This window comes from Halomonas sp. 1513 (assembly GCA_001971685.1).
In the GTDB taxonomy this organism is placed as follows: Bacteria; Pseudomonadota; Gammaproteobacteria; order Pseudomonadales; family Halomonadaceae; genus Franzmannia.
Genome location: CP019326.1, coordinates 398,362 through 513,704 on the forward strand (window position 1 = coordinate 398,362; position 115,343 = coordinate 513,704).

At 66.2% G+C, this 115,343-nt stretch carries 103 protein-coding genes and 1 tRNA gene (2 of these 104 only partly in view); 72 read left to right on the top strand and 32 right to left on the bottom strand.

All coding sequences use genetic code 11. From position 1 onward, the window contains the following. Both BWR19_01840 and BWR19_01845 read left to right on the top strand, forming a co-directional pair. Positions 1–868, top strand: the final stretch of a protein-coding gene (locus BWR19_01840) for a hypothetical protein (GenBank protein APX91782.1). It extends 5,645 nt beyond the left edge of the window; the window shows 868 of its 6,513 coding nt (coding positions 5,646–6,513); its start codon lies off the left edge, out of view; the stop codon is at positions 866–868. 1 nt (position 869) lies between these two features. Continuing rightward, the gene (locus BWR19_01845; protein ID APX91783.1) at positions 870–2,993 is read left to right on the top strand and encodes a hypothetical protein; all 2,124 of its coding nucleotides are present in this window, start codon (positions 870–872) and stop codon (positions 2,991–2,993) included. Between the two features lie 70 nt (positions 2,994–3,063). Here the strand turns inward: BWR19_01845 and BWR19_01850 are convergent, their stop codons facing one another. From BWR19_01850 to BWR19_01870, 5 genes are all read right to left on the bottom strand, one after another. Further along, on the bottom strand, positions 3,064–4,083 hold the full coding sequence (locus tag BWR19_01850; GenBank protein ID APX91784.1) for a WYL domain-containing protein: 1,020 nt from the start codon (positions 4,081–4,083) through the stop codon (positions 3,064–3,066). A gap of 66 nt (positions 4,084–4,149) precedes the next feature. Beyond that, the gene (locus BWR19_01855) at positions 4,150–4,791 is read right to left on the bottom strand and encodes a hypothetical protein (GenBank protein APX91785.1); all 642 of its coding nucleotides are present in this window, start codon (positions 4,789–4,791) and stop codon (positions 4,150–4,152) included. A gap of 1,635 nt (positions 4,792–6,426) precedes the next feature. After that, positions 6,427–7,368, bottom strand: coding sequence for a phosphohydrolase (locus BWR19_01860; GenBank protein ID APX91786.1), 942 nt, complete (start codon positions 7,366–7,368; stop codon positions 6,427–6,429). A gap of 1 nt (position 7,369) precedes the next feature. Continuing rightward, positions 7,370–8,584 carry a site-specific integrase gene (locus BWR19_01865; GenBank protein APX91787.1) on the bottom strand — a complete coding sequence of 405 codons (1,215 nt, stop codon included), beginning with the start codon at positions 8,582–8,584 and terminating at the stop codon, positions 7,370–7,372. Continuing rightward, complete coding sequence (locus tag BWR19_01870; GenBank protein ID APX91788.1) at positions 8,577–8,819, bottom strand: hypothetical protein; 243 nt, start codon at positions 8,817–8,819, stop codon at positions 8,577–8,579. The genes BWR19_01865 and BWR19_01870 overlap by 8 nt, the downstream gene beginning before the upstream one ends. Before the next feature lie 153 nt (positions 8,820–8,972). Here BWR19_01870 and BWR19_01875 point away from each other — a divergent pair, with 153 nt between their 5' ends. Next, positions 8,973–9,182 (top strand): XRE family transcriptional regulator, encoded by a 210-nt coding sequence (locus BWR19_01875; protein APX91789.1) that lies wholly within the window; start codon positions 8,973–8,975, stop codon positions 9,180–9,182. Between the two features lie 184 nt (positions 9,183–9,366). Here BWR19_01875 and BWR19_01880 read toward each other — a convergent pair. Further along, positions 9,367–9,443: transfer RNA gene (locus BWR19_01880), tRNA-Met, on the bottom strand. Between the two features lie 183 nt (positions 9,444–9,626). Between BWR19_01880 and BWR19_01885 the strand changes: the two genes are divergently transcribed. Further along, the gene (locus BWR19_01885; GenBank protein APX91790.1) at positions 9,627–10,373 is read left to right on the top strand and encodes a beta-ketoacyl-ACP reductase; all 747 of its coding nucleotides are present in this window, start codon (positions 9,627–9,629) and stop codon (positions 10,371–10,373) included. Between the two features lie 76 nt (positions 10,374–10,449). Here BWR19_01885 and BWR19_01890 read toward each other — a convergent pair whose 3' ends face one another. Next, the gene (locus BWR19_01890; protein ID APX91791.1) at positions 10,450–13,221 is read right to left on the bottom strand and encodes a hypothetical protein; all 2,772 of its coding nucleotides are present in this window, start codon (positions 13,219–13,221) and stop codon (positions 10,450–10,452) included. A 232-nt stretch (positions 13,222–13,453) separates the two neighbouring features. On the opposite strand from BWR19_01890, the gene BWR19_01895 reads away from it, so the two are divergent. From BWR19_01895 to BWR19_01910, 4 genes are all read left to right on the top strand, one after another. Then, entirely contained in the window at positions 13,454–14,182 is a 729-nt protein-coding gene (locus BWR19_01895) for a septum site-determining protein MinC (GenBank protein ID APX91792.1), read from the top strand. Between the two features lie 39 nt (positions 14,183–14,221). Beyond that, a complete protein-coding gene (locus BWR19_01900; GenBank protein ID APX91793.1) occupies positions 14,222–15,040 on the top strand; it encodes a septum site-determining protein MinD in 819 nt (272 codons plus the stop codon). Beyond that, the gene (locus BWR19_01905) at positions 15,037–15,288 is read left to right on the top strand and encodes a cell division topological specificity factor MinE (GenBank protein ID APX91794.1); all 252 of its coding nucleotides are present in this window, start codon (positions 15,037–15,039) and stop codon (positions 15,286–15,288) included. Before BWR19_01900 ends, BWR19_01905 begins: the two co-directional genes overlap by 4 nt. 82 nt (positions 15,289–15,370) lie before the next feature. Continuing rightward, on the top strand, positions 15,371–16,831 hold the full coding sequence (locus tag BWR19_01910; GenBank protein APX91795.1) for an exodeoxyribonuclease I: 1,461 nt from the start codon (positions 15,371–15,373) through the stop codon (positions 16,829–16,831). Between the two features lie 73 nt (positions 16,832–16,904). On the opposite strand, the gene BWR19_01915 is transcribed toward BWR19_01910, so the two are convergent. Then, positions 16,905–19,778 carry a peptidase M16 gene (locus tag BWR19_01915; GenBank protein ID APX91796.1) on the bottom strand — a complete coding sequence of 958 codons (2,874 nt, stop codon included), beginning with the start codon at positions 19,776–19,778 and terminating at the stop codon, positions 16,905–16,907. Beyond that, positions 19,775–20,464: a hypothetical protein gene (locus BWR19_01920; protein ID APX91797.1), complete on the bottom strand. Its 690-nt coding sequence runs from the start codon at positions 20,462–20,464 to the stop codon at positions 19,775–19,777. Before BWR19_01920 ends, BWR19_01915 begins: the two co-directional genes overlap by 4 nt. A gap of 151 nt (positions 20,465–20,615) precedes the next feature. On the opposite strand from BWR19_01920, the gene BWR19_01925 reads away from it, so the two are divergent. Both BWR19_01925 and BWR19_01930 read left to right on the top strand, forming a co-directional pair. Further along, a complete protein-coding gene (locus tag BWR19_01925) occupies positions 20,616–21,230 on the top strand; it encodes a TetR family transcriptional regulator (GenBank protein APX91798.1) in 615 nt (204 codons plus the stop codon). Further along, on the top strand, positions 21,227–23,134 hold the full coding sequence (locus BWR19_01930) for an MFS transporter (GenBank protein APX91799.1): 1,908 nt from the start codon (positions 21,227–21,229) through the stop codon (positions 23,132–23,134). The genes BWR19_01925 and BWR19_01930 overlap by 4 nt, the downstream gene beginning before the upstream one ends. Here BWR19_01930 and BWR19_01935 read toward each other — a convergent pair. Continuing rightward, entirely contained in the window at positions 23,131–24,414 is a 1,284-nt protein-coding gene (locus BWR19_01935; GenBank protein ID APX91800.1) for a magnesium/cobalt efflux protein, read from the bottom strand. The genes BWR19_01930 and BWR19_01935 overlap by 4 nt on opposite strands. Positions 24,415–24,493: 79 nt before the next feature. Next, the gene (locus BWR19_01940) at positions 24,494–25,294 is read right to left on the bottom strand and encodes a cytochrome C biogenesis protein (protein ID APX91801.1); all 801 of its coding nucleotides are present in this window, start codon (positions 25,292–25,294) and stop codon (positions 24,494–24,496) included. 166 nt (positions 25,295–25,460) lie between these two features. Between BWR19_01940 and BWR19_01945 the strand changes: the two genes are divergently transcribed. From BWR19_01945 to BWR19_01995, 11 genes are all read left to right on the top strand, one after another. Beyond that, complete coding sequence (locus tag BWR19_01945; GenBank protein ID APX91802.1) at positions 25,461–26,897, top strand: signal recognition particle protein; 1,437 nt, start codon at positions 25,461–25,463, stop codon at positions 26,895–26,897. Positions 26,898–27,054: 157 nt separating this feature from the next. Further along, positions 27,055–27,303 carry a 30S ribosomal protein S16 gene (locus tag BWR19_01950; protein APX91803.1) on the top strand — a complete coding sequence of 83 codons (249 nt, stop codon included), beginning with the start codon at positions 27,055–27,057 and terminating at the stop codon, positions 27,301–27,303. Between the two features lie 5 nt (positions 27,304–27,308). Beyond that, positions 27,309–27,875, top strand: coding sequence for a ribosome maturation factor RimM (locus tag BWR19_01955; GenBank protein ID APX91804.1), 567 nt, complete (start codon positions 27,309–27,311; stop codon positions 27,873–27,875). Between the two features lie 18 nt (positions 27,876–27,893). Beyond that, a complete protein-coding gene (locus BWR19_01960; GenBank protein ID APX91805.1) occupies positions 27,894–28,685 on the top strand; it encodes a tRNA (guanosine(37)-N1)-methyltransferase TrmD in 792 nt (263 codons plus the stop codon). A gap of 124 nt (positions 28,686–28,809) precedes the next feature. Further along, positions 28,810–29,166, top strand: coding sequence for a 50S ribosomal protein L19 (locus BWR19_01965; protein ID APX91806.1), 357 nt, complete (start codon positions 28,810–28,812; stop codon positions 29,164–29,166). Positions 29,167–29,282: 116 nt separating this feature from the next. Further along, entirely contained in the window at positions 29,283–30,173 is an 891-nt protein-coding gene (locus BWR19_01970; GenBank protein ID APX91807.1) for a site-specific tyrosine recombinase XerD, read from the top strand. Between the two features lie 2 nt (positions 30,174–30,175). Next, positions 30,176–30,916 carry a protein-disulfide isomerase gene (locus tag BWR19_01975; protein APX91808.1) on the top strand — a complete coding sequence of 247 codons (741 nt, stop codon included), beginning with the start codon at positions 30,176–30,178 and terminating at the stop codon, positions 30,914–30,916. 52 nt (positions 30,917–30,968) lie between these two features. Further along, positions 30,969–32,285 (top strand): homoserine dehydrogenase, encoded by a 1,317-nt coding sequence (locus BWR19_01980; protein APX91809.1) that lies wholly within the window; start codon positions 30,969–30,971, stop codon positions 32,283–32,285. A 4-nt stretch (positions 32,286–32,289) separates the two neighbouring features. Then, positions 32,290–33,678: a threonine synthase gene (locus BWR19_01985; GenBank protein APX91810.1), complete on the top strand. Its 1,389-nt coding sequence runs from the start codon at positions 32,290–32,292 to the stop codon at positions 33,676–33,678. Positions 33,679–33,894: 216 nt separating this feature from the next. Then, entirely contained in the window at positions 33,895–35,688 is a 1,794-nt protein-coding gene (locus BWR19_01990) for a single-stranded-DNA-specific exonuclease RecJ (protein APX94860.1), read from the top strand. Between the two features lie 33 nt (positions 35,689–35,721). Continuing rightward, entirely contained in the window at positions 35,722–36,339 is a 618-nt protein-coding gene (locus tag BWR19_01995) for a hypothetical protein (GenBank protein APX91811.1), read from the top strand. Positions 36,340–36,413: 74 nt separating this feature from the next. Here the strand turns inward: BWR19_01995 and BWR19_02000 are convergent, their stop codons facing one another. Continuing rightward, positions 36,414–38,930, bottom strand: a complete 2,517-nt coding sequence (locus BWR19_02000; GenBank protein ID APX94861.1) for a copper-translocating P-type ATPase — start codon at positions 38,928–38,930, stop codon at positions 36,414–36,416. Next, positions 38,923–39,360, bottom strand: coding sequence for a MerR family transcriptional regulator (locus BWR19_02005; GenBank protein ID APX91812.1), 438 nt, complete (start codon positions 39,358–39,360; stop codon positions 38,923–38,925). Before BWR19_02005 ends, BWR19_02000 begins: the two co-directional genes overlap by 8 nt. Positions 39,361–39,651: 291 nt before the next feature. On the opposite strand from BWR19_02005, the gene BWR19_02010 reads away from it, so the two are divergent. From BWR19_02010 to BWR19_02045, 8 genes are all read left to right on the top strand, one after another. Continuing rightward, the gene (locus BWR19_02010) at positions 39,652–40,953 is read left to right on the top strand and encodes a Long-chain fatty acid transport protein (protein APX91813.1); all 1,302 of its coding nucleotides are present in this window, start codon (positions 39,652–39,654) and stop codon (positions 40,951–40,953) included. 269 nt (positions 40,954–41,222) lie between these two features. Beyond that, positions 41,223–42,251, top strand: a complete 1,029-nt coding sequence (locus tag BWR19_02015; GenBank protein APX91814.1) for a peptide chain release factor 2 — start codon at positions 41,223–41,225, stop codon at positions 42,249–42,251. 20 nt (positions 42,252–42,271) lie between these two features. Continuing rightward, entirely contained in the window at positions 42,272–43,792 is a 1,521-nt protein-coding gene (locus BWR19_02020) for a lysine--tRNA ligase (protein ID APX91815.1), read from the top strand. A 412-nt stretch (positions 43,793–44,204) separates the two neighbouring features. Beyond that, on the top strand, positions 44,205–44,591 hold the full coding sequence (locus BWR19_02025) for a hypothetical protein (GenBank protein APX91816.1): 387 nt from the start codon (positions 44,205–44,207) through the stop codon (positions 44,589–44,591). A gap of 105 nt (positions 44,592–44,696) precedes the next feature. Then, the gene (locus BWR19_02030) at positions 44,697–46,112 is read left to right on the top strand and encodes an MFS transporter (GenBank protein ID APX91817.1); all 1,416 of its coding nucleotides are present in this window, start codon (positions 44,697–44,699) and stop codon (positions 46,110–46,112) included. Between the two features lie 79 nt (positions 46,113–46,191). Next, entirely contained in the window at positions 46,192–46,503 is a 312-nt protein-coding gene (locus BWR19_02035) for a BolA family transcriptional regulator (protein ID APX91818.1), read from the top strand. Next, positions 46,500–47,321 carry a hypothetical protein gene (locus tag BWR19_02040; GenBank protein APX91819.1) on the top strand — a complete coding sequence of 274 codons (822 nt, stop codon included), beginning with the start codon at positions 46,500–46,502 and terminating at the stop codon, positions 47,319–47,321. The genes BWR19_02035 and BWR19_02040 overlap by 4 nt, the downstream gene beginning before the upstream one ends. Beyond that, positions 47,314–47,799: a hypothetical protein gene (locus BWR19_02045; protein APX91820.1), complete on the top strand. Its 486-nt coding sequence runs from the start codon at positions 47,314–47,316 to the stop codon at positions 47,797–47,799. Before BWR19_02040 ends, BWR19_02045 begins: the two co-directional genes overlap by 8 nt. Before the next feature lie 3 nt (positions 47,800–47,802). Here the strand turns inward: BWR19_02045 and BWR19_02050 are convergent, their stop codons facing one another. Together BWR19_02050 and BWR19_02055 are read right to left on the bottom strand one after the other, a co-directional pair. Continuing rightward, positions 47,803–47,997 carry a cell division protein ZapB gene (locus BWR19_02050; protein APX91821.1) on the bottom strand — a complete coding sequence of 65 codons (195 nt, stop codon included), beginning with the start codon at positions 47,995–47,997 and terminating at the stop codon, positions 47,803–47,805. A gap of 88 nt (positions 47,998–48,085) precedes the next feature. Beyond that, positions 48,086–48,715, bottom strand: coding sequence for a 16S rRNA (guanine(966)-N(2))-methyltransferase RsmD (locus BWR19_02055; protein ID APX91822.1), 630 nt, complete (start codon positions 48,713–48,715; stop codon positions 48,086–48,088). A 103-nt stretch (positions 48,716–48,818) separates the two neighbouring features. Between BWR19_02055 and BWR19_02060 the strand changes: the two genes are divergently transcribed. The 4 genes from BWR19_02060 (at position 48,819) to BWR19_02075 (ending at position 52,830) form a co-directional block, all read left to right on the top strand. After that, a complete protein-coding gene (locus BWR19_02060) occupies positions 48,819–50,162 on the top strand; it encodes a signal recognition particle-docking protein FtsY (GenBank protein ID APX91823.1) in 1,344 nt (447 codons plus the stop codon). A gap of 3 nt (positions 50,163–50,165) precedes the next feature. Then, on the top strand, positions 50,166–50,834 hold the full coding sequence (locus BWR19_02065; GenBank protein APX91824.1) for a cell division ATP-binding protein FtsE: 669 nt from the start codon (positions 50,166–50,168) through the stop codon (positions 50,832–50,834). Further along, positions 50,831–51,805, top strand: coding sequence for a cell division protein FtsX (locus BWR19_02070; GenBank protein ID APX91825.1), 975 nt, complete (start codon positions 50,831–50,833; stop codon positions 51,803–51,805). Before BWR19_02065 ends, BWR19_02070 begins: the two co-directional genes overlap by 4 nt. 158 nt (positions 51,806–51,963) lie before the next feature. Continuing rightward, positions 51,964–52,830: an RNA polymerase factor sigma-32 gene (locus tag BWR19_02075; GenBank protein ID APX91826.1), complete on the top strand. Its 867-nt coding sequence runs from the start codon at positions 51,964–51,966 to the stop codon at positions 52,828–52,830. A gap of 182 nt (positions 52,831–53,012) precedes the next feature. Here BWR19_02075 and BWR19_02080 read toward each other — a convergent pair whose 3' ends face one another. From BWR19_02080 to BWR19_02100, 5 genes are all read right to left on the bottom strand, one after another. Next, a complete protein-coding gene (locus BWR19_02080) occupies positions 53,013–53,630 on the bottom strand; it encodes a nucleoid occlusion factor SlmA (protein APX91827.1) in 618 nt (205 codons plus the stop codon). An 86-nt stretch (positions 53,631–53,716) separates the two neighbouring features. Next, the gene (locus BWR19_02085) at positions 53,717–54,631 is read right to left on the bottom strand and encodes an acetylglutamate kinase (protein ID APX91828.1); all 915 of its coding nucleotides are present in this window, start codon (positions 54,629–54,631) and stop codon (positions 53,717–53,719) included. A 23-nt stretch (positions 54,632–54,654) separates the two neighbouring features. Continuing rightward, on the bottom strand, positions 54,655–56,052 hold the full coding sequence (locus tag BWR19_02090) for a phosphomannomutase/phosphoglucomutase (protein APX91829.1): 1,398 nt from the start codon (positions 56,050–56,052) through the stop codon (positions 54,655–54,657). A gap of 29 nt (positions 56,053–56,081) precedes the next feature. Beyond that, a complete protein-coding gene (locus BWR19_02095; GenBank protein APX91830.1) occupies positions 56,082–56,552 on the bottom strand; it encodes a deoxyuridine 5'-triphosphate nucleotidohydrolase in 471 nt (156 codons plus the stop codon). Beyond that, positions 56,549–57,829, bottom strand: coding sequence for a bifunctional 4'-phosphopantothenoylcysteine decarboxylase/phosphopantothenoylcysteine synthetase (locus BWR19_02100; protein APX91831.1), 1,281 nt, complete (start codon positions 57,827–57,829; stop codon positions 56,549–56,551). Before BWR19_02100 ends, BWR19_02095 begins: the two co-directional genes overlap by 4 nt. 184 nt (positions 57,830–58,013) lie before the next feature. Between BWR19_02100 and BWR19_02105 the strand changes: the two genes are divergently transcribed. The 11 genes from BWR19_02105 to BWR19_02155 all read left to right on the top strand — a co-directional run bounded on the left by BWR19_02105 (position 58,014) and on the right by BWR19_02155 (position 68,305). Continuing rightward, on the top strand, positions 58,014–58,688 hold the full coding sequence (locus tag BWR19_02105) for a hypothetical protein (protein ID APX91832.1): 675 nt from the start codon (positions 58,014–58,016) through the stop codon (positions 58,686–58,688). Positions 58,689–59,066: 378 nt separating this feature from the next. Continuing rightward, the gene (locus BWR19_02110) at positions 59,067–59,303 is read left to right on the top strand and encodes a 50S ribosomal protein L28 (protein APX91833.1); all 237 of its coding nucleotides are present in this window, start codon (positions 59,067–59,069) and stop codon (positions 59,301–59,303) included. A gap of 23 nt (positions 59,304–59,326) precedes the next feature. Continuing rightward, the gene (locus BWR19_02115; protein APX91834.1) at positions 59,327–59,482 is read left to right on the top strand and encodes a 50S ribosomal protein L33; all 156 of its coding nucleotides are present in this window, start codon (positions 59,327–59,329) and stop codon (positions 59,480–59,482) included. 131 nt (positions 59,483–59,613) lie between these two features. Continuing rightward, on the top strand, positions 59,614–60,447 hold the full coding sequence (locus BWR19_02120; GenBank protein APX91835.1) for a DNA-formamidopyrimidine glycosylase: 834 nt from the start codon (positions 59,614–59,616) through the stop codon (positions 60,445–60,447). 95 nt (positions 60,448–60,542) lie between these two features. Beyond that, positions 60,543–61,733 (top strand): rRNA large subunit methyltransferase I, encoded by a 1,191-nt coding sequence (locus BWR19_02125; protein APX91836.1) that lies wholly within the window; start codon positions 60,543–60,545, stop codon positions 61,731–61,733. A gap of 5 nt (positions 61,734–61,738) precedes the next feature. Next, positions 61,739–62,062, top strand: a complete 324-nt coding sequence (locus tag BWR19_02130) for a hypothetical protein (GenBank protein ID APX91837.1) — start codon at positions 61,739–61,741, stop codon at positions 62,060–62,062. A 14-nt stretch (positions 62,063–62,076) separates the two neighbouring features. Then, entirely contained in the window at positions 62,077–62,526 is a 450-nt protein-coding gene (locus BWR19_02135) for a thioesterase (GenBank protein APX91838.1), read from the top strand. Between the two features lie 145 nt (positions 62,527–62,671). Further along, positions 62,672–63,787 carry an alanine dehydrogenase gene (locus tag BWR19_02140; protein APX91839.1) on the top strand — a complete coding sequence of 372 codons (1,116 nt, stop codon included), beginning with the start codon at positions 62,672–62,674 and terminating at the stop codon, positions 63,785–63,787. A gap of 292 nt (positions 63,788–64,079) precedes the next feature. After that, positions 64,080–65,108 (top strand): tryptophan--tRNA ligase, encoded by a 1,029-nt coding sequence (locus tag BWR19_02145; GenBank protein ID APX91840.1) that lies wholly within the window; start codon positions 64,080–64,082, stop codon positions 65,106–65,108. Between the two features lie 173 nt (positions 65,109–65,281). Then, positions 65,282–66,487 (top strand): hypothetical protein, encoded by a 1,206-nt coding sequence (locus BWR19_02150; protein ID APX91841.1) that lies wholly within the window; start codon positions 65,282–65,284, stop codon positions 66,485–66,487. Positions 66,488–66,634: 147 nt separating this feature from the next. Next, positions 66,635–68,305, top strand: coding sequence for an NAD-dependent malic enzyme (locus BWR19_02155; GenBank protein APX91842.1), 1,671 nt, complete (start codon positions 66,635–66,637; stop codon positions 68,303–68,305). Between the two features lie 219 nt (positions 68,306–68,524). Here BWR19_02155 and BWR19_02160 read toward each other — a convergent pair whose 3' ends face one another. Next, positions 68,525–71,263, bottom strand: a complete 2,739-nt coding sequence (locus BWR19_02160; protein ID APX91843.1) for an aconitate hydratase 1 — start codon at positions 71,261–71,263, stop codon at positions 68,525–68,527. Positions 71,264–71,487: 224 nt separating this feature from the next. Here BWR19_02160 and BWR19_02165 point away from each other — a divergent pair, with 224 nt between their 5' ends. The 3 genes from BWR19_02165 (at position 71,488) to BWR19_02175 (ending at position 73,542) form a co-directional block, all read left to right on the top strand. Beyond that, the gene (locus BWR19_02165) at positions 71,488–71,697 is read left to right on the top strand and encodes a hypothetical protein (protein APX91844.1); all 210 of its coding nucleotides are present in this window, start codon (positions 71,488–71,490) and stop codon (positions 71,695–71,697) included. A gap of 119 nt (positions 71,698–71,816) precedes the next feature. After that, positions 71,817–72,419, top strand: coding sequence for an alkyl hydroperoxide reductase (locus tag BWR19_02170; GenBank protein APX91845.1), 603 nt, complete (start codon positions 71,817–71,819; stop codon positions 72,417–72,419). 172 nt (positions 72,420–72,591) lie between these two features. Continuing rightward, entirely contained in the window at positions 72,592–73,542 is a 951-nt protein-coding gene (locus BWR19_02175) for a thioredoxin-disulfide reductase (GenBank protein APX91846.1), read from the top strand. A 31-nt stretch (positions 73,543–73,573) separates the two neighbouring features. Here the strand turns inward: BWR19_02175 and BWR19_02180 are convergent, their stop codons facing one another. Next, positions 73,574–73,816: a slyX gene (locus BWR19_02180; GenBank protein ID APX91847.1), complete on the bottom strand. Its 243-nt coding sequence runs from the start codon at positions 73,814–73,816 to the stop codon at positions 73,574–73,576. 146 nt (positions 73,817–73,962) lie between these two features. Here BWR19_02180 and BWR19_02185 point away from each other — a divergent pair, with 146 nt between their 5' ends. Further along, the gene (locus BWR19_02185; protein APX91848.1) at positions 73,963–74,439 is read left to right on the top strand and encodes a DNA-binding protein; all 477 of its coding nucleotides are present in this window, start codon (positions 73,963–73,965) and stop codon (positions 74,437–74,439) included. Positions 74,440–74,548: 109 nt separating this feature from the next. Here BWR19_02185 and BWR19_02190 read toward each other — a convergent pair whose 3' ends face one another. The 7 genes from BWR19_02190 to BWR19_02220 all read right to left on the bottom strand — a co-directional run bounded on the left by BWR19_02190 (position 74,549) and on the right by BWR19_02220 (position 82,340). Continuing rightward, entirely contained in the window at positions 74,549–74,938 is a 390-nt protein-coding gene (locus BWR19_02190; GenBank protein APX91849.1) for a hypothetical protein, read from the bottom strand. Between the two features lie 7 nt (positions 74,939–74,945). Further along, the gene (locus tag BWR19_02195) at positions 74,946–76,115 is read right to left on the bottom strand and encodes a succinyl-diaminopimelate desuccinylase (GenBank protein APX91850.1); all 1,170 of its coding nucleotides are present in this window, start codon (positions 76,113–76,115) and stop codon (positions 74,946–74,948) included. After that, entirely contained in the window at positions 76,102–77,127 is a 1,026-nt protein-coding gene (locus BWR19_02200) for a 2,3,4,5-tetrahydropyridine-2,6-dicarboxylate N-succinyltransferase (protein APX91851.1), read from the bottom strand. The genes BWR19_02195 and BWR19_02200 overlap by 14 nt, the downstream gene beginning before the upstream one ends. 56 nt (positions 77,128–77,183) lie before the next feature. Further along, the gene (locus BWR19_02205) at positions 77,184–77,528 is read right to left on the bottom strand and encodes an ArsC family reductase (protein ID APX91852.1); all 345 of its coding nucleotides are present in this window, start codon (positions 77,526–77,528) and stop codon (positions 77,184–77,186) included. 13 nt (positions 77,529–77,541) lie between these two features. Then, the gene (locus BWR19_02210; GenBank protein ID APX91853.1) at positions 77,542–78,765 is read right to left on the bottom strand and encodes a succinyldiaminopimelate transaminase; all 1,224 of its coding nucleotides are present in this window, start codon (positions 78,763–78,765) and stop codon (positions 77,542–77,544) included. A 106-nt stretch (positions 78,766–78,871) separates the two neighbouring features. Continuing rightward, positions 78,872–81,547: a [protein-PII] uridylyltransferase gene (locus BWR19_02215; protein APX91854.1), complete on the bottom strand. Its 2,676-nt coding sequence runs from the start codon at positions 81,545–81,547 to the stop codon at positions 78,872–78,874. Position 81,548: 1 nt separating this feature from the next. Continuing rightward, positions 81,549–82,340, bottom strand: a complete 792-nt coding sequence (locus BWR19_02220; protein ID APX94862.1) for a type I methionyl aminopeptidase — start codon at positions 82,338–82,340, stop codon at positions 81,549–81,551. Positions 82,341–82,632: 292 nt separating this feature from the next. Between BWR19_02220 and BWR19_02225 the strand changes: the two genes are divergently transcribed. From BWR19_02225 to BWR19_02310, 18 genes are all read left to right on the top strand, one after another. Further along, positions 82,633–83,370 carry a 30S ribosomal protein S2 gene (locus BWR19_02225; protein ID APX91855.1) on the top strand — a complete coding sequence of 246 codons (738 nt, stop codon included), beginning with the start codon at positions 82,633–82,635 and terminating at the stop codon, positions 83,368–83,370. 127 nt (positions 83,371–83,497) lie between these two features. After that, positions 83,498–84,367 (top strand): translation elongation factor Ts, encoded by an 870-nt coding sequence (locus BWR19_02230; GenBank protein ID APX91856.1) that lies wholly within the window; start codon positions 83,498–83,500, stop codon positions 84,365–84,367. Between the two features lie 108 nt (positions 84,368–84,475). Further along, positions 84,476–85,249 carry a UMP kinase gene (locus BWR19_02235; GenBank protein ID APX91857.1) on the top strand — a complete coding sequence of 258 codons (774 nt, stop codon included), beginning with the start codon at positions 84,476–84,478 and terminating at the stop codon, positions 85,247–85,249. Positions 85,250–85,253: 4 nt separating this feature from the next. Beyond that, a complete protein-coding gene (locus BWR19_02240; protein ID APX91858.1) occupies positions 85,254–85,811 on the top strand; it encodes a ribosome recycling factor in 558 nt (185 codons plus the stop codon). 40 nt (positions 85,812–85,851) lie between these two features. Continuing rightward, a complete protein-coding gene (locus BWR19_02245) occupies positions 85,852–86,622 on the top strand; it encodes a di-trans,poly-cis-decaprenylcistransferase (protein APX91859.1) in 771 nt (256 codons plus the stop codon). Further along, the gene (locus BWR19_02250; protein APX91860.1) at positions 86,615–87,412 is read left to right on the top strand and encodes a phosphatidate cytidylyltransferase; all 798 of its coding nucleotides are present in this window, start codon (positions 86,615–86,617) and stop codon (positions 87,410–87,412) included. Before BWR19_02245 ends, BWR19_02250 begins: the two co-directional genes overlap by 8 nt. A 16-nt stretch (positions 87,413–87,428) precedes the next feature. Further along, positions 87,429–88,631, top strand: coding sequence for a 1-deoxy-D-xylulose-5-phosphate reductoisomerase (locus tag BWR19_02255; protein APX91861.1), 1,203 nt, complete (start codon positions 87,429–87,431; stop codon positions 88,629–88,631). 1 nt (position 88,632) lies between these two features. Beyond that, positions 88,633–89,991 (top strand): RIP metalloprotease RseP, encoded by a 1,359-nt coding sequence (locus tag BWR19_02260; GenBank protein ID APX91862.1) that lies wholly within the window; start codon positions 88,633–88,635, stop codon positions 89,989–89,991. Positions 89,992–90,121: 130 nt separating this feature from the next. After that, positions 90,122–92,434, top strand: a complete 2,313-nt coding sequence (locus BWR19_02265; protein ID APX94863.1) for an outer membrane protein assembly factor BamA — start codon at positions 90,122–90,124, stop codon at positions 92,432–92,434. A gap of 53 nt (positions 92,435–92,487) precedes the next feature. Beyond that, positions 92,488–92,994, top strand: a complete 507-nt coding sequence (locus BWR19_02270; protein ID APX91863.1) for a molecular chaperone Skp — start codon at positions 92,488–92,490, stop codon at positions 92,992–92,994. 51 nt (positions 92,995–93,045) lie between these two features. Beyond that, positions 93,046–94,086, top strand: coding sequence for a UDP-3-O-(3-hydroxymyristoyl)glucosamine N-acyltransferase (locus tag BWR19_02275; protein ID APX91864.1), 1,041 nt, complete (start codon positions 93,046–93,048; stop codon positions 94,084–94,086). A gap of 105 nt (positions 94,087–94,191) precedes the next feature. Next, positions 94,192–94,635 (top strand): 3-hydroxyacyl-[acyl-carrier-protein] dehydratase FabZ, encoded by a 444-nt coding sequence (locus tag BWR19_02280; GenBank protein APX91865.1) that lies wholly within the window; start codon positions 94,192–94,194, stop codon positions 94,633–94,635. Continuing rightward, a complete protein-coding gene (locus BWR19_02285) occupies positions 94,632–95,399 on the top strand; it encodes an acyl-[acyl-carrier-protein]--UDP-N-acetylglucosamine O-acyltransferase (protein APX91866.1) in 768 nt (255 codons plus the stop codon). The genes BWR19_02280 and BWR19_02285 overlap by 4 nt, the downstream gene beginning before the upstream one ends. A 2-nt stretch (positions 95,400–95,401) precedes the next feature. Then, the gene (locus BWR19_02290) at positions 95,402–96,604 is read left to right on the top strand and encodes a lipid-A-disaccharide synthase (protein ID APX91867.1); all 1,203 of its coding nucleotides are present in this window, start codon (positions 95,402–95,404) and stop codon (positions 96,602–96,604) included. Further along, entirely contained in the window at positions 96,601–97,212 is a 612-nt protein-coding gene (locus BWR19_02295) for a ribonuclease HII (protein ID APX91868.1), read from the top strand. Before BWR19_02290 ends, BWR19_02295 begins: the two co-directional genes overlap by 4 nt. Before the next feature lie 306 nt (positions 97,213–97,518). Next, positions 97,519–101,019 carry a DNA polymerase III subunit alpha gene (locus BWR19_02300; GenBank protein APX91869.1) on the top strand — a complete coding sequence of 1,167 codons (3,501 nt, stop codon included), beginning with the start codon at positions 97,519–97,521 and terminating at the stop codon, positions 101,017–101,019. Positions 101,020–101,318: 299 nt separating this feature from the next. Next, positions 101,319–102,272, top strand: coding sequence for an acetyl-CoA carboxylase carboxyltransferase subunit alpha (locus BWR19_02305; protein APX91870.1), 954 nt, complete (start codon positions 101,319–101,321; stop codon positions 102,270–102,272). Positions 102,273–102,276: 4 nt separating this feature from the next. Further along, positions 102,277–103,575 (top strand): tRNA lysidine(34) synthetase TilS, encoded by a 1,299-nt coding sequence (locus tag BWR19_02310; GenBank protein ID APX91871.1) that lies wholly within the window; start codon positions 102,277–102,279, stop codon positions 103,573–103,575. Here BWR19_02310 and BWR19_02315 read toward each other — a convergent pair. Continuing rightward, complete coding sequence (locus BWR19_02315; protein APX91872.1) at positions 103,541–105,082, bottom strand: exopolyphosphatase; 1,542 nt, start codon at positions 105,080–105,082, stop codon at positions 103,541–103,543. The two genes, BWR19_02310 and BWR19_02315, sit on opposite strands and share 35 nt — an antisense overlap. Positions 105,083–105,498: 416 nt before the next feature. On the opposite strand from BWR19_02315, the gene BWR19_02320 reads away from it, so the two are divergent. The 6 genes from BWR19_02320 to BWR19_02345 all read left to right on the top strand — a co-directional run bounded on the left by BWR19_02320 (position 105,499) and on the right by BWR19_02345 (position 112,096). Beyond that, the gene (locus BWR19_02320; protein APX91873.1) at positions 105,499–106,758 is read left to right on the top strand and encodes a transcription termination factor Rho; all 1,260 of its coding nucleotides are present in this window, start codon (positions 105,499–105,501) and stop codon (positions 106,756–106,758) included. A gap of 81 nt (positions 106,759–106,839) precedes the next feature. Continuing rightward, positions 106,840–108,342: a 3-octaprenyl-4-hydroxybenzoate decarboxylase gene (locus BWR19_02325; protein ID APX91874.1), complete on the top strand. Its 1,503-nt coding sequence runs from the start codon at positions 106,840–106,842 to the stop codon at positions 108,340–108,342. Further along, positions 108,339–109,124, top strand: a complete 786-nt coding sequence (locus tag BWR19_02330) for an NAD(P)H-flavin reductase (protein ID APX91875.1) — start codon at positions 108,339–108,341, stop codon at positions 109,122–109,124. Before BWR19_02325 ends, BWR19_02330 begins: the two co-directional genes overlap by 4 nt. After that, positions 109,121–109,834: a dihydromonapterin reductase gene (locus BWR19_02335; protein ID APX91876.1), complete on the top strand. Its 714-nt coding sequence runs from the start codon at positions 109,121–109,123 to the stop codon at positions 109,832–109,834. The genes BWR19_02330 and BWR19_02335 overlap by 4 nt, the downstream gene beginning before the upstream one ends. 717 nt (positions 109,835–110,551) lie before the next feature. Continuing rightward, positions 110,552–111,559, top strand: coding sequence for a 3-deoxy-7-phosphoheptulonate synthase (locus tag BWR19_02340; GenBank protein APX94864.1), 1,008 nt, complete (start codon positions 110,552–110,554; stop codon positions 111,557–111,559). Positions 111,560–111,583: 24 nt separating this feature from the next. Further along, on the top strand, positions 111,584–112,096 hold the full coding sequence (locus BWR19_02345; protein APX91877.1) for a hypothetical protein: 513 nt from the start codon (positions 111,584–111,586) through the stop codon (positions 112,094–112,096). Between the two features lie 7 nt (positions 112,097–112,103). Here the strand turns inward: BWR19_02345 and BWR19_02350 are convergent, their stop codons facing one another. Together BWR19_02350 and BWR19_02355 are read right to left on the bottom strand one after the other, a co-directional pair. Beyond that, a complete protein-coding gene (locus BWR19_02350) occupies positions 112,104–114,305 on the bottom strand; it encodes a polyphosphate kinase 1 (GenBank protein APX91878.1) in 2,202 nt (733 codons plus the stop codon). 53 nt (positions 114,306–114,358) lie between these two features. Beyond that, positions 114,359–115,343, bottom strand: the 3' portion of a protein-coding gene (locus BWR19_02355; GenBank protein ID APX91879.1) for a delta-aminolevulinic acid dehydratase. 23 nt of this gene lie beyond the right edge of the window; the window shows 985 of its 1,008 coding nt (coding positions 24–1,008); the start codon falls outside the window, past its right edge; the stop codon is at positions 114,359–114,361.

Below are 115,343 nucleotides of genomic sequence, written 5' to 3' on the forward strand. Positions count from 1 at the left end.
GGCCATCGCCGGGCTGGCTAAGCTCGGCGGCGTGAACAACCCGGCCCAGCACCTCGGCCAGTCGACCTTCGAGCTGCTGATGGGCTTTTTGGCGGATCAGCAGCCCGAGACACTGGCCCGGCATGCCCTGCTCTTCGTGCTGCAGTGCCTGCCGGCAAGCGCCCTGGCCGACCCGGCCATAAAGCAGCAGGTGATCGACTCGCTCCACGGTCTGCCTGCAGCCTTTACCGACCACACCCCGCAACCGGTAGCGCTGGCTGGTGCCGTGGAGCTCAACCACGACCAGGGCGCCGCGGCCATGGTACTGCGGCTTCTGGCCGGAGAGGGACTGGTCAAGCGCTTCGACCTCGACAGCGCCATGGTGTCGGTCTCCTACGCGCTGGCGCCTGGTAAACATCGCGTGGGCAGCGAGGAGGGCGCGCGGTACTCCTGGCAGTGTTTCTGGGCGGCGGTGAACCTGTTGCAGTTCCTGCCGCTGATGTATGCCTGGACCCCCGAGTCCCGCAACAGCGGCATCGCCGCCGGGCTGCTCTGGCCCGAGCGCCGCGCCGCCGCTGACGAACAGCCGGCAGTGTCTCCAGAGCCGGCCTGGTACGCTTATCTGGATGCAGGGCTGGCCGAGGCGCTGCGGGGGCGGCAGGTCGATTGGCCGGAAGTTCCGCAGGTGGGTGAAGATGTGGTCAACGAAGCTGAGGAGGTCGTCGGCCTTGCGGAGCTCATCTTCGAGGCGTCGCAGATCGCCTTCCTACTTGAGGATGACGAGGAGCAGCTGGCCATCAAGCCCTACCTGGAGGCCAGGGGTTGGCGCGTCCTAACCGATGTTGACGAACTGGTCGCGGTTATTAACGGATTGGAATCAGGAGCCTGATATGGTCAGCGTGGCGTTCTCGGAAAAGTACTTCGACAGCTTGCTCAAGTTAACCCCGAACGAGCAGAGCCAGGCCAACAAGGCGGTGATGCTCTTTCAGCAGGACCCGCAGCACGGCGGCCTGCACTACGAGAAGCTGACCGCCTACAAGGACGGCAAGCTGCGCTCGATTCGTGCCAATCAGGATGTGCGTATCATCCTCGCCGCCGCCGAGAAGGAAGACCTCTACCTGATGCTCTACGTGGACCACCACGAGGCAGCCTATGCCTGGGCCGCCAAGCGCAAGGTGGAGATCAACCCCAATACCGGTAGCCTGCAGGTGTTCACGGTAGAGGAGCGCCGGGAGGAGGCCGCTCCCACCCGGTCAGCCGCGTCGGCGCTGCCGGGACTCTTCGATACCATTCGCGACCGCCAATTGCTGCAGTTGGGCGTTCCCGAGGAGGCGCTGCCCCTGGTGCGCAGCATGACGATCGAGGCGGACCTTGATAGCGCCTACCACAGCGAGCAGATTCCCGCCGACGCCTACGAGGGACTCTTCATGCTGATGGCGGGGGCCAGCTTTGAGGAGGCCTATGCCGAGGTGGTGCCCGCCGCCCCAGAGGCGGTGGATACCGAGGACTACGCGACAGCCCTGGCGCGGCCGGAGTCCCAGGCGCGCTTCACCGTGGCCGACAACGAGCAGGCGCTGCAGGAGGTGCTCAACCAGTCCATCGAGAAGTGGCGGGTCTTCCTACACCCGGCCCAGCGGCGCCTGGCCGAGGGGAAGAAGAACGGCCCGGTGCGCGTGCTGGGCGGCGCAGGCACCGGCAAGACGGTGGTGGCTATGCATCGGGCCAAGTGGCTGGCCGAGAATTTCGCCAACAGCGCCCAGTCTGGCGAAAAACAGAGCAAGGTGCTCTTTACCACCTTTACCCGCAATCTGGCGGCGGATATCCGCCAGAACCTCAACAAGATTTGCTCCCGGCAGGCGCTGGAGCGCATCGAGGTGCTCAACCTGGATGCCTGGGTGGTCAGCTTCCTAAAGAAGCAGGGGTACGACTACGGCCTGCTGCTCGATGCCCAGCAGCACAAGCGTCTCTGGGAAGAGGCCTATGCGGAGAAGCCGGCCACCACCGATCTTGGGCTCGCCTTCTTCCAGGAAGAGTGGGCTCGGGTGATCCAGCCACAGTCGATCCAGAGCTTGGACGGATACAAGCGCGCCTCGCGGATCGGCCGTGGCACGCGCCTCAATCGCCAGCAGCGGGTGGAGATTTGGCCGGTCTTCGAGCGCTTCCGCCACCTGCTGGCCAGCAACCACCTCAAGGAGACCGATGACGTCTACCGCGACGCCCGGGAGCTGCTGGAGGCTAACCCGAACCTGCGCCCGAACCTCTGCTCAGTGATTGTGGACGAGGCTCAGGACATGGGCTCCCAGGCCTTCATGTTGTTGCGTGCCCTGGTGCCACCGGTACCCAACGATCTGTTCATCGTCGGGGACGGCCACCAGCGCATCTATGGCAAGAACAAGGTGGTGCTGGGGCAGTGCGGCATCGATATCCGCGGGCGCAGCGCACGCCTGAAGGTGAACTACCGCACCACAGATGAGACCCGCAAGCTGGCAGTGAGCATCCTGGAAGGGGTGGAGGTGGATGATCTGGATGGCGGCCAGGACTCCCAGCAGTTCTACCACTCTCTGATGCACGGGCCCGCGCCGGAGGTGCGCGTCTTCGATTCAATGGACGAACAGGCCGAGGCTATCCTGGCCGCTATCAGCAACCACGGTCTGGGCACCGAGGCGTGCTGCGTGATTGCCCGCACCCACCGGGAACTGGGGGAGCTGAAGGCCGCCCTGGAGAGCCGCCGGCAGCCCTGCCATCAGCTCGATGGCCGCAGCGCTGCCACTCCTGACGGAGAGCTCAACCTGGCCACCATGCACCGAGTGAAGGGCCTAGAGTTCGATGCGGTCTTCGTTGCCTCGGCGAACCGCGGCCTGGTGCCGCTGGCGCCGGTGGTCAACTCTGCCGCCGACGCCGTGACTCGCCGCCAGCGCGAGAACGAGGAACGCGCACTGCTCTACGTCAGCCTGACTCGAGCCCGCAAGCTGGCATTCGTCTTCGGGTACGGGCAGATGAGTGAGTGGTTTTGATAACGTGCCTGGAAGTCTAGCCAAGATGGGTTCGGGCGCAATTGTGCCTCTCGAAAGTGTTTGGGTGTCGTCACTTATTGGGATGCTCTCCCCGCTCGACAATTTCCTTGGCTGCCGCGTAAATCTCGCTGCGCCAGGAGGCGGGTGCCAGGACTTCTACATTGGCGCCCATGCCCATCAGCCACCAGAGGGTCTGCTGATCGTCGTGCACCTTTGCTTCCAGGCGTTGCCAGCCGCTGCCTGGGAGCGGCGTGAGTCGTTGTTCCTCGGCAAGCGGCGTCTCGCTCAGCAGCCAGGACACCTGGGGGGCGACATTGGCCACCAGGGTCAAGGGTGACTTGCCCTGCAGGTAGCCGAAGGCGCCGGCCGCGATGTAGTCATCCAGGTTGAAGTCTCCGGCGTCATTCCAGCCGGCCTCGCTGAGGCATGCTTCTTCGATACGGTGCAGGGCGAACTGGCGAACGTCCGTGTAGTCGTTCACCGTGGCCAGCAGGTAGGTCACGCTGTGGCGGCTGACCAGTCCCTGTGGGTGGAGAGTGAACTTTTTTTCCTTTTCTTTGCTGCGCGAGAGGTAGCTGACATCGATGGCTCGCTGAGTCAGCAGAGCTTCGGAGACCGTTTGCCAGGTGGCTTCGCTGAGCGGTGCCGGAATCAGTGCCTTGCCGTTGGGAATGGCGCGAACCTTGCGTGCCCAGCGGCTCAGGCCGTTTCGCTCCAGATCGTCGAGCAGCTTGCGGGCGTCGCGAAACTGTGGGGAGAGCTGGCCAATTACCACGGGCGGGAGGAGCCCCTTGAGGTACTCCTCGGCCAGCACCAGGGTAAGTGCGCTTGGCACATCTAGTGCCGGCAGGTTGCAGTGGAAATCACGGTCGAGATACCAGCGGTAGGGTTTCTCGCTGTCGTCGCAGCCCAGCGGAAAATGCATGGCCAGCTTGTCACGAAGGTCGCGCTGCAGGGAGCGAGTGTCGATGCTGAACCCTCGTTCGTTGAGCTTCTCCAGAAGAACCGGGGTGCTGATTCGTCCGGGGCTGCGTGGGATTAGCTGCAACATGGCCAGGTAGCGGAAGAGGGTGTCGCGAATTTCAGACATGGACGCTCCGTGTCGTGTCGCTGATCAGAAACAAAAGGGCCAGCCTAAGCGAAATGGGGAAGTAAATCACCTGCGGCCAAGCAGCCAGGCGGCGACGGGGTCAGGAAGCCACGCTGACCCCAGAAATTGCTTCACCGTGGCGAGGATATGCTGGCGCCACGCATCGTCCAGCTGGAGTAGATCAGCCGTGGGGAAGATGGCCTGGATCTGCCAGGCAAGCTGATCGGCGCTCTGCTCCCTTTCGGGAAAGGGATGGCTGGACAGCCAGTCGTATACTTCCTTTCGCCGCCATGAAACGGCACGGGGAAATAGCACTGCGTCGGTGGGGAGCTCCGCACCCAGCTGCAGCAATTGTGTGTTGACGGCATGGTCGCAGGCAAGGTGCCAGCGGCGTGGATCCCACACATTGCGTGGCCGATAGTCACCGGCTGCCGCGTGCCAGACTAGGTGCTCTTGAACCTGGTGACGCTGAAGCTCGCTAAGCTCAGCACTCCAGGCCGGATCGAAGAGCATGTGGCGGCCGTCGGTAGTGGCCGTGGTGAGCCATGGTTCTTCCACAGCCACGATTATCAGAGGCTCCGCCAATGCCGCGGTGACTGGCTGCTGCTCTGCCCACGCCTGGCGATCCTGGTGCCAGGCGAGTACTTGTGTTGTCGCAACACCGGACCGTGGCATGTGGCCAGGGCGGAAGCTTTTGAGATGACCCATGACAACCCTCCGTAACTAGACTCACCGCAAGGTCGCACATGGACGCGACGATCTGTGTCGTAGGCACATAGGGGATCAGAGTGAAAACGACCGATGGAGAGCGTCCAGGAACCAGTTGGGTCCTTTCGGATACCCAAGTGGAGGGTGTTAAGCGGATTGGCTACTGTGAGCCTGCTTCCGCTGGTGATACCCTAAGCAGAATTGATTACTCCAAATGGCAACAAATGGCATTTATGCGACATGATACGTCGGAGCAGGCCAAAAATTTCTCCGCATTCTCTCTGGCACTTTGGCTGTTGTGCCAGCATTTGGGTCGGTTCAGGAGAAAGCTATGGAAGCATCGTAATTACTTGATGAGCAAGCAGTACTCCGTTACTACGGATGTGTCATCCGGCGAGCCCAATCTGGTGACGATAGCAGCCACGCATTCAGCATCGACAGCCTATCGGAACTGGTCACCCTCACTTAGGATGATAGGGGAGACAACTATGGTACATAAGGTCCTATTCATTCTATCAGACCATAAAGCTGGTTTTCAGGGTTGGTGGTCTTGTAATTTTAAGGATTCTAAAGAAGAGGTTAAATGATATGGCAGCTCCTCTTGTTCCAGTGCTTTTAATTTTCGGTCGGTCAGTCGGCATGGCTTTGCGTAGGTGGCAAGGAATTGTAGCTCTTACTGGATTAATATTTGCATCGGGATTCACATTTAACTCTATGCTCAGGCAGATGGGGGATACGGCGATTAGTATGTGGCCTCTTTTGGCAATAATTTGTTTTACATTTCTTGTTAAAGAAGTGGTTCGGGCATGGTTAAAAATAAGACAAAGTGAAGTTGGAGGCAGGGGTGTTGAGAAATGAGTCTTGATGTCACTAAACGCTCTGGATTTATTCTTAGGATGCTGTCTCTTGTATCATTTTCTTGCATGATTCTTTTTGCTGGGATTGTAGTAATACAAAACGATGAACTAGGGAAGATTTTTCCTCCAAGCACCGCTAGGACGCTGGCGATATTGTTTGCATATATAGTTGCAATGATTACTTTTAATTATGCCTTAGCTACCAAAGGGAGGAATTTCATGGGGTGGGAGAATGAAGCCCTGATAATGATCGGATTTGTTATAATTTTTGTTGGCATGTTTTTGCCTCATGCCTTTCCCTCCTCTGAAGTGATAAGGTCTGAAAGCTGGATCCCCTTTTCATCAAAAGAGGTAACAAAATTGAAGCCTAATTGGATGTATGCGCTAGTATCTCTCATGGCGATTCCCTTTCTTTACAAAGCTTGGAGAGGTATTAGAGCGATGCCTTTATGGAGGATCCAGTAACCTTCCCTTTTTGGCAGGGGTGGATGTTGATTTATGGTTTAGATGTGAGTGCTTATTTGTAGATCAGGCTGTTTAAGTTGGTGAGTGACTCTCTTTCTTCTGTTGTGGTGGCTCCATAGTGGTAGTTTTAAATAGAGTCACTCTCCATGCGTGATTTTTCGGCAGCTAAAGTTAGATTGTCTATCAGTTTTTGCTAAATATCTCCCGTATTAAAATTGGCCAGGAAAAGGTTGTGATTTTGCGCCCGATGAGATTCTCACGCCTATAGCTTGCATTCAGGTGTTTTAATTTTTGGTGCCTGTTTGTCGGCCTTTCACACTGCTGGCGACCAAAATATATCCTTTCCTTTTTTTATTAGTCCACTCCCGGAAAATTGAAATATAGCAGCTTGACGATGTGACATCGAACTTTGTCCATCAGCATCCCTCACATACCTTGCCAATGTTGTTGCAGGCTGATGCCCGTAACGCGCCCCCGGTGAAGCGCTAGTCCATATGTGCCTCAGGGTAACTGCCAACTCCGGTAAATGTCTATCAAGGTAAGCCAAGCCAAAGGCGCAGGCTTCCAGCGTCAGTGCATCATGACTGCACAAACTCCAAGCCGCATTGGGCTTTCCTTTGGAATCGTAGGTGTAGGTTTTTCCAATATCATGAAAGAGACCTGCGACAAAGCCAACTTCTTTGAGAGTTCTCGGCATTTCGGGTTCGTTAATCTGAGCCATGGCTACGACATTCTTTGCCACATCCAGCGAGTGATCCAATAACCCGCCGGGATAGGCATGGTGATGCGACCTACTTGCAGGTGCGTTGAGAAAAGCCTCCATTCTGTCCTTGCGTTCAATGACTCGTCTGACAAACTCTTGAAGGTGATGTGAGTTCAGTGAGCGCACAGACTGGATCAGTTTTTCCAGTGACTCTGGGGCGGAGCAATAGACCTGGGGGAGGCTATTTAATACAGGCTGTGAGACAGCCTCTTTAAGCGATGCTCTTCGGATGTTATTGATCTTGACGTCCAGGTTGATAGGGTTGGGTGGACAGATATCCCCTGAAACTACAACCTGGTCTAAATATCCGATTTCTTCAGGGAAATGGGTGTGCTCGATGTCAAATCCACCAATGTGGTCGGTGTCGCAGTTGCTAAGGCGGATTTTAAGATATGGTGTGCCGTGCTGGTCAAAGTCGACAACTCGCCCCGTCAGGCGAAAGGTTCCAGAAAAAGGCTTTGCAGTGGTTTTTGGTACATCGTTAAGCATCATTTTATATTTCCTTCCCTGAGCAGGAAGTTGAAGGGTTAACCAGTCTCTCGAATGCCGAGCCATCCATGCGGGTGACATTGGGTATGTAGCGTGAGTAGACCTTGAACAGCATGTCGGTTGATGAGTGGCCTAGCACTTTAGCCACCCACTCAGGATTTTCGCCTGAGGCAAGAAATAAAGTGGCGGCCGTATGCCGGGTCTGGTAAGGGCGGCGCTTCTTCAACCCAAGACTTTGAAGCAGGGGGTACCAGACCCTTTTTGTTACATTGTTGTGGTCTAATGGTTCACCAAGCCGGTTGCAAAATACATATTCACTCCTGCCTCCCGTGATAGAGTGCTGCAGATTAAGCGCATCCATGACAGGGCCGAGCAGAGGAATTTCACGTTGAGAGCCATCTGTTTTGGTGTATTCTGTTTTGCCCCTTATTAGTGTTTCTCGTACTAGGATTTCACGCTTTTTAAAGTCGATATGCTTCCATTTTAGGCCGTCAATCTCGCCTGTTCGCATGCCGGTGAAAAATCGCACCGTGTAGTAATTTCTAAAATCAGGCCTGACGCTACTTATGATGCGATCAACTTCCTTGAGTGAGAAAGGTTCTATGTGGCTCCTTTTTAGCTTCAATGGTTTGATGTTTCGATAGGGCGTCTCGAACCCAAATCGGTCAGCGGCCTCGTCGATGATCATTCGGAGAATTGTCATATGGCTGTTGATCGTTTTTGGAGAGATAGCTTTGTTGCTACCCCTTCCCTTTCGCTTGGAAAGCTGGGATCTAAAGCCCAGAATATCAGACTTAGAGATGCGGTCGATCTGCAACTTTCCAAAGCCAGGTCTCAAAGAGCTTTCCAGTATTGAGCTCACGTTGCTTATATGGGATTGCCGCCACTCCACTTGTATTTCCTGAAACCACTGATCAGCGAATTCAGAAAATGATACGTTTGTCTCGGTATCGCAACCGCTGAGTGACTGGCTGTCTTTTATCTCGTGTTGATAGGTTTGATGCTGAATCTTCTTCAGGTTACGGCTTCCCGGAAAGAATTCAGCATAGTCAAGCTCATCCAGCAGAATTTTAGCTTCGACTCGCTGCAAGAGTTTCTCGACCTTCTTGCGGTTGGCCGGGGTGTCAGCCAACGCAGTCTGCTCCCGGCACCGCACGCCCCGATAGAAGAAATCGAGATACAGCTTTCCGGTTTCCTTGCGGACCCGAACTTTACCCATGACAGACCCCTCCACCCACCATGGGGATCGCCAGGTCATTCTCCCTGGAGCAAGCCAGCATCTCTTGCTCGACAGCCTCCCAGAGGAACAGGATCTTTCTGCGCCCGAAGGGCTTGATGTAATGCTTCCCTTCGAGAAGCACAGTGTCCTTCAGGCATTGTCGTATAGTTCGGCAGTCGTACTTGATCCTTGCCGCAAGCTCTTCCGTGGTGAGGTAGGTGTAGGAGGTATCCATCGAAACTGCCCTCGTGCGGTGATATTCTGCATCTACAAAAGGCATCTGTAGTAGCCAAATGCCATCCTGAATGACATTTTAGCCTGCATAATCTCACTTGCAAGAGCTTTTTGTCATCCTGGATGAAAAAAACACCTTTGGGATGGAGTGAGCATGGTTCGATGTCACCTGGCGCGCCTGATGGGGGAGCGCAAGATGAAGATCGTGGACGTGGCGAGGGAGACCGGGTTGAACCGGAACACGGTGACGCTTCTATACAAAGAGACGGCCCAGCGGATCGATCTGGAGGCCTTGGAGAAGCTTTGCAAGCTGTTCCAATGCGAGGTTGGGGATATTCTGGAGTACATTCCTGAGGAAAAGTGACGCGGTGAGTGCTCAAGAGGGGCATGTGACGATGACTGGCGGAAGGTCACCGCTTGATGAGCTTTGAGGAGGCGATTGCCGAGGAGGTGGCACGGTAGTGTCACAGAGGTGTCACGGGGCGTTGTTTAGCCCAGCAACGAAAAAACGGCAGGCCAGTAAATTACTGACCTGCCGCTTAAAATATTGGTAGCGGGGACCGGATTTGAACCGATGACCTTCGGGTTATGAGCCCGACGAGCTACCAGACTGCTCCACCCCGCATCAACGTGTGGCGTATTCTACAGCTTTCTTGCGCTGCGTCAAGAGCTCGTTAAACGCTCGTGCAGTCCGCTTCAGAGCAGCCATACTAGGTACTGGGTGCCGAGGAGCGGCACTCACCACTCGAGACTGGACGCATTGAGCCGCGTTGCTGAAATCGCGGCGTGGCATCAGGGAGAACTGCATATGACCAACTCAGCACCCGTCGCCTGGGTCACCGGTGGCACCGGTGGCATCGGCACCGCTATCTGCCAGGCATTGGCCAAGGCCGGCTATCAGGTAGTGGCGGGCTATAACAATCCCGACAAGGCCAAGAACTGGCTGGAAAGCCAGCGCGCCGAAGGCTACGACAATATCGCGCTATCGGGCGCCAATCTGGTGGACTACGAGGCCTGCGAGGCCGGCGCCAAGGAGATTCGCGACACTTATGGGCCGGTCAGCGTGCTGGTCAACTGCGCCGGCATCACTCGTGATACCACCATGAAGAAGATGAGCCCCGAGCAGTGGCACGAAGTGATCGACTGCAACCTCAACAGCGTCTTCAACACCTGTCGCTGTGTGATCAATGACATGCTCGAGGACGGCTATGGACGAATCGTCAATATCTCGTCGATCAACGGGCGCAAGGGGCAGTTCGGCCAGGCCAACTACTCGGCAGCCAAGGCCGGGATGCACGGGCTGACCATGGCGCTGGCGCAGGAGACGGCAACCAAGGGCATCACCGTCAACACCCTGTCGCCCGGCTATATTGCCACCGACATGATCATGAAGATTCCCGAGAAGGTGCGCGAGGCGATCCGCGAGACGATCCCCGTGAAGCGCTACGGCACTCCCGAAGAGATCGCCCACGCGGTGGTGTTCCTGGCCGACAAGCAGTCCGGCTATATTACCGGCGCCAACCTGGACATCAACGGTGGCCAGTTCATGGGCTGAGCGCTGTGCGCCAGCACGGCATCGTGATCGTTGGTGCCGCTTGGGAACGCGAGGCTTCGGCCTCGCGTTCTGCGTATCAGGGCGGTGGCAGGCGCAGCAGCTGGGTAAAGATGGCGTCCAGCTCCTGCACCTCGCGCTGCCACAGTTCGCCTGGCACCGGCCCGGTAGCGAACAGCTCGCGCAGCACTTCGTGGAGTTCTTCGGCCTTGCTCAGCTCGCGGCCCAGCCCCTCGTTGAGGCGCTCCACCTGGATCGCCAGGCGCAGCGGTTCGTCCTGCTGGCCGAGGCGGCTGCCGGCCAGCAGCGCCAGGTGTACCCGCAGTCGCGCTAGCGACTCCTCGACCTCGTGTGGCGCTGGCGGTTCGCGGCGTCGGGCATTACGCAGCCGATGGGCGCTGAGCCAATCCCCGCCGAGGCTGTCATCGCTGTCGACGTCATCGGGCGGCTGGCCGCCAAGCGCCGCGGCATCGGCCGCCAGGTGGGCATTCAGCAGCGGCTGCAGGGCCTGCCAGCGGTTGACCTCTTCGGAGACCGCCAGCCGCGCCAGGCGTTCACGACGGGCGCGCACGATGCCTGACCAGCGCCGCCGCATGCCGTCGCTGCGCCGGCCGGCGGGCAGCGGCTCGAGGGCTTCGGCCTCGTTGATGGCGCTCTCCAGCACGCTGGCCTCAGCGGTGGCAGCGGGCTGCCAGCCGTCGAGGCGGTCGATCAGCGCCTGCATGGCATCGAGCTGACGCTGGGCGCGCTGGGCGCGGTCGTTACGCTCCGCCTCGCGGCTGGCGAAAATACGATCGCAGATGCCGCGAAACTCCCGCCATAGCGCCTGCTCCTCGCCCTTTGGCGCGCGGCCCAACCCGCGCCAGCGCTGCTGCAGGCGCTTGGCTTGGTCGGCACGTCGTTGGCTGGGCTGGTCGCCGTCGAGCAGTGCCTGGGCGGCGTCGATCAGTTCGCGCTTGGCAGCGGCGATGGACTGGGCGCGCTGGTCGATCAGCGCCTGCAGGCCGTGGCGGACGCGGCCGAAGCGTCGGCCGACGGCCTCGGCCCGGTCGCGGGGCACCGGCGAATAGCGGCGCCACTGCTCTCGGGCGCGATCGCGGATATCGCGCAGTGCATCGGGGTCGGCCTCGGGATCGGGCTTGTCGAGCAGCGCTTCGAGCTGTTCGCAGAGCGCTTCGCGGGCCTCGAGATTACGCTGTCGTTCGGCGTCCAGGGCTTCGCGCCACGGCGCCAGGCGTTGATGGATACGGTCCGAGCAGGCGCGGAAGTGCGTCGATAGTGCGCGGTCGGCAGCGGCATCGCCAAGCGATGCCCACTCCTTGACCAGTTGGCGATGGCGACGGTCGAGGGCGCTTTCGCTGAGCTGGGTATCCTCGGCCAGCTCGGCAATCGCCTGGCATAGCTGGTCACGCTTGGGGCCGGCAACGAAGCCGCGCCAGTCGCGCAGTTCGGCGAGCTGCGCACCGAGCCGCTTGAGGGTGGGGTGATGGCGGCGGCGGTGCTCCTCGGGCAACTGCTCGAGGCGCTGTCGCAGCCGCTGGTGCAGGCGGCTGGCACTCTTGAAGGCGCCGCGCTCGAGCAGCGCGCCGAGCTCATCCAGCTCGCGCTGGAACTGGACCGGGTCGGCAGCGCTGCGGGCTGCCGGCTGCTGTTCGACGCTGCGCACGGCGCGGGCCAGCAGGCTGGTCGGGGGCAGGTCGTCGGGCCAGGCGCAGGCCGTCAGCAGGGCCTGAAGCGCGGCACGGTCGCCGGCGGTCAGGGCCTGGTCGAGTTCTGCGGCACGGGCCCGAAACCGCTCCCAGGCATGGCCGATCCGGTCGTACTCCTCGAGGGCGCGGTCGTAGCGCTGGCGCAGGGCGTCGTCGGGCGCGTGCTGGTCCGACAGCGCCTGCCAGCGAGTCGCCAGCAGGCGCTTCTGTGCGCGTAGGCTGTCGATGTCCTGGGCCGCCAGGTGCTCGCTGCGGCGCAGACCCTCGAGGGTCTCTTCCAGCGCCTCGAGCAGGCCCTCGCGGGTCTGATCGGCATCTTCGCGACGCTGGTCGAGGGCCGCATGAACGTGCTGCTGGGCGTCGTGGTCGGTGAGGGTCTTGCGACACAGCAGGCAGGCGTCCTGATAGCGGCGCTCCTGCTCGGCGCTGGGCAGGTCCTTGAGGGCTTCCCACTCGCGCTGCAGGTGGCGATAGCGGCCCGCGTAGAGCGGTTCCCAGGCGTGGTGGCCGTGCTGCTCCAGGGCGCTGAGGATGCGCTCGCGCTCCGCTTCGGTGGCAGCCTGCTGAGCGGCATCGGCGCGCAGCGCATTGAGCCGCTCGCGGGCCAGCCGGGCGACCTGCTTGTCGCGCCGCGCCCGGCGGCAGAGCTGCTGCAGGCCGGCCTCGCTGGTCACGCGCGCCGCGGCGGCGTGGCGCACGGCGGCAATCCCGTTCTCGCAGGCCTGGACGATCAGCGCGTCTTCATCGTCGTCGCTGAGGGCAGCCACGGCGGCCAGGCGCAGTTGCTGGTTGTCGCCGTGAAGGGCGATCTCCTGGAGCAGCTGCTGGTCCGCGAGGCGCGACACATGCTCCACGCGCTGGGCCAGCGGTGTGCTGCCGGCGGCGCCGACCAGCAGCGCGGCGAGCCGCGTGCGCAGTTCGGGGCTGGGCTGGGTGTCGATCAGCGCCAGCAGGGTGTCGATGCTCTCGAAGCGGGCCAGCGCGGCCTGGCGAACGCGGGCATCGTCGTCACCGGCGAGTTGCTCGAGGGCGGCCCGCTCCTGCTGCTGCTGAGGGTCGAGTTGACCGGCGGCCTGCTGACGACGCTCGGCATCGGGGTGCTGCCAGCGCGGGGCGAACAGGTGACGAAACCATCCTGACATGAAGCTTCCTGGCATGACGACGCGTATCCCTTTTAAAAGCGGCAATCTTGTTGTTCTCTGCGAAGGCCCAACCTGCTATCTAAGCATGTGACGCGGCAGCGGAAAAGGCCAGAGCGGCAGCGCTGTTGCCCGCTGGAGACACTGACAAGTGGCTCGGCTGGTCTTATGATCAGTTGCAGGGACGACGCCCCTCGCTTAGCTTTACTGACATCATCCGACGTGGAGTCCGGCCATGAGCCTGAACGTGGACAGGGCCAGCACAGCCTTTACCTTCAAGGGCGGAATGCTGCCCATGACGGTCATGGAACTGACCAGTGCCGATCCCGAGCGCATTCGTGAACAGCTGGCGGGCAAGCTCAGCCAGTCGCCGGCGTTCTTTCAACACACCCCGGTAGTGCTCAGCGTCGAGAAGCTCGATGAGCCTCACCTGGCGCTGGAGCGCATCTGCGCGGTGTGTCGCGCCCACAAGCTGCTGCCGGTGGCAGTGCGCGGCGGCAGCGACCCGGTCAAGCAGTCGGCCTGGGCACTGGGCCTGGGGTGGTTTCCGCCCCAGGAGATCAAGCCGCGCAATCTCGAGAGCGTTGCCGCGCCGGCGCCCGAAGCGGCGGCCGACCCTCTGCCGGTTGCCGCAGGAGCGGGTCGCATTCACCGTGGCACGGTGCGCTCGGGGCAGCAGGTCACCGCCCCCGACGGTGATCTGGTGGTGATCGGCGCGGTCAATGCCGGTGCCGAGGTGCTGGCGGCGGGCAGCGTACACGTCTATGGTGCGCTACGCGGCCGTGCCCTGGCCGGCATCCACGGCGATGCACAGGCCGGCATCTTCTGCCGTGAGCTGCATGCCGAGCTGCTCTCTGTCGCCGGCAACTACAAGCGTCTGGAAGACATCGACCCGCGGCTGCTGGGCAGCGCGGTGCAGGTCCGTCTCAGCGACGATCAGCTGGCCATCGCCAGCCTGGCGTGAGCGTGACGACGACACCCCTATAGCAACAGGAAGCTTATCTTGGCCAAGATCATCGTAGTGACCTCCGGCAAGGGTGGGGTCGGCAAGACTACCAGCGCAGCAGCCATCGCCACGGGGCTGGCGCTGCGCGGCAACAAGACGGTTGTGATCGATTTCGACGTGGGGCTGCGTAACCTCGACCTGATCATGGGCTGCGAGCGGCGCGTGGTCTATGACCTGGTCAACGTGATTCAGGGCGAGGCCGGGCTCAATCAGGCGCTGATCCGCGACAAGCGGGTCGACAACCTGCATATTCTGCCGGCCTCCCAGACCCGCGATAAGGATGCGCTGACCAGCGAGGGCGTGGAGAAGGTGCTCGAGAGCCTGTCGGAGGACTTCGACTATATCCTCTGCGACTCGCCGGCGGGGATCGAGCGCGGCGCACAGCTGGCGATGTACTTCGCCGACGAGGCGGTAGTGGTGACCAATCCCGAGGTCTCCTCGGTGCGCGACTCCGACCGCATTCTCGGCCTGCTGGCGTCCAAGACCCGGCGTGCCGAACGCAATCAGGACCCGATCAAGGAACACCTGTTGATCACCCGCTACAACCCGGCGCGGGTCGATCACGGTGACATGCTCAATCTCGAGGACATTCGCGAGATCCTGGCGATTGACCTGATCGGCCTGATTCCCGAGTCCGAGGCGGTGCTGCGTGCCTCCAACCAGGGCATTCCGGTCACCCACGATGCCAACAGCGATGCTGGCCAGGCCTACACCGATACGGTCTCGCGGCTGCTCGGCGAAGAGGTCCCGCTGCGGTTCCACGAGTACCAGAAGAAGAGTCTGCTGAGCCGGGTATTCGGAGGAGGTCGCCGATGAAACTACTGGATTTTCTCAGGGGCGAGCGCAAGAAGAGTGCATCCGTGGCCAAGGAGCGTCTGCAGATCATCGTTGCCCACCAGCGCAGCCAGCGCGACCAGCCGGACTACATGCCAATGCTGGAGCGTGAGCTGCTCGAGGTGATCCGGCGCTACGTCAAGGTCGATCAGGATGCCATCAACATCAGCCTCGACCGCGACGACGACTGCTCGGTACTCGAGCTCAACGTCACCCTGCCGCGCAGCTGAGCGGCCCGTCGGGGTGGCTGAGCGTGCCCCGGCGATGTGCTAGGCTTGGCCTCCGGCCCGCTGAAGAGAGACGACTTTCCCCATGGCGCAGTCCCCTGCCGCGCCACAGAATTTCCTGTGGCACGATTACGAGACCTTCGGCGCCGATCCGCGGCGTGATCGCCCCTCCCAGTTTGCCGCCATTCGCACCGATGCCGACTTCAACGAGATCGGCGAGCCTTTGATGTGGTACTGCAAACCGGCCGATGACTACCTGCCGCACCCCCAGGCCTGCCTGATCACCGGTATCACGCCCCAGCAGGCGCGCCGGCGCGGCATGCCCGAGGCGGAATTCGCCGGCCACATCAATGCGGCGATGAGCGAGCCCGGCACCTGCGCGCTGGGCTACAACAGCCTGCGTTTCGATGACGAGGTCAGCCGCCACCTGTTCTATCGCAACTTCCTCGATCCCTACGCCCGCGAGTGGCAGAACGGCAATTCGCGCTGGGACCTGATCGACGTCGTGCGCGCCTTCCATGCCCTGCGCCCCGAGGGCATCGAGTGGCCGCAGCGCGAGGACGGTGCGCCGAGCTTCAAGCTCGAGCACCTCACCGCGGCCAACGGCATCGAGCACGCCGGTGCCCATGACGCCCTGGCTGATGTGCGCGCCACCATCGCCATGGCGCGACTGCTCAAGACGCGTAATCCGCAGCTGTTCGACTACCTGCTGAAGCTGCGCAGCAAGCGCGAGGTGGCCAGGCTGCTGGATATCCCCTCGCGCAAGCCGATGCTGCACGTGTCGCGGCGCTACCCGGCGAGCCGCGGCTGCAGCGCGCTGGTGATGCCGCTGGCCGAGCACCCCACCAACCCCAACGGGGTGATCGTCTACGACCTGGGCGACGATCCGGCGCCGCTGTTCTCGCTGTCGCCGGAGGAGATTCGCGCGCGGGTCTTCGTCGGCGCCGACGAGCTGGCCGAGGGCGAGACGCGTATCCCGCTCAAGGTGATTCATATCAACAAGAGCCCGGTGGTGCTGCCGATCAAGGCGGTAACCCCCGAGGTGGCTGAACGGCTGTCCCTCGACCGGGCGCGCTGTGAGCAGCACTGGCAGGCACTGTGCGCCAACCCCGAGGCGGCGCGCAAGGCCGCCGCGGTGTTTGCCGAGCCGCCCCCCGAGGGCCCTCAGGATCCCGATCTGATGCTCTACTCCGGCGGCTTCTTTTCGCCGGCGGACCGCCAGCAGATGCAGCGGGTACGTGACACCGACCCCTGGGAGCTGGGCGAGACCGCCTTCGCCTTCCAGGACCCGCGCCTCGAGGAGATGCTGTTCCGCTTTCGCGCGCGCAGCTATCCCGACACCCTGTCCAGCGAGGAGCAGGCGCGCTGGGAGGAGTTCCGCTGGGCGCGCATGAACGATGCCAGCCTGGGCGGCCTGACCCTGGCCGGCTTTGCCCGCGAGATCGAACGCCTCAATCAGGTGGCGCTGGACGACCACGAGCGGCAGGTGCTCGAGGAGCTGGTGATGCACGTCGAGGCGATCGTGCCGCCCCAGGCCTTCGGCTGACGCGAGCCGTCGTTAGCCCAAACGACCGCGCCCGGCCAACTTGGCCGGGCGCGGTGCGTTCAGGGGCTGCCGCTCAGTCGTCGGGCAGCGGCAGCGGTTCCAGTCCCTCGCTGGCGCTGGCCACGTCGCTGGCCTCGTCGCCGGGGTCGAAGGTCACGTCGACCACCGCATCGCGACGCAGGCTCGGCCATACCTCGCGCAGCTCGTCGGCGGAAACCTCCATGACCCGTGCGGCGAGGCGCTCGCGACGGTCGAAGTCGGTATCGCCATAGGCCAGCGCCTGCCACTGGCGGTTGGTCAGGCCACCGAGCGAAGTGTCGCGGGTCAGCAGGCGGTCGCGTACCGACTGGCGATAGGCGGCGATGTCGTCGTCCTCGAGGTCTTCGAGGCGCGCCTCGAAGTCGTCGAGAAACGCATCGATGCGCTCGCCGATGGTGGCGCTGTCGGTCTCCGGCGACTGCACCACCAGCGCCACGCCGGGTGCGTCTAGCAGCGGCGAGTAGCCGGCGTTGACGATGTAGCCGAGCTGCTCCTCGGTACGCAGCCGGGTGTAGAACGGCGTATCGATGAGCTGGGCCAGCACCGCCAGGCGGGCCTGGCTGTCGAGACTGCGGTCGGCGCCCTGCAGGTAGCGCAGTACCAGCGACTCCTGGCGTGCGGTGTCGGGGTGGAGTGGCGCCAGGTCGCTGGCGCGCAGCGGCTCGAGGCGCGGGATATCGTCTTCACCGAGCTGCGGGCGCAGCGCATCGGCGACCATCTGCGCCTCGCGCTCGGCGAGCTCGGCAGGCAGGTTGCCGACCACCATGGCCTCCAGGCGCAGTTCGTCGAGGAACTGGCGGCGGAACTCGCGCAGGTCGTCGGCCTCGAGTTCGCGGACCGCCTCGAGCAGCACCGGGGTCGACCACTGGGGGCGAATCAGCGCCTCGCCGAGGGTGCGATAGGCCTGCTGATGCAGCGCCGCTTGCGGCGCATTGCGCCATTCACGCTCGAGACGGTAGCGCACCCGCTCGACGGCGCCGTCGCTGATCTCGCCCTCGATCAGCTGCGACAGCGCCTGGCGCATCAGCAGCGCCTGGCGGTCGCGCCACCCCGAGAAGGAGAGCGTCATGCCGCGGGAGTGGGCGTAGGACTCGAAGCGCTGGCCGGCGAGCCGCGCCGGGTAGAAGGCCTCGTTGAGGCTGTCGTCGAGCCACCCGGCCAGCAGCCGGGTCAGCGCCGCATCGCGGGCGCTGCGCGTGGCCTGGGGGTGCTGCAGGCTGAAGCGCCACTCGACCTTGGGGGTGTTGAAGTCGGCGTGGGCCTGATGCCACAGCGAGAAGCTGTCGCCGTCGATCAATGGATAGGGCACCTCGTCCTGCGCCTCGAGCAGGGTCAGGTCCTCGGCGATGAAGGGGTTGGGGGCTGGCAGCGTCAGGCCCGACAGCGGCTCAGCGGCGGCCCACTCGGCCGGCTGTTCGACCCGGTAGGGGGCATCGAACCACGGTGAGACCTGGTCGCCTTCGACGTCGGGACCGCTATAGACGCGCAGCAGGTTGTCCGGGCGCAGCGCTTCGAGGTATTCGGCGATACGCTCGGCGTCGAAGCCGTCCATGCGGTAGGCGGCATAGTGCACGTCCTCGCTGGGATAGTAGGCGAGGTTCATCGACAGCCGCATGGCGCTGCGCAGCGGTGCGCCGTGCTGCTGGAAGGTGAATTCCTGCTCGGCGAGGCTGGCCTGCTCGTCGTAGCGCCACTCCTCCAGGCCCTCGTCGGCGATCAGTGCCACCTTGTCGAACAGGGTGGCGTGAATGGTATCGATGGCCTCGGCGCCGCTGGGGGTAAGGCTGACAGTCACGGTGAACAGCGCCTGATTGCCATCGCCGCGGCTGACGCCGGCGGACAGCCCGTCGGCCAGGCCGGCCTCGCGCAGTACCGCCAGCAGGCTGCCCTCGCCCTCGTGGCCGAGCAGGTTGGCGATGTAGTCGGCGGGCTTGGTGCGGTACTCGTCGCGGGGGTCGTCGATGGGGAATTGAAAGCGCAGTTCGCGGCTGTCGCGCAGGCTCTGGATCTCCAGCGCCTGCGGCATGCTGTCGTCGAGCACCAGCGGCACGTCGATGCTCGGCGGCTCGAGGCCACGGTCGGCAATCTCGACGAAGCGCTCCTGGACCAGGCCCTCCAGCTCGTCGAGGGACTGCGGGCCGACCAGCGCCAGGTTCATGACGTTGGCGTCGTAGTACTGCTCGTAGAACTCGATCACTCGCTCGCGCAGGCTGGGCTCGCCTTCTGGGCGGTCGGCGAGGGTCTCACGGCTGCCCACCGCGAAGCGCGTGGTGGGGTTGTCGGGGTTGAGGCGCTGATTGACCACGTCGAGCTGGCGGCGGCCTTCGTCGCGGATCCTGGCCTGATATTCGGAGTGCACGATGCTGCGCTCGCTGGCCAGCTGGTCGGCGTTGAACAGCGGCGAAATGAAGAACTGGCTGAAGCGATCGAGAGCGCCGGGCAGTGCCTCGGGCTCGATGTCGAAGAAGTAGTTGGTATCGCTGGGGGCGGTGAAGGCGTTGTGGCTGCCACCGTGGCGCGAGATATAGCTCTGGTAGGCGTCGGCCTCGGGGAACGGCTCGGTGCCCAGGAACAGCATGTGCTCGAGGAAGTGGGCCAGGCCGGCAAGGTCGTCGGGGTCCTGGGCGCTACCCACGCTGACGTTCATCGAGGCGGCGGCCTTGTCGGCCTCGGGGTCGCTGACCAGCAGCACATTGAGCCCGTTGTCGAGGGTCAGGGTGCGATAGTCGCGGGTATCGTGGGGGCTCATGTGCGGGGTGTCGACCTCGGCGATACCCTCGTCGTCTGCCTGCAGAGGGGAGGCGGTAAGCCCGGCGATCAGGGCGGCGCCGAGTAGCGAACGTCCCAGGCGTGGCACATCGGCACGGGCGACGCCCGGGACGGAAAAAGAGGACGTAATGCGCATCATGTCTCCTGTGCGGTGGTCCAGCGATGCATGGGGCCGGTGGGGTGAGCACAGGCCCAGTCCTGATGCGAAGGATCATTGACTCGTCTTGATACAGGAAAAGCGCCCAACAGTTCCAAATCTGCCGGGCTCAATAGTCGACGGGCCTCTGCCGGTGGCGTGGCCGGGTCGAGCCAATGGCGCGCCTGGGCCGGCGCGATCACCGCCGGCAGGCGCTCGCTGAGCGGTGCCAGCAGCGCGTTGCTGGCGACGGTGATCAAGGCACAGGAGTCATGATGCTCGGTCAGGGCGGTGTGGTAGCGGCACCACAGGCCGGCCAGCAGCAGCGGCTGGCGCTGGTGGTGGGTGACCAGGAACGGCTGTTTCATGCGCGGCTGCGGCTTCCACACGTAGACACCGCTGACCGGGATCAGGCAGCGGCGTGCGGCAAAGGCCTCGCGGAACATGGCGCGGCTGTCGAGCGACTCGGCGCGGGCGCAGTGCGGCGCATGGTCGAGGACCTTGAGCCACGGCGGGGTCAGCCCCCAGAACGCGCTGCTCAGGCGCGGACCGCCGGCGGCATGGTGCAGCATCGACAGCGGCCGGCGGGGTGCCAGGTTGGGGCTGGCGAGCAGCGCGTCGAGCGTCTCGATGTCGCCCAGCAGGCCCTCGAGGTCGAGCGTTGGGGCAATATAGAGCCGGCCGGCCATGAGCACTCCTGACAGTGACGAGGCGACAGGGTAACCAACTCGGGCAGTCCGCGAAAGCGCCCAGGATCATGCCGGGCTTGCGTTTGACTCAGGTATCGATATGCTGTCCGGAAACACTGTTCGAATAGTGCATTCACTCGCGAGGAAGCCGATGGCTCGTCCCAGACAGCATGCGCCCGAGGCGCTGCATGCGCAGGTCATGGCCGCATGCGACGCCTGGCTGCAGGAGCGGCCCGTGCATACGCTGTCGCTACGCGCCCTGGCGCGCGAGGTGGGCTGCGCGCCGAGCACCCTGCTCAAGCTGTACGGCAGCTTCGGCAACCTCTTGCAGCACGTCAACGTCGAGACCCTGGGGCGCCTCAAGCTGGCCATTGAGGGGCTGTCGGCGGCCACCCCCGAGCCGCGCCTCAAGGGCTTGGCCACCGCCTACTGGCAGTTTGCCCAGCAGGATCGCTACCGCTGGCAGCTGCTGTTCGACTATCCGCTGGCCGAGGAGGGCGAGCTCGACCAGCGCCAGAGCGACATGATCGAAGCGCTGTTCGTGCGCGTCGAGGCCACGCTCAAGGAGTATCAGCCGGCGCTGGACGAAGCCGAGGCGCGGCGCCTGGCGCGCACCCTGTGGGGCAGCGTCCACGGTCTGGTGCAGCTGGGCCTCAATCAGCGCCTGGGCTATTGGCAGGATCAGCAGCTCGAAGTCGGTGAGCTGCTCGATCAGCTGCTGACCACGATTCTCGCCGGCCTGCGGCAGCCGTCGAGTGACTCGTGAGCCGCCTGATCACCCAGCGTCGCTTTGCCCCGCTGTTCTGGACTCAGGCGCTCGGGGCGCTCAACGATAATCTGCTGCGTACCCTGCTGCTGCTGGTACTGGTGTTTGCCTCGCTGCCGGATGACCCGGCACGCCAGGGGCTGGCGACCAATCTGGCGGCGGCGCTCTTCATCCTGCCGTTCCTGCTGTTCTCCGCCTGGGGCGGGGTGCTGGCCGACCGCCTCGACAAGCAGCGCCTGATTCGGCGGCTCAAGCTGTTCGAACTCGGCATCATGCTGCTCGCCGCGGCAGTGGTGTGGTGGGAGAGTCGTTTGCTGCTGTATGGCCTGCTGCTGCTGATGGGCGTGCAGTCGGCGCTGTTCGGCCCGGTCAAGTACGCCATCCTGCCTCAGCACCTGTCGCCTACCGAGCTGGTGCGCGGCAATGCCTGGGTGGGTTTCGGCACCTTCGCGGCGATTCTCGCCGGCACCCTGCTGGCCGGGCTGGTGGCGACGCTGCCACCCGCCGCGGCGCGGCCGGTGGCGCTGCTGGCGCTGCTGGCGGTGGCCGTCTCTGGTCTCGCGGCCAGCCTGATGATCCCTCCGGCACCGGCGTCGAGCAGCGAAGAGGTGCCGCGTCATCCGCTGGCCAGCATCTGGGCGGTACTCGGCGATAGCCTGCGCTCACGCCAACTGCTGCCGGCGATGCTCGGCATCAGTGCCTTCTGGTTTCTGGGCATCTGCTACCTGACCCTGCTGCCGGCCTGGGCCAGCCAGGTCGCTGGCGGTCAGGCCTCGGCGTTCAATATGCTGTTGGCGGCCTTTGCCCTGGGGGTGGGCGCCGGGGCGATGCTCTGCGCGCGGCTCTCGGCGGGGCGGCTCGAGGTGGGGCTGGTGGTGCTGGGGGCGCTGCTGATGGGCGTCGGAGGCCTGTGGCTGGCCGGCGCGGCTCCCCTGGGGCTGACGGCTGCGACCGCCGGTGAGCTGATGCTGCAGCCCGGCTTCTGGCGGATGCTGGCGGCGCTGGCGCTGGTGGGCATCGGCGGCGGGCTATATATCGTGCCGCTCTACACCCTGATCCAGCTGCTCAGTCGTGAACGCCAGCGGGCGCGGATGATCGCCGCCAACAATATCTTCAATGCGCTGCTGATGCTGGTCGCGGCACTGTTCGGCATGCTGATGCTGGGCGTGGTCGGTGTCGGCCTGCCGACCTTCGTGGCGAGCCTCGGCGGCATCGCCCTGCTGATCGGCCTGGGACTGCTGGTGCGCGGCCCGCGCCCGCTGCTGCGGCTGCTGATCTTCGCCCTGGTGCATCTGATCTATCGGCTCAAGTTTCGCGGCCGCGATCATATTCCGGCGCGCGGCGCGGCGCTGGTGGTGTGCAATCACGTCAGCTTCATGGATGCGCTGGTGATCGGCGGTGCCAGCCCGCGGCCGCTGCGCTTCCTGATGGACCGGCCGATCTACGAGTCGCCGTGGCTCAACTGGTGGTTCCGCATCGTCGGCGCGATTCCCGTGGATGCCGACCGTCGCGACCCGGGCAGCGTGCGCCGCGCGCTGGACGAGGTCAGCCACGCACTGCGCCACGGTGAGGTAGTGATGCTGTTCCCCGAGGGGCGGCTGACGCCGGATGGCGAGATCCACCCCTTTCGCCGCGGGCTGGACATCATCCTGGCGCGTGACCCCGTGCCGGTGGTGCCGGCCGGCCTGGCCGGCCTGTGGGGATCCTGGACATCGCATCAGGACGGGCGCGCACTGACCAAGTGGCCGCGCCGCTTCCGCGCGCGGGTTGCGCTCTACTTCGATGAGCCGCTGTCGCCCCAGCAGGCCCGCTGCGCGGTGCTTGAGGAGCGGGTGCGCGAGCTCAAGGCCGAAGCCGACCGCTGGGCGCAACCTGCGCTGCGAAGCGAGGGCGGAACCGCTTAGCCGCGACGCGGCGCACGGCGGCTATGCTGCCAGCAGCGCGCCGAGGTGATCAGCTTGTCCTTGACCTGCAGGATTTCCATGCGGGTGGTGCCGACCTGCAGCGAGGCGGGGCCGTCGGGGAACGACTCGAGATGCTCGAGAATCAGGCCGTTGAGGGTCTTGGGGCCGTCGGTGGGCAGTTGCCAGCCCAGCGACTTGTTGATCTCGCGAATGTTGGCGGTGCCCTCGATCACGTAGCTGCCGTCGTCCTGCAGATGGATCTCTTGATGCATCCCCGCCACGTCGGTGGTGAACTCGCCGACGATCTCCTCGAGAATGTCCTCCAGGGTCACCAGGCCCTCCACGTCACCGTACTCGTCGACCACGATGCCGATGCGCCGCTTCTGCTGCTGGAAGTTGAGCAGCTGGGTGTGCAGCGGGGTCGATTCGGGAATGAAATAGGGCTCACGGGCCTCCTGCACGATCGAGGCCTTGGTCACCTCGTGCTTGGACAGGAAGCGCGCCGCGTTACGCAGGTGCAGCATGCCGATGATGTTGTTGATGTCGCCCTTGAAGACCGGGATGCGGGTGTGCTGGCTGGTGCGGATCTGCGCCAGGATGCTCTCCAGGTCGTCCTCGAGATCGATGCCCACCACCTCGTGGCGCGGCACCATGATGTCGTTGACGGTGACGTTCTCCAGGTCGAGGATCGACAGCAGCATGGCCTGGTGGCGGTGCGGGATCAGGGTGCCGGCTTCATGGACCACGGTGCGCAGTTCGTCACGGGTCAGGTTGTCGGCGCCGCCATCGATGTTCTTGACGCCGATCAGCTTGAGCAGGCCATTGGAGATGGCGTTGACCAGCCATACCAGCGGGTAGAGCAGCTTGAGCAGCGGTTCGAGGATCACCGAGGCGGGATAGGCGATGCGTTCGGGCTTTACCGCGGCGTAGGTCTTGGGCGTGACCTCGGCGAAGATCAGGATCACGATGGTCAGCACCAGCGGGGCCACCGCCGGTCCGGTCACGTCGCCGAGAAAATGAATGGCGAGCACCGTGGCGATGGCAGCGGCCAGGTTGTTGACCAGGTTGTTGCCGATCAGGATCACGCCGATCAGGCGGTCGGGCCTGGCCAGCAGGCGCATCACCCGCTTGGCGGCGCGCTCGCCGCTGCCGGCCTGGTGGCTCAGGCGGTAGCGGTTGATCGACATCATGCCGGTTTCGGAACTGGAGAAGAACGCCGACAGACAGATGAGTAGAAACAGCAGGCCGAACAGCAGTCCCAGCGGGAAGTCGTCGCTCAAGTTGGGTGAGTCCTCAATGGCATGTCAGGCTCGTTTGTAGGGATTCGGTGCCGGCCTGTCAAGGCGTCACGGCGGTGGTTCAGCCGCGCTGGAAGACGATCTCGAGCACGAACCTGCTGCCGAAGTAGGCCAGCAGCAGCAGCGCGGTGCCGCCCAGGGTCCAGCGCACCGCGCGCAGGCCGCGCCAGCCGCGGAAGTGGCGACCGGCAAGCAGGATCGCGAACAGCACCCAGGCGGCCAGCGACAGGATCGTCTTGTGTGCCAGATGCTGGGCGAACAGGTTATCGAGGAACACGAAGCCGCTGGCGATCGACAGGGTGAGCAGCAGCATGCCGGCCCAGATCAATTCGAACAGGACGCGCTCCATGGTGGTCAGCGGCGGCAGCGCCTGGACCAGGCCGCGGATATGGTGGTGACGCAGGGCCTGATTCTGCAGCCCCACCAGCACCGCCTGTACCGCCGCGATGGCCAGCACCGCAAAGGCCAGCGCCGAGCTGATCACGTGTAGCGCGATACCCGGCGTCAGGCCGCTGTCGCGGGCCGGTGCGGGCAGGCCCACCGCCAGCAGCAGGCTGGCGGCGGCCAGCGGGAACAGCGCGGTGGCGACATTGATGATCGGCTTGACCATGCTGCCGCCGAGCAGCACGGCGGTGATCACCGCGCTCACCACGGCCGCGCTGGACGACAGTCCCAGCCACAGGCCGTCGGCCTCGCGCATCATGGCCACGATCACCAGCGCATGACAGAGCAGCGCTGCCGCCCCGACGCCGCGCACCAGCGCCGGGCGCGAAGGCACGCGGCGCACCAGCGTCAAGCCCTGCCAAGAGGCCGCGCCGAGGTAGAGAATCATGGCAAGAAGGGCAAAAGGGAGCGCCTGCATCGGTAGCTGTCCATGCGCCGTCGAAGTCGGCAGTTGGCTGGAAATGAGATCCGAGCCGCTACTATACCCAATCCGCTCGACGCCGCCCAGCCGGCGCCATGGAGACTGGCCCTGGTTGTGCGTATAATCGTCGCCCAACGCCAAGGCACATTGCCGGAGAGGCATCATGTTCGAGAATCTGTCGGAACGTCTATCCAAGACGCTCAAGTCCATCAGCGGTCACGCCAAACTGACCGAGGACAATATCAAGGACACCCTGCGCGAAGTGCGTCGGGCACTGCTCGAGGCCGACGTCGCGCTGCCGGTGGTCAAGGCCTTCATCGACCGGGTGCGCGAGCGCGCGGTGGGCCAGGAAGTCTCCAAGAGCCTGTCGCCGGGCCAGCAGTTCGTCAAGATCGTCCAGCAGGAGCTCGAGGCGGTCATGGGCGAGGCCAACGAGGGGCTCAGCCTCAAGGGCTCGCCGGCGGTGGTGCTGATGGCCGGCCTGCAGGGCGCGGGCAAGACCACCTCGGTGGCCAAGCTGGCGCGCTATCTCAAGGAGCGCGAGAAGAAGAAGGTGCTGGTGGTCTCTGCCGACGTCTATCGTCCGGCGGCCATCGACCAGCTCGAGACCCTGGCCAGCGAGGTCGGCGTCGAGTTCTTCCCGTCGCGCAGCGACCAGCAGCCGGTGGCCATCGCCGAGGCGGCGATCAAGCACGCCAAGATCCAGTTCCACGACGTGGTGTTGGTCGATACCGCCGGCCGCCTGGCCATCGACGAAGCGATGATGGCCGAGATTCAGGCGCTGCATAAGGCCGTCTCGCCCCAGGAAACCCTGTTCGTGGTCGATGCCATGACCGGTCAGGATGCCGCCAACACCGCCAAGGCCTTCCACGAGGCGCTGCCGCTGACCGGGGTGATCCTGACCAAGGCCGACGGCGATGCGCGTGGCGGTGCGGCGCTGTCGGTGCGCCATGTCACCGGCAAGCCGATCAAGTTCATGGGCATGGGCGAGAAGGTCGATGCCCTGGAGCCCTTCCACCCCGACCGGGTGGCATCGCGGATCCTCGGCATGGGCGACGTGCTGTCGCTGATCGAGGAGGCCGAGCGCACCGTCGACAAGGCCAAGGCCGACAAGCTGGCCAAGAAGGTCAAGAAGGGCGACGGCTTCGATCTCGAGGACTTCCGCGATCAGCTGCAGCAGCTAAAGAAGATGGGCGGCATGGGTGGCCTGATGAGCAAGCTGCCGGGCATGGGGCAGATGGCCGAGATGGCTCAGGGGCCCGGGCCGGAGAAGGAGCTCGGCAAGCTCGAGGCGCTGATCAACTCGATGACGCCCAAGGAGCGCCACAAGCCGGAGATCATCAACGGCTCGCGCAAGCGTCGCATTGCCGCCGGTGCCGGCCTGCAGGTGCCGGACCTCAACCGCCTGCTCAAGCAGCACAAGCAGATGCAGAAGATGATGAAGAAGGCCGGCAAGAAGGGCGGCATGCAGAAGATGATGCGCGGCATGTCCGGCATGATGGGCGGCGGCGGCCCGGGAGGCCCGGGTGGCCCGATGGGCGGCGGTGGCATGGGCGGCCCGGGGGGCATGGGCGGTCCCGGCGGCTTCCCGTGGCGCTGAGCGTGCGGCCAAGGCGGAAAAAGGTTTCCAAGCGGGGGCGTTTTCCGTAGAATGCTGCGTCTTCGTGGCAGGACCGCGTGACCCACCGCGGCCCGCCGCCCGAGCAGCAGTAAGCAAATGACATTTCAGCAACTCCAACCGAAGGACTGTTAACGCAATGGTTACCATTCGTCTGGCACGTGGTGGCGCCAAGAAGCGTCCCTTCTATCACCTGACTGTAAGCGACTCGCGCAAGTCTCGTGACGGCCGCTTCATCGAGCGCGTCGGCTTCTTCAACCCGGTGGCCCGCGGCCAGGAAGAGCGCCTGCGCGTCGACCTCGACCGCGTGACTCACTGGCAGAGCCAGGGCGCCCAGGTCTCCGACCGCGTCGCCGAACTCCTCAAGGAAGCCCGCAAGCAGGCCTGAGCCTGATGCGTGACGCCGTGAGAGAGTCATTAGCCGGCCCCGAGACGGGCAGCGACGACCAGTACGTGGTGCTGGGCAAGCTGACCAGTCCCTACGGGGTCAAGGGCTGGCTGAAGGTGTATTCGTACACCAGCCCGATGGACGGCATCCTCGACTACCCCGAGTGGCAGCTGCGCCTCGACGGCAATACCGTCACCCGGCGCTTGAGCCAGGGGCGGCGCCAAGGCAAGGGCCTGGTGGCCTGTCTTGAAGGGATGACGTCGCGTGAGCTGGCCGAGCAGTGGGCGGGGGCGGAGATTCTGCTGCCCAAGCATGCCCTGCCGCGCCTCGCGCCGGGTGAGTATTACTGGCATCAGTTGGAAGGCCTGCGCGTGATGACTCGCGAGGGCGTCGACCTGGGCCGCGTCAGCTACCTGTTCGAGACCGGCGCCAACGACGTGCTGGTGGTCAGGGGCGATGCCGAGGCCGTCGACGACAAGGAGCGGCTGCTGCCGTTTCTACCCGACCAGGTGGTGCTTGAGGTGGATCTCGACGCCGAGAAGATGACGGTGGAGTGGGATCCCGACTTCTAGCTGTCTGGAAATAGTGCCGTGTGGATTGGGGTTGTCTCGCTGTTCCCGGAGATGTTCGATGCGATCAGCCGTTACGGGGTAACGGGGAGAGCGGTGAAGCAGGGGCTGCTGGAGCTGGAATTCTGGAATCCCCGGGACTACGCGACGGACAAGCACCGCACGGTGGATGACCGCCCCTACGGTGGCGGGCCGGGCATGCTGATGAAGGTCGACACCCTGCGCGCGGCGATCCATGCCGCCCGTGACCGCGCCGAGGCCGCCAGCGGCCGGCCGGCCAAGGTGATCTACCTCTCGCCCCAGGGGCGAGTGCTGGATCAGCAGGGGGTGCAGGAACTGGCCGGCGGCGGCCCGCTGGTGGTAGTGGCGGGGCGCTACGAAGGCATCGATGAGCGGGTGGTCGAGGCCGATATCGATGAAGAGTGGTCGATCGGCGACTATGTGCTGAGCGGCGGCGAGCTGCCGGCCATGGTACTGATCGACGCCGCGGCGCGGCTGGTGCCGGGGGTGCTGGGCCACCAGGACTCGGCGGTCGAGGACTCGTTCAACGACGGCCTGCTGGACTGCCCGCACTATACGCGCCCCGAGGCGATCGACGGGCGCCGGGTGCCGGACGTACTGCTCAGCGGCCACCACGGCGAGATTCGCCGTTGGCGCTTGAAGCAGTCACTGGGTCGCACCTGGCAGCGGCGCCCGGAACTGTTGCAGGACAAGGCGTTGAGCCGCGAACAGCGCAAGCTGCTCGAAGAGTTCATCGCCGACTACGCCGATCAGGCGGAGGTGCAGGGCACTCGTCCCGAGTCGGACGTCTGAGACGTCGACCGGCGAGGCACCTGTGTCACACACCAGCGATTCCCGCGTCATCGCAACAGCGGCGAGCGTCGGGGTCACAGCCAAGCGGCATGGCCGCTGGCATCAATGTATCGAGGAGCTAGCAATGAGCAGCAAGAACAAGGTGATCCAGGCGATCGAAGCCGAGCAGATGTCCAAGGAAATCCCGGCCTTTGCCCCGGGCGACACCGTGGTCGTCCAGGTCAAGGTCAAGGAAGGCACCCGCGAGCGTCTGCAGGCCTTCGAAGGCGTGGTGATCGGCAAGCGCAACCGCGGCCTCAACTCCGCCTTCACCGTGCGCAAGATCTCCCACGGTGTTGGCGTCGAGCGTACCTTCCAGACCTACAGCCCGCTGGTGGCGGCCATCGACGTCAAGCGTCGCGGTGACGTGCGTCAAGCCAAGCTGTACTACCTCCGCGAGCGCAGCGGCAAGTCCGCACGCATCAAGGAAAAGCTGGCCTAAGCGCCACCGCGCGATGGCCATGGCGTGCCGCATGGCGCGCCTCGCGAGACCCCGTCACCGCTTGCGCGGGGCGGGGTCTCGTTGCATTCAGGGCCGGACTGGCCAAGCGAGGAGCGATGCAGGATAGCGAGCGGATCGATGCGTTTCTCGACGCGCTGTGGCTGGAGCAGGGCGCCAGTGAGCACACCCTGGCCGCCTATCGGCGCGACCTCAGCGCCTGGGCGACGTGCCTCGCCGAACACGGCGAGTCGCTGCTGGCGCCGGGCAGTAGCCGCATCGCGGTGTGGCTCGAGGCACGCCGCGCCGCCGGCTACCAGCTGCGCAGCAACGCCCGGCTGGTGTCGAGCCTGCGGCGCTTCTACCGCTGGGCGCTGGGCGAGGGCCTGATCGAGCGCGATCCGCTGGCCGAGGTGCGGCTGCCGCGGGTGCAGCCCAATCTGCCCGATACGCTCGACGAGGAGGAGGTGGAGCGGCTGCTGGCGGCGCCGGACACCGATACCCCGCTGGGGCTGCGCGACCGCACCATGCTCGAGGTCCTCTATGCCGGCGGCCTGCGTGTCTCGGAGCTGGTCGGGCTGACGGTGGATGCCGTCAACCCGCGCCAGGGCGTGGTGCGCGTGCTGGGCAAGGGCGACAAGGAGCGGCTGGTACCGCTCGGCGAGGAGGCGCTAGTGTGGGTCGAGCGCTACCTGCGCGGCGGGCGCGGTGCGCTGATGAGCGATATCACCCGGCCGCCGCTGTTTCCCGGCCGCCACGACCGCTGCATGACCCGCCAGACCTTCTGGCACCGCATCAAGGCCCATGCGCGTCGCGCCGGTATCGACAAGCCGCTGTCGCCGCACACGCTGCGCCATGCGTTTGCCACGCACCTGTTGAATCATGGTGCCAATTTGCGTGTCGTACAGCTGCTGCTGGGTCACAGCGACCTGTCGACGACCCAGATTTATACGCACGTTGCCCAGGCTCGCCTGGAAACACTGCACGCCGATCACCATCCTCGAGGTTGAACATGACGTCATCACTGCCTGCCCTGCTGAGCCGCCTGCTGGCCGCCTCCCTGTTCGCCGTCAGCGCCTCTGCGCTGGCCTCCACCCATCATCAGCTGGCCGAGCGGCTGACCGTCAACGGCGAGCCGATGCCGGTGGAGGAGGTGCGCGAGACGCCGCTGTCGGGCTTTTTCGAGGTGCGCCTGGAGAACGGCGAAACCTTCTACAGCGATGCGGCGGGCGAGTATTTCCTGGTCGGCGATATCTACCAGAACGCCGACAGCGGCCTGGTCAACATTACCGAGCAGGGGCGCAATGAACAGCGGGCCGAGCGCCTGGCGGGCGTTGCCGAGCAGGACAAGGTGGTATTCCGCGGCGCCGAAAGCCAGGCGGTGGTCTATGTCTTCACCGACCCGACCTGCCCTTACTGCCGCAAATTCCACGAAGAGGTGCCGCAGCTCAACGCCATGGGCATCGAGGTGCACTATCTGGCCTTTCCGCGCTCGGGGTTGAATGCCGAGGGGGGGCGTATCCTGCAGCAGATCTGGTGTGCCGACAGCGGCAGCGAAGCGATGACTGACGCCAAGCGTGAAGTTCGTCTCGACAATGGTCATGGCTGCGACAATCCGGTCGAGGACCAGTATCATCTGGGTCTGGATGTCGGCGTCCAGGGTACGCCGGCGATCATCCTGCCAGATGGCCGCATGGTGCCGGGCTACGTGCCCGCCGAGCGCCTGGCCGAGATGCTCGAGATCAATCAGTAAGGCGCTTGACGCCCACAGCGACACGCCATCACACAAGCAAGGGGAGAGCGATTTGAAACCGGTGAGAGTGGGAATCTGTGGTTTGGGGACCGTCGGCGGTGGCACCTTCAACGTGCTGACGCGCAACGCCGACGACATCGCGCGGCGAGCCGGGCGGCCGATCGTCATCGAACAGGTGGCGATGCGTCGTGACAATCCGGACTGCGATACCACCGGCGTCAAGACCACCGGCGACGTCTTCGAGGTGGCGCGCAACCCCGATATCGACGTGCTGGTCGAGCTGATCGGCGGCTACGACGTGGCCCGCGAGCTGGTACTCACCGCCATCGAGCACGGCAAGCACGTGGTTACCGCCAACAAGGCGCTGATCGCCGTACACGGCAACGAGATCTTCCAGGCCGCCCACGAGAAGGGCGTGATCGTCGCCTTCGAGGCGGCGGTGGCAGGCGGCATCCCGGTCATCAAGTCGCTGCGCGAGGGGCTGGGGGCCAACCGCATCCAGTGGCTGGCCGGCATCATCAACGGCACCGGCAACTACATCCTCACCCATATGCGCGATGAGGGCCGTGCCTTCGAAGACGTGCTGGCCGAGGCCCAGGCGCTGGGCTATGCCGAAGCCGATCCGACCTTCGACATCGAGGGCATCGACGCCGCCCACAAGCTGACCATTCTCGCCTCGATCGCCTACGGCGTGCCGCTGCAGTTCGAGAAGGCTTATACCGAGGGCATCTCGCGGATCACCTCGGAAGACATCGAGCAGGCCGATAACCTCGGCTACACCATCAAGCACTTGGGCATCTCCAAGCGAACCGACGACGGCTTCGAGCTGCGCGTACATCCCACCCTGATTCCCAAGGAGCGGTTGCTGGCCAACGTGCACGGCGTCAAGAACGCCATCGCGATAATGGGCGATGCGGTTGGCCCGACCCTCTACTACGGCGCCGGCGCGGGTTCCGAGCCGACCGCCTCGGCGGTGGTCGCCGACCTGCTCGATGTGGCCCGCGACATCACCACCGCCCACCGCTACCGGGTGCCCTACTTGGCGTTTGGCGGGATTACCGATGTCGAGAATAACCTGCCGATGCTGCCCATGGAGGAGATCGTCACCGCCTACTACCTGCGGCTGCTGGCGGTGGACCGCCCCGGGGTGCTGGCGCGGGTGGCGACGATCCTCTCCGAGCAGGGCATCTCGATCGAGGCGATCATCCAGAAAGAGGCTACCGAGGGCGAGCTGGTGCCGATCATCCTGCTTACCCACCGCACCCGCGAGAAGAACATGAACGACGCCATCCGTCAGCTCGAGTCGCTGGCCGATATCGCCGGTCCGCTGACCCGCATCCGCGTCGAATCGCTGGACGAGCAGGAATAACACCATGCGCTATATCAGTACCCGCGGGCAGGCGCCCGCGCTCTCCTTCGAGGATGTCGTGCTGACTGGGATGGCCAGCGACGGCGGCCTCTATGTGCCGGAGCAAATCCCGCAGCTGAGCAGCGACGACCTGGCGGCGATGGCCGGACTCTCCTATGCCGAGATCGCCTTCCGGGTGATGAAGCCGTTCGTCAACGGCGAGATCGACGACGAGACGTTTCGTGGCATCGTTACCGAGGCGTACGCCTCGTTCAGCCACGATGCGGTGGTGCCGCTCAACCAGCTCGACGCCAATCACTTCCTGCTCGAGCTGTTCCACGGCCCGACGCTGGCCTTCAAGGACGTCGCCCTGCAGCTGCTCGGCCGGCTGCTCGACCACTTCCTGAGCAAGCGCGGCGAGCGTGCGGTGATCATGGGCGCCACCTCCGGCGATACCGGGTCCGCCGCCATCGAGGGCTGCCGCCACTGCGACAACCTCGATATCTTCATCCTCCACCCGCACAACCGGGTCTCCGAGGTGCAGCGTCGCCAGATGACCTCGGTGCTCGCCGACAACGTCTTCAATATCGCCATCGAGGGCAACTTCGACGACGCCCAGGCGATGGTCAAGGCGAGCTTCGCCGATCAGTCGTTCTTGAACGGCACCCGGCTGGTGGCGGTCAACTCGATCAACTGGGCGCGCATCATGGCCCAGATCGTCTACTACGTGGCCGCTGGCGTGGCGCTGGGCGCGCCGCATCGCCAGGTCAGCTTCTGCGTGCCGTCGGCCAACTTCGGCAACGTCTTCGCCGGCTACATGGCGTCGCGCATGGGGCTGCCGGTCAAGCAGTTCATCATCGCCACCAACGCCAACGACATTCTCCATCGCACCCTGGCCGCCAACGACTTCTCCAAGCAGGAGCTCAAGGCGACCCTGGCGCCGTCGATGGATATCGTGGTGTCGTCCAACTTCGAGCGCCTGCTGTTCGAGGCCTACGAGCGTGACGGCGAGGCGGTTCGCCAGCTGCTCGAACGCTTCCAGGCCGAGCCCACGGCGCTGGCCGAGGCGCCGCTCGAGCGGCTGCGCTCGCTGTTCGCCAGCCACAGTGTCGACGATGCCACCATCCTCGAGGTGATTCGCGAGGCGCACCACCGCACCAAGGAGCTGCTCGACCCGCATACCGCCACCGGCTATCGCGCCGCCGAGCGGGCGCGGGCCGATGCCGCCACGCCGATGATTACCCTGGCCACCGCCCACCCGGCCAAGTTCGCCGAGGCGGTGGTCAAGGCCGGCTTCCCGGGTGTGCCGCTGCCGCCGCATATGGACGACCTGCTGGAGCGCGAGGAGCGCTATGCCGTTTTGCCGGCGGAGCTCGCCGAGGTGCAGCAGTACGTGGCGGAGCATCGGCGGTAACCACTCCATGACCGTTGCTGGCCGGTTCGGGGCTGATCCGGCGACAGGTCTATGCGGGGGCGCTGTGAACCCATCCCTGGGCGCTACCGATTCCATCCCTGGAATCGGACCCCCGCTACGACCTGTCCCCGGCGCCCCTCACTATCGGTGCTGGCGCCCTGAACTTGGTTGTGACCGCAACACGCCCCTTCGTTGTAACAGGAGCCACGCTTGGACGTGACAGCCCCCCCAGACCTGCATAGCCGGCTCACGCCGCGGCTGGAGCCGCGCCCGCGGGACGAAGCGCTCTATGCCCGCGCCCAGCGCGAAGGGCTCTCCGAGCTGCAGGCGCGGGTCCTGGCCGGTCGCCTGGCCGGCTATCAAGGCGAGATCGAGGCGCTGGTGTCGCCGAGCCTGCGCCACCTCGCCCACCCCGAGCGCCTCGCCGACGGCCGCCGTGCCGCCGAGCGTATCGCCCAGGCGGTGATGGAGGGCGAGCACATCGGCATCCTCACCGACTACGACGTCGACGGCATCACCTCCCATGTGGTGATCCTGCGCACCCTCACCGAGCTGTTCGGGGTGCCGGCCAGCCGCCTGCACAGCCTGATCGGCCACCGCATCAACGATGGCTACGGCATCAGCCTGCCGCTGGTGGAGCGTGCGCTGCGCCTTTCGCCGCGGCCGAGCCTGGTGATCACCGCCGACTGCGGCAGCTCCGACGAACCGCGCATCGCCCGGCTCAAGGCCGAAGGCATCGACGTGGTGGTCAGCGACCATCACGCGCTGCCGCTGGAGGGGCCGCCGCCCTCGGCCTATGCCGTCGTCAACCCGACCCGCGACGACTGCGACTACCCCGACCCGACCATCGCCGGCTGCATGGTGGCCTGGCTGACCATGTCGCTGGCCCGCCAGGTGCTGATCGAGTGGGGCGCGCTGCCGGAGTCGACGCCCAAGCTTTCGCCGTGGCTCTCCTACGTGGCGCTGGGCACGGTGGCCGACTGCGTGTCGCTGGGCGGCAGTCCGGCCAACCGCGCCGTGGTCAGCCACGGCCTGACGCTGATCAACCGCATGGACGCCGCCTGCTGGCGGGCCATGGCCGAGCGCCTCGGTGCCGACAGCGTGCCCTTCGATGCCGAGACCCTGGCCTTCCAGATGGGGCCGCGGATCAACGCCCGCTCGCGCCTCGACGACCCCTATGCGGCGCTGCACTTCATGCTCGCCGAGGAGGATCATCTCGCGCAGCGGCATCTCGAGGTGCTCGACCAGGACAACCAGTCGCGCAAGGCCATCGAGGCCGACATGGCCGAGCAGGCCCGGGCGCTGGCCCAGCCGCAGCTGGCTGCCGATGCGCCGCTGCTGCTGGTGTATCTGGAGCAGGGCCACGCCGGGGTGCAGGGCATCGTCGCCTCGCGGCTGGTGCAGGCCTACGGCCGCCCGACCCTGGTGCTGACCCCGGCGGCCCAGCCCGGCATGCTGACCGGCTCGGGGCGCTCCATCGAGGCGTTGCACCTGCGCGACGCCCTGCAGCGAGCCCACGAGCTGGCGCCCCAGGCGCTGCCGCGCTTCGGTGGCCACCGTGGGGCGGCGGGCGTCGGCGTGCCCGTCGACCAGCTCGAGGCGTTCCACGCCGCGCTGCGCCAGGCGGTCAGCGAGCAGTTGGGGGAGGTCGAGCTCTATCCGCGCATCCTCACCGACGGGGAGCTCGACGCCGCGCAGCTCAGCCTGGCCAGCCTCGACGAACTGGCCGCGCTGGCTCCCTACGGCCGCGAGTTCGATGCGCCGCTGTTCGAGGGTGATTTCCTGGTCGAGTCGCTGCGTGCGGTAGGGGCCGAGGGCAACCACCTGATGCTCGAGCTGTCCCGCGAGGGCGTCAGCCTCAAGGCGATCTGGTTCCGCGCCCTGACTCCCGGCGAGCTGCCGCCCTTCGGGCTCGGCGCGACGCTGCGCTGCGCCTACAAGCTCAACCGCAACCGCTGGCGCGGGCGTGAGAGCCTGCAGCTGATGATCGAGCACGCCGAGCCGCGCTGAACGCCATAATCCCTATCTCACAAGGACGCATGAATGGAAGAGACCGACCTTCCTCAGGATCCGCATCGCCCCTACGAAGACGTCATGGCGATGCTGCTCGGCACCCTGCTGGTGGCGCTTGGGGTGCACTTCTATAGCCAGGCGCTGCTGCTCACCGGCAGCACCGCGGGCATGGCGTTTCTGGTTCAGTACGCCACCGGCTGGCGCTTCGGGGTGGTGTTCTTCGTGATCAACCTGCCGTTCTATTACCTGGCGATCCGCCGCATGGGCTGGAGCTTTACCCTGCGCACCTTCGTCGCCATCGCCCTGGTGTCGCTATTCGCTGAGCTCACCGGCCGCTGGCTCGACGTGGCCGCTCTCAACGCCGTCTATGCGGCGCTGATGGGCGGCAGCCTGATCGGCATCGGCATGCTGGTGCTGTTTCGCCACCGCACCAGCCTCGGCGGGATCAACATCCTCGCCCTCTACCTGCAGGACAGCCGCGGCTGGCGCGCCGGCTACGTGCAGCTGGCCGTCGATGGCCTGCTGCTGCTGATCGCCTGCTTCATGCTGCCGCTGGACAAGGTGGCGCTATCGGTGATCGGCGCGCTGGTGCTCAACCTGATCGTGGCGCTGAATCATAAGCCCGGCCGCTATATGGGCGTCAGCTGATCAGCTTTTGGCCAGCCAGAACCACCAGACGATGGCGGCGATCAGCGCGAGGCCTGCGAGATTGACGATCCAGCTCATGAGGCGGCCTCCTGACGCGGCTTCCACAGCCGCAGGCGGTTGGCGTTGCTGACCACGGTGATCGATGACAGCGACATCGCCGCCCCGGCGATCATCGGCGACAGCAGCATGCCGGTGAAGGGGTAGAGCACCCCGGCGGCGATGGGGATGCACAGGCTGTTGTAGCCGAAGGCGCCCCACAGGTTCTGCTTGATATTGGTCAGCGTGGCGCGGCTGATCTCGATGGCGTCGGCGATACCGTGCAGCGAGCCGCGCATCAGGGTGATGCCGGCGCTCTCGATGGCCACGTCGGTGCCCTGGCCGATGGCGAAGCCGACATCGGCGCGGGCCAGGGCCGGGGCGTCGTTGATGCCGTCACCGACCATGCCGACCACTTCGCCGGCCTGCTGCAGGCGTTCGATCTCGGCGTGCTTGTCCTCGGGCAGCAGCCCGGCACGGAAGTCGTCGATGCCCACCTCGCGGGCAATCGCCGCCGCAGTGTGTGGGTTGTCGCCGGTCAGCATCACGATCTTGAGGCCGTCGGCCTGCAGACGCCTGACCGCGGCCACGCTGTCGTCACGCAGCGGATCGCTGATGCCGAACAGGGCGCTGAGCCGGCCATCCACGGCCAGATAGACCACGGTGCGGGCCTGCTGCTCCAACTCGCCCGCCTTCGCTTTGCCGTGCGCCAGGTCGACGCCGGCGCCTTCCAGCAGCCGGGCATTGCCCAGCAGCAGCGGCCGACCATCGCTGCTCTCGGCCTTGACGCCGCCGCCGGTGACGCTCTCGAAGCCGCGAATCGCGGCGGCCTCGGCGCCGCTCTCCTCGGCGTGCGTCAACAGCGCCGCGGCCAGCGGGTGCTCCGAACCGCGCTCCAGCGCCGCCACCAGGCCCAGTACGCTCTGCCGGTCGGCCTCCAGGGCCGCCTCAGGGAAAACGTGCGCCTCGGTCACCCGGGGCTTGCCCTGGGTCAGGGTGCCGGTCTTGTCGAGCACCAAGGTAGTGAGCTTGCTGGCGATCTGCAGCGCCTCGCCGCTTCTCACCAGCACCCCGCGCTCGGCGGCCTTGCCGACCCCGATCATGGTCGAGATCGGCGTCGCCAGGCCCAGCGCGCAGGGGCAGGCGATGATCAGCACCGTGGTGGCGGTGACCAGCATATGGATTACCCGCGGCTCGGCGCCGATGTTGAACCAGGCAAGCGCGGTGAGCACGGCGATGATCATCACCGTGGGCACGAAAATGCTCGAGATGCGGTCGGCCAGGGCGCCGATCGGCGGTCGCGAGTTCTGGGCGCGGGCCACCTGTTCGGTGATCTGGCCCAGCCGCGTGTCGTCGCCGACCCGGGTGGCGCAGTAGACCAGTCCGCCCTTGCCGTTGACGGTGCCGGCGCTGACCTCGTCGCCCTCGGCCTTGCCCACCGGCAGCGGCTCGCCGGTGAGCATCGACTCGTCGATATGGCTGGCGCCTTCGACCACCTCGCCGTCCACCGGCAGGCGCTCGCCGGGACGCACGCGGATCAGGTCACCCTGGCGCACCGCATCCAGCTCGACCTCGAACTCCTCGTCGTCGCGGATCACCCGGGCGCGGAGGCTCTGCAGGTCGAGCAGGCGCCTAAGCGCCTCGCTGGTGCGGCCTCGGGCGCGCAGCTCCAGGGCATTGCCCAGCAGCACCAGGCCGATGATCATCGCCGAGGCCTCGAAGTAGATGCCGTGGGCGACCATAGGCAGCCAGGGGGCGAAGATCACCACCGCCATGGAGTAGAGCCAGGCGGTGCCGGTGCCCATGGCGATCAGGGTGTCCATATTGGCCTGGTGGTGGCGCAGGGCCTTCCAGGCGTTGACGAAGAAGTGGCGGCCCGGCCCCAGCAGTACGGCCAGGGTCAGCAGGCCGATCAGCGCCCAGAACAGTCGGCCCATGCCCACCGGATGGGGGTGATAGACGAACATGCTGGCCATCAGCGGCACGGCCAGCGCCAGCGACCAGGCGCTGCCGCGCAGCCGGCGGCGGTACTCGCGGGCGTCGTTACGCTGACGCGTCTGCTCGGCCTGGCGCAGGTCGAGAATCGGCTCGGCGCCGTAGCCCGCGGCCTCCACGGCGCGGATCAGGGTGTCACGTTCGGCGCGGCCGTAGACCTGGGCGGTATGGCTGCCGAAGTTGACCGTGGCACTCTCCACGCCGGGTGCCTTGGCAAGGGCCTCCTGCACCGAGCGCACGCAGCTGGCGCAGGTCATGCCCGAGATCGCCAGGCGCTGGCTGTCGCCGCTGCGGGCCGTGGGTGTCGGGGGCGCGGCGGGTGCGTCGTCGGGACTGGCTGGCGCATCGGTGTGCATATCGCCGGGCGGAAAGCCGCTTTCCTGCAGCAGCGCATCTAGCCGTATCTCGCTTAGCCCGCTGCTCACCCACAGCCGCTTGGCGGCCGGGTCGCCCTCTACCTTGGCGTCGGGATCTTCGGCCTGCAGCGCGCGGCGTATCTTGCCGACGCAGCCCTGGCAGCTGATCCCCGGGACCCGGCGCTCGATGGGGGTATCACTCATGGCGATCGCCTCGCCTGGCATCCAGGGGCTGTGGAAAACTCTCGATCAGCCGGCACAGGCTGTGGCCGTCCGGCGTGCCGTCGGGCATGTCGGCCCAGGTGTCGAGGGCCTGCTGCATTCGCGCGGCGAGTTCCTCGAGCCGGGCGATCTTGGCGCGCACCTCGGGCAGGCGCGCGGCGAGCATGTCGCGCACCATCGGGCAGGGCGAATCGCCGTGGTCGGCGTGCTCGAGGATCTCGCCGATCTCGCGCACGCTGAAGCCCAGCGTGCGGGCGCGCTGGATAAAGCGCAGCCGCGACAGGTCGTGCTGCCCGTACAGCTGATAGCCGTTTTCCGGGTGGCGGCGTGGGGTGAGCAGGCCTTCGCGGGTGTAGTGGCGCACCGTCTCGGCGGTGACGTCGGCGGCCCTGGCCAGTTCGCTGACTTTCATGGTGCCCTCGCAAATGGACGTCGTGCCGCAAGTGTAAAACCTCTGGGTAACACCTAGGTCAAGCAACGTTGCACACGCCCGAGGAGAGCGGCGGCGAGACAGGCTAAGTCAATGAAAGTTCGAGAGATCAAACGTTTGTGCGACCAAAGTATTAGAAAAAACTGCGTTAAAACAAACGTTTGGCCTTGATCCTGGCGGCGCGATGGGCGAAAAAGAGGGCCTAAGCTCTTGCCCGGTGCGGGCAAGCCAGAAAAACAGCTCCAGCCTCACCTGGAAAAGGACGTCGATAACATGCACAACAACGTCAACAAGCTCACCTGGGCCGTCGCCATCGCCGCCGCCGCCTTCGCCAGTCAGGTCAACGCCGGCGGCTACCAGATCAACGAGCAGAGCGTCAGCGGACAGGGCTACGGCCACGCCGGGCGCAGCTCCAACGTCAACGATGCCACCATCGTCTTCGGCAACCCGGCGGGGATGTCGTTTCTGGATCGGGCGCAAGTCTCCGTCGGCGGCACGTACCTCGATGTGAGCACCGACATCGACAACGTGGAGAGCGAGGGCCAGCTTGGGGGATTCCCGACTGGTAACATTCCAGGTTCCAGCGATGGTGATATGGTGCCTGGCACGCTCATTCCTTATGCTTTTTATGCCCAGCCGGTCAATGAGCGCTTGGCATTCGGTTTCGGCGTTTACGCGCCTTTCGGCTCCAAGACCGACTATGAGGATGGTTTCCAAGGCCGTTATTTTGGCGACTACACGGAAGTGCGTGTAATCAGCGCCCAGCCGACGGTGTCGTATCGCTTCAATGATCAACTGGCACTGGGTGTGGGTATTACCTATAACCAGGTCGACGGTGAGCTGCGCAGGCAGCTACCGGGTGATACGGCGGCACCGTTCGATCCCTCGGCAGATATCGACTCCCGCGTGGAGGGGGATGACGATGCCTGGGGCTACAATATTGGTGTGATTTATCAGCCGGTGGAAGAGACCACTTTCGGTTTGACCTATCGCTCCAAGGTTGACTACACCCTGACCGGTGACTTCAGTGCCACGGATCCTGCCGGTAATGTGGTCAGGGCTGATAGCGCAAACCTTGATCTCACGACGCCTGAGACCGTCAACTTCTCGGTGACGCAGCAGATGAGCGACCGCCTTAAACTGATGGCGGGCGCTTCCTGGGTGCGTTGGAGCCGCTTCGATCAGATTTTGGTCACAGGTAGCGAGGGTGATGTCATAACCCAGGAAACTCAGGACTATAGCAACGCTTGGGCCTTTGCAGTGGGCGGCGAGTATCAGCTCAACCCGCAGCTCGCACTGCGCGCTGGTGTGACTATCGACAATACCCCGACCAGCGACGAGTTTCGTAGCGTACGGATTCCCTCGGACGACCGCCGGATCTTCTCGGTTGGCGCTGGGTGGACGCCCACAGACGACCTGACCCTGGATTTCGCCTACTCCTACCTCACCGAGCGTGGCACTTTCGTCGATCAATCGCGGGATGATCTTTACCAAGGCCAGGGCGGGGCAACCTACTCCGCCAACTACAAAAACGAAGCCCACGGCTTCGGCGCGCAGCTGACCTACCGCTTCTAAGCGATGTAGGCACAGCCAGCACGCGCAGCAAGGCGACACCCGGCTTCGGCCGGGTGTCGTCGTTCAGGGCTGCCAGCGCGCCACGGGATGGCTGGCGCGGCCGGGTTTCGCTACAATGGCGCTCTTTTTCGTGCCACCGCGGCTCGGTCTTGCGCCGGGGCCGCGGTGGCCGTTTTCCCTGCAGACTCAGGCGAGCCACATGTTGGAAACCAACCCGATTCACAATCAGATCAAGGACCTGTCCGAGCGGACAGACGTCCTGAGGGGGTATCTTTGACTATGCCGAGAAGAAGGATCGGCTAGAAGAGGTTACCCGCGAGCTGGAAGACCCCAATGTCTGGAGCGATCCGGACTATGCCCAGAAGCTCGGCAAGGAGCGCGCCTCCCTGGAGCAAATCGTCGCCACCATCGACGAGCTCGACCAGGGCCTGGCCGATAGCGCCGACCTGCTCGAGCTGGCCGAGATGGAAGAGGACGAGGGCACCGTCGAGGAGGTCCGCAAGGAGCTCGACGGCATGCAGCTGAGCCTCGAGAAGCTCGAGTTTCGGCGGATGTTCTCCGGCGAAATGGACGAGAACAACGCCTATCTCGATATCCAGGCCGGCTCCGGTGGCACCGAGGCCCAGGACTGGGCCAACATGCTGCTGCGCATGTACCTGCGCTGGGCCGAGCACCACGGCTTCAAGGCCGAAATCACCGAGGTCTCGGCCGGCGAGGTGGCGGGCATCAAGTCGGCCACCATCCACGTCCAGGGCGATCACGCCTTCGGCTGGCTGCGCACTGAGACCGGCGTGCACCGCCTGGTGCGCAAGAGCCCGTTCGACTCCGGCGGCCGTCGCCACACCTCGTTCGCTTCGGTGTTTCTGTCGCCGGAGGTGGACGACAGCTTCGAGGTCGAGATCAACCCCGCCGACCTGCGCACCGATACCTACCGCTCCAGCGGTGCCGGCGGCCAGCACGTCAACACCACCGACTCGGCGGTGCGCATCACCCACGAGCCGACCGGCATCGTGGTGGCCTGCCAGAGCCAGCGCAGCCAGCACGCCAACCGCGACTTCGCCATGAAGCAGCTCAAGGCCAGGCTGTGGGAGCACGAGATGCAGAAGCGCAACGCCGCCAAGCAGGAGGCCGAGGAGTCCAAGGCCGACATCGGCTGGGGCAGCCAGATCCGCTCCTACGTGCTGGACGATCAGCGCATCAAGGACCTGCGTACCGGCGTGCAGTCGAGCAGCTGCGACAAGGTGCTTGATGGCGATATTGACCAGTTCATCGAAGCCAGCCTCAAGCAAGGTTTGTAACTCTTTCAACAGGTAGCGACATGGCCGACCACGACGCCTCATCGAATAGCGCCCAGCACGACGAGAACCACCTGATCGCCGAGCGCCGCGCCAAGCTGGCGGCGCGCCGCGAGCAGGCTGCCAAGACCGGCGGCAGCGCCTTTCCCAACGACTTTCGCCGCGACAGCCTGGCCGCCGAGCTGGATGCCGAGCTGGGCGACAAGGACAAGGCCGAGCTCGAGGCCCTCGACCGCCAGGCCGCGGTCGCCGGGCGCATCATGCGCAAGCGCGGTCCGTTCATCGTGATTCAGGACGTCTCGGGGCAGATCCAGCTCTACGTCGACAAGAAGGGGCTGCCCGCCGAGGTGCTCGAGGACATCAAGGGATGGGATATCGGCGACATCGTCGCCGGTCGCGGGCCGGTGCACAAATCGGGCAAGGGAGACCTCTACGTGATGATGGTCGAGGCCACGCTGCTGACCAAGAGCCTGCGGCCGCTGCCCGACAAGTTCCACGGCCTCACCGACATGGAAGCGCGCTACCGCCAGCGCTACGTCGACCTGATCATGAACCCCGAGTCGCGCAAGGCCTTCGAGGTGCGCGCCGGGGTGATCGCCTCGATTCGCCGCTTCTTCGAGGCGCGCGGCTTCATGGAGGTCGAGACGCCGATGCTGCAGCCGATCCCCGGCGGTGCCGCGGCGCGGCCGTTCATCACCCACCATAATGCGCTGGATATCGACATGTACCTGCGCATCGCGCCGGAGCTGTATCTCAAACGCCTGGTGGTGGGCGGCTTCGAGCGGGTCTTCGAGATCAACCGCAACTTCCGCAACGAGGGGCTGTCGACGCGCCACAACCCCGAGTTCACCATGCTCGAGTTCTACTGGGCCTATGCGGACTACCTGGATCTGCTCGACATCACCGAGGAGATGATCCGCAACGCCGCCCAGGAAGTGCTGGGCACCACCTCGGTGGTGTATCAGGGCACCACCTATGAGTTCGGCCAGCCGTTCCGCCGCCTGACCATGCGTCAGGCGATCCTCGAGTATGGCGAGGGCATCAGCGACGCCGATCTCGACAGCCGCGAAGCCGCAGCAGCCGTGGCCGAGCGCCTGGGCATCCAGGTCAAGCCGAGCTGGGGGCTGGGCAAGCTGCACACCGAGATCTTCGAGGAGGTCGCCGAGCATCGCCTCGACCAGCCGACCTTTATCATCGAGTACCCGGCCGAGGTCAGCCCGCTGGCGCGGCGCAACGACGCCAACCCCTTCGTCACCGACCGCTTCGAGTTCTTCGTCGGCGGCCGCGAGATCGCCAACGGCTTCTCGGAGCTCAACGATGCCGAGGACCAGGCCGAGCGCTTCCGCGAGCAGGCCGCCGAGAAGGACGCTGGCGACGTCGAGGCGATGTACTACGACGCCGACTACGTGCGCGCCCTCGAGTACGGCCTGCCGCCGACCGCTGGCGAGGGCATCGGTATCGACCGGCTGGTGATGCTGTTCACCGACAGCGCCTCGATCCGCGATGTGCTGCTGTTCCCGGCCATGCGCCCGGAAGCCGACTAACGGGGCGCCTGGGGCAGCTGTAAGGCGAGGCGCGGCGCATCAGAGCCAGACGGGCAAGGCAAAAGCGAACCTCATTCTTAAGGGGCGGAGTAAAGCCGAGCTCTGAAAGCTAAGCACGTTGCAACGAGCGTTGAGGGGCGCCGGGGACAGGCCGAAGAGGAGGTTTGCGCCTTGGGTGAGGAGCATGTCTCCGAACGGGCTGGCCATGGATGGCCAGCCCCGGTCCTGCAAGCGGAGCAGGATGCGAGAGCGCAGCAGGGCGCAAGGTAGCGTACAGGGATGTATTTACAGCGCCTCCTCGCAGGCCTGTCGACGGATCAGCCCCGTCTTGTTGCCTCAACGATGGGAAGTATTGGTAACCCAGGCTTGCAGCGCCCATAATGGTCGGCGTTTCGCCGTCGAGGAGATCGTGATGAAACTGCTTAATCGCTCCGCCCTGAGCGTCAAGCCGACCCAGGCCTTTCTGGATTGGATCAACTCCCTGGAGCCCACGGTCGGTGACGATGATTTGACGATTGACGATATCGACCGCGAAAACACCGTCTACCTGATTCCGGAGATGGATACCCCGGAAGCGCTCGAAGCGTTCATCAACGAACGCTATATGGAAATTCTCGAGACCGAGCTGCGCGCCTGGGAAGAGGACGAACGGCAGTGGCCCGAGCGCCTCGACTGGGCGCTGTTCCAGCGCTTCGTGCAGGTCGAGCACAGCTATCTGGCTGTCGACCTCGACGACGAGGCACCGCTGGAGATCGCTGAGGTCGACGACGCCCTGCTGCTCGAAACCGACCAGGACTAACGGGTCGGCGGGCCATTTCGCCGCCCACCCAGCAGGATCTCCCTACGGGGAGCCGAGACCGGCCCAGGCCGGTCTTTTCGTGTCAGTGGAACGTCAGGATAGCCGATGAGCCGATTGTTCGAGACCCGCCCCGACGACGATGGTCTGCCCGGTCGCGAGCGCCGCATTGCCGTGCTGGTGGTGATGGTCGGCACCCTGATGGCGGTGATCGACACCACCATGATCAATATCGCCCTGCCGTCGATTGCCCGCGACCTCGATATCTCCGCGGCGCGGGCGGTGTGGGTGGTCAGCCTGTTTCAGATCGTATGTGCCGCGACGCTGCTGCTGTTCGCCTCGCTCAGCGAGCTGGTCAGCCGACGCCGGCTGTATATCGCCGGGCTGGTGGTGTTCACCCTGGCTTCGCTGGGAGCCGCGCTGGCCAACGGCCTGGAGATGCTGCTGGCCTTTCGCGCCCTGCAGGGCCTCGGGGCGGCGGCCACGCTCTCCATCGGCCCCTCGATCTACCGGCTGATCTTTCCCACCCGCTTGCTGGGCGCGGCCATGGGGCTGAGCGCGGTGGTGGTCGCCGCCGGCTACGCCTCGGGACCCACGCTGGGCGGCGTGATCCTGTCGTTTGCCGACTGGCCGTGGCTGTTCGCGCTCAATGTGCCGGTGGGGCTGCTGGCGCTGACCCTGGCGGTCAAGGCGCTACCCGTCGAGCCGCGCCGCCGCGGCGGCTTCGATATCGCCGGCGCGCTGCTCTCGGCGGCGATGCTGGCCAGCTTCTTCCTGGCCATGGACGGCGCCGGTCATCAGGCGCCGTGGTGGCAGGTGCTGGGCCTGCTGCTGGCCAGCCTGGTCGCCGGCTGGCTGTTCCTGCGCCGCCAGCGCCGCGCCAGCCACCCGCTGCTGCCGCTGACGCTGTTCGATGAGCCGCGCTTCACGTTGGCGATCGTGGTCTCGGGCCTGGCCTTCGTCGGCCAGGGGCTGGCGTTCGTCGCGCTGTCGTTTCTCTATCAGCAGGAGATGGGCTTCTCACCGCTGCAGACCGCCTGGCTGTTCACGCCCTGGCCGCTGACCATCATGTTCGCCGCGCCGCTGGCCGGGCGCCTGGCCGACCGCTTCAATCCAGCCCTGCTCTCGACGCTGGGGCTGGCGCTGCTGCTGGCCGGCATGCTGGCGCTGGCGCTACTCCCCGCGGAGGCCGGCATCCTGGATATCCTGTGGCGCACGGCGCTGTGCGGGCTCGGCTTCGGGTTCTTCCAGGCGCCCAACAACCGCGAGATGATGAGCAGCGTACCCAAGGTGCGCAGCAACAACGCCTCGGGGATGATGAGCACCACCCGCACCATCGGCCAGTCCCTGGGCGTGGCGCTGGTCGGGGTGTTCCTGGCACTCGGGGCAGGCTCGGTGCAGGCCTCGCTGTGGATCGGCTGCGGCGCCTGCGCGCTGGCCGTGGCGGTGAGCCTGCGGCGTATTCCACTGGCGCCCGATACCCGCATGCCGCTTACCGAGCGTGCGTCGCCGGAGCGGGATTGAAATCGCCGAGGCGGGACTGAAAGAGTACAATGGCGCTATTCCGCTCACTTCACGACGCGACTACCACGAGGCAACCGCCATGAGCATTCAGGCGCAGATCGAGGACAAGCTCAAGACGCTATCGCCCATCTGGCTGACGGTGGAGAACGAGAGCCACCGACACAACGTGCCGGCCGAGTCGGAAACCCACTTCAAGGTCACGCTGGTCTCCGAGCGTTTCGAGGGCATGATGCCGGTCAAGCGTCATCAGCAGCTCTACGCGCTACTCGCCGATGAGCTCGCCGGGCCGGTACACGCCCTGGCACTGCACCCCTACACCCCGGATGAGTGGCAGGCACGCGGCGGCCAGCGGCCCGACTCGCCCGACTGCCGCGGTGGCAGCGGGGCGTGACCAGCGAGCCGCAGCGTCTGCAGTACTTGAGTGCCATGGGCGTCACCGCCTGGGTGGCACGCTACCGCCTGCCTAACGCCCTGGAAACCCCGGCCTGCGAGTGGCCTGAGCCCGAGGTGCCCGCCGCTCCGGCACCCTCGCAGCGGCTGCATGCGCTGCTCGACGAACCGCCGGGCGCACCCGAAGCGCCGACGCCAACGCCTGCCAAGCCTGCACGGCGGGGCAAGGCGCGGGCCATGCTGGGCGTGGATGTCTCCCAAGAAGCTCCCGAACCCGCTGACCGGGCCGAGAGTGCCCCGGCCCCGAGCGCCGCAGGCGCCCGCCAGGCGCTGCGCTTCAGCCTGCAGATTACCGCGCTGGAAGGGCGCTGGCTGGTGCTGCTGCCCCAGGCCGCGGCCCCTGACGCCACGGCCCAGCGTCTGCTGGGCAACCTGCTGCAGGCCGCCGGCATCCACCTGGCCGAGCCGCCGGTGTTCCAGGCCTTCCAGTGGCCGATGATGGAAGAGCTGCCGGTGGAGGCGCCGCTCGATGAGGCCCGCGATGGCCTGCGTGCGTTCATTGACGGGCGCCGCCGTGGCGGCTGGCGAGCCGAGCGGGTACTGATGTTCGGCGAGGCACCGGCGCTGGCTGAGGTGTTGGCGATCGAGGCGGGGCGCTGCGGCCTGCTACAGCTTCCCGCCTGGCAGGGGCCGGCGCTCGACGAGCTGAGTCGCGATGCCGATGCCAAGCGCGCCTTGCTGCCGCTGCTGGGAGAGTGGCGCCTGGCCTGGCAGAGTGCCGCCGACGGGCCTGCTGCCGAGGGAGACGCCGATGCGTGACCCCTGGCTGCGGACGTTGGATGCCGACTGGCTGGAGGCGGTGGAGCGGATCGAGACCCTCGGCCAGCCGGCCCCCTGGTCGAGGGTGCAATTGATGGGAGCGCTGACCGATGCTCAGGGCAGTGTCTGGGGCGTCGGGCTGGGAGAGCAGGCCGGCGAGGGACTGCGCGGCTTTGCGGTGCTCAGTCGCCAGCCCTTCGATGCCGAGCTGCAGGCGATTACCGTAATGCCCGATGCGCGACGCCAGGGGCTGGCCTGGCGGCTGATCAGGGCGCTGATCGGCCAGGCCACGGAGTGGCGCAGCGAGCGACTGCTGCTCGAGGTGCGCGCCTCCAATCAGGCGGCGCTGGCGCTCTACCGACGCAGCGGATTTCGCGACGACGGCCTGCGCCGCGGCTACTACCCGCCGCTCAACGGCAGCGGCGCACGGGAGGACGCGCTGCTGATGTCCTTTCCGCTGGCCGGCTGCCGCGACTGAGGTTCAGGCGCTGCCGCTGCCGTCGAGTTCGTTGAACTTCTCCAGCAGGCCGCTGAGGCGCTGCTGCCACTCGTCATGCTCCTGCTTCAGGCGGGCATTTTCCTCGCGCAGCTCCTCGGCCTCCATCTTCAGCATTTCGATGGCCTCGACGGCGTTGCCGACTTTCTGCTCGAGCTGATTGAAGAGTTCGATGCTCATCCTGGTCTCCTGATGTGATTGCAGCGTCTAGGGCCCGGACGGGATGCCGGGGCTGGCCTGGGGCGCAGCGTACGACGCGTGGCGCGGCTCAGCAAGCGTCGCCGGGTAACGACAGGCGCCGATAGAGGCGGGCATGGCTGTCGCCGGCGCGGACCTCGCGATGCATTGTCCAGCTCGCGGGTACGTTAGGGGTGAGCCCGGCCTCGGTTTCCAGGTAGATCCAGGCCCGCGCGGCGAGCCAGCCGCCGGCCTCGAGCGCGGCACAGCTCGGCTCGGCGAGCCCTTGGCGAAACGGCGGGTCGAGAAACACCAGGGCATAGGGCGCCGCCGCGTCGGCGGGGGCGTCGAGCAGGGCCATGACATCGCTGGTGGTGACACGCCCAGTGGCGCCGAGGGTGGCGAGATTGTCGCGCAGGGCGCTGGCCACCGCGGCGTCGCCCTCGACGAAGTGGGCCTGGCGGGCGCCCCGTGACAGCGCCTCCAGCCCCAGTGCACCGGTACCGGCGTAGAGGTCGAGCACATCAGCACCGAGCGCGGCGCCTGCCAGCCAGTTGAACAGCGTCTCGCGCACCCTGTCCGGGGTGGGGCGCAGGCCCGGGCGGTCGAGCACCGGCAGCTGGCGGCGGCGGAACTCGCCGCCGATGATGCGCAGGCGACCGCTTGCCTGGTTGGCACGGGCAGCGGGGCGGCGGCGTGAGGGGGGGCGGCGTCGAGTCATGGGGCCGAATTGTACCGTCGGGCTTATCCACAGTCACCGCCGGCGGTGGTAGGATGAGTCGATTGTTCCGCGATTCTCCAGGTGCCGAGGTCAGATCACGCCCATGTTCGGATTTTTCAAGCGCAAGAAGCAGCAGGACGAGTCCCAGCAGTCACCCAAGGATCAGCAGGCGCTCGACGAATCGCAGTATCAAGAGTCCCAGGGCGAGCCGGCCAAGGAAGGCACGGCCTCCGCTGACGCCCTCGTCGATGTCGCCCCCCAGGCACACGAGCAGGCCGCGGCCCGCGAGGCGCTGGGCGATGCGCCGCCCAGCGACGGCGCGGTCAGTGCGCTGGAGGAGGCGCCGCTGGCGGCTGAGGTAGACGACCTGGCCGAGCCGGCCGAGGTCGATACTGTTGCCGAGCCCGAGCCCGAGCCCGAGCCCGAGCCCGAGCCCGAGCCCGAGCCCGAGCCCGAGCCCGAGCCGACGGCCTTGGCGGGCAGTGATGATGTGCCCGAAAAGCGCGGCTGGCTGGCGCGCATCAAGCAGGGGCTGGGCAAGACCCGCGCCAACCTGACCGACGGTATCGCCGACCTGTTTCTGGGCAAGAAGCAGATCGACGACGACCTGATGGAGGAGCTGGAGACCCAGCTGCTGATGGCCGACGTCGGCATCGAGGCCACCAGCGAGATCATCGACAACCTCTCGGCGCGGGTCTCGCGCAAGGAACTCGCCGACGCCGACGCCCTCTACCGCGCGCTGCAGGACGAGCTCAGCGCGATGCTCGACCCGGTGGCCACGCCGCTGGCGCTACCGCCCAAGGGCGAAGGGCCCTTCGTGATCCTGATGGTCGGCGTCAACGGGGTCGGCAAGACCACCACCATCGGCAAGTTGACCAAGCGCTTCCAGGCCGAAGGGCGCAGCGTGATGCTGGCCGCCGGCGACACCTTCCGCGCCGCCGCGGTGGAGCAGCTCAAGGTATGGGGCGAGCGCAACAAGGTGCCGGTGATCGCCCAGCACACCGGCGCCGACAGCGCCTCGGTGATCTATGACGCGGTGGCCGCCGCCAAGGCGCGCAAGGTCGACGTGCTGATCGCCGACACCGCCGGGCGCCTGCACAACAAGGGGCACCTGATGGAAGAGCTGAAGAAGGTTCAGCGGGTGATGGGCAAGCTCGACGCCACGGCCCCCCACGAGGTGATGCTGGTGCTCGACGCCGGCACTGGCCAGAACGCCATCTCCCAGGCCAGCACCTTCAACGAGGCGGTGCCGGTCACCGGCATCACCCTGACCAAGCTCGACGGTACCGCCAAGGGCGGCATCATCTTCGCCCTGGCCAAGCAGCTCGGCACGCCGATCCGCTATATCGGCGTCGGCGAGACCCTCGACGACCTGCGGCCGTTCGAGGCCCGCGACTTCGTCGATGCGCTGTTCGCCCGCGACGAGCACGACGCCGAGCGCCGCTGAGCCGTGATTGCCTTCGAGCACGTCGGCAAGCGCTACGGCGGGCGCTTCGAGGCGCTGGCCAATATCGACTTCCAGGTCGAGCGCGGCGAGATGCTGTTTCTCACCGGCCATTCCGGCGCCGGCAAGAGTTCGCTGCTGCGGCTGATCATGCGCCTCGAGCGCCCGTCGCGCGGCCGGGTGCTGGTCGCCGGCCACGATATCAACCGCCTGCACCACTCCCAGGTGCCCTTTTACCGGCGCCAGATCGGCGTGGTCTTCCAGGACCACCAGCTGCTGTTCGATCGTTCGATCTACCACAACGTGGCGCTGCCGCTGGAGATCCAGGGGGTCGAGCCCCGCGAGGCGGCGCGGCGGGTGCGGGCGGCGCTCGACAAGGTAGGCCTGCTGCACCGCGAGAAGGCGCTGCCCATCGAGCTCTCCGGCGGCGAGCAGCAGCGCGTGGGTATCGCCCGGGCGGTGGTCAACAAGCCGGCGCTGCTGCTCGCCGACGAGCCTACCGGCAACCTCGACCCGCAGCTCTCCGCCGACATCATGACCCTGTTCGAGGATTTCAATCGTATCGGTACCACGGTGATGATCGCCAGCCACGACTTGGCGCTGATCGCGCGGCTGCGCCATCGCGTGCTGCAGCTGCGTGAGGGTCGCCTGGTGGCTGACCAGGAGGCGGCATGAGCGGCGCCCAGCCAGCCCCGCGGCGGGGGGCACGCAGCCACCAGACGCGCACCAGCAGTCGCCTGCGCAGCTGGCTGCGCCACCATCGCGCAATGTGCCTCGATAGCGCACTACGCCTGCTGCGCCACCCGTTGGGCAGCCTGCTGACCATGCTGGCCATCGCCATTGCGCTGGTGCTGCCTGCGGCGCTGTGGCTGGTGCTGGATAGTGCCCGACTGCTCGATGCCGAGCTCGACGAGAGTGCTACCCTGACCGCCTACCTCGAGGCCGGGGTCGACGAGGCCCAGGCGATGCGCATCAACCAAGCGCTAGGGGCTCATCCGGAGGTGGATGCCACGCGGCTGATCACCGCCGCCGAGGGCATGGCCGAGTTCCAGGAGTCGCTGGGCCTGGCCGATGCGCTGGGCCGGCTCGATGACAACCCGCTGCCGGCCAGCGTGGTGGTCTCGCCCCGCGAGACCCGGCCGGACGCGGTGCGCTCCCTGGCCGAGCAGCTCGAGTCGGTCAGCGGTGTCGACGAGGTGCGCCTCGACCTGGCCTGGATCGAGCGCCTGGCGCAGCTCGCCGAGCTGGGACGCCGCGTCGCGCTGGCGCTGGCGGTACTGTTCGGCCTCGGCGTGCTGCTGATCGTCGGCAATACCATTCGTCTGGCGGTGGAGAGCCGTCGCCAGGAGATCCAGGTGGTGACGTTGATCGGTGCCACCCACGCCTTCGTGCGGCGCCCGTTTCTCTACAGCGGCGCCTGGTACGGGCTGGGCGGCGGCCTGCTGGCCTGGGCGCTGCTGAGCCTGGGCGGGCAGTGGTTGGCGGCCCCCGTGACCGCGCTGGCCGAGAGCTACGGCGCGCACTTCAGCCTGCCGCGGTTGGATGCTGCGGGCTCGGCAATACTGCTATTTTCGAGTACACTATTGGGCCTGCTCGGGGCGTGGATTGCGGTCAGCCGGCACCTTGCCGAGATGCGTCCCTCCTGAGCGCAAGGCGGCGCTCAAAGCCCCGCCGGGCGCGGCTAGCGGGAACTTCCGCCAGCCCGTGATGTCATGGTAGTTAGTCAGCTAAGCGTGGTCGTACGGTTATCCATCGTCACGTACCGGCATTCATCGAAGTAGGCAATCTTGGAGACCCTCGTCACATGAGTACCCGTCTTCAGCCTGTTGGTCATCTATCTCCGGGCCACGACCTGAATGGATATATTCAGGCGGTCAACGGCATCGCCGTGCTGTCTGCAGAGGAGGAGCGCGAACTGGCGTTCCGCCTGCACGAACAGAGCGACCTGGAGGCCGCGCGCCGCCTGGTCCTGTCGCACCTGCGTTTCGTGGTGCATATTGCACGCAGCTACTCCGGCTACGGCCTGCCCCAGGCCGACCTGATCCAGGAAGGCAACGTCGGCCTGATGAAGGCAGTCAAGCGCTTCGACCCCAACCAGGGCGTGCGTCTGGTGTCGTTCGCCGTGCACTGGATCAAGGCCGAGATTCACGAGTTCGTGCTGCGCAACTGGCGCATCGTCAAGATCGCCACCACCAAGGCGCAGCGCAAGCTGTTCTTCAATCTGCGCAGTGCCAAGAAGCGCTTGGCCTGGCTCAACAACGATGAAGTCGACGCCATCGCCAAGGATCTCGACGTCAAGCCCGAGATCGTGCGCGAGATGGAGGGGCGGCTGACCGCCTACGACGCCGGCTTCGACGCCTCGCCCAGCGATGACGACGAGCAGAGCTACCAGGCGCCGGTGCACTTCCTCGACGACGCCCGCTTCGATCCGGCCACCCAGCTCGAAGACAGCGACTGGGAGGAGGACTCGACCCGGCGCCTGCAGCTGGCGCTCGACGAGCTCGACGAGCGCTCACGCGACATTCTTCAGCGCCGTTGGCTCAACGAGCCCAAGGCCACGCTCCACGAGCTGGCCGACGTCTACGGCGTTTCCGCCGAGCGCATCCGCCAGCTCGAGAAGAACGCCATGAACAAGATCAAGCGCCAGATCGGTGATGCGTTGGTAGCCTAAGAGCGCCCAGCCGTAAGCGCCAGACGCCCGGCAGGTCAGTTACGGGCGGCAGCTGCTGAGGTAGAAAACGAGAACCCCCGTCGGATGATCATCCGACGGGGGTTCTTCGTTGACGCTCGGAATGCCCATGTCACTATTTGGCGGCGCTCGGCGCTCGGCGCTCGGCGCTCGGCGCTCGGCGCTCAGGCCCGCGCCAGGCTCGGCACGTCCATCAATAGCTGGGCCGAGAGCAACCGCCACTGGTCGTCCCAGTACTCGGTGGGGCGGCGGCGGAAGTCGCTGCGCACGTACTGCGAGATGCGGCCCTCGGCGTGGGCCATCAGCAGGTTGGCGGCGGCCGAGGCGGGCAGGCTGGGGCGACGCTGCTCGCGCAGCTCGGCCTCGCGCAGCACCTGTTTGAGCTGGGTCTCGAGGCGCTCGAAGAGCTGGTGGATGCGCAGTCGCAGCCGTGCGGTTTCGCCGGTCAGCGCATCGCCGCCCAGCAGCCGGGTGAGGCCGGGGTTCTTCTCGGCGAAGCCCAGCAGCAGGGTAAGGATCTGCTGGCAGCGCGGCAGCGCCTCGTGGGTCTCGTCGAGGATGCGGCGAATGCGCTCGAACAGGGTCTCTTCGATGAACTCGATCAGCCCTTCGAACATCCGCGCCTTGCTTGGGAAGTGCCGGTAGAGCGCTGCCTCGGAGACCCCGACCTGGCGTGCCAGGGCGGCAATGGTGATGCGCTTGCCGCTGTCCTCTTCGAGCATCAGCGCCAGCGCCTGGAGGATCTCCTCCCGGCGGTTGGTCTTCGAATTTTCCTGCGTCATGATGTTCTTCTAATGATCCCGTTGTCCGCTCATCCTACTGTCGCCCTCGCGGCGGGGCAAACCCGCCGTGAATGAATGGCGGTGGACTACTCGCCGGCGGAGTCGGTCTCGAGGATCTGGGTGCCGACCCCGGCGTTGGTGAAGATCTCCAGCAGGGTGGCGTGGGGCACGCGGCCGTCGATTATATGCGCACTGGCCACGCCGCCCTTGACCGCTTCCAGGGCGCAGCGGATCTTGGGCAGCATGCCGCCGTGGATGGTGCCGTCGGCGATCAGCGCATCGACCTGCTGGGTCGACAGGCCGGTGACCACCTCACCCTCGGCGTTCATCAGGCCGGCGACGTTGGTCAGCAGCATCAGCTTCTCGGCGCACAGCGCCTCGGCGACCTTGCCGGCGACCAGGTCGGCGTTGATGTTGTAGCTGTGGCCCTCGCGGTCGACGCCGATCGGTGCGATCACCGGGATGAAATCGCGCTCGGCGAGCATCTCGATCAGGTCGGTGGAGACATGTTCGACCTCGCCGACGTGGCCGATGTCGATGATCTCGGGGGCGGTCATCTCCGGCGTCTGGTGCTCGACCTTGAGCTGGCGGGCGCGGATCTGCGAGCCGTCCTTGCCGGTCAGGCCGATGGCCTTGCCGCCGGCCTGGTTGATCAGGTTGACGATGCCCTTGTTGACCAGGCCGCCAAGGACCATCTCCACCACGTCCATGGTCTCGGCGTCGGTGACCCGCATGCCGTTGACGAAGCGCGACTCGATATTGAGCTTGGCCAGCAGGTCGCCGATCTGCGGCCCGCCGCCGTGCACCACCACCGGATTGATGCCGACCTCCTTGAGCAGCACCATGTCGCGGGCAAAGGAGTCGATCAGGGCATCTTCGGTCATGGCGTTGCCGCCGTACTTGACCACCACGGTCTTGCCGGAGAAGCGCTGGATGTAGGGCAGCGCCTCGGAGAGCACCTCGACGGTCAGCTGCGGGTCGCGGGTCTGTTGGTCGGTCATCGAAGGTCCTTGTATCGATCGGGTCAGTAGGGCAGTGCAATGTCTGGCGCAACCCGGGACAGGGCCGCGCCGAACTGGGCCTGGATACGCGCGAGTGCCGCCTCGCTCTTGCCCTCGAAGCGCAGCACCAGCACCGGGGTGGTGTTGGAGGCGCGGCACAGGCCCCAGCCGTCGGGGTAGTCGACGCGAATGCCGTCGAGGGTGGTCTTGATGCCGTCGTCGCCGAAATCGCCTTCGCGGGCCAGGCGCGCGACGATGTCGAACTTGTTGTCGTCGGTCACCGTGATGTTGAGCTCCGGGGTGCCGAGGTCCTGGGGGAAGCGGGCGAAGTAGGCGTCGGCGTCTTCACCCTGCTTGGCGAGGATCTCGAGCAGCCGGGCGGCGCCGTAGAGGCCGTCGTCGAAGCCGTACCAGCGCTCCTTGAAGAAAATATGGCCGCTCATCTCGCCGGCCAGCAGGGCGCCGGTCTCCTTCATGCGCGCCTTGATCAGCGAGTGGCCGGTGCGCCACATCTCGGGGGTGCCGCCGGCATTCTCGATCACCTGGGCCAGGTTGCCGGTGCACTTGACGTCGAAGATCACCTTGGCGCCGGGGTTGCGCGACAGCATGTCCTCGGCGAAGGCCATCATCAGCCGGTCGGGGTAGATCAGCTCGCCGGCGGGGGTGATCACGCCGAGGCGGTCGCCGTCGCCGTCGAAGGCCAGGCCGATGTCGGCGCCGGTCTCCTTGACGGTGCGGATCAGGTCGACAAGGTTCTCGGGCTTGCCGGGATCCGGGTGGTGGTTGGGGAAGGTGCCGTCGATCTCGGCGAACAGCGGAATCATCTCGGCGCCGAGCTTCTCGATCAGCTTGGGGCCCAGCTCGCCGGCCACGCCGTTGCCGCAGTCGACCACCGCCTTGATCGGGCCGGCCAGTGATACGTCGCCGAGGATGCGCTCGAGGTAGGCGTCGCGCACGTCCTCTTCACGCACGCTGCCCTGGCCCGCGCTCAAGTCGTCGTCGACCAGGCGCTGGTAGAGCGCGGTGATGGCGTCCCCGGACAGCGTCTCGCCGCCGAGCACGATCTTGAAGCCGTTGTAGTCGGGCGGGTTGTGGCTGCCGGTGACCATTACGCCGGAGCGCGTGCCGTCGAGTACGTGGGTGGCGTAGTAGAGCACCGGGGTCGGCACCATGCCGATGTCGATCACGTCGCGGCCGGCGGCGGTCAGGCCGCGGGTCAGGGCGGCGGTGAGGCGCGGCCCGGAGAGGCGGCCGTCGCGGGCCACCACTACCGTCGACTCGCCGCGGGCGGCGGCTTCGCTGCCGATGGCGCGGCCGATCAATTCGACGCTGGCTTCGGTCAGGGTCTCGTCGACGATGCCGCGGATGTCATAGGCGCGGAAGATCGAAGCCGGAACGGCGTCGCTGTGTGCAGAGCTCATGGGCAATTCCTTTTTGCGTTATCCAAGATTCAGTGGCGGCCGGAGCTACCGAAGCCGCCGTCGCCACGCAGGCTGGCGTCGAAATCGTCGACGACCTCGAGCTCGGCCTGCACCACAGGGACAAGCACGTACTGTGCCAGGCGTTCGAAGGGTTCGAGCACGAACGGTGCCGTACCACGGTTCCACACCGAGATCATCAGCTCGCCCTGGTAGTCGGAGTCGATCAGGCCGACCAGGTTGCCGAGCACGATGCCGTGCTTATGCCCCAAGCCGGAGCGCGGCAGGATCATCCCGGCCAGGCCGGGGTCGGCGATATGCACGGCGAGACCGGTGCGCACCAGCTCGCACTGGCCCGGTGCCAGCGTCAGTGGAGCATCGAGCAGGGCGCGCAGGTCCATGCCGGCGGAGCCCTGGGTGGCGTAGTGGGGCAACGGGAATTCCCGGACGCGTGCGTCGAGGATCTTGACGGCAAGGCGGGGGCGGTCGACGGGTGCGGTCATGGTGTGTCCTGGGTGTGCGGGTCGCTGGCCTGCCGCGCGCTGAGCCGCTCGAGCAGGTGATGGAGAATGGTATCGGCGAGTTCGGCCTTGGTCAGCGTCGCCGTCTGGTGACGCCCGGGTGTCGCCGCATCGTGGCGCTGCCACAGCAGCAGGGCGGCATTGTGGTCGGCGCCGAAGCCCTGGCCGGCCAGCGACACGTCGTTGGCGACGATCATGTCGAGGCCCTTGCGGGTCAGCTTGTCCTGGGCGTAGTGCTCGAGGTCCTGGGTCTCGGCGGCAAAGCCCACCACCAGCGGCCGCTGGGCGGCCGGCAGGGCGGCCACCGCGGCGATGATATCGGGGTTCTTGACCAGCTCGAGGGTCAGGCCCTCGGCGTCGTCGCGCTTCTTGAGCTTGTGCTCGGCGGGCGCGGCGGCGCGGTAGTCGGCCACCGCCGCACAGCCTATGAAGGCGTCGCTATCCACTGCCAGGCGCAGCGCGGCGGCGTGCATCTGCTCGGCGGTCTCGATCTCTATGCGCTCCACGCCCGGCGGGGTGGCAAGGCTCACCGGGCCGCTGATCAGTCGCACCCGGGCGCCGAGGCGCGCGGCACTGGCGGCCAGCGCATAGCCCATCTTGCCGGAACTGTGGTTGGTCAGGTAGCGCACCGGGTCGAGGGGCTCGCGGGTCGGCCCGGCGGTCAGGGTGATGGTCAGCCCGGCGGCGGGACCAGCGGCGCTGGCCTCGGCACTCTCACTGGCACCTTGGAGGGCGGCGACGATCTCTTCGGGTTCGAGCATGCGCCCCGGGCCGACATCGCCGCACGCCTGGTCGCCAGCGGCGGGGCCGAGCAGCTGCCAGCCGTCGCCGGCCAGACGCTCGGCGTTGCGCTGCGTCGCCGGGTGGCGCCACATCGCCTGGTTCATGGCCGGGGCCATCACGCGGCGCGCGTCGCTGGCCAAGTTCAGCGTGGTCAGCAGGTCGTCGGCATGGCCGTGGGCGAGGCGCGCCATCAGGTCGGCGGTGGCCGGGGCGACGAGCAGGGTGTCGGCCCAGCGCGCCAGCTCGATATGGCCCATGCCGGCCTCGGCCTCGGGGTCGAGCAGTGAGGTGCGCACCGCTTCGCCGGTCAGCGCCTGCAGCGTCAGCGGGGTAATGAAGGCCTGGGCACCGTCGGTCATCACCACGCGCACCTCGGCACCGGCCTTCTTCAACAGCCTGGCGAGGTGGGCGCTCTTGTAGGCGGCGATACCGGCACTGATGCCGAGCAGGATACGCTGGCCGAGTAGCGATGACATGGCAGCTTCCAAGCAGCTGTGGGGAGGCACTTACCTTACCATTGGCGCCGCTTCTTGCGTAGCCGGACGGCATGCGAGCGACGCGCTACACTCAATGGTGTAACGCTTATATTCATGCGTCGCTGATGGCCGACAGGCGCTTGCAGTGGCGGTCCATGGAGCATCACGGAGCAGGGAGGCGCCGATGTCGATTCGTGACTGGCCGGAGGGGGAGCGGCCGCGGGAAAAACTGCTGTCACTCGGGGCGGAGGCGCTATCGGATGCCGAGCTGCTGGCGATCTTCCTGCGTGTCGGCGTTAAAGGACGCTCGGCGGTGGACCTGGCTCGCGACCTGCTGGGCTCGTTCGGCGGGCTGCGCCAGCTGCTGGAGGCCGAGCGTGACCGCTTCTGCGCCGAGCACGGCCTGGGCGAGGCCAAGTACGTGCAGCTGCAGGCCGTGCTCGAGCTATCGCGGCGCCACCTGGCCAGCCAGCTCGAGCGCGGTGGAGCGCTGACCTCGCCGAGCCTGGTGCGGGCCTTTCTCTCGGCCCACCTGCGCCACCTCGGCCACGAGGAGTTCGCGGCGCTGTTCCTGGACACCCAGCATCGCGTGATCCGCTTCGAGTCGCTGTTCCGCGGCACCCTCGACAGCGCCTCTGTCTACCCGCGTGAGGTGGCGCGGCGGGCCCTGGAGCTGGGCGCCGGGGCGATCATCTTCGCCCACAACCACCCCTCCGGGGTGGCCGAGCCCTCTGATGCCGACCGGCGCATCACCGAGCGCTTGACCACCGCACTCGGCCTGTTCGAGATTCGCGTGCTGGACCATTTCGTTGTCGGTGACGGTGAGGTAATATCCTTCGCCGAACGCGGGTGGCTGTAGCGGCGTGGCTGGCGGTGCAGGATGGCAGCGTTTCCTTGGTAAGTAGCATCGCTCGGAACTGATCCGGCGACAGGCCTGCGAGGAGGCGCTGTAAATACATCCCTGTACGCTACCTTGCGCCATCCATGGCGCAAACCTCCTCTCCGGCCTGTCCCCGGCGTTCCTTGCTACGAGAGCGCGCCTTGTTAGGGAGTGCGCAATATTTGGCACGCTGCTTGCCGTTCGTCGTGGCGTCTGGTATAAAGTGCACCCTTTAGAATTCCCTTGGGTTAAATGAGGGGGCAGGCAGCGGTTATCAGCCGTTCTACCGGCCCGGTTTGCCCGACAGGTTTTGAACACTCAGGTCTTGAACACCTGGCCAAGCGGTTGGAGGCTCCCATGTCCAAAGTATGTCAGGTTACCGGCAAGCGCCCGGTGACTGGTAATAACGTATCGCACTCCCAGCGCAAGACGCGTCGTCGCTTCTTGCCGAACCTGCACTCCCACCGTTTCTGGGTGGAGTCAGAGAAGCGCTTCGTCAAGCTGCGCATCTCCTCCAAGGGCATGCGTATCATCGACAAGAAGGGTATCGAGGCCGTGATCGCCGATATCCGCAAGCGCGGCGACCGCGTCTAAGCGAATTCCAGGGAGAACGAGTCATGCGCGACAAGATCAGAATGGTGTCCAGCGCCGGTACCGGCCACTTCTACACCACTGACAAGAACAAGCGGAACACCCCGGACAAGCTCGAAATGAAGAAGTTCGACCCGGTGGTTCGCAAGCACGTGATGTACAAGGAAGCCAAGATCAAGTAATTGATCTGGTCTCCTCCGCAGGCGCGAGCCTGACGCTGAACCCGGCCCGGTGCCGGGTTTTCGCGTACTGGGGCGCGTGCCGGCCCCACGCGCCGCTGCCCAGTGCCGATGGATCGTAGCGAGAGACCGCCATGCCCGAACTGCCCGAGGTCGAGACCACCCGCCGCGGCATCGCGCCCCACGTCGAGGGGCGCGAGATCCGCGAGGTGATCGTGCGTGAACGGCGCCTGCGTACGCCGGTGCCGGAGGGGCTGGAAAACGCCCTGGTAGGCGCGCGCATCGGTGACCTGGGGCGCCGTGCCAAGTACCTGCTGATCCCGCTGTCGGGGACCGAGCCGGCAGCCGAGCGCACGCTGCTCTGGCATCTCGGCATGTCGGGCAGCCTGCGCGTGGCACGCCTCGGCGATCTGCCGCGCAAGCACGATCACGTCGACCTGGTGCTCGACGGCGGCGCGATCCTGCGCTACCACGACCCGCGCCGTTTCGGCTTCGTCGACTGGCTGGCCGGCAACGTGCTCAGCGACCCGCGGCTGGCGCGGCTCGGCCCCGAGCCGCTGTCGCCGGACTTCGACGGCGAGCGGCTATACGCCATGTCGCGTGGCCGACGCATCGCGGTCAAACCGTTCCTGATGGATAACGCCGTGGTGGTAGGGGTGGGTAATATCTATGCCAGCGAGGCGTTGTTCCTGGCCGGCATCGACCCGCGCCGCGCCGCCGGACGCATCTCGCTGGAGCGCTACCAGCGCCTTGCCGCGGCGGTGCGCGAGGTGTTGGCGGCGGCCATCACCCAGGGTGGCACCACGCTGCGCGACTTCGTCAGCGGCACCGGCGAGCCGGGCTACTTCGCCCAACGGCTCAACGTCTACGGTCGCGATGGCCAGCCGTGCCGGCGCTGTGGCGCCGAACTCAGGCTGATTACCCTCGGCCAGCGTGCCAGCGTGTTCTGCGGTCGCTGCCAGACCTGACGGCGTCGGTCTATTGCCGCCGCGGGTAACCGAAAAGCCCCGCGTGAATGCTAGAATGCCCCCTATCAGCTTGATTCCTATCGTTGGAGATATCCGTGACCGAACGCCTGCGCTTGAAAAAGAATGCCGACCGCCGCCTCAAGGCGGGGCATCTGTGGCTCTACTCCAACGAAGTCGATATCGAGGCCACGCCGCTCAAGGGCTTCGAACCTGGCGCCCAGGCGGTGATCGAGGCCGCCAACGGTAAGCCGATGGGGGTGGCCTACGTCAACCCGCACTCGCTGATCTGTGCGCGGGTGGTCTCGCGCGACCCCGACGTGCGCCTCGACCGCTCGCTGCTGGTGCACCGCTTCAAGCAGGCGCTGGGCCTGCGCCAGCGGCTGTTTGCCAAGCCCTTCTATCGTCTGGTGCACGGCGAGGGCGACCTGCTGCCGGGGCTGGTCGTCGACCGCTTCGACGACGTGCTGGTGGTACAGCTCAATACGCTGGGCATGGAGCGGCTCGGTGAAGAGGTGGTCGCCGCCCTCGACAAGGTGCTGTCGCCGCGCGCCATCGTGTTCAAGAACGACTCCTCCGGTCGCCGTCAGGAGCAGCTCGAGCGTCACGTCGAAGTGGTCAAGGGCGAGCTGCCCGAGCAGGTGCTGCTGGAGGAGAACGGGGTGCGCTTCGTGGTGCCGGTGCTCGACGGCCAGAAGACCGGCTGGTTCTACGACCACCGCGCCAACCGCGCCTGGCTCAACGGCCTGGTGGCCGGCAAGCGCGTGCTCGACGTATTCAGCTACGTGGGCGGCTGGGGCGTGCAGGCGGCGGCCAGCGGGGCCAGCCAGGTGCTGTGTGTCGACGCCTCCGGCGAGGCGCTGGCGCAAGTGGCCGAAAATGCCGCGCTCAACGGCGTAGCCGAGCAGGTGGCGATCGGCGAAGGCGACGCCTTCGAGGCGCTGGCTGCGCTCAAGGCTGACGGCGAGGAGTTCGACGTGGTGATTCTCGACCCGCCGGCCTTCATCAAGAAGCGCAAGGACATCCCCAACGGTGAGCGCGCCTATTCGCGCCTCAACCGCGAGGCGATGCGCCTGCTGGGTCGCGATGGAATCCTGCTCTCGGCGTCATGCTCCATGCACCTGGCGCCGGATCGGCTGGTCGAGTGCGTGCGCGGCGCGGTGCGTCACCAGGACCGCCACGGTCAGGTCATCTACCAGGGCCACCAGGGACCGGACCATCCTGTGCATCCGGCGATTCCCGAGACGGCGTATCTGAAGGCCCTTGGCGTACGCGTCTTCCGCGACTGAGCGATATGGCGGAATTCGAGTACATTCGCGTCTTCGCCCACTCCAATGGGCTACTGGTCAGCCACCTGCACAACGTGTTGCGTGCCGCCGATATCCCCGTCGAGCTGCGTAACATGACGCTGGCCGGCGGGGCGGGCGAGCTGCCGCTGGGCGAGTGCGAGCCCGAGGTGTGGGTGGCACCACACAATGCCGAGCGCGCCAGAGGCCTGATTCGCGAGAGCCTCGAAGGCGCCGATCAGCCAGTCCCGGACTGGGTCTGCCCGGGCTGCGGCGAGCGCCTCGAGGGCGCCTTCGATACCTGCTGGCAGTGCGGCGCCGTCAAGCCATAGGAGTTCGAGCGACCATGGAGTGGGATCTGCCGCGCCCGTATGTGTTGCCTATCGAGGTCGAGGCCACCGCCATCGACGACTACGGGCACGTCAACAACATCGAGTACCTGCGCTGGATCGAGGCGATCAGCTGGCAGCACTCCGCCGAGCTGGGGCTGGATCTGGCGCGCTATCGTGAGCTCGACCGCGGCATGGCGGTACACCGCCACGAGCTCGACTACCTGGCGCCGGCGCTGGTCGGCGAGCGCCTCGAGCTGGCCACCTGGATCGTTGCCTGCGACGGCCGCCTGACCCTGACGCGACGCTTCCAACTGCGTCGTCCCGCCGATGCGCGCACCCTGCTGCGCGCTCGTACCCGCTTCGCCTGTATCGAACTCTCCAGCGGCCGCCCGCGACGCATGCCGGCGGAATACGTCGCCGGCTATGGCAGCGTGCTGGTCGGTGAGGAAGATGCTTCGAAATAACCAGGCTTTGCCGAAGATATTCTTGTTCTAACGGCGCAATATTGCTCTCTTTACTGAGTTTTAGCGTGATTTTATCGTGATCGTGCGACTGTGCTGTAATGGAGGTAACGTCGAAACGTACCCGTTCATCGCACAGGAGGCCGTCATGCAGATCGCCGTACCCAAGGAGATCAAGAATCACGAATACCGGGTGGCCCTGACCCCCACCGGGGCGCGTGAATTGAGCGGCCGCGGCCATGCCGTGGTGGTACAGGCCGGTGCCGGCGAGGGCGCTGGCTTCAGCGACGCCGACTACCAGGCCGCCGGGGCCAGCATCGAGGCCGACGTGGCCGCGCTGTGGGAGTCCGCCGAACTGATCCTCAAGGTCAAGGAGCCGCAGCCCGACGAGGTCGCCCGCCTGACGCCCGAACAGACCCTGTTCACCTACCTGCACCTGGCCGCCGAGGAGACGCTGACCCGTGGCCTGATGCAGAGCGGTGCGACCTGTATTGCCTACGAGACCATCACCGGCGCCGACGGCGGTTTGCCGCTGCTGGCACCGATGAGTGCGGTGGCCGGCCGCATGGCCATCCAGGCCGGCGCCCACAGCCTGGAGAAGGCCCAGGGTGGTGCCGGGATCCTGCTGCCCGGGGTGCCGGGGGTGGCGCCGGCCAAGGTCACCGTGATCGGCGGCGGCGTGGTCGGCGAGAACGCCGCGCGCATGGCGCTGGGGCTGGGCGCCGAGGTGACCATTCTCGACAAGTCGCTGGCGCGCCTCGAGGTGCTCGACGATCGCTACCAGGGGCGTATTCGCACCGTCTACTCCACCGCCGATGCGCTGGACAGAGCGAGCCGCGAGTCCGACCTGATCGTCGGTGCGGTATTGATCGCCGGCGCCGCGGCGCCGAAGTTGATCACCCGTGAGATGCTCGCCGACATGAAGCCCGGCAGCGTGCTGGTCGACGTGGCCATCGATCAGGGCGGCTGCTTCGAGACCAGCCGCGCCACCACCCACGCCGAGCCGACCTATATCGTCGACGGCGTCGTGCACTACTGCGTGGCCAATATGCCCGGCGCCGTAGCGCGTACCTCGACCCAGGCGCTGACCAACGCCACCATGCCGTTCGTGCTGGCGCTGGCCGACAAGGGCTGGCAGCAGGCGCTGGCCGATGACCGCCACTTCCTGCCGGGGCTCAACGTGCATGATGGCCAGGTCACCTATCGCGCGGTGGCCGAGGCCTTTGGGCTGGAGTATGTCGACCCTGCCAGCTTGCTTGGATGAAAGACCTGCTTGGTTAAGGCACTTGCACCCGCTGTGAGCGGCGCCGGGGGCAACGTCTGGTTGATGGCACCGGCGGCAGGCCTACGAGGGGGCGCTGTAAACCCGTCCCTGGGCGCTACCTTGCGCCATCCATGGCGCAACCCCCCTCTCCGACCTGCCCTCGGCGCCGCCTACGCCGGCACCAGCGCCCCTCTTAATCCTGCCCCGGATCAGCCGCGGGGCAACTCGGTCGCCTTGACCCGGGCCGCGCGTTACCATAGCGGGCATTTCCGACCACGAGAGTCCGCTTTCCATGAGTGCAGCTTCCGAGACGAAGACCCGCGTCCTGACCGGTATCACCACCAGCGGCACGCCCCACCTGGGCAACTACGTCGGCGCCATCAAGCCGGCGATCGCCGCCAGTCAGGACCCCAGCGTGCAGTCCTACTACTTTCTCGCCGACCTCCACGCACTGATCAAGTGCCAGGATCCGCGTCGCGTGCAGGAGTCGCGTCTCGAGATCGCCGCCACCTGGCTGGCGCTGGGCCTGGATACCGACAACGCCATCTTCTACCGCCAGTCGGACGTGCCCGAGATCACCGAGCTGACCTGGATGCTCTCCTGCGTCTGCGCCAAAGGGCTGATGAACCGCGCCCACGCCTACAAGGCCGCGGTGGCCGACAACGAGGCGGCCGGCAACCAGGACCCTGACAAGGGCATTACCATGGGCCTGTTCGGCTACCCGGTGTTGATGGCCGCCGACATCCTGATGTTCAACGCCCACAAGGTGCCGGTGGGCCGCGACCAGATCCAGCATATCGAGATGGCCCGCGATATCGCCGGACGCTTCAACCACCTTTACAAGGGCGACTACTTCACGCATCCGGAGGCGGTGGTCGACGACAACGTGCCGACACTGAACGGTCTGGACGGGCGCAAGATGTCCAAGAGCTACAACAACACCATTCCGCTTTTCGTCTCCGAGAAGAAGCTCCAGAAGCTGGTGCGCAAGATCAAGACCAACTCGCTGGAGCCCGGCGAGCCCAAGGACCCGGATAGCTGCACCCTGTTCCAGATCTACTCGGCCTTCGCCAGCGCCGAGGAGAGCGCTGCCATGCGCCAGGAGTATGCCAACGGCATCGGCTGGGGCGAGGCCAAGAACCGCGTCTTCGAGTACCTGAACGAGCACCTGCGCGAGCCGCGTGAGCGCTACCAGGCGCTGATGGAAGACCCCGGCCACATCGAGCAGGTGCTGCTCAAGGGCGCCGAGCGCGCCCGCGCCGAGGCGGCGCCGTTCGTGGATCGCCTGCGCCAGGCCGTGGGGCTGGGCCGCTTCGTCTAAGCCGCCGGGCGGGAAGATGACCTCCCCGCAGGGCTGCCTGGGGGGAGGTTTTATATTCTTGGGGAATGCTCGTGATAGTCGTTATGCATTTCCTTTATTCCGAGTGAAACACTAAGGTATATCGGCATCGTCGAGCGCTATCGCTACGTCATCGCAATTCACAGGAGAACGTCATGACGCCAACACTGGCTGCGCGGCACGCTTCGCCGATCACTCTGATCGCCGCCGGGCTACTGCTGATCGGGGCCCTGGTGATAGGCATTGCCTTCGAGGCCCGCAGCGGCCTGCTGATGGTGGTCGGCGGCCTGCTCGGCATGGTGCTCTACCACGCCGCCTTCGGCTTTACCGCCGCCTGGCGGGTATTCATCACCGAGCGGCGCGGCCGCGGGCTGCGTGCCCAGATGGTGATGCTGGCCGTCGCCGTACTGCTGTTCTTCCCGGCGCTGGGGGCCGGCACGCTGTTCGGCAACCCGGTGTCGGGATTCGTGGCGCCAATCGGCGTCTCGGTGGTGTTCGGCGCCTTCCTGTTCGGCCTCGGCATGCAGCTCGGCGGCGGCTGCGCCTCGGGCACGCTGTTCACCGCCGGCGGCGGCAATGCGCGGATGCTGATCACCCTGCTGTTCTTCATCGTCGGCTCGCTGATCGGCAGCGCCCACTTCACCTGGTGGCAGAGCCTGCCGGCTTTCCAGCCGGTGTCGCTGGTGCATACCGCGGGAACCGGTGGTGGCATTGCCATCAGCCTGGCGCTGTTTGCGGGGATCGCCGCCTTCACGGTGGCGATGGAGAAGCGCCGCCACGGCCAGCTCGAGGAGACGCCCCGCGTTGAAATGCGCGAGCGCCGCTGGCTGACCGGCCCCTGGCCGCTGTTGTTCGGCGCAGTTGCCTTGGCGCTGCTCAACTTTGCCACCCTGGCCCTGGCCGGGCGCCCCTGGGGGATTACCTCGGCCTTCGCGCTGTGGGGCGCCAAGGGCTTCGAGTTCCTCGGCGGTGACGTCTCCGGCTGGGGCTACTGGCAGTCGGCGGCCAATGCCCAGGCGCTTCAGGCCAGCGTATGGAGCGATATCACCACGGTGATGAACGTCGGCATCATTCTCGGCGCGCTGATGGCGGCCACTCTGGCGGGGCGCTTCGCCCCCAACTTCCGCATTCCGCTCAAGTCAGTGGCGGCGGCGGTGATCGGCGGGCTGATGCTCGGCTACGGCGCGCGACTGGCGTTTGGCTGCAACATCGGCGCCTACTTCAGCGGTATCGCCTCGGGCAGCCTGCACGGCTGGGTGTGGCTGGTGGCGGCCTTCGCCGGCAATATGCTGGGCGTGAAGCTGCGCCCGCTGTTCTTCGAGGGCGAGGCAGGCCGGCGGCCTACCGCCAAGAGCTGCTGAGCCTCCGCTGCCACGCGAGACGCGCCCCGGCACTGCCGGGGCGCGCTGCGTTGGGTGGGAAGCAAGCGTGCGGAGCGTGGTAGAATGAGGACATCAGAACGCCACCAAGAGCGCCAGACTTTCTTACCAACAGTGACGAGACGAGAGATGACGCAAACCGCCAAGCGCCCGCTGTACGTTCCCTATGCCGGCCCTACATTGCTCGAGATGCCACTGCTCAACAAGGGCAGCGCTTTTACCCTCAACGAGCGTATCGCCTTCAACCTGATCGGGCTGCTGCCGCAGAACGTCGAGTCCATCGAAGAGCAGGCCGAGCGTGCCTACCGGCAGTATCGGCTGTGCCAGAACGATCTCGATCGGCATATCTACCTGCGTGCGATCCAGGACGACAACGAGACGCTGTTCTTCCGCCTGCTCGAGGAGCACCTCGAGGAGATGCTGCCGATCATCTATACCCCCACCGTGGGCGAGGCGTGCGAGGAGTTTTCCAATATCTATCGCAACCATCGCGGGCTGTTCATCAGCTACCCGGATCGCGAATACATGGATGACATCCTGCGCAGCGCCACCAAGGACAACGTCAAGGTGATCGTGGCCACCGACGGCGAGCGTATTCTCGGTCTCGGCGACCAGGGCATCGGCGGCATGGGCATCCCGATCGGCAAGCTGTCGCTGTACACCGCCTGTGGCGGGATCAGCCCGGCGTATACGCTGCCGATCACCCTCGACGTCGGCACCAACAATCAGACCCTGCTCGACGATCCGATGTACATGGGCTGGCGCCATCCGCGCGTCTCCCAGGCCGAGTACGACGCCTTCATCGCCGACTTCATGGCCGCCGTGAAGCGTCGCTGGCCGAACGTGTTGCTGCAGTTCGAGGATTTCGCCCAGACCAACGCCATGCCGCTGCTGGACCGCTATCGTGACGAGCTGTGCTGCTTCAACGACGACATCCAGGGCACCGCGGCGGTGTGCGTGGGTACCCTGCTGGCGGCCTGCAAGGCCAAGGGCGAGAAGATCAGCGAGCAGCGCGTGGCCTTCGTTGGCGCCGGCTCGGCGGGCTGCGGCATCGCCGAGCAGATCGTGCTGGCGATGCAGGCCGAAGGCCTGGGCGAAACCGAGGCGCGGGCGCGCATCTTCATGGTCGACCGCTACGGCCTGCTGACCCGCGACATGGACGGCCTCTACGACTTCCAGGCGCGGCTCGCCCACGACCCGGCCGGGTGGCAGGGCACGACGCTGGTCGATGTGGTCACTCAGGCCAAGCCGACGGTGCTGATCGGCGTCTCCGGCCAGCGCGGGCTGTTCACCAAGGAGGTGATTCAGGCGCTGCATGCCGGCTGCGCCAAGCCGCTGGTCATGCCGCTCTCCAACCCCACCTCCAAGGTCGAGGCGACGCCGGAAGAGATCCTGGTGTGGACCGAGGGTCAGGCGCTGGTGGCTACCGGTAGCCCCTTCGCGCCGGTGGAGTTCCGCGGCAAGCAGTACCCCATCGCCCAGTGCAACAACTCCTATATCTTCCCCGGCATCGGTCTCGGGGTGATCGCGGCGCGTGCCTCAAGGGTCACCGACGGCATGCTGATGGCCGCCTCCAATGCGCTGGCCAAGGGCGCGCCCATGGTGCAGCACGGCAAGGGCCCGCTGCTGCCGGCGCTGTCCGATATCCGCGAGATCAGTAAGGCGATCGCCTTCGACGTGGCCAAGCAGGCCATGGCCGAGGACGTGGCGCTGACCTGCGACGACGAGACGCTGCGCGAGGCCATCGAGGCCAACTTTTGGTACCCGCGCTATCGCGAGTATCGGCGCAAGGCATTTTGAGTTCACCTAGCAACTGCGCCAGCCGGCACCGGGGCAGGTCATAAGCGAACCTCATTTTTCAGGACGAAAAATGGAGCGTCCATGGATGGATTCACAGCGTGTTCGCGTTGACCTGCGCCGGGTAGCCGGCGGGAATGTATAGCCGTAACCAACACAAAAACGCCCAGCCGGTCAGCCGGCTGGGCGTTTCACGTTGGCCCCTCAGGGCCTCTAGCAGCCTCAGGCGCTGCCGATCATCTTGCGCAGCACATAGTGCAGGATGCCGCCGTGCTGGTAGTAGGCCAGCTCGTTGGCGGTATCGATGCGGCACAGCGCATCGAGCTTCTTCTCGCCCTTGTCGTTCTTGATGGTCACCTTGACCTTGCCGCCCGGGCTGAGCTCGCCGAGCCCCTCGATGGAGATCGTCTCGTCACCGGTCAGGCCCAGCGACTGGCGGCTTTCGCCCTCGGGGAACTGCAGCGGCACCACGCCCATGCCGATCAGGTTGGAGCGGTGGATGCGCTCGTAGGACTCGGCCAGCACCGCGCGTACGCCGAGCAGCCGGGTGCCCTTGGCAGCCCAGTCGCGGCTCGAGCCGGAGCCGTACTCCTTGCCGGCCACCACTACCAGCGGCGTGCCCTCCTGCTGGTACTTCATCGCCGCGTCGTAGATCGCCAGCTGCTCGCCGCTCGGCACATGGCGAGTGTAGCCACCCTCGACGCCGTCGAGCATCTCGTTTCTGATGCGTACGTTGGCGAAGGTGCCGCGCATCATCACTTCGTGGTTGCCGCGGCGTGAACCGTAGGAGTTGAAGTCCACCGGCTTGACGCCGTGCTCCTGCAGGTAGCGCCCGGCGGGGCTGTCGGGTTTGATGGCGCCGGCCGGCGAGATATGGTCGGTGGTCACCGAGTCGCCGAGCATGGCCAGAATGCGCGCGTCTGCGACGTCATCGATGGCCTCCGGCTCTCTGCCCATGCCGTCAAAGAACGGCGGGTGCTGGATATAGGTCGACTCGGGCCATTGATAGACCTCGCTCTGGGGCACGTCGATGGCCTTCCAGACGTCGTCGCCGTCGAACACCTCGGCGTACTCCTTGCGGAACATCTCGGTCTTGACCTTCTCCACCGCTTCGGCGATCTCGGCCTGGGATGGCCAGACGTCCTGAAGATATACCGGCTTGCCGTCGCTGCCCTCGCCGAGGGGCTCCTTGGAGAGGTCGCGGCGCACGTTACCGGCCAGGGCGTAGGCCACCACCAGCGGCGGTGAGGCCAGCCAGTTGGTCTTGACCAGCGGGTGCACTCGGCCCTCGAAGTTGCGGTTGCCGGAGAGCACCGAGGCCACCGTGAGGTCGCCCTCATCGACGGCCTTCTCGATGGACTCCGGAAGCGGCCCCGAGTTGCCGATGCAGGTGGTGCAGCCGTAGCCCACCAGGTTGAAGCCCAGCGCGTCGAGGTCCTCCTGTACGCCGCCGGCGGCGAGGTAGTCGGTGACCACCTTGGAGCCCGGGGCCAGCGACGTCTTGACCCACGGCTGGGTGGTCAGCCCCTTCTCGCGGGCCTTGCGCGCCAGCAGGCCGGCGGCCATCATCACGCTGGGATTGGAGGTGTTGGTGCAGGAGGTGATGGCGGCGATCACCACCGCGCCATGGTCGAGGGTGAACTGCTTGCCAGCGTAATCGACATCCCGGCTGTCGGCGTTCTCGTAGCTCTGCTCGATGCCCACGGCGGTCTGGCCGCCTTCGGAGAACAGCCGCCCCTTCTCGGTGGTCGGTACTTCATGCAGGCGATCGCCCATCAGCGCCTCGAAGGTCGCCTTCATGTCGGTCAGCGCGACGCGGTCCTGGGGGCGCTTGGGGCCGGCCAGGCTGGCCTCGACCTCGCCCATGTCGAGTTGCAGGGTGTCGCTGAAGATCGGTTCGGCGCCGGGCTCGCGCCACAGCCCCTGGGCCTTGCTGTAGGCCTCGACCAGGGCGATCTGAGCATCCTCGCGGCCGGTCAGGCGCAGGTAGTTGAGGGTCTCCTCGTCGACCGGAAAGAAGCCGCAGGTCGCACCGTACTCCGGCGACATGTTGGCGATGGTGGCGCGGTCGGCCAGCGGCAGGTCGTCGAGGCCGTCGCCGTAGAACTCCACGAACTTGCCGACCACGCCCTTGTTGCGCAGCATCTCGGTGACCGTCAGTACCAGGTCGGTGGCGGTGATGCCTTCGCGCAGCTTGCCCGTCAACTTGAAGCCGACCACTTCGGGGATCAGCATCGATACCGGCTGGCCGAGCATGGCCGCCTCGGCTTCGATGCCGCCCACGCCCCAGCCGAGGATGCCGAGGCCGTTGATCATGGTGGTGTGGGAGTCGGTGCCGACCAGGGTGTCGGGGTAGGCGAGGGTCTTGCCGTCGACCTCCTTGGTCCACACCGTCTTGCCCAGGTATTCGAGATTGACCTGGTGGCAGATGCCGGTGCCCGGCGGCACCACGCGGAAGTTGTCGAAGGCCTCCTGGCCCCAGCGCAGGAACTCGTAGCGTTCGCGGTTACGCTCCATCTCGATGGCGACGTTGTCGCGAAAGGCGGCCGGGTTGCCGAACTTGTCGACCATCACCGAGTGGTCGATGACCAGATCCACTGGCGATAGAGGGTTGATGCGCGCCGGATCCTCGCCCAGCTCGGCCACGGCGGCACGCATCGAGGCCAGGTCGACGACCCCGGGCACGCCGGTGAAGTCCTGCATCAGCACCCGGGCCGGGCGGTAGCCGATCTCTCGACTCGAGCGACCCTGCTGCTGCCAGTCGACCAGCGCCTGCATGTCGTCGACGCTGACGCTCTCATCGTCGGCGAAGCGCAGCTGGTTCTCGAGCAGCACCTTGAGGGTCATCGGCAGGCGGTCGATATTGCCGAGGGTCTCGGCGGCCTTGGGCAGGCTGTAGTAGTGGTAGGTCTGCCCGCCGGCCTCGAGTTGGCTCAGTGTGTCGGGGGTCGTGTGGCTCATGGTCTCCTCCTCATGAAGAGCGATGGGCGCCCATCCGGGGCGCACGAAAGCGCGATCACCAGTTTCATATGGTCATGATAGGCGCTGATTTCAAGCGCTGCCGGGGTGACGCGCCGTGTCGCCACGCTCAGCGTCTATGCTGGAGTGACGCAGAGCGGTCCCCGAGCAGGGCCGATAGAGGCAATACCCCACGCGAGTGGCACGACGATGACAGGAGCTCCCCGATGCATGAAGAGATGCTCACTTCACGGGCGGTGCACTGCCCATACTGCAGTACCGCCTTCGACCTGCTGGTGGATGCCAGCCAGGGCAGCCACATGACCTGGGAGGACTGTCCGCGCTGCTGCGCGCCGATTCAGCTGCGCATCAGCGTATCGCCGCAAAGCGGTGAGCTGGAGGAGGTTGCCCTGGGGCGCGATGATGACGTGGTGTGATAGCATTGGACTATGGCATCAATTGATCAACTTGATTGCCAATATCGTGGCTTTGACTTTAGTCTTAGCCGCTATTTTGATCATACAATCATCATTCGCACCTCAAGGGAGAGACCTGAATGAGCGTACTGGTAGGCCGCCAAGCCCCCGATTTCGAAACTGCTGCTGTGCTGGGTAACGGCGAGATCGTCGATGATTTCAAGCTTTCCGACAGCCACGGCAAGCTGCGCGTGCTGTTCTTCTGGCCGCTTGATTTCACCTTCGTCTGCCCCTCCGAGATCATCGCTCATGACAACCGTCTGGCGCAGTTCAAGGAGCTCGGCGTCGAGGTGATCGGTGTCTCCATCGACTCCCAGTTCACCCACCACGCCTGGCGCAAGACGTCTCCCGAGAAGGGCGGCATCGGCGAAGTCGGCTTCCCGATCGTGGCCGACGTCAAGCACGAAGTGACCCAGGCCTACGGCATCGAGCATCCGGAAGCCGGCGTCGCCATGCGCGCTTCCTTCCTGATCGACGAGCACGGCGTTGTCCAGCACCAGACCGTCAACAACCTGCCGCTGGGTCGCAACGTCGACGAGATGCTGCGCATGGTCAAGGCCCTCAAGCACCACCAGCAGCACGGCGAAGTCTGCCCGGCCGGCTGGGACGAAGGCCAGGAAGGCATGAAGGACACTGCGGAAGGCGTCGCCAAGTACCTCGGCGCCCACTCCAAGGCGCTGTAAGTCGAGCGCTTGCAAAGAGGCGGCCTGCGGGCCGCCTCTTTGCGTTGGTGCAGTGATACACTCTGCCTCCGATACGTTGCGGCATGTCGATCCGTGTCGCCATGCCGCAACGCGTCGCCAGCGCGACGACTAACGCTACCCGCCATCATTCAAGACACCCATGAGGTCATCCATGGACGCACGCCACGAACGCTTGATCATTCTCGGTTCCGGCCCGGCCGGCTATACCGCCGCCGTGTATGCCGCCCGCGCCAACCTCAAGCCGCTGCTGATCACCGGCATGCAGGCCGGCGGCCAGCTGACCACCACCACCGACGTGGACAACTGGCCGGGTGACGACGCGGGCGTCCAGGGCCCCGAGCTGATGGAGCGCATGAAGCGCCACGCCGAGCGCTTCGAGACCGAGGTGCTGTTCGACCATATCGACGAAGTCGACCTGCGCAGCCGACCCTTCACGCTCACCGGTAGCGGTGGCACCTATACCTGCGATGCGCTGATCATCGCCACCGGCGCCAGCGCCCGCTACCTGGGGCTGCCCTCGGAACAGCAGTTCATGGGCCAGGGGGTGTCGGCCTGCGCGACCTGCGACGGTTTCTTCTACCGCAATCAGGAGGTGGTGGTGATCGGCGGCGGCAACACCGCCGTTGAGGAGGCGCTGTACCTCTCCAACATCGCTGCCAAGGTGACCCTGGTGCACCGCCGCGATAGCCTGCGCGCCGAGAAGATCCTGCAGGACAAGCTGTTCGACAAGGTCGAGAACGGCAACATGGCCATCGAGTGGAACCACACCCTCGACGAGGTGCTCGGCGACAACAGCGGCGTGACCGGCGTGCGCTTGGCGTCCACCGCCGACGGCAGCACCAAGGAACTGGCCGCCCCCGGCGTGTTCATCGCCATCGGGCATACCCCCAATACCGGCCTGTTCGAGGGCCAGCTGGACATGGCCAACGGCTATATCAAGGTCAAGTCAGGCCTCGAGGGCAACGCCACCGCGACCAGCGTGGCAGGGGTGTTCGCCGCCGGCGACGTCATGGATCACGTCTATCGCCAGGCGATCACCTCCGCCGGCAGCGGCTGCATGGCGGCCCTGGACGCCGAGCGCTACCTCGACGAGATTGGCTAGCGCCTAGCGCCCCGCCGCTCGCTACTACCAGTTAGTAATGCGGCGGGAGCTCCTGGGACGGGTCGAAGCCCTCGGGCTGATCATTCAGCGCCTGCTGCTGTTCGCGCAGGCGCTTCTGCATCATGGCGTTGAGCCGGATCAGCTCCTGCAGGCGCCGCTCCTGACTCGCTACCGCTTCGTCGAGCTGATCCAGCCAGTGCTCCTGGTGGGCGGTGCGGCTCTCGAGAGCCTCCAGCCGCGCCGCCAAGCCGGCGAGCGACGCCTGTTCAGGCATGCTAGAATCGTCTCGTTGCGTGTTGCCGTTCATCGCTGCACCTTCATCCAATGTCACTGTGGTCCGTCGGTCATCACGCCGGGGGGCACGACCGTGATTGTCATAGCTAGTATCCACGTCCACCACAACAAGAGAAGTTGAGGTCCATGAATCATAAGGTGTTTGTTCGCTGTCTTATCATCAGTCTCCTGCTCGCCGCGCCTGCTCCCCTGTTGATCACTCTGTTCGTCTCGTTCACCGGCGGTCTGCTGTCCCAGCAGCTGCTGGCATCGCTCGAGCTCGGTGGGGTGGCCGGCGTCTATCTGGCCGTCGTCGCGGCAGTGTTCCTGCTGCTGCTGGTCGCGACCAGTGCCGTCCAGGTGCTGTCGCCCTCGGCCTCGCCTGCCTCGGCCGTACTGGCCGACATCGAGAACGACGATCGCGAGATCGGCGAGGTAAAGTGGTTCAACGTCAACAAGGGGTATGGCTTCATCACCCGTGACAACGGCGACGATGTCTTCGTGCATTTCCGTGCCATCCGCGGCAAGGGGCATCGTACCCTGGCCGAGGGTCAGAAGGTGCGCTATCACATCGTCGAGAATGAGCGGGGGTTGCAAGCCGACGACGTCACCGTGATTACCTGAAGCGAAGCGCCTGACCTTCGCTCGTCAGCTTTCGATAGGCAGGTGGTTACACCATCATCAGACATCGCCCCGCTCGCGCGGGGCGATGTCGTTTCAGGCCTAGCCTGGGTTACTGGCCGGAGTCGGGCCAGGTGATGGCCTCCTCGCGGCCGTCCGGCAACACTCGCCAGAAGCGATCCGGATCGTCGCCGGGCTGCCAGCCGCCCAGCGAGCAGCGCACCTCGCAGCTCAGCGCCTGGCTGACGTCGCGGGCGCAGTCGGCGTCGCGCGGCCAGGGCGTCGCGTCGCTGTCGAACCACAGGCTGCTGAAGCCGTCGGCGGCCTGCTCGACCAGCAGCACCGGGATGCGCTGGCCCTGCAGGTGCCCGATGGTGCGCCACTGGCGCTTGCCGGCAGGGCCTAGCGGCGCCGCGTCGAGGTTTGCGCTCAGCCACTGGCTGACCGCCTCGACGCTGGCGTCGGCGGCGAGGTAGATCTCGATGTCCGGATAGCGCTGCATGGGCACCTCAGTTGGCCTCGCCATGGGCGAACAGGCGCACCAGGATGGCTTCGTAGATCTCGCTCAGGGTGTCCAGGTCGGCGGCGCGCACGCGTTCGTTGACCTGGTGGATGGTGGCATTGAGCGGCCCCAGTTCGACCACCTGGCTGCCCAGGGTGGCGATGAAGCGGCCGTCGGAGGTGCCGCCACTGGTCGACAGCGCCGGGCGCTGCTTGGTCACCGTTTCGACGCCGCTCACCGCGGCCTCTACCAGCTCGCCCTCGGCGGTGAGGAAGGGCTCGCCGTTGAGGGTCCAGTCGAGGCGGTAGTCGAGGCCGTGGGCATCGAGGATCGCCTCGGTGCGCTCACGCAGCTGCTCGTGGGTCACCTCGGTGGAGTAGCGGAAGTTGAACACCGCCTCCAGCTCGCCGGGAATCACGTTGGTGGCGCCGGTGCCGGCGCGCAGGTTGGAGACTTGGAAGCTGGTGGCGGGGAAGAAGGTATTGCCGTCGTCCCAGTGCTCGCTCACCAGGGCATCCAGCGCCGGCATGGCGGCATGGATCGGGTTGCTGGCCAGCTGCGGATAGGCCACGTGGCCCTGTACGCCCTTGACGTGCAGCACACCGCCCAGCGAGCCGCGCCGGCCGTTCTTGATCACGTCGCCGAGGCGCTCGCTGGAGGAGGGCTCGCCGACGATGCAGTAGTCGAGCCGCTCGTGACGCTCGCGGAGGTGCTCGACCACGGCGCGGGTGCCGTCCACGGCAGGCCCCTCCTCGTCGGAGGTGATCAGGAAGGCGAGCTTGCCGTGGTGTTCGGGGTGGGCGGCGACGAAGCGCTCCACCGCGGTGATCATCGCCGCCAGGCTGCCCTTCATGTCGGCGGCACCGCGGCCCCTGAGCATGCCGTCTGCATCGAGACAGGGCTCGAAGGGCGGCGTCTCCCAGTTGGTGTGCGGCCCGCTGGGCACCACGTCGGTGTGGCCGGCGAAGGCCAGTACCGGGCCGTGGTGGCCGCGCACCGCCCAGAAGTTGTCGACGTCACCGAACGGCAGTCGCTCGATATGGAAGCCCAGCGCCTCGAGGCGTTCGATCATCAGCGCCTGGCAGCCTTCGTCATCGGGCGTCACCGAAGGCCTGGCCATCAGCTCGATGGCCAGTGCCAGGGTCGGCGACGGGGGCTGCGACTCAGTTGTGGGCATGCAGCGCCTCGTTGAGCGCCACGGCGCTCTTGTTGGTCAGGCACTCGATGCGGCCGTTCTGGGAGTTGCGGCGCAGCAGCAGGTCGTCCTGGCCGGCCAGCTCGCGGGCGGCCACGGTCTTGACCTCCTGGCCCTGGTCGTCGAGCAGGGTGACCTTGGCGCCGGCGGTGATATAGAGCCCGGCCTCGACGGTGCAGCGGTCGCCCAGCGGGATACCGATGCCGGCGTTGGCCCCGATCAGGCAGCCTTCACCGACCTTGATCACGATGTTGCCGCCGCCTGACAGAGTGCCCATGGTCGAGCAGCCGCCGCCCAGGTCCGAGCCCTTGCCGACCATCACGCCGGCCGAGATGCGGCCCTCGATCATGCCCGGGCCCTCGCTGCCGGCGTTGAAGTTGACGAAGCCCTCGTGCATCACGGTGGTGCCTTCGCCCAGGTAGGCGCCCAGGCGCACCCGTGCGGTATCGCCGATACGAATGCCCTTGGGCACCACGTAGTCGGTCATCTTGGGGAACTTGTCGACGCAGTCCACCGACAGCGCGCGGCCCTCGAGGCGCGCCTTGAGGCGGCGTGCCGGCAGCTCTTCGATATCGATCGGGCCCTCGTTGGTCCAGGCGATGTTGCGCAGCAGCCCGAACATGCCGGTCAGGTCCAGCTGATGGGGCGTGACCAGGCGGTGCGACAGCAGGTGCAGCTTGAGGTACACCTCGGGTGCGCTCTCCGGCGGCGTGTCGGTATCGAGGAAGGTTGCCACCAGCGGGCGCTGGCTGGCCGCCAGCGACTCGGCGAGTTCGGCCTGCTCGGGGTTGCCGACGGCCTTGAGGGCAGCGGCCAGTGTCGCACAGTGCTCGGGCAGGAAGCTCACCGCGGCGTTGCCGGCCGGCGCATCCAGGGCCTGGCGGGCGGCGTCGACCAGCGCTGCGTCGGGTTGGAACAGCGGTGCCGGGTAGTAGATTTCCAGCCAGTCGCCCTGGGTGTTCTGGGTGCCGATGCCGAGTGCAAAGCTGAGCATGCAGGTGTCCTCTTGAAAGACGTCAGTGAAAGGGTGTCAGCGGTCTGAGCCGTGGCTTAGACCGGCAGGTTGTCGTAGTCGCCGTCGCGGTAGCCGACCAGGATATCATCGCCGGTATCCAGCAGCGGTCGCTTGAGCAGGGTGGGATGGGCCAGCATCAGCTCGCGGGCGCGGTTGGCGTCGATGTCCTGTTTGTCGGCGTCGTCGAGCTGGCGCCAGGTGGTGCTGCGCTTGTTGAGCAGGGTCATCACCGGCACCCGCTCGAGGATGTGCTCGAGCAGCGCCGCCGAGAGGCCGTCCTCGCGCAGGTCGTGGAACTGGTAGGGCACGCCGGAGGCGTCCATGGCCTTGCGCGCGCGGCGGCAGGTGTCGCAGTTCTTGATGCCAAACAGGGTCAGCATGGGGAGTCCTCCTTCACTGGCGTTCGATGAAGCGACGCAGGCGGCGCGCGCCCTCGACGGTGGCCTCTAGCTCGGCGACCAGCGCCAGGCGCACGCGGCCGCTGCCCGGGTTGTGGCCGTCGACCGCGGCACGCCCCATCCCGTCGCCGGTAGCGGGGCGACCCATATACGAGCCCGGCAGCACGCTGACATGCTCCTCGGCGTAGAGCGCCCGGGTAAAGGCCGCGTCGTCGCCGCCGGGAACCGCCGGCCACAGGTAGAAGCTTGCCTGGGGGGCTGGGAAATCCATTACCGGGGCGAGGATCTCGGTCACCGCGGCGAACTTTTCGCGGTAGGCGTCGCGGTTGGCGAGCACGTGCTGCTCGTCCTGCCAGGCGGCGATCGAGGCGCGCTGCAGCGGCAGCGACATGGCGCAGCCGTGGTAGGTGCGGTAGCGCTTGAATGGCGCGATCAGCGCGGCGTCGCCGGCCACGAAGCCGGAGCGTAGCCCGGGCAGATTGGAGCGCTTGGAGAGCGAGTGGAAGACCAGGCAGCGCCGGTAGTCTTGGCGGCCCAGCGCTGCACAGGCCTGCAGCAGCCCAGGCGGCGGCGCGGCTTCGTCGAGGTAGAGCTCGGAGTAGCACTCGTCGGAGGCGATGATGAAGTCGTGCTCGTCGGCAAGTGCCAGCAGGCGTTGGAAGTCGGCCAGCGGCGTCACCGCCCCGGTGGGGTTGCCCGGCGAACACAGGAAGACGACCTGCACCTCGCGCCAGGTGTCGGCGGATACGGCATCGAAATCCGGCCGAAAGCCGTGCTCGGCGCGGCAGTCGAGGTAGAGCGGTTCGCCGCCGGCCAGCAGCGCCGCCCCTTCATAGATCTGGTAGAAGGGGTTGGGCACCGCCACCCTGGCCGGGCGGCTGCGGTCGAGTGCTGCCTGGACGAAGGCGAAGATCGCCTCGCGGGTACCGTTGACCGGCAGCACCTGGGTGTCCGGGTCGAGGCCCGCGAGGCCGAAGCGGCGGCTCGCCCAGCCGGCAATCGCCTGGCGCAGTTCGGGCATGCCGTTGGTCGCCGGATAGCGCGCCATCTCCTGCTGATGCGCCACTAGCGCCTCGAGCGCACCGGCATAGGGTGCATGCTGCGGCTCGCCGATGGTCAGCGGGATATGCGTCAGCGCCGCCGGCGGGGTGACGTCGGCCTTGAGCGCGGCGAGCTTCTCGAAGGGGTAGGGCTTGAGGGCATCGAGATCGGGGTTCATGGCTGTCCTGGTCGCTTCGAGGCGGCGGAAACGTGGGCGGGTCGACGCCGACGGCGGCGGCGTGACCCGAGGATTATAGGGAAGCGGCGAAGGCGCCTCAAACCCGCTAGACGCCGAGTACCTCGATCAGTCGTTCGCGCAGGCGCTGCTGGCGCTCGGGATCGGTCAGCGGTTCGCCGCCCTTGGTGGTGATGAAGAAGACGTCTTCGACGCGCTCGCCGAGGGTGGCGATCTTGGCCGCCGAGAGGGCGATGTCCTGCTCCATGAAGATGCGCCCGACCCGTGCCAGCAGGCCTGGGCGGTCGGGGGCGGTGAGCTCCAGCAGGGTGCGCTCGTTGGCCGGGTCCTGCTCGATCAGCACCTGGGTAGGCACCTTGAAGTGCTTGAGCTGGCGCGGGGTATGGCGGGTGACGATCTGCGGGTAGTCGTCCGGGTCGTCGAGCTCCTCGACCAGATGGCGGCGAATCGCCTCGATGCGCTCGCGGTCGCGGATCGCCTCGCCGTCGTCGTCGAGCACGATGAAGGTGTTGAGCGTCCAGTCGTTGCTCGAGGTGGCGATGCGCGCATCGTGGATCGACAGCCCCAGCTGTTCCATGGCGGCGGCGGTGGCCGCAAACAGGTCGTCCACCGAGCGGGTGTGGATGAACACCTTGGTGCCGCCCTCGGCCATGTCCTCGGTGGGCACGCTGATCAGGATCAGCGGCAGCTGCGAGTCGCCGTGGCCGAGGATGCCCTGGGTCTGCCAGGCGATCTCGCTGGGTGCGTACTGCAGGAAGTAGTCCTCGCCGAGGGACTCCCACAGGCGCTCGACCCGCGCCGGATCGGCGCCGACGCTGGTCAGCAGCGAGCGCGCCTCCTCGCGGGTCTCGCGCACCCAGTCGTCGCGGTCCAGCGGGTTCTCCAGGCCGCGGCGCAGGGCACGCTTGGTCTCGGCGTGGAGCTGGCGCAGCAGGCTGGCGCGCCAGCCGTTCCACAGCGAGGGATTGGTGGCGTTGATATCGGCCACGGTGAGCACGTAGAGGTAGTCGAGGTGCACCTCGTCGCGCACCTGTCGGGCGAAGTCGCGGATCACGTCGGGGTCGGTGATGTCGCGCTTCTGGGCGGTCTTCGACATCAGCAGGTGGTGTTCGATCAGCCAGCTCAGCAGCCGGGTGTCGCGGGGCGACAGGCCGTGGCGCTCGGCGAAGCCCTCGACATCGCGGGCGCCGATCAGCGAGTGGTTGCCGCCGCGGCCCTTGCCGATATCGTGATAGAGCCCGGCGATCCACAGCAGCTCGAGCTTGGGCAGCTGGTGGACCAGGGTCGCCGCCACCGGGAACGCCTCGCGCCCCTCGGGCTCGCGAAAGCACTGAATGAACTTGAGCAGCCGCAGGGTGTGGGCGTCGACGGTGTAGATGTGAAACAGGTCGTGCTGCATCAGGCCCACCGCCTGGCCGAACTCCGGCAGGTACTTGCCGAGCACGCCGTAGCGGTTCATGCGCCGCAGTTGGCGGGCCACGTTGCCGCTGGAGCGCATGAGCTCCATGAACAGGCTCTGGTGGCGCACGTCGTCGCGGAACAGGTCGTCGATGCGGTGGCGGTTGTCGCGAATCAGACGAATCGTCTCGGCACGCACGCCTTCGATCTCCGGGTGCTGCGCCATCAGCAGGAACAGCTCGAGCAGCGCCGCCGGTCGCTGGCGGAAGACCCGCGGGTGACGCGCCTGGATATAGCCGCCCTTGATCTCGAAACGGTCGTTGAGCGGCGTGGTCTCGAGGCGCTCGTCGCCGCGCAGGATCACTTCGTCGAAGTGCTGCAGCAGCATGTCGTTGAGGCCGGCCAGCGCCGTGACGTGGCGGTAGTAGCGCTTCATGAACTGCTCGACGGCGAGGCGCTCAGGCGTGTCGCGGTAGCCGAACAGCTCGGCGATGGCGCGCTGGTGATCGAACAGCAGGCGATCCTCGGCGCGCCCGGTGAGCATGTGCAGCGCATAGCGCACCTGCCACAGGAAGGCCTGACCCTGACTCAGGATGCGCAGCTCGGCGTCGTTCATGAAGCCGTTGTCGACCACGTCCTCGTAGCGCAGGGTGCCGAAATGGCGCTTGGCCACCCAGCCGATCATCTGGATGTCGCGCAGTCCGCCCGGGGAGCTCTTGATATTGGGCTCGAGGTGATACTCGGAGTTGTTGTAGCGGTAGTGGCGGGTGATCTGCTCCTGCCACTTGGCTTCGAAGAAGCGGTCCGCCGGCCATAGCCGGTCGGTGGCGAGGCGCTGGCGCATCGCCTCGCGCAGCTGCTCGCTGCCGGCCAGGGTGCGCGTCTCGAGCAGGTTGGTGATCACCGTGACGTCGGCCTCGGCCTCGCGCTGGCAGTCGTTGAGCGAGCGCACGCTATGGCCGATCTCCAGCCCGATGTCCCACAGGAAGGTGATGAAGTCGGTGAGCGGCTCGCGGTAGGGGGTGTCGTCGTCGTGCTCGAGCAGCAGCAGCAGGTCGATGTCGGAGTGCGGGTGCAGCTCACCGCGGCCGTAGCCGCCGACCGCGAGCAGGGCGATGCCGTGATCGGGCCAGGCGTGGCGCGACCAGGCCACCTGCAGCAGGCGGTCGAGGCACCAGGCGCGGCCGTGGATCAGGTCGCGGATGTCGGCGCCGGCGCGAAAGCGCTCATCGAGCCGCGCCTGGATCCCACGCAGCGCGGCCTTGAACGGTGCAATCGGCGAGCGGCTGCCGTCCAGCTCGGCGCGCAGCGTGGCCTCGTCGAACAGCGTCGTGTCGGGCGTGAAACGGTAGTGGTGCAGCAGCATGTCAGCGGTCGAGGAAGGTGAGGTCTTCCTCACCGCGGGCGGTGAGCACCTCGACGCCGTCGGCAGTGACCAGCAGGGTGTGCTCCCACTGCGCCGACAGGCTGCGGTCCTTGGTCACGGCGGTCCAGCCGTCGCGCAGTACCTTGGTACGGTAGCCACCGACGTTGATCATCGGCTCGATGGTGAAGCACATGCCCTCGGCCAGGGCGATATCGGCCTCCGGGGCGTAGCCGTCGTAGTGCAGGATCTGCGGGTCCTCGTGAAAGCCGGCGCCGATGCCGTGGCCGCAGAAGTCGCGCACCACCGAGTAGCCGTTGGCCTCGGCGTGCTGCTGGATCACCTGGGCCAATGCGGAAAGCCGTACGCCGGGTTTGACCAGGGCGATGCTCTTGTAGAGGCACTCCTGGGTGATGCGGCACAGCCGCTCGCCCTGGATGGTCTCGCCGATCACGAACATCTTGCTCGAGTCGCCGTGGTAGCCGTCGGCGGTCTTGACGGTGATGTCGATGTTCATGATGTCGCCTTTCTTGAGCTTCTTGGCGTCATCGGGAATGCCGTGGCACACCACGTGATTGATCGAGGTGCAGGTGGCGTTGGGGAAGCCGTGGTAGTTGAGCGGGGCCGGCGTCGAGCCCAGCTCGTCGACGATGAACTCGTGACACAGACGGTCGAGCCTGCCGGTGGAGACACCGGCCTCGACGTGGGGGGCGATCATTTCCAGCACGCGGGCGGCCTGGCGACCGGCCTCGCGCATCTTGTCGATTTCCGCTGCGGTCTTGATGGGAACGTTCATGGGGTCTCGAATCTGGAGGCGGGTGACGCGCCGGAAGTGGACGCCAAAGGCGGCCGGCGACTTCATCTCGGTAGCGAACTATGGTATAAAGCCGCGCGCTTTCCTGCAATCGTTGACCGGAGTGCGGACGGGCCTTGAGCGCTCGACGCGGGGAGACGATAATGCGGGGGGCGTATGAACGCCTAAATCACACATGCACCGTCACATGGTCCCGGGTGCCTGCGTCACGCGAGTGCGCTGGTCGGATCCATGGGGTGCATGGAGGCCTAACCCGATTTATCAGGAGTCATCCATGGCACACGTCAATATGCGTGACCTGCTCAAGGCAGGCGCCCACTTCGGTCACCAGACCAAGTACTGGAACCCGAAGATGAGCAAGTTCATCTTCGGTGCGCGCAACAAGATTCACATCATCAACCTCGAGCACACCCTGCCGGCGCTGAACGACGCCATCGGCGTGGTCGAGAAGATGGCCGCTTCCAACAACAAGATCCTGTTCGTGGGGACCAAGCGTTCCGCCAGCAAGATCATCAAGGAAGAGGCGAATCGCGTTGGTCAGCCGTTCGTCAACCACCGCTGGCTGGGCGGCATGCTGACCAACTTCAAGACCATTCGTCAGTCGATCAAGCGCCTGCGCGAGCTCGAAGCGATGCACGAAGACGGCACCTTCGAGAAGCTGACCAAGAAAGAAGTCCTGATGGCCACCCGCGAGCAGGACAAGCTCGAGCGTTCGGTGGGCGGCATCAAGGAGATGGGCGGTCTGCCCGATGCGCTGTTCGTGATCGACGTCGACCACGAGCGGATTGCCATCAACGAGGCCAACAAGCTGGGCATCCCGGTGATCGGTGTGGTCGACACCAACTCCGATCCGGACGGCGTCGACTACGTGATCCCGGGTAACGATGACTCCATCCGCGCCATCCAGATCTACGTCAAGGCCATCGCCGATGCCTGCGGTCGCGCCAAGGAAGGTCGTCCCGACGAGTTCGTTGAAGTCTCGGACGCCGACGCCAGCGAAACCGCCGAGTAATACCGCTGCGCCTGCTGCCGCGCCGTGGGTGCGATGAGCAGGCGAGAAGGGGGGCTTCGGCCCCCTTTTTTCCCGCTGCGCGGGAGATCCGCGTACCGACGTCGAACCAATTTCAGAGGTTATTATCATGGCAGCTATCAGCGCCTCACAGGTCAAGGAACTGCGCGAGCGTACCGGGCTCGGCATGATGGAGTGCAAGAAGGCCCTCACCGAAGCCGGTGGTGACATCGAGCAGGCGATCGAGGACCTGCGCAAGAACTCCGGTCTCAAGGCCGCCAAGAAGGCCGGTCGCACCGCCGCCGAAGGCGCCGTGGTGACCCGCGTGGCCGATGACGGCAGCTACGGCGTGATGGTCGAGATCAACTCCGAAACCGACTTCGTCGCCCGTGACGACAACTTCAAGAGCTTCGCCGACCAGGTCGCCAGCGCACTGTTCGATGCCAAGAGCGACGACGTGGCCGCGCTGATGGCCGGCGACATGGAAGCCACCCGCGAGCAGCTGGTGCAGAAGATCGGCGAGAACATCAGCGTGCGTCGTGCGGTGATGGTCGAGGCCGGCGCCGGCAATCTGGTGGGCGAGTACGTCCACGGCGGCCGCATCGGGGTACTGACCGTGCTCAAGGGTGCCAACGCCGAGGTGGCCAAGGACGTTGCCATGCACGTCGCCGCCATCAACCCGGCCGTGGCACTGCCCGAGAACATGCCCCAGGAGCAGCTCGATCAGGAAAAGGCGATCATCCTGGCCCAGCCGGACATGGCCGGCAAGCCGGAGCAGATCGCCGAGAAGATGGTCCAGGGCCGCCTCAAGAAGTACCTGGCCGAGAACAGCCTGACCGAGCAGCCGTTCGTCAAGGACCCCAACCAGTCCGTCGCCGAGTTCGTCAAGAGCGCCGGCGGTGAAGTGGTCGGCTTCACGCGCTTCGAAGTGGGTGAAGGGATCGAGAAGGAAGAGGTCGACTTCGCCAAGGAAGTAATGGAACAGGCTCGCCGTAGCTGAGGTCTGACTCCATCGACACGTGTTGGCGTGCGCGCAAGCGCACGCCTTCGCGTATCCGGCTGGTGCATGCCAGCCATGCCCGCCCGCATAGCCACCAGGAGAGCTTCCATGCCCACGAGCCACGACCCCCACAGCGCCGAGCGCGGTACCAAGCCCGAGCGCGGTGCCAAGTCGAAGTACAAGCGCATTCTTCTCAAGCTGTCCGGCGAAGCCCTGATGGGCGAGCACGAGTTCGGCATCGATCCGCAGGTGCTGGATCGCATGGCGCTGGAGATCGGCCAGCTGGTAGGGATCGGGGTCCAGGTCGGTATCGTGGTCGGCGGCGGCAACCTGTTCCGCGGTGCGGCGCTCAACGAGGCGGGCATGGATCGTGTCACCGGCGACCATATGGGGATGCTGGCCACGGTGATGAACGCCCTGGCCATGCGCGATGCGCTGGAGCGCTCGAATATCCGCTCGCGGGTGATGTCGGCGATTCCCATGAGCGGGGTCGTGGAGCACTACGACCGTCGCACCGGGATTCGCTACCTGACCTCCGGTGACGTGGTATTGTTCTCCGCCGGGACCGGCAACCCCTTCTTTACCACCGACTCGGCGGCCTGCCTGCGCGGCATCGAGATCGATGCCGACGTGGTGGTCAAGGCCACCAAGGTCGACGGTGTCTACGACAAGGATCCGGTCAAGCACGCCGACGCGGTGAAGTACGAGCACCTGACCTACGATGAGGTGCTCGACCAGAAGCTGGGTGTCATGGATTTGACCGCCATTTGCCTGGTGCGTGACCATGACATGCCGGTTCGCGTATTCGATATGAACAAGCCCGGTGCCCTGCTCAACCTGGTGGTGGGCGGCAAGGAAGGCACGCTGATAGACAGAGGGTAATGACGTGATCAACGATATTCAGAAAGACGCCGAGTCTCGCATGAAGAAGAGTCTCGAGGCGCTGCAGGCCAACTTCCACAAGATCCGTACCGGGCGTGCCCACACCAGCATCCTCGACGCGGTGATGGTGGAGTACTACGGTGGTCAGGTACCGATCAACCAGGTGGCCAGCGTCAACATCGAGGACGCCCGCACGCTGAGCGTATCGCCGTGGGAGAAGGACATGGTGCCCAAGGTCGAGAAGGCGATCATGACCGCCGACCTGGGCCTCAACCCGTCCACCGCGGGCAGCGTGATTCGTGTGCCGATGCCGATGCTGACCGAAGAGACCCGCAAGGGCTACATCAAGCAGGCGCGCAGCGAGGCGGAGCATGCCCGTGTGGCGGTGCGCAACGTGCGGCGTGACGCCAACGGTGACCTCAAGTCGCTGCTCAAGGAGAAGGAGATCTCCGAGGACGAGCAGCACAAGGGCGAGGATGTCATCCAGAAGCTCACCGACAAGTACATCGGCGAGATCGACAGCCTGCTGGAAGCCAAGGAACACGACCTGATGCAGGTCTGAGCGGCTGGCGGGCCACGTGCCCGCCTCTTCCTCTCCCCCGATGCGAGACCCCATGTCCTCAACGCTGTCTTCACAAGAGTGCCGTGATGGCCTGCCGCGCCACGTGGCGGTGATCATGGATGGCAACAATCGCTGGGCGCGTGCCCGCGGCTTCTCCGGCGTGCGCGGTCACCGCGCTGGCGTCGAGTCGGTGCGTGCGGTGATCCGCCGCGCCGCCGAGCGGCGCATCGAGGTGCTCACCCTGTTTGCCTTCTCCAGCGAGAACTGGCGGCGTCCCGCCGATGAGGTCAGCGCCTTGATGGAGCTGTTCCTGTGGGCCCTCAAGCGCGAGGTCAAGAAGCTCCACGAGCACGATATCCGCCTCTCGGTGATTGGTGATCGCAACGGTTTCTCGGCCTCGATCCAGCAGCATATCGAGCGCGCCGAGGCGCTGACCCGCGACAACCGTGGCCTGCATCTGGTGATCGCCGCCAACTACGGCGGCCACTGGGATCTGGCGCGGGCCGCCCGCCGCCTCGCCGAGCGCGTCGAGGCGGGCGAGCTGCGCGCCGCGCAGATCGACGAAGCCGCCCTGGGCGGCCAGGTGTGCCTGGCTGGGGCGCCCGCGGTGGACCTGTGCATCCGCACCAGCGGCGAGCAGCGCATCTCCAACTTCCTGCTCTGGCAGCTGGCCTACGCCGAGTTCTATTTCACGCCGGTGCTATGGCCCGATTTCGACGGCGCCGCCTTCGACCAGGCACTCGAATCCTACTGCGGTCGGCTGCGGCGCTTTGGCATGACCGATGAACAGGTCGAGGCACAGCATGCTTAAACAGCGCATCATCACCGCCCTATGGCTGGCGCCGCTGGTGCTGCTGGGCCTGTTCTGGCTCGACGGCGGCGCCTTTGCGCTGTTCACCGCGCTGATCGTGCTGCTGGCCAGCTGGGAGTGGGTCAACCTGGCCGGCTTCGAAGGCCAGCGTCAGCGCCTGTTGGGCGCCGCGGGCATGGCGCTGCTGATGCTGGTGCTGTGGCTGACGGGCGCCGCACAGGCGAGCTGGCTGCTGTGGCTAGGCGCGCTGGGCTGGCTGGCTAACCTCTACTGGATTATCCACTACCCCGACAAGGGGGCTCAGTGGCAGGCCACGCCGCGACGCCTGGCCATGGGGCTATGGGTGCTGCTGCCGTGCTGGGTCGGTTTCATCGCGCTGCGCGAGAGCGGCGCCGTGTGGCTGCTGTTCGTGCTGCTGCTGGTGTGGTGCGCGGATACCGGCGCCTACTTCGCCGGCCGCGCCTACGGCCGGCGCAAGCTGGCGCCGCGGGTCAGCCCCGGCAAGTCCTGGGAGGGCGTGGCCGGCGGCCTGGCGGCGACCACCCTGCTAGCGCTGCTGTTCGCGACCTGGCAGTCGTTGGGCCTGGGGCAGGGCCTGGCACTGGTGATGATCACCTGGCTGGTGACGCTGATCTCGGTGCTCGGCGACCTGCTCGAGAGCATGCTCAAGCGCTACCGCGGCATCAAGGACTCCAGCGCCCTGCTGCCCGGCCATGGCGGCGTGCTCGATCGCATCGACAGCCTGACCGCAGCGGTGCCGTGGTTTGCGCTGCTCGGCAGCTGGCTGTGACGCGCGGGTGGGCCACATGAGCGATTCACCTCAGCTTGTCAGCGTGCTGGGCGCCACCGGCTCGATCGGTACCAGCACCCTGGATGTCATTGCCCGTCATCCCGACCGCTACCGCCTGCACGCCCTCACCGCCCATACCTCGCGCGAGGCGCTGCTGGTACTGTGCCGTCGGCATCGGCCGGACGTGGCGGTGCTGGCCTTCGAGGCCGACGCCGCCTGGCTACGCGACAAGCTGGCCGAAGAGCGGCTCGCCACCGAGGTGCGCGCCGGTGAGGCGGCGCTGGTCGAGGTCGCCGAGGCCGGCGAGGTCGATGTGGTCATGGCGGCCATCGTCGGCGCTGCTGGCCTGCTGCCGACGCTGGCCGCGGTGCGCGCCGGAAAGCGCGTGCTGCTGGCCAACAAAGAGGCACTGGTGATGGGCGGGGCGCTGTTCATGGACGCGGTGGCGTCCCATGGCGCGACCCTGCTGCCGATCGATTCAGAACACAATGCCATCTACCAGTGTCTACCCGCTGAGCACCGCGGCGGACTGACGCGCCACGGCGTCACCCAGCTGCTGCTGACGGCCTCCGGCGGACCCTTCCTGGGTTGGACCCCGAATCAGCTGGCGGCCGTGACGCCGTCCCAGGCCTGCGCCCATCCCAACTGGTCGATGGGCCGCAAGATTTCGGTGGATAGCGCGACGCTGATGAACAAGGGGCTCGAGCTGATCGAGGCTTGCTGGCTGTTCGACGCGCGGCCCGAGCAGGTCCAGGTGGTGGTCCACCCGCAGAGCGTGATCCACTCGATGGCCGCTTACAGCGACGGCTCGGTGATCGCCCAGTTGGGCAACCCCGACATGCGCACGCCGATCGCCTACGGGCTGGCCTGGCCGCAGCGCATCGACGCCGGCGTCGAGCCGCTCGACCTGTTCCAGGTGGCGCGGCTCGACTTCCAGGCGCCGGACGAGACGGCCTTCCCCTGCCTGCGCCTGGCCCGCGAGGCGATGATGGACGGCGGCACGGCGCCGGCGGTGCTCAATGCGGCCAACGAGGTGGCGGTGGACGCCTTCCTCGCCGGCCAGCTGCCCTTTACCGCGATTGCCGAGCTGGTGGCGCGGGTACGCGAGGCGCGACCGGTGCTGGCCGTGAATGAGCTGGCGACGATCCTCGACGAGGACCGCCAGGCGCGTCAGGCTGCCCAGGCGATTCTGGCGCGGATGCTCGAGGAGACGACCTAAGATGGGCGTGATACAGAATATCCTGGCGGTGATCGTGGTCCTCGGCGTGCTGATCACCTTCCACGAATATGGCCACTTCTGGGTGGCGCGGCGCTGTGGGGTGAAGGTGCTGCGCTTCTCGGTGGGCTTCGGCAAGCCGCTGTGGTCGCGGGTCGACCGCCACGGCACCGAATTTGCCGTGGCGGCGATCCCGCTGGGCGGCTACGTCAAGATGCTCGACGAGCGCGAGGCGCCGGTGGATCCCGCCGAGCAGCACCAGGCCTTTAACCGCAAGACGGTGTGGCAGCGCATCGCCATCGTGGCGGCCGGGCCGCTGGCCAATTTCCTGCTGGCGATCGTCGCCTACTGGCTGATGTTCGTGGTCGGCACCACCACGGTGGCGCCGGTGGTGGGCAGCGTGGCCCCGGGCTCGCCGGCGGAGCAGGGTGGGCTCAGCCCCGGACAGGAGATCGTCGCGGTGCAGGGCGAGTCGGTGCGCTCCTGGGACGAGATCAACCTCAAGCTGATTGCGGCCATCGGCCACAGCGGAGCGCTGTCGCTGAGCGCCCGCGACGAGGGCAGCAGCAGCGCCCGCGAGTATCAGCTGCCGGTGGACAACTGGCTGGTACGGCAGGATCCACCGCAGCCGCTGCCGAGCCTGGGGCTCGAGCCCTGGCGACCGCCGTTCCCGGCGGTGCTGGGCCAGATCCTCGACGGTGAGGCCGCCGGCCAGGCCGGTCTCCAGCCCGGCGACCGGGTGCTGACGGTGGACGGCGAGCCGGTCGACGACTGGCTGCACTTCGTCGATCTGGTCCGCGCCAGCCCGGGTGATACCCTGGCGGTCGAGGTAGCGCGTAACGGCGAGACCCTGGGCGTCGAGTTGACGCCCGGGCGCAACGAGATCGAGGACGGCGTGGCGATCGGTTATATCGGTGCCGGCGTCGAAGCGGTGGAGTGGCCCGAGGAGTATCGTCGCGAAATCCGCTACGGGCCACTGGCCGCGGTCGGCCAGTCGCTGTCGCGCACCGGCGAGATGTCGCTGCTCACCGTCGACGCCATTCGCAAGATGTTCGTCGGCCTGATCTCGCCGTCCAACCTCTCCGGGCCGATCACCATCGCCCGGGTGGCCGGCGACTCGGCGCGCACCGGCCTGGAGACCTTCGTCAGCTTCCTGGCCTATCTGTCGATCAGCCTGGCGATTCTCAACCTGCTGCCGATTCCGATCCTCGACGGTGGCCATCTGGTCTACTATGCCGTCGAGGCGGTGCGCGGCAAGCCGGTATCGGAGCGCGTCCAGGCCATGGGGCTGCGTATCGGCGTGGCGCTGGTCGGCAGCCTGATGCTGATGGCGCTGTATTTCGACCTGATGCGGCTATGGTGACACACGACCCGCGGCAGGGTTCGGCGGGCCGCGGCTTGTCAGAACCCTGCACAAATGTATATGGTGCCTGTTCCACACGCGGGCAGACCAACTCGAGCGAATCGACTGCATGAAACTCAAGACCATCGGATTGGCGGCGCTGCTGCTTACCAGCGCCCAGGTAGCGCTGGCAGACTCTTTCAATGTTTCCGACATCCGCGTAGAGGGCCTGCAGCGAGTTTCTGCAGCCTCCGTGTTCAATGCCTTCCCCGTCAGCACCAGCGACCGCGTCGACGAGCGCGAGCTGGCCAGTGCCGCACGCGAACTGTTCGCCACCGGTCTGTTCGACGACGTCCAACTGGCCCGCGACGGCGACATCCTGATCATTCAGGTGGTCGAGCGCCCCTTTATCACCGCGCTGAGCATCACCGGCAACTCGCAGATCTCCGAGTCCGACCTGCGTGACGGCCTGAGCGATGCCGGCCTCGCCGAAGGCCAGGTGCTGCAGCTCTCCACCCTCGAGGAGATCCAGCGCGAACTGGAGCAGGTCTACCAGGCCCAGGGGCGCTACAGCGCGCGTATCGAGACCAGCGTCGACGAGATCGATGAGAGTCGGGTGCGCGTCAACGTCGATATCAACGAAGGCGCGGTGGCTTCGATTCGCCAGATCAACATCGTCGGCAACCAGGCCTTCGACGACGATACCCTGCGCGACCAGTTCGAGCTCAACGACCGTCCGGGCCGTTTCTTCGGCTGGTTCTCGCGCGATGAATACTCCCGCGAGGCGCTGTCCGGGGACCTCGAGCGGCTGCGCTCCTATTATCTCGATCGCGGCTACGTCAATTTCGATATCAGCTCGACCCAGGTCTCGATCAGTCCCGACAAGTCGGAAATCTTCATTACCGTCAACGTCGACGAAGGGCAGCAGTTCCGGCTCGGCAATATCCGCTTCGCCGGCGACCTGGAGATTCCCGAATCCGAGGCCCGCGAGCTGATCACCGCCGAATCCGGCGAGATCTTCTCGCGCAGCGACATCACTGCCTCCTCCGAAGCGCTGCGCTCGCGCCTCGGCGCCGAGGGCTTCGCCTTCGCCAACGTCGATGCTCGCCCACAGCCCTCCGCCGACGGCGAGACGGTGGACGTGGTGTTCAACGTCAACCCGGGCCAGCGTGCCTACGTGCGGCGCATCAACTTCGAGGGTAACACCACCACCGAAGACGAGGTGCTGCGCCGCGAGATGATCCAGATGGAGGGCGCGCCGGCCTCCACCGACCAGATCCGCCAGTCGCGCCAGCGCCTCGAGCGGCTGGGCTTCTTCCGCCAGGTCGACGTCGACACCCAGCCGGTGCCCGGCGAGAGCGACCTGCTCGACGTGACCTACAACGTCGAGGAGCAGCCGTCGGGCTCGATCTCGGCCAGCGTCGGCTTCTCGCAGAGCGCCGGCGTAATCTACGGTGCGGCGCTGTCGCAGAACAACTTCCTCGGCAGCGGTAACCGGGTCAACGTCGGTGCCCAGCGCAGCGACACCTTCACCAGCCTCAACTTCGGCTTCACCGACCCCTACTGGACCCTGGACGGCATCTCACGCGGCTATAACCTCTACTACCGCGAGACCGACTTCGAAGACTCGGATATCTCCACCTACTCCACCGACGCCTACGGCGCCGGGATCAACTTCGGCTATCCGATCAACGAGCTGGCGCGCCTCAATTTCGGTGCCACGGTGGAAGATCTGACGGTCAAGACCTACAACGATACCGCCTCGGAAATCGTGCGCTACGTGGATGACCAGGGCGCCGGCGCCCAGAGTCTCAAGCTGACCGCCAGCTGGACACGCAACAACCTCAACCGCGGCGTGATGCCCACCGCCGGCAACTATCAGCGTATCTCGCTGGAAACTGCCGCGCCCGGCAGCGACGCCGAGTACTACAAGCTGCGTGCCCGCGCCCAGCAGCTGTTCGAGCTCAATAACGACTGGTCGCTGAAGTTCGGCGGTACCCTGGGCTACGCCGACACCATCGGCAACGACCCCTATCCGTTCTACGAGAACTTCTTCTCCGGCGGCCTGGGCTCAGTACGTGGCTTCACCGGCAACACCCTGGGCCCGCGCACCACGCCGCGCGGCGGCGGTAACGACCGCACCCTAGGCGGCAACGTGCTGGTCGAAGGCTCCGCCGAGCTGCTGTTCCCGACGCCGTTCATGGAGGATCAGCGCTCGGTGCAGACCGGTTTCTTCCTGGATGCCGGTAACACCTTCCTGACCGACTGCTACGACGTGCTCGACGGCGACCAGTCGCGCTGTGAATCGGGCGTCGATCTCAGCGAGCTGCGCTACAGTGTGGGTATCGGCCTGTCGTGGCTGACGCCGGTAGGCCCGCTGACCTTCAGCATCGCCGAGCCGCTCAACGACAAGGAAGGCGACGATACCCAGTTCTTCCAGTTCTCGCTGGGCCAGACCTTCTAAGCCGGTTACCATGGAATGCCCGAACGGGGCACGTTTTTCAGGAGAGTGGTGTCATGCGTAAGGTAATGGGTATCTTGTCCCTAGGGCTGTTCGGCCTGCTGGCGTCCGCCGCTCAGGCGGCAGAGGTGGCGGTGGTCGATTGGCGCCAGGCGCTGATGGAAACTCGCTCCGCTCAGCAGTCGATGAGCCAGCTCGAGAGCCAGATCGGCGGCCAGCAGCAGCAGGCTCAGGCGCTGGGTGAGGAGCTGCAGCAGCTTCAGGAGCGCCTCCAGCAGGATGGCGCGGTGATGTCCGACAGCGAGCGTCAGTCGCTGATGCAGGAAGGCCAGCAGAAGGAGCAGCAGTTCGTCGAGCTGCGTCAGCAGATCATGCAGGCTCAGCAGCAGGCCGAGCAGGCCTTCCTGCAGGACGCCGAGCCCAAGCTCGAGCGTGCCGTCGATGAGCTCATGGCGCGTCACGGCATTGACGTGTTGATGGATATCAATGGCATCATCAACACCAATCAGGATCTGATGAATCTCACCGACGAAGTGACCCAGATCCTCGACTCGATGAACTAAGTGCCCGCCCGCAAGGGCGGGGCCTCGCCTCCTTCAGCCGATTCAGGTTCCATGACCGACGCCATCTCTCACTGCTACACGCTGCACGAGCTCGCCGAGCGCCTGGGCGCCGGCGTGATCGGTGACGGCAGCCGGCAGGTCAGCGGCCTGGCCACGCTCAGCGATGCTGGGCCCGACGAGATCAGTTTCCTGGCCAACAAGGCCTACCTCAAGTACCTGACCCACACCCGCGCCGCGGCGGTGCTGCTGCATCCCAGCCATGCCGAGGAGTGCCCGGTCACCTGCCTGACCCTCGACAACCCCTACCTCGGCTATGCCGAGCTGTCGCGGCTGTTCGATCCGCTGGCCAATCGTCCCGGCCAGGGCGTGCACGCCTCGGCGGTGATCGAGCCCGGCGCGTCGCTGGGCGCCGATGTTCAGGTCGGCCCCCAGGCGGTGGTCGAAGCGGGGGCGGTGATTGGCGACCGCACGGTGATCGGCCCGGGCAGCGTGGTGGGGGCCGATAGCCAGATCGGCGCCGACTCGCGACTGCATGCCAACGTCACGGTGTGCCACGGCGTGGTGATCGGCGAGCGTGCCATTCTGCACAGCGGCTGCGTGATCGGCGGCGACGGCTTCGGCTTTGCCCACGACGGCAGTCGCTGGCACAAGATCGCCCAGCTCGGCAGCGTGATCATGGGCGATGACGTCGAGGTCGGCAGCTGTTCGAGCATCGACCGTGGTGCCCTGGGGGATACCCTGATCGGCAATGACGTCAAGATCGACAGCCAGGTGCAGATCGCCCACAACGTGCAGATCGGCGACCACAGCGCGCTGGCCGGCTGCGTGGGCATTGCCGGCTCCACCAAGGTCGGCAAGCACTGCATGCTGGGCGGTGGCGTGGGACTCTCCGGGCATCTCACGATTTGCGACAAGGTACAGGTCACCGGCATGAGCCTGGTCACCAATTCGATTCATGAACCGGGTGTCTATTCGTCCGGCACCGGCGCCATGAGCAACGCCCAGTGGCGCAAGAACGCCGTGCGCTTCAAGCAGCTCGATGACATCGCCAAGCGGCTGGTACGTCTGGAAAAGCACCACGGCGGCCGTTGAGTCTCGCCGGGCTGCCGGTATAATCGCTGTCCCGGCCAGGGAGGCACCCGCCGCCGCTGCATACTCACGCAAGTGAGTCGTTTCGCTATTTCAGAGGTCGCATCGATGGTAATGGACATCAACGAGATTCGTGAGTATCTGCCTCACCGCTACCCCTTTCTGCTGATCGATCGCGTCACCGAACTGCAACTCGGCGAACTGATCCGCGGCTACAAGAACGTCAGCATCAACGAGCCGTTCTTCAACGGTCACTTCCCGCATCACCCGATCATGCCCGGCGTGCTGGTCATCGAGGCGATGGCCCAGGCGTGCGGCATCCTGGGCTTCAAGACGGTCAACAAGCTGCCCGCCGACGGCTATGTCTACTACCTGGTGGGCAGCGACAACGTGCGTTTCAAGCGGCCGGTGATGCCCGGTGACCGGCTGCATATCGAAGCCAAGGTGATCCGCGAGAAGCGCGGCATCTGGAAGTTCGCTTGCCGTGCCAGCGTCGATGACGAGCTCGCCTGCGAAGCCGAAATCATCTGTGCCGAGAGGAAGGTTGCTTGATTCATCCCACCGCGCTCGTTGACTCCGCCGCCCGGCTGGCCGATGACGTCGAGGTCGGCCCGTTCAGCGTGATCGGGCCCGACGTCGAGATCGGCCCCGGTTCGCAGATCGGCCCCCACGTGGTGATCAAGGGCCCTACCGTGCTTGGCGCGCGGACGCGCATCTTCCAGTTCGCCTCGGTGGGTGAGGATTGCCAGGACAAGAAATACGCCGGCGAGCCGACCCGCCTGGTGATGGGTGACGACAACGTGATCCGTGAAGGCGTGACCCTGCACCGCGGCACCGCTCAGGACCGCGGCGAGACCACCATCGGTTCGCGCAACCTGTTCATGGCCTATGCCCATGTCGGCCACGACTGTGTGATCGGCAGCGACTGCATCCTGGCCAACCAGGTGACCCTGGCCGGCCACGTCAAATTGGGGGACTTCGCGATCCTCGGCGGGCTCGCGGCGGTGCACCAGTTCTGCCACTTCGGTACCCACGCCATGGCCGGCGGCGGTTCGATCATCACCAAGGACACCCCGGCCTTCGTGATGATCAACGGCAACCCCGCCGAGGCCCGCGGTCTCAATCTTGTCGGACTCAAGCGCCGCGGCTTCTCCCGCGAAGCGCTGAATGCACTGAGCGAGTCCTACAAGCTGGTCTATCGCCAGGGCCTCACCGTCGAACAGGCGCTGTGCGAGATGCGCAGCCGCTTCGACCTGCCGGAGGTCGACACCTTCATCACCTCCATCGAAGTGTCCACTCGCGGTATCACTCGCTAGGCATGGCCAGTCCTGCACTCAAGGTCTACCTGGTCGCCGGCGAACTGTCCGGCGATATCCTCGGCGCCAGCCTGATGCGCGCGCTAAAGGCGCGCTACCCAGAGGTCTCCTTTCGCGGCATCGGTGGCCCACGCATGCTGGCCGAAGGCATCGACAGTCGTTACCCGCTGGAGACCCTCTCGGTCATGGGCCTGGTCGAGGTGCTCAAGCACCTGCCGCGGCTGATCGGCGTGCGTCGCGAGCTCAAACGCGATGCGTTGGCCTGGCGGCCCGACATCATGCTCGGCATCGATGCGCCGGACTTCAACCTGGGCCTCGAGCGCCAGCTGCGCGAGGCCGGTATCACCACCGCCCACTACGTCAGCCCCTCGGTATGGGCCTGGCGCCAGGGCCGGGTCAAGGGCATCGCCAAGTCGGTGGATGCCATGCTCACCTTCCTGCCCTTCGAGGCGGCGTTCTATGCGCACCACCGGGTGCCGGTGGCCTTCGTCGGCCACCCGCTGGCCGACGACCTGCCGCTGGAGACCGATCGCGCGGCGATGCGCCGCGAACTCGGCCTGCGTGAAGACGGCGAGCTGCTGGCGCTGCTGCCCGGCTCGCGGGCCAACGAGATTCGGTTCCTGGGGGCCACCTTCCTCGAGGCAGCCGAACGGCTCAGCGAGGCGCGGCCGAGCCTGCAGCTGGTGGTGCCGGCGGCGACCCCGCAGCGGCGCCGCGAGCTCACAGCGCTGCTCGACGAACGCCCGGCGCTGGCCGCACGCCTGACCCTGCTCGACGGCTGCTCCCGCGAGGCCATGGTGGCGGCGGATGCCGTGCTGCTGGCCTCGGGCACCGCGGCGTTGGAGGCGATGCTCTGCCACCGGCCGATGCTGGTGGCCTACAAGATGGCGCCGGCCACCCACTGGCTGGCCAAGCGCCTGGTCAAGACAGAGTGGATCTCGCTGCCCAACCTGATCGCCCGCGAAGCGCTGGTGCCGGAGCTGATCCAGGATGCCGCCAGCCCCGAGGCGATTGCCGCCAGCCTCGATGCGATGCTCGCTGACAGCGCGGGGCGCGCGGCGCTCGAGTCACGCTTTGCCGAGATGCACGCCGGCTTACAGCGCGGCGCCAGCGAGCGGGCGGTGGACGCCATCGCAGCGCTGATTGCCGGCGATCCGCTGCCCGACAGCGTGGCCCCGGAGGCCATCGCCGAGGGGCTGTCGTGAAGAAGGCGACGCTGCCGCCGTTGGTGGTCGACTACCGCGGCGAGCGCCTGGCCGGGGTCGACGAGGTGGGGCGCGGGCCGCTGGTCGGCAGCGTGGTGGCGGCGGCGGTGATCCTCGATCCGGCGCGCCCGATCGAGGGGCTCAACGACTCCAAGGCGCTCAGCGCCAAGCGCCGCGAGGCGCTGGACGCCGAGATTCGTGAGCGGGCGTTGGCCTTCGCGGTGGCCGAGGCCAGCGCCACCGAGATCGACGAACTCAATATCTACCACGCCACCCACCTGGCCATGCGCCGCGCCATCGACGCCCTGGCGCCGGCCGCCGAATACCTGCTGGTGGACGGCAATCGCCTGCCCGGGCATCATGTTCCTGGCCAGGCGGTGGTCAAGGGCGATGCCCGCCATCCGGCCATCGCCGCCGCCTCGATACTCGCCAAGGTCGCCCGGGACGCCGACATGGCGGCGCTGGATGCCCGGCATCCCGACTACGGCTTTGCTCGCCACAAGGGCTACCCGACCCGCGAGCATCTGGCGGCCCTGGAGCGCCTCGGCGCGCTGCCTGAACACCGCCGCTCCTTCGGCCCGGTCAAGCGCCAGCTGGCACTGTTCTAGGCCAACGAATCGATACTGATAGCGAGGGCGCAGGGGATAGGCCGAAGGGGAGATCCGATTCCAGGGAAGGAATCGGTAGCGTACAAGGAGGTATTTACAGCGCCTCCCCGCAGGCCTGTCGCCGGATCAGCCCGAGCGGGGCCGGTCTCACAGTCGTTGGATCAGCGCCGAGCGTGCAGCATAGGCAAGCGACGAGCGGGCCGCATAGGCAAGCGCCGGATCAGCCCGAGCGGGCAGCATACATAAGCGCCAGATCGGCCCGAGCACCGTTACCCGTACCACTTATCGCCAAATCTTGAGTCCACCATGACCACGCCCTTCGTTCATCTTCGCGTTCACACCGAGTACTCCCTGGTCGATGGCCTGGTGCGCCTCAAGCCGCTGGTCAAGGCCACCGCCGAGCGCGGCATGCCGGCCGTGTCGATCACCGACGAAGCCAACCTGTTTGGCCTGGTCAAGGCCTACAAGGCGGCCCAGGGCGCCGGCCTCAAGCCGATCATCGGCAGCGACCTGTGGCTGCACAACCCCCACGACGAAGGCCACCCCTACCGGCTGACGCTGCTGGCCATGAACGACGTGGGCTACCGCAACCTTACCGAACTGATCTCCCGCGGCTGGACCGACGGCCAGCGCCAGGGGCTGGCGATTCTCGACAAGGCCTGGGTATTCGAACAGAGCGAGGGGCTGATCGTGCTCTCCGGCGCCCGCGAGGGCGAGATCGGCCGCCACCTGCTGGCCGACCACCCCGACGAGGCCCGCGCGCTGCTCGACGAGTGGAACGCCCGCTTTCCGGGGCGCTTCTACCTCGAGCTGACCCGCACCTCGCGCCAGTACGAGGAGGAGTGCCTGCACCTCTCGGTGGCCCTGGCCGAGCAGAGCGGCACCCCGGTGGTGGCCACCAACGACGTGCGCTTCCTCGAGCGCGAAGAGTTCTGGGCCCACGAGACCCGGGTCGCCATCGGCGAGGGCAAGGCGCTCGACGATCGCCGCCGCGAGCGCCGCTACAGCGAGGAGCAGTACCTCAAGAGCCCGGCGGAGATGGCCGAACTGTTCGCCGACATTCCCGAAGCGCTGGAGAACAGCGTGCTGATTGCGGCGCGCTGCAACGTCGACGTACGCCTGGGCGAGATATTCCTGCCGGAGTTCGAGATCCCCGAGGGCATGACCCAGGACGAGTTCTTCCGCAAGATCTCCCACGACGGCCTCACCGAGCGCCTCGACTTCCTCTACCCGGCTGAGCGCTACCCGCGCGACGGCGCCGAGTATGCCGAGATCGACCAGCGCTATCGCGAGCGACTCGATTTCGAGCTGAACATCATCATCCAGATGGGCTTCCCCGGCTACTTCCTGATCGTGATGGACTTCATCCAGTGGGCCAAGGACAACGACGTGCCGGTGGGGCCGGGGCGCGGCTCGGGGGCGGGCTCACTGGTGGCCTACGCGCAGAAGATCACCGACCTCGACCCGCTGGAGTACGACCTGCTGTTCGAGCGCTTCCTCAACCCCGAGCGTGTCTCGATGCCCGACTTCGACGTCGACTTCTGCATGGAGAAGCGCGACCGGGTGATCGACTATGTGGCCGAGCGCTACGGTCGCAACGCCGTGTCGCAGATCGTCACCTTCGGCACCATGGCCGCCAAGGCGGTGGTGCGCGACGTGGCGCGTGCCCAGGGGCGGCCCTACTCGCTGGGCGACAAGCTCTCCAAGCTGATCCCCTTCGAGGTCGGCATGACCCTGGCCAAGGCCATCGAGGCCGAGCCGGCGCTCAAGGAGTTCGTCGACAACGACGACGAGGCCGCCGAGATCTGGGAGATGGCGCTCAAGCTCGAGGGCATCACCCGCGGTACCGGCAAGCACGCCGGCGGGGTGGTGATCGCCCCTACCAAGCTCACCGACTTCTCGCCGCTGCTGTGCGACGAGGAGGGCAATGGCCTGGTGGTGCAGTTCGACAAAAACGACATCGAGGAGGCCGGGCTGGTCAAGTTCGACTTCCTCGGCCTGCGCACCCTGACCATTATCGACTGGGCGCTGGAGATGGTCGACAAGGTACGCGCCGTCAAGGGCGAAGGCCCGCTCGACATCGACACCATCCCCCTCGACGATGCGCCGACCTTCGAAATGCTCAAGCGCGCCGAGACCACCGCGGTGTTCCAGCTCGAATCCCGCGGCATGAAGGAGCTGATCAAGCGCCTGCTGCCCGATTCGCTGGAGGACATGATCGCCCTGGTCGCGCTGTTCCGCCCGGGGCCGCTGCAGTCGGGCATGGTCGACGACTTCATCAACCGTAAGCACGGCCGCGCCGAGATCTCCTACCCGCACCCGGACTACCAGCACGAGTGGCTGAAAACGGTGCTCGAGCCCACCTACGGCATCATCCTCTACCAGGAGCAGGTGATGCAGATCGCCCAGGTGCTGGCGGGATATAGCCTGGGCCAGGCCGATATGCTGCGCCGCGCCATGGGCAAGAAGAAGCCCGAGGAGATGGCCAAGCAGCGCGCCGGCTTCATGGAGGGCTGTGCCGCCAACGGTATCGACAAGGAGCTGGCCGGCAATATCTTCGACCTGGTGGAGAAGTTCGCCGGCTACGGCTTCAACAAGTCGCACTCGGCGGCCTACGGTCTGGTCTCCTATCAGACGGCCTGGTTGAAATCACACTATCCCGGGCCCTTCATGGCCGCGGTGATATCCACCGAGATGGATAATCTCGACAAGGTGGTGCCGCTGATCGAGGAGTGCCGCAACCTCAAGCTCACCGTGACCCCGCCGGACGTCAACGTCGGCGGCTACAAGTTCACCGTGGATACCGAGGGTCGGGTGGTCTACGGCCTGGGGGCGATCCGCGGCGTTGGTGAGGGGCCGATCGGCGCCATCGTCGAGGCCCGCGAGGCCGACGGACCCTTCAAGGACCTGTTCGACTTCTGCCGCCGGGTCGACCCCAAGCGCATGAACAAGCGCACCCTCGAGGCGCTGATCCGCTCCGGGGCGCTGGACAACCTGGGCCCCAATCGCGCCGTGCTGAGCGCAGCCCTGGAGGCGGCGCTCAAGGCCGCCGCCCAGAACCTCAGCAACCAGAACCTGGGCATGATCGACATGTTCGGCGAGGCCTTCGTCGACGAGGAGGTCGGTGACGTCTATGCCGACTATCGCGATGCTCGGGAATGGACCGACAAGGAGCGCCTGGCCGGCGAGAAGGACACCCTGGGGCTGTACCTCACCGGCCACCCCATCGACGAGTACGAGCAGGAGCTCAAGCGCTTCGTCTCGACGCGTATCAGCGACCTCAAGCCGTCGCGGGAGCCGCAGCGCGTCGCCGGGCTGGTGGTGGGGATGCGCACCATGAAGTCCAAGCGCGGCGACACCATGGCCTTCGTCACCCTCGACGACCGTACCGGGCGCATCGAGGCCTCGCTGTTCGGCGAGCTGTTTGACCAGCTGCGCGGTCGCCTCGACGCCGACCAGGTGCTGATCGTCGAGGGTGAGGTGTCGAGCGACGACTACTCCGGCGGCTTGCGCCTGCGCGGCAAGGAGATCACGCCGATGGTCGAGGCGCGCAGCAAGTTCGGCCAGGCGGTGGAAGTCTCGCTGGACGGCGCCCGCGCCAACGGCCGCATGGTGGCCAGCCTGCGCGACAGCCTCACCCCGCACCGCGATGCCAGCGGCCTGCCGGTGCGGCTCAAGTACCGCAACCAGGACGCCAGCGGCTGGCTGGAACTGGCCGAGGAGTGGAAGGTGGCGCCCAGCGACGAGCTGCTGATCGCCCTGCGCGAGGTCGAGGGGCAGGACGGTGTGCGCTTGAAATACCGCTAGGCAGCGATGACGGATACTTGCGCGGGGCAAACGAGGCGCGCCGGCATCGGGGCTGTGCCGGCGACAGGCCTACGAGGAGGCGCTGTGAACCCATCCCTGGGCGCTACCTTGCGCCATCCATGGCGCAAACCTCCTCTTCGACCTGTCCCCGGCGCCCCTTGGCAGGCAGGAACTCCTCGTCCCCTGCCTTGCGCCGCGCGTTGAGGGTGCGATAATGCCGACACTCGATTTTATGGCGTCCGGGGGTAAACACCCTTCATCCTCCCCGGGGACAGCAATGACAAGGCGGCTTAGCCACTATGAATCCCAACTATCTCGATTTCGAACAGCCCATCGCCGAACTGCAGGCCAAGATCGAAGAGCTGCGGCTGGTCGGCAACGACAGCAAGATCAACATCAGCGAAGAGGTCGCCAAGCTCGAGGAGAAGAGCAAGAAGCTCACCGAGTCGATCTTCAAGGACCTTAGCGCCTGGCAGGTCTCGCAGCTGTCGCGCCACCCCCAGCGCCCCTACACCCTCGACTACCTCGAGCACGTCTTTACCGACTTCGATGAGCTCCACGGCGACCGGCACTTCGCCGACGACGCCGCCATCGTCGGCGGCGTGGCACGGCTCGACGACAAGCCGGTGATGGTGATTGGCCACCAGAAGGGCCGCGACGTCAAAGAGAAGGTGCGCCGCAACTTCGGCATGCCGCGCCCCGAAGGCTACCGCAAGGCGTGCCGCCTGATGGAGATGGCCGAGCGCTTCAAGATGCCGGTGCTGACCTTCATCGACACCCCGGGCGCCTATCCCGGCATCGACGCCGAAGAGCGCGGCCAGTCCGAGGCGATCGCCTACAACCTGGCGGTGATGTCACGGCTCAGGACGCCGATCATTGCCACCGTGGTGGGCGAGGGCGGCTCCGGCGGGGCACTGGCCATCGGCGTATGCGACGAGCTGGCGATGCTGCAGTACTCCACCTACTCGGTGATCTCCCCCGAGGGCTGCGCCTCGATCCTGTGGAAGAGCGCCGAGAAGGCCTCCGACGCCGCCCATGCCATGGGCATCACCGCCGAGCGCCTCGAGGAGCTGGGCTTCGTCGACACCCTGATTCCCGAGCCGCTGGGCGGTGCGCATCGCCATCCGCGCACCACTGCCGAGCGCGTCAAGACGTCCCTGCAGGGCAGCCTGGAGCGCCTGCAGAGCATGGATATCGATGCCCTGCTGGAGCGCCGCTATGCGCGCCTGATGAGCTACGGCGCCCCAGCGTAGCGAGATGAGGCTACAGGCCCTGATCGATGACGCCCTGGCGGAGACCCCGCCGGGGCGCGCTGTCTGGGTAGCGCTGTCCGGCGGGCTCGACTCCTCGCTGCTGCTGACCCTGGCCGCCGATGCCTGTCGCCGTCACTCCCGCCCGCTGCACGCCCTGCATGTTCACCACGGCCTACAATCCGCCGCCGACGATTTCGAACGCCACTGCCGCCAGCTCTGCGCGCAGCTGGGGGTGCCGCTGTGCGTCGAACGGGTGAGCGTCGCGCGTGATGCCGGGCAGGGGCTGGAGGGGGCCGCCCGCGAGGCGCGCTATGCGGCCTTTGCCCGCCGGGTGGCGCGGGGCGAGACGCTGTGGCTGGCCCAGCATCGCGACGACCAGGCCGAGACCTTCCTACTCGCCGCGCTGCGCGGCAGCGGCGTGCGTGGCCTGGCCGGCATGCCGCCGCATCGCGTGTGGCGAGGCCGCGACCTGCGGCGCCCGCTGCTGGGTGTGGCGCGGGCCGACCTCGAAGAGGCCGCCCGCCGGCTGGCGGTCAACTGGGTCGAGGACCCCAGCAACACCGATACCGGATTGGACCGCAATCACCTGCGCCACGACCTGCTGCCGGCGCTCGAAGCGCGCTGGCCGCAGGCCGCGGCATCGCTGGCGCGTTCCGCACAGCTGGCCGGCGAAGCCGATGCGCTGCTCGACGATCTGGCGTCGCTTGATCTGACGGCACTGGGGGGCGTGGCAGAACGGCTGCCGATCACTCCGCTGGTGGCACTCTCCGTGCCGCGCCAGCGGCTGCTGATTCGCCACTGCTGCCAGCGGCTAGGACTGCAGACACCGCCGGCCGCGCGCCTGGCGACGCTTACCGATCAGCTCGACGGCCGCCGCGACGCCGAGGCGCGGATCGCCTGGCCGGGTGGAGAAGCGCGCTGCTGGCGTGGGGCGCTCTACCTGCTGGCGCCGCCCACGTCACTGCCCGCCAGTTGGCAGGCGGAGTGGAATGGCTGCCTGCCCCTCGACACGCCGCTGGGGAAACTGAAGGTGACGCTAAGGCACGAGCAGGGGAAGCCGCTGGCACTGCGGGTGCGCGCACGCCGGGGCGGCGAGCGTTTGGCACAGCCGCAGCGTGGCAGCCGTGACCTCAAGCGTCTGCTGCAGGAGGCCGGACTGCCGCCCTGGCAGCGCCGGCGGCTGCTGGTGGTGTGGCACGCAGAAGAGGTGGTGGCGGTGCTCGATGCCACGGGGCGCGCCGCCGTGCCCTGCGCGCCGGGCTGGGCGCTTAGCTCGCCGCCGGCACCACCAGACTCAGGCTGAAGCCCGCCGCGGCCTGGTACTCGACCTCCTGCTCGAGGTCGGTGACCAGCAGGGCGGCGTCGTCCAGCGGTTGATGGAGGGTCAGGATCAGGCCGTCGCCGTCTGCCACCAGCTCGATGCCGCGCGCCGGCGCCTCGGGCCGCGAGTGGTTGAGCAGCACCGCCAGGCGCAGCAGCCTCGCCAGGCGCGCATAGGGCCGCTGCAGCGCCAGGGGCAGGCTGTCGAGCTCCTTGAGCGGAAACTTGCGGCGGTGGGCACGCACCAGGAAGGCCAGCACCTGCTGCTCGGGCCGCGAGAAGCCGGGCAGGTCGGAGTGGTCGAGCAGGTAGGCGCCGTGGCGATGAAACTGGCTGTGCGAGATGGCCAGGCCGATCTCGTGCAGCTGCGCGGCCCAGTCGAGAAACTGCGCCTGCTCGTCGATCAGCGTCCACGCCTCTCTGACCTGCTCGAACAGCGCTTGGGCGCTGAACGCCACGCGCTGTGCCTGATCGTCGTCGACGCCGTAGCGATGGCGCAGCGTGGCCAGCGCCTGGCGTCGCGAGTCCTCGGCGGTATTGCGCCCGGCGAGATCGTAGAGCACGCCCTCGCGCAGCGCGCCGTCGGCGAAGCGCATTTGGGTAAGATCGAAGGCCTCGAAGGTCGCGCAGAGAATCGCGATACCCGCGGGAAACACCGTGGCGCGATCCTCCTTGAGGCCCTCCATGGCCACCTGGTCGAGCTGCTTGCACTTGATCAGCCGCTTACGCAGGTTGAATAGCGCCTCGCGCTCGATCACTCCTTCTGGGCACTCGCCACTAGCCGCCAGCACTGCAGCGGCGGCCTTGACGGTGCCGCTCGAGCCGACCGGGTCGGCCCAGCCCAGTGCGCGGTAGGCGCGGCGGATATTGGCCAGTTCCGACAGCGCCGCCAGCTCGGCGCGGCGAAAGCGCTTCTCGCTGAGCTCGCCGTCGCCGAAGAAGCGTCGGGTGTAGGTGACACAGCCCATGTGCAGGCTCTCCAGCGCCAGGGGCGCGAAGTTCTCGCCGATGATGTACTCGGTAGAGCCGCCGCCGATATCGACGATCAGTCGCCGGCCGTGGACCTCTGCCAGGGCGTGGGCGGCGCCGAGATAGATCAGGCGCGCCTCCTCGCGGCCGGCGATGATCTCGATGCCGTGGCCGAGCTGGGCCTCGGCGCGGTCGATGAATTCGCGGCTGTTGCTGGCGGCGCGCAGGGCGTTGGTGCCGACGATTCTCAACTGCTCGGCGGGGGTGTCGCCGATGAAGGGCGCAAAGCGTGCCAGGCAGTCGAGGGCGCGCTGCATGGCGGCCTCGCTGAGCCGATCATCGTCGTCGAGGCCGGCCGCCAACTGGACCTTCTCGCCCAGTTTGGCCACTACCTGCAACTGGCCCCCCTGGTAGTTGGCGACCAGCAGATGAAAGCTGTTGGAACCGAGGTCGATGGCGGCGAACCGACGGGGAGCGTCGCCGGCGTTGGGCATCCTGCGCGTGGCCGAATCGGAAAGCATGTGAAGATCCTTGCATCTGCATCGTGCAAGGTTGCGGCGGCGCCCGATGCTTGTCAATCGGCCGTGGCGATGCAGGGGCTTGCGTTTGCCGCCGGGCTTGTCTAACATCGAATCGTTCGCCTGTTCCGAATACTTCCCGACCGCGTCGCGGTCAACTCCAAGTCGTCAGACAGCCCGCTGATTCCGTGCCGGAAAGTGTTGTCACTTACCGAGCCGTCAATCAGGCGACATGAACATCGCTTCCCTCGCGCTTGCCATCGTCTCTGTCGTTTCCTGGCGGAAACGCCGACCGGCGAATGTCTCCCGAGTGAATGCCCGCCGGGCTCTGAACGCACCACGCGGCGTTTCGTCACCGCCTCCTGTCTTATTTCGGCGCTCCTGCGCCCCGCTGACACGAGCAATTTCTGAACAAACCGATGAATCTTACCGAACTCAAGCAAAAGACCGTGCCCGAACTGTTGGAAATCGCCCAGGAAATGGGTGCCGACAACCTCGCACGCTCACGTAAGCAAGACATTATCTTCGCCATTCTCAAGAAACACGCCAAGAGCGGTGAAGATATCTATGGCGATGGCGTACTGGAGATACTTCAGGACGGTTTCGGCTTCCTGCGCAGCGCCGACAGCTCCTATCTGGCTGGGCCCGATGACATCTATGTCTCGCCCTCACAGATACGGCGCTTCAACCTGCGCAAGGGCGACTCCATCTCCGGCAAGATTCGTCCGCCCAAGGAGGGCGAGCGCTACTTTGCGCTGTTGAAGGTCAATCAGATCAACTTCGATAAGCCGGAAAACGCCAAGCACAAGATCCTGTTCGAGAACCTCACCCCGCTGTTCCCCGACGAGCGCATGGTGATGGAGATCGGCAACGGCTCCACCGAGGATCTGACGGCGCGCATCATCGATCTCACTGCGCCCATCGGCAAGGGCCAGCGTGGTCTGATCGTCTCGCCGCCCAAGGCCGGTAAGACGCTGATGCTGCAGAACATCGCCACCTCGATCACGCGCAACAACCCCGAGTGTCACCTGATCGTGCTGCTGATCGACGAGCGGCCCGAGGAGGTCACCGAGATGTCGCGCACGGTGCGCGGTGAAGTGGTCGCCTCGACCTTCGACGAGCCGCCGGCACGCCACGTGCAGGTCGCCGAGATGGTGATCGAGAAGGCCAAGCGGCTGGTCGAGCACAAGAAGGACGTGGTGATCCTGCTCGACTCGATCACGCGCCTGGCGCGGGCCTACAACACCGTGGTACCCAGCTCCGGCAAGGTGCTCACCGGCGGTGTCGACGCCCACGCCTTGGAGAAGCCCAAGCGCTTCTTCGGTGCCGCGCGCAACATCGAGGAGGGCGGCAGTCTGACCATCATCGCCACCGCGCTGGTCGATACCGGCTCGAAGATGGACGAGGTGATCTTCGAGGAGTTCAAGGGCACCGGTAACATGGAGGCGCACCTCGACCGCAAGCTGGCCGAGAAGCGCGTCTACCCGGCGATCAATATCCGCCGCAGCGGTACCCGCCGCGAGGACCTGCTGGCCTCCGAGGACGAGATGCAGCGCATGTGGATCCTGCGCAAGCTGCTCAATCCGATGGACGATATGGGCGCCACTGAGTTCCTGATCGACCGGCTCAAGGATACCAAGACCAATATCGAGTTCTTCGAGGCCATGAAGCGGCGCTAATCGGCGCTATTGCCTTTTGACGCGTATCGAGGGGGCAGCATGCTATGCTGCCCCTTTCGTCGTTTTTGATACAGGAAGCCTATGAAGTACAAGGACCTGCGCGACTTCATCGCGGCACTGGAGGAACGGGGCGAGCTGGTGCGGGTCAGCGCCGAAGTCGACCCCTATCTCGAGATCACCGAGATCTGCGACCGCACCCTGCGTGCCGGCGGACCGGCGCTGCTGTTCGAGAACGTCAAAGGCCACAGCATGCCGCTGCTCGGCAACCTGTTCGGCACCCCGCATCGGGTGGCGCTGGGCATGGGCGAGGACTCGGTGGAGGCGCTCAGCGAGGTCGGCAAGCTGCTGGCCTTTCTCAAGGAGCCGGATCCGCCCAAGGGCATGCGCGACGCCTGGAGCAAGCTGCCGATCTTCAAGCAGGTCATGAGCATGGGGCCCAAGGTGGTGCGCTCATCGCCGGTGCAGGAGGTGATCCTCGAAGGCGATGCGGTCGACCTTGACCGCCTGCCGATCCAGCACTGCTGGCCGGGGGATGCCGCGCCGCTGGTGACCTGGGCGCTGGTGGTGACCCGCGGGCCGCACAAGAAGCGCCAGAACCTGGGCATCTACCGCCAGCAGAAGCTGGGCAAGAATCGCCTGATCATGCGCTGGCTGTCGCATCGCGGCGGGGCGCTGGACTTCCAGGAGTTCCAGAAGGCCAACCCCGGCCAGCCGTTCCCGGTGGCGGTGGCGCTGGGCGCCGACCCGGCCACCATCCTCGGTGCGGTCACCCCGGTGCCGGACTCGCTCTCCGAGTACGCCTTCGCCGGCCTCCTGCGCGGCTCGCGCACCGAGTTGATCAAGTGCGGCCATGCCGACCTCGAGGTGCCGGCCTCCGCCGAGGTGATCCTCGAGGGGTTCATCTACCCCGACGACATGGCGCCCGAAGGCCCTTACGGCGACCACACCGGCTACTACAACGAGGTCGAACACTTCCCGGTCTTCAGCGTCGAACGCATGACCATGCGTCGCGATGCCATCTATCATTCGACCTACACCGGCCGCCCGCCGGATGAGCCGGCGATCCTGGGGCTCGCCCTCAACGAGGTGTTCGTGCCGATCCTGCGCAAGCAGTTTCCCGAGATCGTCGACTTCTACCTGCCGCCGGAGGGCTGCTCCTACCGCATGGCGGTGGTGACCATGAAGAAGCAGTACCCGGGGCATGCCAAGCGGGTGATGATGGGCGTATGGAGCTTCCTGCGCCAGTTCATGTACACCAAGTTCGTGGTGGTGCTCGACGACGACGTCAGCGCCCGCGACTGGAAGGACGTGATCTGGGCCATCACCACGCGCATGGATCCGGCGCGGGATACCGTGCTGGTCGAGAACACGCCCATCGACTACCTCGATTTCGCTTCGCCGGTGGCCGGCCTCGGCTCCAAGATGGGCCTCGATGCCACCAGCAAGTGGCCAGGCGAGACCGACCGCGAGTGGGGGACGCCGATCGTCATGGACGAGGGCGTCAAGCAGTCGGTGGCGGCGCGCTGGGAAACGCTCGGTATCCCGCTGCCGGGGGATGCCACCACAGACAAGAGGACGCCATGACGGCACGCACCCTGACCTGCCTGGTCGACGAGGTCGAGAACCTCACCCCTGATGTCTTCCGCGTGAGCCTGGAGGGCCGCGCCGAGGCCGTTGCGCATGCGCCGGGCCAGTATCTCGAGCTGCAGCTCGACGACGCTACCTGGGTGCCGTTCTCGATCGCCAACGCCCATCGCGGCGATGGCCTGATCGAGCTGCATATCCAGCACTGGCCGGAGCGCGAGAATTCGGCGCGCCTGCGCGAGCTGATGCAGGAAGCCAGTCGCCTGACGCTGCGCCTACCCGGCGGCGACTGCGTGCTCGACCCTGACAGCACGCGGCCGCTGCTGCTGGTGGCCGCCGGGACCGGCTTTGCCCAGATGAAGGCCATCGTCGAGGCCGCGCTGGTCGCCGACCCGGCCCGCCAGATCGACCTGTGGTGGGCGGCCCGCGAGCGCCGCGACCTCTACCTCGAGTGGCTGCCCCGCGATTGGGCCGCCCAGTATCCAGGGGTGCGCTTCCATGCGGTCAGCGAGATCGTCCCCGAGGAGCCGTTCGACGGCGAGGGCGTCAGCGGCCACCTGGGGCGCGTCGATGCGGTACTCGGCAGCACCCTCAAGGACGTCTCGGGGCATGACGTCTATCTGTCCGGCTCGCCGGGCATGGTCTACGCCTGCATCGACGTGCTCGCTTCGCTGGGACTCGACGCCTCGCGGGTGTTCTCGGACGTCTTTGCCTATGCGCCGCGCGACCCGCTGGTGCCCACCGTGGGCAGCCTGGTCAAGCAGCGGGAGGCCTTGCAGTGAGCGCCTCGCCGATCCTGATCACCGGTGGCGCCCAGCGCCTCGGGCGCCACTGCGCCGAGCGGCTGCTCGACGATGGCCATGCGCTGATCATCAGCTACCGCCGCGAGCGCCCCGAGCTCGAGGCGCTGCGCCAGCGTGGGGTGGTCACCCTGGCCGCGGATTTCTCCAGCGAGGCCGGTATTCTCGACTTCATCGCGCGCCTGAAGGAGGCCACCCCGTCGCTGCGGGCGATCGTCCACAACGCCAGCGACTGGGCGCCGGACAGCACCGGCAGCGAGGCCGGGGCCAATTTCGAACGGCTGTTCCGGGTGCACATGCAGGCCCCCTACCTGATCAACCTGCACTGTCGCGAGCTGCTCGACGCCTGCAGCGAGCCGCAGCGCGACATCGTGCACATTACCGACTATGTGGTGCAAAGGGGCTCGAAGAAACACGCCGCCTATGCCGCCACCAAGGCCGGGCTCGATAACCTGACGCTGTCGTTTGCCGCCCTGTATGCCCCGACGATCCAGGTCAACGCCATCGCCCCGGCGCTGATCATGCTCAACGAAGGCGACGACGAGGCCTACGTCGAGAAAGCCAAGGCCAAGTCGGCGATGCAGATGATTCCCGGCCCCGGGGTGATCTACCAGAGCCTGCGCTACCTGCTCGACAATCGCTACGTCACCGGTATCACGCTGCCGGTCGATGGCGGCCGTCACCTGCGCTAGAATGGCGCCCATCCAAGCTGTGCCAATAGGAGAGAGCCCATGGTGGAACAGGATCCCAACTTCAAAGACGATACCGGCATGCTGGCGATTATCGTGGGACTGGTCGTATTGGTGGCCATGAGTGCGCTGCCGGCGACCATCGGCATAATTCAATTGCTCGGTTGAGGTGACTGAATACTTGCCAAGCGCACTCAGCGCGGTAGGATAGAAGCCAACGCAACCCGGAGCGACCCATGACCGCAAGCCCTCGCCATTTAGCCAACGCCGACTCGATGCCCGCCATCGTGGTTGCCGCGTGGGCCTTGGTGAACGGCTATTGGTATTGGTTTAGCGCCGGTGTGCCGGCGATGCGGTCGCACTGACCCATCGCGAGGCACACCCCACCGGGTTGCCTCCACCACCTTTCAGAACCCCCGGTCGGCAACCCGACCGGGGGTTTTGTTTTTGACACCATTGCCCAATCAGGAGCCAGACCATGTTCGACCCTATCGCCTCCCCCCTGCCGTCATGCACTGCTTACTACCGTGGCTATGGCAGCTGGCGATTTAGCGGCGTCCGGTCGGCTCAGCTCGCCACCTCCGGCCGGGTGATCATCGGTGGCCATCCAGTCCGATGTTCGACACCCTGTACGAGGTAAGCGCAATGACCATGACCCTGATCAAGCCAACGCCCAGTGATGCCGCCCCAGCCGCAGGCCTCGCTGCCGCCGACACCGCCATCGAGGCGCCGCTGCCCACCCCCCAGGCGCTGCGCCAGCAGCTGCCCCTCGATGCCGAACTGCAGAAGCGAGTCGCTGCCCAGCGTGAGCAGGTCAAGGCGATTCTGGATGGCCGCGACGACCGCCTGCTGGTGGTCGTCGGCCCCTGCTCGATCCACGACCCCCAGGCGGCTCTCGAGTATGCCGAGAACTTGAGCGTGCTGGCGCGCCAGGTCGAGGACCGGCTGCTGCTGGTGATGCGCGTCTACGTCGAGAAGCCGCGCACCACGGTGGGCTGGAAGGGCCTGGCCTACGACCCCCACCTCGACGGCAGCGACGACATGGCCCACGGCCTGGCGACGTCGCGAGCGCTGATGCGCGACGTCGTGGCAATCGGCTTGCCGGTGGCCACCGAGCTGCTGCAGCCGATGGTCGCCAGCTACCTCGATGACCTGCTGGCGTGGACGGCGATCGGCGCGCGTACCACCGAGTCCCAGGTGCATCGCGAGCTGGCCAGCGGCCTGGCGGCGGCAGTGGGCTTCAAGAACGCCACCGATGGCGGCATCCAGGTGGCCATCGACGCCATCCAGGCGGCGGCCCACGGCCATCGTTACCCCGGGTTGTCGGCGTCGGGCCGGCCCAGCCTGCGCCACACGCCAGGCAATGCGCACACCCATGTGGTGCTGCGCGGCGGCCACGGCGAGCCCAACTACCGCGCCGAGCATGTGGCGGCGACGCGTCGCACGCTGGCGGCCGCGGGCCTGGCGCCGCGGCTGATGGTAGACTGCAGCCACGCCAATTCGGGTAAGGACCATCGCCGCCAGAGCGAGGTGCTGCTCGACGTGCTGGACCAGCGCCTGGCGGGCGAGACGGCGCTGTGTGGCGTGATGCTGGAGAGCCAGCTATTCGAAGGTCGCCAGCCGCTCAAGCCTGGTGGCATGCGCTACGGCGTCTCGGTCACCGATGCCTGCATCGGCTGGGAGACCACCGAGCATCTGCTGAGCCTGGCCGCCGAGCGGCTGCGTTGACGTTATCCAAGGAATTGATTGTCGATGAAGTTTCGTTTCGAATCCCATGAGCCCGTGGTGTATCGCCGCAAGGCACGCCTGATCAGCGTGGCCATGGCCGCCCAGTTGATCGTGCTGGGCATGCTGTTCTCCCAATTGCTGACCCGCGCCTTCGGCTCCAGCCTGTGGCTCAACGCCCTGGGGGTGCTGCTTGGCCTGGTGGCCACCAGTCTGGTATTCGCGGCGCTGCGCGAGCGCCCGTGGATGCAGGAGATGCGCTACGTCTGGCAGCTCAAGCACCACTTGTCACGCGTCAGTGGCTACCTGCCGGCGCTGCGCCGCGGCGTCGCAGAGCACAACCACGTGGCGCTGGGCATCCTCAGCTTCTACCACCAGGGCATGGCGCAGCTCGCCGAGCTCAACGGCCGCACCCTGGACGACGACAGCGAGCTGATCGCCGAGCGTGAGCAGCTGCGCCAGCAGCGCGAACGGCTGGGCCTGCCGCTGGAGGTGGACGGCTACGATACCGAGGACCTGGCCGCCTTCAAGCGCGGCTAAGCCCCTCTCAAGCCTTGCTGGCGTAGGCGTAGAGCAGCGTCTCCTGGGCGCTGATCGGCGCGGCGTCGCCCAGTTCGCGTTTGGTGTAGTGGCCGTCGCTATCGAGCAGCCAGCTCTGGCAGTTGTCGACCAGGTAGGTCTCGAGGTCCTTGCGCACGCGTGCGGCCAGCTTTGCGTCGAGCAGCGGGAAACAGGTCTCGACGCGGTGGAACATGTTGCGCTCCATGAAGTCGGCGCTGGACGCCCACACCTCTGGGCTGGCGTCGTTGTGGAAGTAGAACACCCGGGTGTGCTCGAGGAAGCGGCCGATGATCGAGCGCACCCGGATATTGTCCGAGATGCCCGGGACCCCGGGGCGCAGGCAGCACATTCCGCGAATGATCAGGTCGCACTCCACCCCGGCGTGGGAGGCGCGATACAGCGCGCGGATCAGCTTGGGCTCGGTGAGCGAGTTGCACTTGATGATCAGGTGCGCCCGGCGGCCGGCCGCGGCGTGAGCGGCTTCGCGGTCGATCATCGCCACCAGCCGCTCGTGGAGAGTGAAGGGGGCGTGCAGCAGGTGCTCGATATGCCGCGCCTTGCCCATCCCCGACAGCTGCTGGAAAACCTTGTGGACGTCCTCGCACAGCGTCTCGTGGGCGGTCAGCAGGCTGTAGTCGGTGTACAGCTTGGCGGTGCCAGCGTGATAGTTGCCGGTGCCGAGATGGGCGTAGTAGCGCAGCTCGCCGCGCTCGCGACGCACGATGTGCATCAGCTTGGCGTGGGTCTTGTAGGCCATCACGCCGTAGATGACGATGGCCCCGGCCTCCTGCAGGCGCGAGGCGAGTGCCAGGTTGTCGGCCTCGTCGAAGCGCGCGCGCAGTTCGATCACCACCGTGACCTCCTTGCCGCCGCGGGCCGCCTCGACCAGCGCCGAGACGATCGCCGAATCGGCGCCGGTGCGGTAGAGGGTCTGCTTGATGGCCAGCACGGCCGGGTCGCGGGCCGCCTCGGCGAGCAGCTCCTCCACCGGCGAGAAGGCGTGGAAGGGGTGGTGGAGCAGGATGTCGCTGTCCTTGATCGCCTCGAACAGCGAGTCGTGCTTCTTGAGGGCCTTGGGTAGCCCCGGGGTAAACGGGCGGTAGCGCAGCTCCGGGCGCTCGACGTCGGCGAGTACCGCCATCATGCGGGTCAGGTTGACCGGCCCCTGGACCCGGTAGAGGTCGCTCTGCTCGAGCTCGAACTGCGTGAGCAGGAAGTCGGCCAGCGGTTCCGGGCAGTTGTCGGCGACCTCCAGGCGCACGCCGCTGCCGTAGCGCCGCGCCAGCAGTTCGCCGCGCAGCGCCGAGGCCAGGTCGGAGACCGCCTCGGGGTCGACCGACAGGTCGGCGTTGCGGGTCAGTCGGAACTGGTAGCAGCCGCGCACCTGCATGCCGGGGAACACCTCGTGGGCGTGGGCGTGGATCATCGACGACAGGAACACGTACTCGCTGTAGCCCTCGGCGCAGCACGCCGCGGGCAGTGCGATCAGACGCGGCAGCGAGCGCGGGGCGGGCAGGATCGCCAGGCCGCCCTCGCGGCCGAAGGCGTCCTTGCCCTCCAGCTCGACGATGAAGTTGAGGCTCTTGTTGACCAGTCGCGGGAAGGGGTGCGACGGATCCAGCCCGATGGGGCTGATCACCGGCATGATCTCGTCGTCGAAATAGTCGCGCACCCAGGCCTGCTGGGCCGGTGTCCACTGGTCGCGGCGGCGAAAACGCAGGTGCTGCTCCTCCAGCGCCGGGATCAGGGTGTCGTTGAGCAGCCGGTACTGGCGCTCGACCTGCTCATGGGCGATGCGCGAGATCTCGCCGAGCACCTGGCGCGGCAGCATGCCGTCGGCGCCGGTGCTGTCGTTGCCCAGCGCCAGCTGGTGCTTGAGGCCGGCGACCCGGATCTCGAAGAACTCGTCGAGGTTGGAGGAGAAAATCAGCAGGAACATCAGCCGGTTGAGCAGCGGGTGCGCGGTGTCCAGCGCCTGCTCGAGCACGCGGATATTGAACTGCAGGTGCGACAGCTCGCGATTCAGGTAGAGCGATGGGTCGTCGAGATCGAGCGCTGCCGGGTCGCCCTTGGCGCGCACCCCGGTGCGGGTCCGGTTGACCCGCAGCGGCAGCGGTTCGGCCGCCGCGGGCGTCTCTGCGGGCGGCGGCGACTGGTCGGGGTCTGGCACGGCGCGCGGGTCTTGCATCTCGCCTCCTCAGGCAGAAGAAGGGCCCCGCGGCTGGATGCGGTCCCTTGCGGTTAGCTGGCGAGCAGGCGCGCCGCTCGCTTGGCAAAGTAGGTCAGCACGCCGTCGGCGCCGGCGCGCTTGAAGCACATCAGCGACTCGAGCATCACCTTGTCGGCGTCGAGCCAGCCCTGCTCGAAGGCCGCCATGTGCATGGCGTACTCGCCGCTGACCTGATAGGCGAAGGTCGGCACTCGAAGCTCCTCCTTGACCCGCCGCACCACGTCGAGATACGGCATGCCAGGCTTGACCATCACCATGTCGGCGCCCTCGGCGATATCCATGGCCACCTCGTGGAGCGCCTCGTCGCCGTTGGCGGGGTCCATCTGGTAGGTGCTCTTGTCGGCGCGGCCGAGGTTGCCCGCCGAGCCCACCGCATCGCGGAACGGCCCGTAGTAGCTCGAGGCGTACTTGGCGCTGTAGGCCATGATGCGCGTGTTGTGCAGGTGCTCCTGCTCTAGCACGCTGCGGATCGCCGCGATGCGCCCGTCCATCATGTCCGAGGGGGCCACCACGTCGGCGCCGGCCTCGGCGTGGGACAGCGCCTGCTTGAGCAGGGTCTCCACGGTGCGATCGTTGTGCACGTAGCCCGTTTCATCGAGGATCCCGTCCTGGCCGTGGCTGGTGTAGGGGTCGAGGGCCACGTCGGTGATCACGCCCAGCTCGGGCAGGGCCGCCTTGAGCTCGCGTACGCTGCGCTGTACCAGGCCGTTGGCGCTGTAGGCCTCCTCGGCCAGCTCGCTCTTGAGCTCGGCATCGACCACCGGAAACAGCGCCAGCGCTGGAATGCCCAGCTCGAAGGCTTCGCGAGCCTCGTCGATCAGCAGGTCTAGCGACAGCCGTTCGACGCCGGGCATCGACGGCACCGCCTCGCGACGGCCGCTGCCTTCGAGCACGAAGACCGGCCAGATCAGGTCGGCGGCGGTCAGCGTCGACTCGCGCATCATGCGCCGCGAGAAGTCGTCCTTGCGCATGCGGCGCAGGCGGGCGGCGGGAAAC

Coding starts and splice junctions, on each gene's coding strand:
- BWR19_01845 (APX91783.1), top strand. CDS start 870: ATGGTCAGCGTGGCGTTCTCGGAAAAGTACTTCGACAGCTTGCTCAAG.
- BWR19_01850 (APX91784.1), bottom strand. CDS start 4,083: ATGTCTGAAATTCGCGACACCCTCTTCCGCTACCTGGCCATGTTGCAG.
- BWR19_01855 (APX91785.1), bottom strand. CDS start 4,791: ATGGGTCATCTCAAAAGCTTCCGCCCTGGCCACATGCCACGGTCCGGT.
- BWR19_01860 (APX91786.1), bottom strand. CDS start 7,368: ATGATGCTTAACGATGTACCAAAAACCACTGCAAAGCCTTTTTCTGGA.
- BWR19_01865 (APX91787.1), bottom strand. CDS start 8,584: ATGGGTAAAGTTCGGGTCCGCAAGGAAACCGGAAAGCTGTATCTCGAT.
- BWR19_01870 (APX91788.1), bottom strand. CDS start 8,819: ATGGATACCTCCTACACCTACCTCACCACGGAAGAGCTTGCGGCAAGG.
- BWR19_01875 (APX91789.1), top strand. CDS start 8,973: ATGGTTCGATGTCACCTGGCGCGCCTGATGGGGGAGCGCAAGATGAAG.
- BWR19_01885 (APX91790.1), top strand. CDS start 9,627: ATGACCAACTCAGCACCCGTCGCCTGGGTCACCGGTGGCACCGGTGGC.
- BWR19_01890 (APX91791.1), bottom strand. CDS start 13,221: ATGTCAGGATGGTTTCGTCACCTGTTCGCCCCGCGCTGGCAGCACCCC.
- BWR19_01895 (APX91792.1), top strand. CDS start 13,454: ATGAGCCTGAACGTGGACAGGGCCAGCACAGCCTTTACCTTCAAGGGC.
- BWR19_01905 (APX91794.1), top strand. CDS start 15,037: ATGAAACTACTGGATTTTCTCAGGGGCGAGCGCAAGAAGAGTGCATCC.
- BWR19_01910 (APX91795.1), top strand. CDS start 15,371: ATGGCGCAGTCCCCTGCCGCGCCACAGAATTTCCTGTGGCACGATTAC.
- BWR19_01915 (APX91796.1), bottom strand. CDS start 19,778: ATGATGCGCATTACGTCCTCTTTTTCCGTCCCGGGCGTCGCCCGTGCC.
- BWR19_01920 (APX91797.1), bottom strand. CDS start 20,464: ATGGCCGGCCGGCTCTATATTGCCCCAACGCTCGACCTCGAGGGCCTG.
- BWR19_01925 (APX91798.1), top strand. CDS start 20,616: ATGGCTCGTCCCAGACAGCATGCGCCCGAGGCGCTGCATGCGCAGGTC.
- BWR19_01940 (APX91801.1), bottom strand. CDS start 25,294: ATGCAGGCGCTCCCTTTTGCCCTTCTTGCCATGATTCTCTACCTCGGC.
- BWR19_01945 (APX91802.1), top strand. CDS start 25,461: ATGTTCGAGAATCTGTCGGAACGTCTATCCAAGACGCTCAAGTCCATC.
- BWR19_01950 (APX91803.1), top strand. CDS start 27,055: ATGGTTACCATTCGTCTGGCACGTGGTGGCGCCAAGAAGCGTCCCTTC.
- BWR19_01955 (APX91804.1), top strand. CDS start 27,309: ATGCGTGACGCCGTGAGAGAGTCATTAGCCGGCCCCGAGACGGGCAGC.
- BWR19_01965 (APX91806.1), top strand. CDS start 28,810: ATGAGCAGCAAGAACAAGGTGATCCAGGCGATCGAAGCCGAGCAGATG.
- BWR19_01970 (APX91807.1), top strand. CDS start 29,283: ATGCAGGATAGCGAGCGGATCGATGCGTTTCTCGACGCGCTGTGGCTG.
- BWR19_01975 (APX91808.1), top strand. CDS start 30,176: ATGACGTCATCACTGCCTGCCCTGCTGAGCCGCCTGCTGGCCGCCTCC.
- BWR19_01985 (APX91810.1), top strand. CDS start 32,290: ATGCGCTATATCAGTACCCGCGGGCAGGCGCCCGCGCTCTCCTTCGAG.
- BWR19_01995 (APX91811.1), top strand. CDS start 35,722: ATGGAAGAGACCGACCTTCCTCAGGATCCGCATCGCCCCTACGAAGAC.
- BWR19_02000 (APX94861.1), bottom strand. CDS start 38,930: ATGAGTGATACCCCCATCGAGCGCCGGGTCCCGGGGATCAGCTGCCAG.
- BWR19_02005 (APX91812.1), bottom strand. CDS start 39,360: ATGAAAGTCAGCGAACTGGCCAGGGCCGCCGACGTCACCGCCGAGACG.
- BWR19_02010 (APX91813.1), top strand. CDS start 39,652: ATGCACAACAACGTCAACAAGCTCACCTGGGCCGTCGCCATCGCCGCC.
- BWR19_02020 (APX91815.1), top strand. CDS start 42,272: ATGGCCGACCACGACGCCTCATCGAATAGCGCCCAGCACGACGAGAAC.
- BWR19_02025 (APX91816.1), top strand. CDS start 44,205: ATGAAACTGCTTAATCGCTCCGCCCTGAGCGTCAAGCCGACCCAGGCC.
- BWR19_02030 (APX91817.1), top strand. CDS start 44,697: ATGAGCCGATTGTTCGAGACCCGCCCCGACGACGATGGTCTGCCCGGT.
- BWR19_02035 (APX91818.1), top strand. CDS start 46,192: ATGAGCATTCAGGCGCAGATCGAGGACAAGCTCAAGACGCTATCGCCC.
- BWR19_02045 (APX91820.1), top strand. CDS start 47,314: ATGCGTGACCCCTGGCTGCGGACGTTGGATGCCGACTGGCTGGAGGCG.
- BWR19_02050 (APX91821.1), bottom strand. CDS start 47,997: ATGAGCATCGAACTCTTCAATCAGCTCGAGCAGAAAGTCGGCAACGCC.
- BWR19_02055 (APX91822.1), bottom strand. CDS start 48,715: ATGACTCGACGCCGCCCCCCCTCACGCCGCCGCCCCGCTGCCCGTGCC.
- BWR19_02060 (APX91823.1), top strand. CDS start 48,819: ATGTTCGGATTTTTCAAGCGCAAGAAGCAGCAGGACGAGTCCCAGCAG.
- BWR19_02070 (APX91825.1), top strand. CDS start 50,831: ATGAGCGGCGCCCAGCCAGCCCCGCGGCGGGGGGCACGCAGCCACCAG.
- BWR19_02075 (APX91826.1), top strand. CDS start 51,964: ATGAGTACCCGTCTTCAGCCTGTTGGTCATCTATCTCCGGGCCACGAC.
- BWR19_02080 (APX91827.1), bottom strand. CDS start 53,630: ATGACGCAGGAAAATTCGAAGACCAACCGCCGGGAGGAGATCCTCCAG.
- BWR19_02085 (APX91828.1), bottom strand. CDS start 54,631: ATGACCGACCAACAGACCCGCGACCCGCAGCTGACCGTCGAGGTGCTC.
- BWR19_02090 (APX91829.1), bottom strand. CDS start 56,052: ATGAGCTCTGCACACAGCGACGCCGTTCCGGCTTCGATCTTCCGCGCC.
- BWR19_02095 (APX91830.1), bottom strand. CDS start 56,552: ATGACCGCACCCGTCGACCGCCCCCGCCTTGCCGTCAAGATCCTCGAC.
- BWR19_02100 (APX91831.1), bottom strand. CDS start 57,829: ATGTCATCGCTACTCGGCCAGCGTATCCTGCTCGGCATCAGTGCCGGT.
- BWR19_02105 (APX91832.1), top strand. CDS start 58,014: ATGTCGATTCGTGACTGGCCGGAGGGGGAGCGGCCGCGGGAAAAACTG.
- BWR19_02110 (APX91833.1), top strand. CDS start 59,067: ATGTCCAAAGTATGTCAGGTTACCGGCAAGCGCCCGGTGACTGGTAAT.
- BWR19_02115 (APX91834.1), top strand. CDS start 59,327: ATGCGCGACAAGATCAGAATGGTGTCCAGCGCCGGTACCGGCCACTTC.
- BWR19_02120 (APX91835.1), top strand. CDS start 59,614: ATGCCCGAACTGCCCGAGGTCGAGACCACCCGCCGCGGCATCGCGCCC.
- BWR19_02130 (APX91837.1), top strand. CDS start 61,739: ATGGCGGAATTCGAGTACATTCGCGTCTTCGCCCACTCCAATGGGCTA.
- BWR19_02135 (APX91838.1), top strand. CDS start 62,077: ATGGAGTGGGATCTGCCGCGCCCGTATGTGTTGCCTATCGAGGTCGAG.
- BWR19_02140 (APX91839.1), top strand. CDS start 62,672: ATGCAGATCGCCGTACCCAAGGAGATCAAGAATCACGAATACCGGGTG.
- BWR19_02145 (APX91840.1), top strand. CDS start 64,080: ATGAGTGCAGCTTCCGAGACGAAGACCCGCGTCCTGACCGGTATCACC.
- BWR19_02150 (APX91841.1), top strand. CDS start 65,282: ATGACGCCAACACTGGCTGCGCGGCACGCTTCGCCGATCACTCTGATC.
- BWR19_02155 (APX91842.1), top strand. CDS start 66,635: ATGACGCAAACCGCCAAGCGCCCGCTGTACGTTCCCTATGCCGGCCCT.
- BWR19_02160 (APX91843.1), bottom strand. CDS start 71,263: ATGAGCCACACGACCCCCGACACACTGAGCCAACTCGAGGCCGGCGGG.
- BWR19_02165 (APX91844.1), top strand. CDS start 71,488: ATGCATGAAGAGATGCTCACTTCACGGGCGGTGCACTGCCCATACTGC.
- BWR19_02170 (APX91845.1), top strand. CDS start 71,817: ATGAGCGTACTGGTAGGCCGCCAAGCCCCCGATTTCGAAACTGCTGCT.
- BWR19_02175 (APX91846.1), top strand. CDS start 72,592: ATGGACGCACGCCACGAACGCTTGATCATTCTCGGTTCCGGCCCGGCC.
- BWR19_02180 (APX91847.1), bottom strand. CDS start 73,816: ATGCCTGAACAGGCGTCGCTCGCCGGCTTGGCGGCGCGGCTGGAGGCT.
- BWR19_02185 (APX91848.1), top strand. CDS start 73,963: ATGAATCATAAGGTGTTTGTTCGCTGTCTTATCATCAGTCTCCTGCTC.
- BWR19_02190 (APX91849.1), bottom strand. CDS start 74,938: ATGCAGCGCTATCCGGACATCGAGATCTACCTCGCCGCCGACGCCAGC.
- BWR19_02195 (APX91850.1), bottom strand. CDS start 76,115: ATGCCCACAACTGAGTCGCAGCCCCCGTCGCCGACCCTGGCACTGGCC.
- BWR19_02200 (APX91851.1), bottom strand. CDS start 77,127: ATGCTCAGCTTTGCACTCGGCATCGGCACCCAGAACACCCAGGGCGAC.
- BWR19_02205 (APX91852.1), bottom strand. CDS start 77,528: ATGCTGACCCTGTTTGGCATCAAGAACTGCGACACCTGCCGCCGCGCG.
- BWR19_02210 (APX91853.1), bottom strand. CDS start 78,765: ATGAACCCCGATCTCGATGCCCTCAAGCCCTACCCCTTCGAGAAGCTC.
- BWR19_02215 (APX91854.1), bottom strand. CDS start 81,547: ATGCTGCTGCACCACTACCGTTTCACGCCCGACACGACGCTGTTCGAC.
- BWR19_02220 (APX94862.1), bottom strand. CDS start 82,340: ATGAACGTTCCCATCAAGACCGCAGCGGAAATCGACAAGATGCGCGAG.
- BWR19_02225 (APX91855.1), top strand. CDS start 82,633: ATGGCACACGTCAATATGCGTGACCTGCTCAAGGCAGGCGCCCACTTC.
- BWR19_02230 (APX91856.1), top strand. CDS start 83,498: ATGGCAGCTATCAGCGCCTCACAGGTCAAGGAACTGCGCGAGCGTACC.
- BWR19_02235 (APX91857.1), top strand. CDS start 84,476: ATGCCCACGAGCCACGACCCCCACAGCGCCGAGCGCGGTACCAAGCCC.
- BWR19_02245 (APX91859.1), top strand. CDS start 85,852: ATGCGAGACCCCATGTCCTCAACGCTGTCTTCACAAGAGTGCCGTGAT.
- BWR19_02250 (APX91860.1), top strand. CDS start 86,615: ATGCTTAAACAGCGCATCATCACCGCCCTATGGCTGGCGCCGCTGGTG.
- BWR19_02255 (APX91861.1), top strand. CDS start 87,429: ATGAGCGATTCACCTCAGCTTGTCAGCGTGCTGGGCGCCACCGGCTCG.
- BWR19_02260 (APX91862.1), top strand. CDS start 88,633: ATGGGCGTGATACAGAATATCCTGGCGGTGATCGTGGTCCTCGGCGTG.
- BWR19_02270 (APX91863.1), top strand. CDS start 92,488: ATGCGTAAGGTAATGGGTATCTTGTCCCTAGGGCTGTTCGGCCTGCTG.
- BWR19_02275 (APX91864.1), top strand. CDS start 93,046: ATGACCGACGCCATCTCTCACTGCTACACGCTGCACGAGCTCGCCGAG.
- BWR19_02280 (APX91865.1), top strand. CDS start 94,192: ATGGTAATGGACATCAACGAGATTCGTGAGTATCTGCCTCACCGCTAC.
- BWR19_02290 (APX91867.1), top strand. CDS start 95,402: ATGGCCAGTCCTGCACTCAAGGTCTACCTGGTCGCCGGCGAACTGTCC.
- BWR19_02300 (APX91869.1), top strand. CDS start 97,519: ATGACCACGCCCTTCGTTCATCTTCGCGTTCACACCGAGTACTCCCTG.
- BWR19_02305 (APX91870.1), top strand. CDS start 101,319: ATGAATCCCAACTATCTCGATTTCGAACAGCCCATCGCCGAACTGCAG.
- BWR19_02310 (APX91871.1), top strand. CDS start 102,277: ATGAGGCTACAGGCCCTGATCGATGACGCCCTGGCGGAGACCCCGCCG.
- BWR19_02315 (APX91872.1), bottom strand. CDS start 105,082: ATGCTTTCCGATTCGGCCACGCGCAGGATGCCCAACGCCGGCGACGCT.
- BWR19_02320 (APX91873.1), top strand. CDS start 105,499: ATGAATCTTACCGAACTCAAGCAAAAGACCGTGCCCGAACTGTTGGAA.
- BWR19_02325 (APX91874.1), top strand. CDS start 106,840: ATGAAGTACAAGGACCTGCGCGACTTCATCGCGGCACTGGAGGAACGG.
- BWR19_02330 (APX91875.1), top strand. CDS start 108,339: ATGACGGCACGCACCCTGACCTGCCTGGTCGACGAGGTCGAGAACCTC.
- BWR19_02345 (APX91877.1), top strand. CDS start 111,584: ATGAAGTTTCGTTTCGAATCCCATGAGCCCGTGGTGTATCGCCGCAAG.
- BWR19_02350 (APX91878.1), bottom strand. CDS start 114,305: ATGCAAGACCCGCGCGCCGTGCCAGACCCCGACCAGTCGCCGCCGCCC.